The organism is Enterococcus sp. DIV1411a (assembly GCF_050531945.1).
Lineage (GTDB): Bacteria > Bacillota > Bacilli > Lactobacillales > Enterococcaceae > Enterococcus_B > Enterococcus_B faecium.
In genome coordinates this window covers 1,823,015-1,912,500 of sequence record NZ_CP172892.1, presented here as the reverse complement: position 1 = coordinate 1,912,500, position 89,486 = coordinate 1,823,015, and the positions used below count along the sequence as shown (strand labels likewise).

Annotated in this window: 85 protein-coding genes, 3 tRNA genes, 2 pseudogenes and 2 other annotated features; of the genes and pseudogenes, 72 read left to right on the top strand and 18 right to left on the bottom strand. The window is 38.0% G+C overall.

Annotated elements, in window-relative coordinates; translation table 11 throughout:
- The first annotated feature begins 246 nt into the window (after positions 1–246).
- Positions 247–1,419 (top strand): IS256-like element IS1542 family transposase, encoded by a 1,173-nt coding sequence (locus IGJ87_RS09285; protein WP_002323245.1) that lies wholly within the window; start codon positions 247–249, stop codon positions 1,417–1,419.
- A 79-nt stretch (positions 1,420–1,498) separates the two neighbouring features.
- Positions 1,499–1,873 carry an iron-sulfur cluster biosynthesis family protein gene (locus tag IGJ87_RS09280; RefSeq protein WP_002298848.1) on the top strand — a complete coding sequence of 125 codons (375 nt, stop codon included), beginning with the start codon at positions 1,499–1,501 and terminating at the stop codon, positions 1,871–1,873.
- Between the two features lie 122 nt (positions 1,874–1,995).
- Here the strand turns inward: IGJ87_RS09280 and IGJ87_RS09275 are convergent, their stop codons facing one another.
- Both IGJ87_RS09275 and IGJ87_RS09270 read right to left on the bottom strand, forming a co-directional pair.
- Complete coding sequence (locus IGJ87_RS09275) at positions 1,996–2,625, bottom strand: alpha/beta fold hydrolase (protein ID WP_002338712.1); 630 nt, start codon at positions 2,623–2,625, stop codon at positions 1,996–1,998.
- Between the two features lie 133 nt (positions 2,626–2,758).
- Positions 2,759–2,831: transfer RNA gene (locus IGJ87_RS09270), tRNA-Thr, on the bottom strand.
- Between the two features lie 213 nt (positions 2,832–3,044).
- Between IGJ87_RS09270 and IGJ87_RS09265 the strand changes: the two genes are divergently transcribed.
- A tRNA-Asn gene (locus IGJ87_RS09265) sits at positions 3,045–3,118 on the top strand.
- Positions 3,119–3,255: 137 nt separating this feature from the next.
- On the opposite strand, the gene IGJ87_RS09260 is transcribed toward IGJ87_RS09265, so the two are convergent.
- Positions 3,256–3,420 carry a hypothetical protein gene (locus IGJ87_RS09260; RefSeq protein ID WP_002300717.1) on the bottom strand — a complete coding sequence of 55 codons (165 nt, stop codon included), beginning with the start codon at positions 3,418–3,420 and terminating at the stop codon, positions 3,256–3,258.
- A 294-nt stretch (positions 3,421–3,714) separates the two neighbouring features.
- Here IGJ87_RS09260 and IGJ87_RS09255 point away from each other — a divergent pair, with 294 nt between their 5' ends.
- The 3 genes from IGJ87_RS09255 (at position 3,715) to IGJ87_RS09245 (ending at position 6,831) form a co-directional block, all read left to right on the top strand.
- Entirely contained in the window at positions 3,715–5,043 is a 1,329-nt protein-coding gene (locus IGJ87_RS09255; protein WP_002294080.1) for a C1 family peptidase, read from the top strand.
- Between the two features lie 201 nt (positions 5,044–5,244).
- Positions 5,245–6,078: a fructosamine kinase family protein gene (locus tag IGJ87_RS09250; RefSeq protein WP_002287963.1), complete on the top strand. Its 834-nt coding sequence runs from the start codon at positions 5,245–5,247 to the stop codon at positions 6,076–6,078.
- Positions 6,079–6,093: 15 nt separating this feature from the next.
- Entirely contained in the window at positions 6,094–6,831 is a 738-nt protein-coding gene (locus tag IGJ87_RS09245; RefSeq protein WP_002287962.1) for an acyl-ACP thioesterase domain-containing protein, read from the top strand.
- Positions 6,832–6,985: 154 nt separating this feature from the next.
- Here the strand turns inward: IGJ87_RS09245 and IGJ87_RS09240 are convergent, their stop codons facing one another.
- Positions 6,986–7,954: an asparaginase gene (locus tag IGJ87_RS09240; RefSeq protein WP_002287961.1), complete on the bottom strand. Its 969-nt coding sequence runs from the start codon at positions 7,952–7,954 to the stop codon at positions 6,986–6,988.
- A 231-nt stretch (positions 7,955–8,185) separates the two neighbouring features.
- On the opposite strand from IGJ87_RS09240, the gene IGJ87_RS09235 reads away from it, so the two are divergent.
- The 12 genes from IGJ87_RS09235 to IGJ87_RS09180 all read left to right on the top strand — a co-directional run bounded on the left by IGJ87_RS09235 (position 8,186) and on the right by IGJ87_RS09180 (position 22,554).
- The gene (locus tag IGJ87_RS09235; RefSeq protein ID WP_317744731.1) at positions 8,186–9,019 is read left to right on the top strand and encodes a DUF72 domain-containing protein; all 834 of its coding nucleotides are present in this window, start codon (positions 8,186–8,188) and stop codon (positions 9,017–9,019) included.
- 33 nt (positions 9,020–9,052) lie between these two features.
- Positions 9,053–9,892 carry a Cof-type HAD-IIB family hydrolase gene (locus tag IGJ87_RS09230; protein WP_002294078.1) on the top strand — a complete coding sequence of 280 codons (840 nt, stop codon included), beginning with the start codon at positions 9,053–9,055 and terminating at the stop codon, positions 9,890–9,892.
- Positions 9,893–9,917: 25 nt separating this feature from the next.
- Positions 9,918–10,478 (top strand): haloacid dehalogenase, encoded by a 561-nt coding sequence (locus IGJ87_RS09225; protein ID WP_002287958.1) that lies wholly within the window; start codon positions 9,918–9,920, stop codon positions 10,476–10,478.
- Positions 10,479–10,676: 198 nt separating this feature from the next.
- Complete coding sequence (locus IGJ87_RS09220) at positions 10,677–12,398, top strand: septation ring formation regulator EzrA (RefSeq protein ID WP_002287957.1); 1,722 nt, start codon at positions 10,677–10,679, stop codon at positions 12,396–12,398.
- A gap of 165 nt (positions 12,399–12,563) precedes the next feature.
- Positions 12,564–13,706 (top strand): cysteine desulfurase family protein, encoded by a 1,143-nt coding sequence (locus tag IGJ87_RS09215; RefSeq protein WP_002294077.1) that lies wholly within the window; start codon positions 12,564–12,566, stop codon positions 13,704–13,706.
- Between the two features lie 15 nt (positions 13,707–13,721).
- A complete protein-coding gene (gene thiI / locus IGJ87_RS09210) occupies positions 13,722–14,933 on the top strand; it encodes a tRNA uracil 4-sulfurtransferase ThiI (RefSeq protein ID WP_002287955.1) in 1,212 nt (403 codons plus the stop codon).
- A 572-nt stretch (positions 14,934–15,505) separates the two neighbouring features.
- Positions 15,506–16,153 carry a redox-sensing transcriptional repressor Rex gene (locus IGJ87_RS09205; protein WP_002338711.1) on the top strand — a complete coding sequence of 216 codons (648 nt, stop codon included), beginning with the start codon at positions 15,506–15,508 and terminating at the stop codon, positions 16,151–16,153.
- A 128-nt stretch (positions 16,154–16,281) separates the two neighbouring features.
- Positions 16,282–16,498, top strand: a binding site (T-box leader).
- A gap of 47 nt (positions 16,499–16,545) precedes the next feature.
- The gene (locus IGJ87_RS09200; protein ID WP_002298863.1) at positions 16,546–19,191 is read left to right on the top strand and encodes a valine--tRNA ligase; all 2,646 of its coding nucleotides are present in this window, start codon (positions 16,546–16,548) and stop codon (positions 19,189–19,191) included.
- Positions 19,192–19,500: 309 nt separating this feature from the next.
- Positions 19,501–20,814 (top strand): bifunctional folylpolyglutamate synthase/dihydrofolate synthase, encoded by a 1,314-nt coding sequence (locus tag IGJ87_RS09195; protein ID WP_430609232.1) that lies wholly within the window; start codon positions 19,501–19,503, stop codon positions 20,812–20,814.
- The gene (locus tag IGJ87_RS09190; protein WP_002325438.1) at positions 20,804–21,457 is read left to right on the top strand and encodes an HAD family hydrolase; all 654 of its coding nucleotides are present in this window, start codon (positions 20,804–20,806) and stop codon (positions 21,455–21,457) included. Before IGJ87_RS09195 ends, IGJ87_RS09190 begins: the two co-directional genes overlap by 11 nt.
- A 54-nt stretch (positions 21,458–21,511) precedes the next feature.
- The gene (radC, locus tag IGJ87_RS09185) at positions 21,512–22,204 is read left to right on the top strand and encodes a RadC family protein (protein WP_002294069.1); all 693 of its coding nucleotides are present in this window, start codon (positions 21,512–21,514) and stop codon (positions 22,202–22,204) included.
- A 149-nt stretch (positions 22,205–22,353) separates the two neighbouring features.
- The gene (locus IGJ87_RS09180) at positions 22,354–22,554 is read left to right on the top strand and encodes a cold-shock protein (protein ID WP_002294067.1); all 201 of its coding nucleotides are present in this window, start codon (positions 22,354–22,356) and stop codon (positions 22,552–22,554) included.
- 253 nt (positions 22,555–22,807) lie between these two features.
- Here the strand turns inward: IGJ87_RS09180 and rnjA are convergent, their stop codons facing one another.
- Both rnjA and IGJ87_RS09170 read right to left on the bottom strand, forming a co-directional pair.
- On the bottom strand, positions 22,808–24,487 hold the full coding sequence (gene rnjA / locus IGJ87_RS09175; RefSeq protein WP_002327197.1) for a ribonuclease J1: 1,680 nt from the start codon (positions 24,485–24,487) through the stop codon (positions 22,808–22,810).
- Between the two features lies 1 nt (position 24,488).
- Positions 24,489–24,701, bottom strand: a complete 213-nt coding sequence (locus IGJ87_RS09170) for a DNA-directed RNA polymerase subunit epsilon (RefSeq protein ID WP_002287947.1) — start codon at positions 24,699–24,701, stop codon at positions 24,489–24,491.
- Between the two features lie 392 nt (positions 24,702–25,093).
- Between IGJ87_RS09170 and efrA the strand changes: the two genes are divergently transcribed.
- The 3 genes from efrA to IGJ87_RS09155 all read left to right on the top strand — a co-directional run bounded on the left by efrA (position 25,094) and on the right by IGJ87_RS09155 (position 28,873).
- Complete coding sequence (efrA, locus tag IGJ87_RS09165; protein ID WP_002299664.1) at positions 25,094–26,824, top strand: multidrug efflux ABC transporter subunit EfrA; 1,731 nt, start codon at positions 25,094–25,096, stop codon at positions 26,822–26,824.
- On the top strand, positions 26,821–28,581 hold the full coding sequence (gene efrB, locus IGJ87_RS09160; protein ID WP_089030470.1) for a multidrug efflux ABC transporter subunit EfrB: 1,761 nt from the start codon (positions 26,821–26,823) through the stop codon (positions 28,579–28,581). The genes efrA and efrB overlap by 4 nt, the downstream gene beginning before the upstream one ends.
- 94 nt (positions 28,582–28,675) lie before the next feature.
- Positions 28,676–28,873 carry a hypothetical protein gene (locus IGJ87_RS09155; RefSeq protein ID WP_002296291.1) on the top strand — a complete coding sequence of 66 codons (198 nt, stop codon included), beginning with the start codon at positions 28,676–28,678 and terminating at the stop codon, positions 28,871–28,873.
- A gap of 91 nt (positions 28,874–28,964) precedes the next feature.
- On the opposite strand, the gene IGJ87_RS09150 is transcribed toward IGJ87_RS09155, so the two are convergent.
- Positions 28,965–29,918 carry an IS30 family transposase gene (locus IGJ87_RS09150; protein WP_002325884.1) on the bottom strand — a complete coding sequence of 318 codons (954 nt, stop codon included), beginning with the start codon at positions 29,916–29,918 and terminating at the stop codon, positions 28,965–28,967.
- Between the two features lie 173 nt (positions 29,919–30,091).
- Between IGJ87_RS09150 and IGJ87_RS09145 the strand changes: the two genes are divergently transcribed.
- Positions 30,092–30,577, top strand: coding sequence for a gamma carbonic anhydrase family protein (locus IGJ87_RS09145; RefSeq protein WP_002319637.1), 486 nt, complete (start codon positions 30,092–30,094; stop codon positions 30,575–30,577).
- A 103-nt stretch (positions 30,578–30,680) separates the two neighbouring features.
- Here IGJ87_RS09145 and clpP read toward each other — a convergent pair whose 3' ends face one another.
- A complete protein-coding gene (clpP, locus tag IGJ87_RS09140; protein WP_002289402.1) occupies positions 30,681–31,274 on the bottom strand; it encodes an ATP-dependent Clp endopeptidase proteolytic subunit ClpP in 594 nt (197 codons plus the stop codon).
- A 179-nt stretch (positions 31,275–31,453) separates the two neighbouring features.
- On the opposite strand from clpP, the gene IGJ87_RS09135 reads away from it, so the two are divergent.
- The 8 genes from IGJ87_RS09135 to IGJ87_RS09100 all read left to right on the top strand — a co-directional run bounded on the left by IGJ87_RS09135 (position 31,454) and on the right by IGJ87_RS09100 (position 39,388).
- Complete coding sequence (locus tag IGJ87_RS09135) at positions 31,454–31,981, top strand: hypothetical protein (RefSeq protein WP_002289403.1); 528 nt, start codon at positions 31,454–31,456, stop codon at positions 31,979–31,981.
- 90 nt (positions 31,982–32,071) lie between these two features.
- A complete protein-coding gene (locus tag IGJ87_RS09130; RefSeq protein WP_002338709.1) occupies positions 32,072–32,809 on the top strand; it encodes a glycerophosphodiester phosphodiesterase in 738 nt (245 codons plus the stop codon).
- A 3-nt stretch (positions 32,810–32,812) separates the two neighbouring features.
- The gene (miaA, locus tag IGJ87_RS09125; RefSeq protein WP_002324581.1) at positions 32,813–33,730 is read left to right on the top strand and encodes a tRNA (adenosine(37)-N6)-dimethylallyltransferase MiaA; all 918 of its coding nucleotides are present in this window, start codon (positions 32,813–32,815) and stop codon (positions 33,728–33,730) included.
- Position 33,731: 1 nt separating this feature from the next.
- Positions 33,732–34,961, top strand: coding sequence for a GTPase HflX (gene hflX / locus IGJ87_RS09120; protein WP_002338708.1), 1,230 nt, complete (start codon positions 33,732–33,734; stop codon positions 34,959–34,961).
- A 229-nt stretch (positions 34,962–35,190) separates the two neighbouring features.
- Positions 35,191–35,583 (top strand): MerR family transcriptional regulator, encoded by a 393-nt coding sequence (locus tag IGJ87_RS09115; protein WP_002338707.1) that lies wholly within the window; start codon positions 35,191–35,193, stop codon positions 35,581–35,583.
- Between the two features lie 27 nt (positions 35,584–35,610).
- On the top strand, positions 35,611–36,951 hold the full coding sequence (glnA, locus tag IGJ87_RS09110; RefSeq protein WP_002287001.1) for a type I glutamate--ammonia ligase: 1,341 nt from the start codon (positions 35,611–35,613) through the stop codon (positions 36,949–36,951).
- A gap of 359 nt (positions 36,952–37,310) precedes the next feature.
- On the top strand, positions 37,311–37,556 hold the full coding sequence (locus IGJ87_RS09105; RefSeq protein ID WP_002326505.1) for a hypothetical protein: 246 nt from the start codon (positions 37,311–37,313) through the stop codon (positions 37,554–37,556).
- Positions 37,557–37,777: 221 nt separating this feature from the next.
- Complete coding sequence (locus IGJ87_RS09100) at positions 37,778–39,388, top strand: CTP synthase (protein ID WP_002286999.1); 1,611 nt, start codon at positions 37,778–37,780, stop codon at positions 39,386–39,388.
- Here the strand turns inward: IGJ87_RS09100 and IGJ87_RS09095 are convergent.
- Positions 39,365–39,577, bottom strand: a complete 213-nt coding sequence (locus tag IGJ87_RS09095; protein ID WP_002294058.1) for a hypothetical protein — start codon at positions 39,575–39,577, stop codon at positions 39,365–39,367. The genes IGJ87_RS09100 and IGJ87_RS09095 overlap by 24 nt on opposite strands.
- Positions 39,578–39,679: 102 nt before the next feature.
- Between IGJ87_RS09095 and IGJ87_RS09090 the strand changes: the two genes are divergently transcribed.
- The 12 genes and pseudogenes from IGJ87_RS09090 (at position 39,680) to IGJ87_RS09035 (ending at position 51,360) form a co-directional block, all read left to right on the top strand.
- Positions 39,680–40,549 (top strand): class II fructose-bisphosphate aldolase, encoded by an 870-nt coding sequence (locus tag IGJ87_RS09090; RefSeq protein ID WP_002294057.1) that lies wholly within the window; start codon positions 39,680–39,682, stop codon positions 40,547–40,549.
- 468 nt (positions 40,550–41,017) lie between these two features.
- Positions 41,018–41,718, top strand: a pseudogene (vanR, locus tag IGJ87_RS09085) (VanR-ABDEGLN family response regulator transcription factor).
- A complete protein-coding gene (locus IGJ87_RS09080; RefSeq protein WP_089030466.1) occupies positions 41,711–42,826 on the top strand; it encodes a sensor histidine kinase in 1,116 nt (371 codons plus the stop codon). Before vanR ends, IGJ87_RS09080 begins: the two are co-directional and overlap by 8 nt.
- Before the next feature lie 103 nt (positions 42,827–42,929).
- Positions 42,930–43,592, top strand: coding sequence for a D-alanyl-D-alanine carboxypeptidase DdcY (ddcY, locus tag IGJ87_RS09075; RefSeq protein ID WP_317756695.1), 663 nt, complete (start codon positions 42,930–42,932; stop codon positions 43,590–43,592).
- Positions 43,593–43,744: 152 nt separating this feature from the next.
- Positions 43,745–45,016: a UDP-N-acetylglucosamine 1-carboxyvinyltransferase gene (locus IGJ87_RS09070; protein WP_002299679.1), complete on the top strand. Its 1,272-nt coding sequence runs from the start codon at positions 43,745–43,747 to the stop codon at positions 45,014–45,016.
- Positions 45,013–46,308 (top strand): transcription termination factor Rho, encoded by a 1,296-nt coding sequence (gene rho / locus IGJ87_RS09065; protein WP_002290332.1) that lies wholly within the window; start codon positions 45,013–45,015, stop codon positions 46,306–46,308. The genes IGJ87_RS09070 and rho overlap by 4 nt, the downstream gene beginning before the upstream one ends.
- A 98-nt stretch (positions 46,309–46,406) precedes the next feature.
- Positions 46,407–46,670 carry a type B 50S ribosomal protein L31 gene (locus IGJ87_RS09060; RefSeq protein WP_002290330.1) on the top strand — a complete coding sequence of 88 codons (264 nt, stop codon included), beginning with the start codon at positions 46,407–46,409 and terminating at the stop codon, positions 46,668–46,670.
- A gap of 446 nt (positions 46,671–47,116) precedes the next feature.
- A complete protein-coding gene (locus IGJ87_RS09055) occupies positions 47,117–47,566 on the top strand; it encodes a PTS sugar transporter subunit IIA (RefSeq protein WP_430609219.1) in 450 nt (149 codons plus the stop codon).
- 56 nt (positions 47,567–47,622) lie between these two features.
- Complete coding sequence (locus IGJ87_RS09050; RefSeq protein ID WP_002338702.1) at positions 47,623–49,041, top strand: PTS fructose transporter subunit IIC; 1,419 nt, start codon at positions 47,623–47,625, stop codon at positions 49,039–49,041.
- Complete coding sequence (locus IGJ87_RS09045; RefSeq protein ID WP_002299682.1) at positions 49,041–49,901, top strand: ketose-bisphosphate aldolase; 861 nt, start codon at positions 49,041–49,043, stop codon at positions 49,899–49,901. The genes IGJ87_RS09050 and IGJ87_RS09045 overlap by 1 nt, the downstream gene beginning before the upstream one ends.
- A gap of 173 nt (positions 49,902–50,074) precedes the next feature.
- Positions 50,075–50,848 (top strand): DeoR/GlpR family DNA-binding transcription regulator, encoded by a 774-nt coding sequence (locus IGJ87_RS09040; RefSeq protein WP_002299683.1) that lies wholly within the window; start codon positions 50,075–50,077, stop codon positions 50,846–50,848.
- A gap of 146 nt (positions 50,849–50,994) precedes the next feature.
- Positions 50,995–51,360 (top strand): DUF2512 family protein, encoded by a 366-nt coding sequence (locus tag IGJ87_RS09035; RefSeq protein ID WP_002289228.1) that lies wholly within the window; start codon positions 50,995–50,997, stop codon positions 51,358–51,360.
- 147 nt (positions 51,361–51,507) lie between these two features.
- On the opposite strand, the gene IGJ87_RS09030 is transcribed toward IGJ87_RS09035, so the two are convergent.
- On the bottom strand, positions 51,508–52,716 hold the full coding sequence (locus IGJ87_RS09030) for an MFS transporter (RefSeq protein WP_430609215.1): 1,209 nt from the start codon (positions 52,714–52,716) through the stop codon (positions 51,508–51,510).
- A gap of 18 nt (positions 52,717–52,734) precedes the next feature.
- On the bottom strand, positions 52,735–53,013 hold the full coding sequence (locus IGJ87_RS09025; protein WP_002289230.1) for a hypothetical protein: 279 nt from the start codon (positions 53,011–53,013) through the stop codon (positions 52,735–52,737).
- A 192-nt stretch (positions 53,014–53,205) separates the two neighbouring features.
- Here IGJ87_RS09025 and IGJ87_RS09020 point away from each other — a divergent pair, with 192 nt between their 5' ends.
- A complete protein-coding gene (locus tag IGJ87_RS09020) occupies positions 53,206–53,862 on the top strand; it encodes a Crp/Fnr family transcriptional regulator (RefSeq protein ID WP_002289231.1) in 657 nt (218 codons plus the stop codon).
- A gap of 442 nt (positions 53,863–54,304) precedes the next feature.
- On the opposite strand, the gene IGJ87_RS09015 is transcribed toward IGJ87_RS09020, so the two are convergent.
- Genes IGJ87_RS09015 through IGJ87_RS09005 form a run of 3 tightly spaced genes read right to left on the bottom strand, consistent with a single transcriptional unit; the run spans position 54,305 to position 57,555 of the window.
- Entirely contained in the window at positions 54,305–55,102 is a 798-nt protein-coding gene (locus tag IGJ87_RS09015) for a TPM domain-containing protein (protein WP_002289232.1), read from the bottom strand.
- Complete coding sequence (locus IGJ87_RS09010; protein ID WP_002289233.1) at positions 55,099–56,283, bottom strand: hypothetical protein; 1,185 nt, start codon at positions 56,281–56,283, stop codon at positions 55,099–55,101. Before IGJ87_RS09010 ends, IGJ87_RS09015 begins: the two co-directional genes overlap by 4 nt.
- Before the next feature lie 24 nt (positions 56,284–56,307).
- Positions 56,308–57,555, bottom strand: coding sequence for an SPFH domain-containing protein (locus tag IGJ87_RS09005; RefSeq protein WP_002338701.1), 1,248 nt, complete (start codon positions 57,553–57,555; stop codon positions 56,308–56,310).
- A gap of 214 nt (positions 57,556–57,769) precedes the next feature.
- Between IGJ87_RS09005 and dnaX the strand changes: the two genes are divergently transcribed.
- The 10 genes from dnaX to dinB all read left to right on the top strand — a co-directional run bounded on the left by dnaX (position 57,770) and on the right by dinB (position 65,845).
- Entirely contained in the window at positions 57,770–59,515 is a 1,746-nt protein-coding gene (dnaX, locus tag IGJ87_RS09000) for a DNA polymerase III subunit gamma/tau (protein ID WP_002294042.1), read from the top strand.
- Positions 59,516–59,534: 19 nt separating this feature from the next.
- Positions 59,535–59,849, top strand: coding sequence for a YbaB/EbfC family nucleoid-associated protein (locus IGJ87_RS08995; RefSeq protein WP_002292337.1), 315 nt, complete (start codon positions 59,535–59,537; stop codon positions 59,847–59,849).
- A gap of 24 nt (positions 59,850–59,873) precedes the next feature.
- Complete coding sequence (recR, locus tag IGJ87_RS08990; protein WP_002296223.1) at positions 59,874–60,470, top strand: recombination mediator RecR; 597 nt, start codon at positions 59,874–59,876, stop codon at positions 60,468–60,470.
- Between the two features lie 63 nt (positions 60,471–60,533).
- A complete protein-coding gene (gene tmk, locus IGJ87_RS08985; RefSeq protein WP_002294039.1) occupies positions 60,534–61,178 on the top strand; it encodes a dTMP kinase in 645 nt (214 codons plus the stop codon).
- 14 nt (positions 61,179–61,192) lie between these two features.
- On the top strand, positions 61,193–61,522 hold the full coding sequence (locus IGJ87_RS08980) for a cyclic-di-AMP receptor (protein ID WP_002292340.1): 330 nt from the start codon (positions 61,193–61,195) through the stop codon (positions 61,520–61,522).
- Positions 61,523–61,535: 13 nt separating this feature from the next.
- On the top strand, positions 61,536–62,474 hold the full coding sequence (holB, locus tag IGJ87_RS08975; RefSeq protein WP_002300512.1) for a DNA polymerase III subunit delta': 939 nt from the start codon (positions 61,536–61,538) through the stop codon (positions 62,472–62,474).
- A 35-nt stretch (positions 62,475–62,509) separates the two neighbouring features.
- A complete protein-coding gene (locus tag IGJ87_RS08970) occupies positions 62,510–63,334 on the top strand; it encodes a PSP1 domain-containing protein (protein ID WP_430609205.1) in 825 nt (274 codons plus the stop codon).
- Positions 63,327–63,674 carry a DNA replication initiation control protein YabA gene (locus IGJ87_RS08965; protein WP_002288076.1) on the top strand — a complete coding sequence of 116 codons (348 nt, stop codon included), beginning with the start codon at positions 63,327–63,329 and terminating at the stop codon, positions 63,672–63,674. Before IGJ87_RS08970 ends, IGJ87_RS08965 begins: the two co-directional genes overlap by 8 nt.
- Before the next feature lie 68 nt (positions 63,675–63,742).
- Complete coding sequence (gene rsmI, locus IGJ87_RS08960; protein ID WP_002298874.1) at positions 63,743–64,615, top strand: 16S rRNA (cytidine(1402)-2'-O)-methyltransferase; 873 nt, start codon at positions 63,743–63,745, stop codon at positions 64,613–64,615.
- 108 nt (positions 64,616–64,723) lie between these two features.
- Positions 64,724–65,845: a DNA polymerase IV gene (dinB, locus tag IGJ87_RS08955; protein WP_002294035.1), complete on the top strand. Its 1,122-nt coding sequence runs from the start codon at positions 64,724–64,726 to the stop codon at positions 65,843–65,845.
- A 53-nt stretch (positions 65,846–65,898) separates the two neighbouring features.
- Here the strand turns inward: dinB and nrdG are convergent, their stop codons facing one another.
- Positions 65,899–66,501 carry an anaerobic ribonucleoside-triphosphate reductase activating protein gene (gene nrdG, locus IGJ87_RS08950; RefSeq protein WP_002288081.1) on the bottom strand — a complete coding sequence of 201 codons (603 nt, stop codon included), beginning with the start codon at positions 66,499–66,501 and terminating at the stop codon, positions 65,899–65,901.
- A gap of 686 nt (positions 66,502–67,187) precedes the next feature.
- A complete protein-coding gene (gene nrdD / locus IGJ87_RS08945; protein ID WP_002288083.1) occupies positions 67,188–69,377 on the bottom strand; it encodes an anaerobic ribonucleoside-triphosphate reductase in 2,190 nt (729 codons plus the stop codon).
- A 325-nt stretch (positions 69,378–69,702) separates the two neighbouring features.
- Between nrdD and IGJ87_RS08940 the strand changes: the two genes are divergently transcribed.
- From IGJ87_RS08940 to IGJ87_RS08890, 11 genes are all read left to right on the top strand, one after another.
- The gene (locus IGJ87_RS08940) at positions 69,703–70,470 is read left to right on the top strand and encodes an ABC transporter ATP-binding protein (protein WP_002304285.1); all 768 of its coding nucleotides are present in this window, start codon (positions 69,703–69,705) and stop codon (positions 70,468–70,470) included.
- Positions 70,460–72,502, top strand: coding sequence for an ABC transporter permease (locus tag IGJ87_RS08935; RefSeq protein WP_089030462.1), 2,043 nt, complete (start codon positions 70,460–70,462; stop codon positions 72,500–72,502). Before IGJ87_RS08940 ends, IGJ87_RS08935 begins: the two co-directional genes overlap by 11 nt.
- A 280-nt stretch (positions 72,503–72,782) precedes the next feature.
- Positions 72,783–72,932 carry a teichoic acid D-Ala incorporation-associated protein DltX gene (locus tag IGJ87_RS08930; RefSeq protein WP_002338698.1) on the top strand — a complete coding sequence of 50 codons (150 nt, stop codon included), beginning with the start codon at positions 72,783–72,785 and terminating at the stop codon, positions 72,930–72,932.
- Between the two features lie 10 nt (positions 72,933–72,942).
- Complete coding sequence (gene dltA / locus IGJ87_RS08925) at positions 72,943–74,457, top strand: D-alanine--poly(phosphoribitol) ligase subunit DltA (RefSeq protein ID WP_002294033.1); 1,515 nt, start codon at positions 72,943–72,945, stop codon at positions 74,455–74,457.
- Positions 74,454–75,659: a D-alanyl-lipoteichoic acid biosynthesis protein DltB gene (gene dltB, locus IGJ87_RS08920; RefSeq protein WP_002288090.1), complete on the top strand. Its 1,206-nt coding sequence runs from the start codon at positions 74,454–74,456 to the stop codon at positions 75,657–75,659. The genes dltA and dltB overlap by 4 nt, the downstream gene beginning before the upstream one ends.
- A gap of 44 nt (positions 75,660–75,703) precedes the next feature.
- Positions 75,704–75,937 carry a D-alanine--poly(phosphoribitol) ligase subunit DltC gene (gene dltC, locus IGJ87_RS08915; RefSeq protein ID WP_002288092.1) on the top strand — a complete coding sequence of 78 codons (234 nt, stop codon included), beginning with the start codon at positions 75,704–75,706 and terminating at the stop codon, positions 75,935–75,937.
- A 2-nt stretch (positions 75,938–75,939) separates the two neighbouring features.
- Positions 75,940–77,208, top strand: a complete 1,269-nt coding sequence (gene dltD, locus IGJ87_RS08910; RefSeq protein WP_002288094.1) for a D-alanyl-lipoteichoic acid biosynthesis protein DltD — start codon at positions 75,940–75,942, stop codon at positions 77,206–77,208.
- Between the two features lie 140 nt (positions 77,209–77,348).
- Positions 77,349–78,431: a M42 family metallopeptidase gene (locus tag IGJ87_RS08905; RefSeq protein WP_002288096.1), complete on the top strand. Its 1,083-nt coding sequence runs from the start codon at positions 77,349–77,351 to the stop codon at positions 78,429–78,431.
- A complete protein-coding gene (locus tag IGJ87_RS08900) occupies positions 78,431–79,234 on the top strand; it encodes a DUF975 family protein (RefSeq protein ID WP_317744862.1) in 804 nt (267 codons plus the stop codon). The genes IGJ87_RS08905 and IGJ87_RS08900 overlap by 1 nt, the downstream gene beginning before the upstream one ends.
- A gap of 69 nt (positions 79,235–79,303) precedes the next feature.
- The gene (locus IGJ87_RS08895; RefSeq protein WP_002288100.1) at positions 79,304–80,044 is read left to right on the top strand and encodes an MBL fold metallo-hydrolase; all 741 of its coding nucleotides are present in this window, start codon (positions 79,304–79,306) and stop codon (positions 80,042–80,044) included.
- 10 nt (positions 80,045–80,054) lie between these two features.
- Positions 80,055–81,059, top strand: coding sequence for a lipoate--protein ligase (locus IGJ87_RS08890; RefSeq protein WP_002288102.1), 1,005 nt, complete (start codon positions 80,055–80,057; stop codon positions 81,057–81,059).
- Positions 81,060–81,103: 44 nt separating this feature from the next.
- Here the strand turns inward: IGJ87_RS08890 and IGJ87_RS08885 are convergent.
- A pseudogene (locus tag IGJ87_RS08885) lies at positions 81,104–82,949 on the bottom strand (hypothetical protein).
- Between the two features lie 211 nt (positions 82,950–83,160).
- Here IGJ87_RS08885 and IGJ87_RS08880 point away from each other — a divergent pair.
- From IGJ87_RS08880 to IGJ87_RS08860, 5 genes are all read left to right on the top strand, one after another.
- Complete coding sequence (locus tag IGJ87_RS08880) at positions 83,161–83,679, top strand: signal peptidase I (RefSeq protein ID WP_002299609.1); 519 nt, start codon at positions 83,161–83,163, stop codon at positions 83,677–83,679.
- Between the two features lie 127 nt (positions 83,680–83,806).
- Positions 83,807–84,490 (top strand): O-methyltransferase, encoded by a 684-nt coding sequence (locus tag IGJ87_RS08875; RefSeq protein ID WP_002288107.1) that lies wholly within the window; start codon positions 83,807–83,809, stop codon positions 84,488–84,490.
- 308 nt (positions 84,491–84,798) lie between these two features.
- Positions 84,799–84,872: transfer RNA gene (locus tag IGJ87_RS08870), tRNA-Arg, on the top strand.
- A 158-nt stretch (positions 84,873–85,030) separates the two neighbouring features.
- Entirely contained in the window at positions 85,031–85,390 is a 360-nt protein-coding gene (locus tag IGJ87_RS08865; RefSeq protein ID WP_002323271.1) for a DUF1304 domain-containing protein, read from the top strand.
- A gap of 122 nt (positions 85,391–85,512) precedes the next feature.
- Positions 85,513–87,144: a SulP family inorganic anion transporter gene (locus IGJ87_RS08860; protein WP_002294025.1), complete on the top strand. Its 1,632-nt coding sequence runs from the start codon at positions 85,513–85,515 to the stop codon at positions 87,142–87,144.
- A gap of 61 nt (positions 87,145–87,205) precedes the next feature.
- On the opposite strand, the gene IGJ87_RS08855 is transcribed toward IGJ87_RS08860, so the two are convergent.
- Positions 87,206–87,847, bottom strand: coding sequence for a uracil-DNA glycosylase (locus IGJ87_RS08855; RefSeq protein WP_002289449.1), 642 nt, complete (start codon positions 87,845–87,847; stop codon positions 87,206–87,208).
- Between the two features lie 185 nt (positions 87,848–88,032).
- Positions 88,033–88,109: a sequence feature (ribosomal protein L21 leader region), on the top strand.
- A 19-nt stretch (positions 88,110–88,128) separates the two neighbouring features.
- Here IGJ87_RS08855 and rplU point away from each other — a divergent pair.
- Genes rplU through rpmA form a run of 3 tightly spaced genes read left to right on the top strand, consistent with a single transcriptional unit; the run spans position 88,129 to position 89,114 of the window.
- Positions 88,129–88,437, top strand: a complete 309-nt coding sequence (gene rplU / locus IGJ87_RS08850) for a 50S ribosomal protein L21 (protein ID WP_002289450.1) — start codon at positions 88,129–88,131, stop codon at positions 88,435–88,437.
- Positions 88,438–88,463: 26 nt separating this feature from the next.
- Positions 88,464–88,808, top strand: coding sequence for a ribosomal-processing cysteine protease Prp (locus IGJ87_RS08845; RefSeq protein ID WP_002289451.1), 345 nt, complete (start codon positions 88,464–88,466; stop codon positions 88,806–88,808).
- A gap of 12 nt (positions 88,809–88,820) precedes the next feature.
- On the top strand, positions 88,821–89,114 hold the full coding sequence (gene rpmA / locus IGJ87_RS08840; protein ID WP_002289452.1) for a 50S ribosomal protein L27: 294 nt from the start codon (positions 88,821–88,823) through the stop codon (positions 89,112–89,114).
- Positions 89,115–89,486 lie beyond the last annotated feature (372 nt).

Genomic DNA, 89,486 nt, shown 5'->3' with positions numbered 1-89,486 from the left:
TAATATGAACAAATATCAAGACCAATCAGAATTTGGCTTAAGAATTTTTTGCCCTAAATACTGTCAATTAAAAATTTTTACATTTGCCAGTGTGACTTAAATTTATTTTCTACTTGCCAATGCCTCTTATCTAAAAATTAGCAACGGATAAAGTCCATATAATTGTGTAAAAGATAAAAGGCCATGTAACAGCCCTTTTACGGTACAATGTTTTTAACCACAAAAACATACCCAGGAGGACGTTACATGACCCAAGTACATTTTACACTGAACAACGAAGAGGTTCAAAGTATTATTGAACATTCGGTAAAAGATGATGTTTCTAAAAATATTTTAACCACTGTTTTCAACCAATTGATGGAAAATCAACGAACAGAATATATTCAAGCCGATGACTATGAACGTTCAGAAAGTCGTCAGAGTCAAAGAAATGGCTATTATGAGCGAGACTTTACGACTCGTGTGGGTACACTCGAATTAAAAGTGCCTAGAACACGTGATGGTGAATTTTCACCGACGGTGTTTGAGCGTTATCAGCGAAATGAAAAGGCACTGCTCGCTTCAATGCTTGAGATGTATGTTTCGGGCGTTTCGACACGTAAAGTTTCAAAGATTGTTGAAGAGCTATGTGGAAAATCTGTATCGAAATCTTTTGTTTCTAGCCTGACTGAGCAGTTAGACCCGATGGTCAACGAATGGCAGAACCGTTCACTCTCAGGTACGAATTATCCTTATCTGATGACTGATGTTCTCTACATAAAAGTCCGTGAGGACCATCGAGTGCTTTCTAAAAGCTGCCATATTGCGATCGGGATAACAGAAGGTGGCGACCGTGAAATCATTGGCTTCATGATTCAAAATGAAGAAAGTGATGACACATGGTCCATCTTCTTTGAATACTTAAAAGAACGCGGCCTAAAGGGGACAGAACTCATCATTTCTGATGCCCATAAAGGCCTAGTGTCTGCGATTCGTAAGTCATTTACCAACGCAAGTTGGCAGAGATGCCAGGTCCATTTTTTAAGAAACATCTTCAGTTCCATTCCAAAAAAGAATTCAAAACCGTTTAGAGAAGCAGTAAAAGCGATCTTTAAGTTTACGGATATTGAACTCGCTCGAACAGCTAAGAATGCCTTAGTCGGTGAATATATCGACCAGCCTAAATATACAAAAGCCTGCGAAATATTGGATAATGGCTTCGAAGATGCCTTTCAATACACGGTTATCGGAAATAGTCATAATCGGCTAAAAAGCACCAACCTTCTTGAACGACTGAACCAGGAAGTCCGCAGAAGAGAAAAGATTATTCGGATTTTTCCCAACCGAACGTCTGCCAATCGATTAATTGGAGCTGTCCTTATGGACCTTCATGACGAATGGCTCAGTTCTACAAGAAAATATATTAAGTTTGATCAATGAGAGACCGGTAAAACATTGTATAGTATTTTACACAGGATTATGGACTTGACTTAAGAAAAAGAAAGAGGGCGTATTAGTTATGTATCTTAAAATTACGGAACAAGCACAAGAAAGATTACAAAAATATATTGATGAAGGCGCAACAGTTATATTGGATTTAGATGATGGCGTTGGGGAATATTCTAAAATGGGTGTTTGCTCTTTAGATACTAGTTTTCGTTTACTTCTTCTTGATAAAGAACAGAGAAAAAATGATTATAAACTCCAATTAGATAGTGATATTGGGGATGTTTATATAAAAGATTATTCAAAAATGTACATGGATGAACATATGACCCTTTCTTTAGATCCACGTCTAGGTGTATTTACTCTTGAAAGCCCAAGTGGTTCTTTAGACAGTCATGTTCAATTAGTAGATCTACGACCAGAAAAATTCTCTGGCATGAAACAATAATTTTCTCTTCATTGATCCATGATCCATAAAACTAGTCTCAATCAAGCTGTATTGAAAAAACAAGACAACATTCTTACCATGGTAAATAAAAAAGACGACACATTTTGTCGTCTTTTTTTAAATTAACTATTTTCGATAAAAGATCGCATAGCTTGTGCCATTATTTCTGGTTTTTCTCTATTCAATTCATGTTTTCCGTTTTTAATAAAGAGTAGCCGGCCATTCGTTGAAAGTTTATATAAACGTTTTGCTGCTGGTTTATTCGCATGATCTTTGGTACCACATAAAATCAATTTAGGAAGTCGTGATGTACGAAGCTGTTTTTTGCAGTCTAATGTTTCAAGTGAACGAAGTAGGGTAAGGGTTTGTTTTTTAGATAGACCTAATTTTTCAAATATCTTAGAAGGTACGCAGTAAAAATAAATATTCTGGAAAGTAAGCAATAAGCGATTAGGAGACTCAAATTGTGGAGCGACTAAAACAACCTTTTTTAAATATGGAGAAGGAGCTGCAAGATAGTTTAAAGCAATAACAGCGCCTAAAGATAATCCACATAAAATAAAAGGTTCCTTTATCTGATTCAATTGTACTTCGATGTATTTGGTTAAGTCGTCTAAAGTAGCAGTGTCTGTGCTGTTTAAATGATTGAACAATGAAAGACTTTTGCAAGAATAACTATTGGGTAGATAAGAGATTACATCTTTCCATGATTGTTCGTCTTGGCCTAGACCATGCAAAAAAACAATTTTCATATTGCTCTCCTTTTTATAGTTATCATATAGACTTTCTTTGTACTATTAAAATATAAACATTCATTTCTTATGTCATAAAATAAAAAAACAGCGCAGACACATTGATAAACCAATATGTTGCACTGTTTAAGGAAGCCACTTGCCGGGCTTGAACCGGCGACCTCTTCCTTACCATGGAAGCGCTCTACCAGCTGAGCTAAAGCGGCATTATCATTAATACAAATAATAGGATAACGAATATTAATGTATTTGTCAACAGAATTTTTTCGAAAAAATGTGTTTCTCTAATAGGAAAACAGATTTTAGAAAAAATAAAAATAACAAAAAATGCGAACGGTTTCTTTGATAATATAATAAAAAAATTCAAAAAAAGTATTGCGTTATTTAGAAGAAATTGATATTATATTCATGTACTTGATTCCGGCATAGCTCAGTTGGTAGTAGCGCATGACTGTTAATCATGATGTCGTAGGTTCGAGTCCTACTGCCGGAGTAAATAAAGCTTATGCAAAGAAAAAGAAATCCAATCACTTGGGTTTCTTTTTCTTTTATTATTATGATGAATCAAGCTTTCTGTTTTTGTCACGTATGTTGTAATCTTTACGAAAGAGTAGAGTTGGCTACTCATAATCAACCATACTTCCCATCATCGCTAAATACGAAATAAATCAGCATTCCTACACCAATCAAAGCACAAGCTGCACCAAGAAAAGGGATGACATTCCCAAAGTTATCTGTATTCATAAGTATGCTACCACCTACAAACAAAAAGCCGCCAGCAATCAGGTTTTTCATTTTATTCATCTCCTTTCTTACGTTATAGTATTTCCTTCTTTCAATGAGTATTTTGAAAGCTATCTTATTGTATGATGTTCTTCTAGGCCTCTTCTTTATTATACAGGCCATTTTCGTTATCTCATAGAAATATTCCTTTTTATCTGAAAACTATTGTATACCGTATGACATTTTTCTTCATGAAATTGTAAGTATATTCTCATTCAAGTGAAATTTTCATCATAGAAGAGATTGTATTTCTAAATTCTTAAGAGTAAAATACGAAGTATAACTTGGATTTGGAAGGATGATTGGATGAAAGCTATTACGCCTGATATGACAACAAAATTTAACAAACAGTTTCAAGCAAATATCAAACAGCAGGCATTGCAGCGGGCAGTTGTGAAGAACGGAATTACTGCTTCTGCTGAAAATGTTTCAGCACATGTGGAGAATACACCGGTATTTTCTATAGATTTGGCTACGGGGAAAGTGGCTAATCAAATGCAATCGGGGCGTTGCTGGATGTTTGCTGCACTGAACACATTCCGTCATAAGATGCTGAATCAATTCCATTTAAAAGAGTTTGAATTATCACAAAATTACACTTTTTTCTGGGATAAATATGAAAAGGCAAATTATTTCTATGAAAACATCATTGCAACAGGAAAAGAGGCAATCGATAGCCGGAAAGTAGCTTTCTTACTCGCTACTCCTCAACAAGATGGCGGCCAATGGGATATGATCGTTTCATTATTCCAAAAATATGGCGTTGTGCCTAAATCGGTGATGCCGGAAAGTGCGAATAGTTCAAATTCTCGAGATTTGAATAACTACTTGAACAAATTACTGCGTAAAGATGCAGTAGTGTTACGGAAAATGGTTGCTCAAGGAGAAACATTAGACGCTATTGAAGAAAAGAAAGAAGAAATGCTAGAAAGCATTTATAACTTCTTAGCTATCTCATTAGGAACACCTCCAAAAGAATTCGATTTTGAGTACCGCGATGAAGAAAAGAACTATCATCTTGACCGAGGACTGACACCACAAATTTTTTATGATAAATACATCGGTGTAAAATTAGATGATTATGTTAGCGTGATCAATGCACCAACAAAAGACAAACCATTCAATCGTTCTTATACAGTAGAGATGCTAGGAAATGTCGTTGGCGGGAAAGAAGTCAAATATCTGAATGTTGATATGGAAACTTTCAAAAAATTAGCGATTGCTCAGCTTGAAGAAGGAGAATCTGTTTGGTTTGGTTGTGATGTAGGTCAATCTTCTACTAGAACTAGTGGCATCATGGCCTTAGATGCTTATTCAATGGATGATCTATTTGATACGGATTTTACAATGACTAAAGCTGAACGTTTAGATTTTGGAGAAAGTCTGATGACCCATGCGATGGTATTGACCGGTGTTGACTTAGTAGACGGGCAATCAACAAAATGGAAAGTCGAAAATAGCTGGGGCGAAAAAGTTGGAAAGAATGGCTTCTTTGTTATGAGTGATGCCTGGATGGACGAATATACGTACCAAATCGTTGTAAGAAAAGATTTATTGACGAAAGAGCAATTAAATGCGTTCAATGAAGAACCAATTGTTCTATCTCCGTGGGATCCAATGGGTGCTTTAGCATAGACGAGTATTTCAATGAAGAGTATGTAGTAAAGATAAAAAGAGCTGGCTTAAGCCAGCTCTTTTTATCTTTAAAGTCCATTCCCTGTTTTTTATGGTCCCTGTGCTATAATTCTAAATAAAGGATAAGGATTGGAAATAATCCTTTTATCATTAAAAATATGATGACGAAGTAGAATAAAATTGGGAGTAGGGGGGAAAGTCATGGATATCCAAACTGTTTTATCTGATCTGAAATTAAATGGTAAAGTGATTCCAGTTGTTGGTGGCGATGTTAATCAGACCTATCGTATAAAAACCGAACATCGTGCTTATTTTTTAAAAATCCATCCGAATGTAAAAAAAGGATTTTTTGAAGCAGAAGTAGACGGATTAAAAGAACTGTCAGCATTCGTACGTGTACCGGATACGTATATGCTAGGTGAAACAAGTGAAGGCGCTTATTTGTTAATGGAATGGATCGAGCCGGGAAAAGGGGATCAACGAGATCTTGCTGCAGCTTTAGCTAATCTCCATCAGCAAACAGCGCCACAATTTGGTTTTCGTAAAGATAACTATTTGGGTACACTTGTTCAGAAAAATTCTTTTGAAGAAGATTGGTGGACTTTTTTCTTTAAAGATCGGCTTGAATCCCAGATTTCTTTGGCAGAAGAAACGAATCGATGGAATGTACAGCGTCAAGAAAAGTATCTGCGATTTAAAGAACGTGTATTGAAATCGGTTGAACCAAAAAAGATCACTCCACGCCTCTTGCACGGAGACCTGTGGAGTGGTAATGTGTTCTTTGACCAGCAAGGGCATCCAGTTTTTGTCGACCCAGCTGTTTCTTATGGGAATCGGGAACAAGATATTGCAATGAGCCAGTTATTCGGTGGTTTCCGACCGGAATTTTTAGATGCTTATCAAACTATATTTCCATTAGAAAAGGGATGGAAAGACCGACTGCCGATTTACCAGTTATATTATCTTTTGGCACATTTGAATATGTTTGGAGAAAGTTACGGTTCCCAAGTAGATCAATTACTAGAAAATTTTTAAGAGGAGGGCGTGTTTTTGGCAAAAAAATATACCAAAAAGCATGAAGTTTCATATTATGAGTGTGACATCAACCAAACGATGACATTTCCTTCGATGTTAGGAGTAGTTATCAAAACGTCTGAAGATCAAAGCGACCAGTTGGGAAGAGGCAGTGAATTCGTCAATAGCTTTGGACTTACTTGGGTCATCACGAATTATTCCATGGAGATTAATCGTCTCCCTAGAGTCGGTGAAGTAATCTCAGTAACGACTCAAGCCATGGAGTACAATAAGTTTTTCTGTTATCGGAACTTCTGGATCCATGATGAAGATGGGAAAGAATTAGTCAAAATAGAATCTGTTTTCGTATTGATGGATTTTGTGAATCGAAAAATGAGCAGTGTTAATGAAGAGATCATTGCTCCTTTTGAGAGTGAGAAGATCAAGAAAATCAAGCGTCAGGAAAAAATTGAAAAGATTGATTCGGGCTTCATGTTGCCATATCGTGTTCGTTTTTATGATATCGATAGTAATCAGCATGTTAATAATGCGATGTATTTTAATTGGATCATTGACGTATTAGGATATGACTTTTTGACTACGCATGTTCCAGAAAAAGTAATTATTCGATTTGATAAAGAAGTAGAGTACGGGAATGAGATCGAAAGCCATTTTGAACAAATCCCTATCGAAAATGGTGTCAAAACAAAACATGAAATCCGAATGCAAGAACAGCTGTATTGTGAAGCAAATATTATATGGAAAAATAAATAAAAAAGAGGTTGTGACAGAAGGGGGCAACTTCAAGAAATAAGAAGAAATTTACGAAAATTGTTTCTCAAATTTTTGTAAATTTTCGACTTAGTTTTCGAAGAAGCTATTTTTGTCACAGCCTCTCTTTTTAAGTTTAGCTATTAGATAATGATGTTTAGTTTTGGATAAACGAAATCAATTCTTCACCCGACAAACCATAGTTTACAGCAATCAATAGTTTTAAACGTGCTTTTTGACTATTAATACTGTTACAGAAAATAATCCCCATTTTTTCTAGTTCTTTTCCCCCGCCTTCATAATCATAAACAGGCTCTGCGATTCCATTGAAACAACGAGAAACAAGTACTACAGGGATTTTTTGGACAAGAAGCTTTTCCAAAGCAGCTAAGGCTTGTGGAGGGAGATTCCCCGCACCTAAAGCTTCGATTACCAAACCGTCTACTTTCGTATGGGCGATGGCTTCCAATAAGTCCCCTTGCATCCCAGCATATGCTTTAACGATCGGGATAGTCCCATCTACAGCGGAAATGTCCAGTCGCTTTGTTTCTAAAAGTTCCTGCAAGAATAAAATTCGATTCTTAGTTACTAAGCCGATGGGACCCAATGTAGGTGTTCGGAAAGTAGCAACATTTGTGGTATGGGTCTTTGTCACGTAGCGTGCAGAATGGATCTCATCGTTCATGACCACCAAAACCCCCTTATCTAGCGCTTCTTCACAACTTGCGACACGAATCGCACTTTCAAAATTATAAAGGCCGTCACTTCCAAGTTCATTACTTGAACGCATTGCCCCAGTCAAAACAATTGGTAATTTGTTGCCAATCGTTGTATCAAGAAAAAAAGCAGTTTCTTCTAATGTATCTGTACCGTGTGTGATCACCACTCCGGATATACCTGATGCATAAGCGGACAAGATACGTTCTTTTAATACCAACATGTGAGAAGGCATGATGTGTGGTGAGGGAAGATTGAAGATATCTTCAACTAATAATTCTACATGCTTGGGGATTGTGATTTCTGCATCTAATAATGGGTTTGCCACATCAGGACTAACACCGCCCGTGAGCATGTTTTCTTTCATGGCGATCGTTCCGCCGGTGTGTAGTACAAGTATTTTTTTCATTTTACAGACTTCCTTACGAATAATTTTGCATAGCCGTTAAATCTTATTGTATACTATATAAAAGAGTTTTGCTATCAGTGAAGAATAACGAATAGCCTAACTTATCATAAAAAAGCTGACCTTATTAAAATGGAAAAGACTCAACCTTGACCTCCTAATACAATGGAGTATCTGGTTGAGTTTCTTTTACAAGAAAGCAGCCAAGGAAATCAATCACGAAGGTGGCCGGAAATGATCAGAATCGGATTAACATCGTTTAAAGAACATGACAAATTAACTGGTAAAAAGAATAACACTCTTTATGAATATGCAGGGTTTCTACCCTTAGTGGAATTAGATACTGCCTATTATGGAATTCCCCGAAAGTCCTCAGTTGAGAATTGGATAAGTGAAGTACCTGAATCATTTCGCTTTGTAGTCAAAGTCTATCAAGGAATCAGCGGTCAAGGAGACTGGAAGCCTTATTATCAGACCGAAGAAGAGATGATTGCGCATTTTTTAGATGTTATGTCGCTAATGGTAGATGCTGGAAAGATGTTTTGCTTTTTAGTCCAATTCCCCTCATCATTCAAATGTACGAAAGAAAATGTCCAGTACTTGCGCAAACTTAGAAAGTGGTTTGAGGGTTATCCTGTTTCTATAGAATTGCGGGATTATTCTTGGTACAGCGATGAATTTCTTGAACGTACAAGAAACTTTATGTCTAGAGCCGCTTTTTCTTTAGCCATCATCGATGAGCCACAGTTGCTGAATACAACGATTCCTTTTGATCCATTTGTCACCAATCCGAACTTTGCTCTTTTTCGATTCCATGGTAGGAATGCGCAAGGATGGCAAGCAAATGATAAAGAGTGGCGTAAAAAAAGAACGTTATATCGTTATTCAGAAAAAGAACTGCAAGAACTAGCACATGAAGTCAAAGTAGTTGATTCTAAGACAAAAGAGGTAGGTGTGATTTTTAATAATAATTCTGGTGGTGATGCGGCTGAAAATGCATTAGCACTGCAAAAAATATTAAATATCAAGCCAGATGGACTCAATCCAACCCAAATGGATCTGTTTTAAGGGCTTATTTTATTCAAGAAAGGGGCGAAGTCTATGATCAAAGCTATTTTTTTTGATATTGACGGAACATTGGTCACCAATCGTTCAAAAGCGTTGGAATCAACAAAACAAGCAATTGAATATGCTCGGAAAAACGGCATTTTATGCGGTGTAGCAACGGGGCGCAGCCCAGTAAAGATCAAAGAAATCATTGATGAATTGGAATTAGATATGTATGTCGTGTATAATGGTCAACTGGTTTTTACTGCAGATCGCACGATTATCGACCACCCTTTTGAACAAAAAGTATTGGAACATATTGTTGAATTTGCAGATGAGAACCATCGACAAATCGTTTTTGGTGCGAGAAATCGGTTAGATGGATCAACGACGATGCTATTAGGACAATCGATTTTTATCAAGCGACTAGTCAGCTTTTTACCGCGTAAATTCCCGGTACGTCTGATGAAAAAAATCCTCCAGGTTTTTAGCCCTCACCGACAAAAGGATCGTTATGAAACGTTAGAGATATTAAAAGAACCAATTTATCAATGTATATTGCTCAGTCCGGAGTCAGAACAGAAAAAGTTAGAACATCGCTTTCCCGAGTGTACGTTTCAGCGTTCAAATACGTATACTGTAGATATCATCCCAAAAGGTGGTTCAAAATTACTAGGCATCCAAGCTTTCGCAAATGCTGTCGGAATTGAAATGGAAGAAATTATGGCATTTGGCGATCATTACAATGATATCGAGATGCTGAAAGGTGTAGGAATTGGAGTGGCCATGGGGAATGCTCAGATCGAAGTAAAACATGCTGCAGACTTTGTGACTCAATCAAATGAAGAAGATGGGATATACGAAGGACTGAAACACTTCGGTCTGATTTATTAGTCAATGAAAGAAGGAAAAAATCAGTATGGAAGCAGAGACACCTTTTCAAAAAGTAGAAACATTCCACAAAACTTTTGATCCAAGAAGACCAGAGATACCCACGGCTTTTACAGAAAATGAAGCTCATACACGTGCTGCGTTCAAAATAGAAGAACTTGTTGAATTTGTTGCAGCTACTTCACCTAATAAAGAACAACTGCATGAAGCTGTTATGCTGCTGCACGAAGCATTAGATAAAGCAGAAGAAAAAATACTTGGTAAAACACAGTGGGGAAGTGATCCGCTGGTTGAACAAGTAGATGCACTGACAGATATCCTTTACTTTACTTATGGTTCTTTTTCATTACTAGGAATAGTGCCTGATCGAATATTCGAAATCGTCCATCAGGCAAATATGGGGAAATTATTTCCAGATGGAAAACCTCATTATGACCCTGTAACAAATAAAGTGTTGAAACCTGAAAACTGGCAGATGGAATATGCTCCAGAACCTAAAATCGCGGCAGAAATCCAACGTCAGATTCAAGAAGCGATTGCTAAGAAGAAATCCGCTGATATAGGCATGTGCACAAATGAAAAAGAGTGATCAGAGTTTCACTATTTTTGTTATCTTTATACGATGGAAAAACAAAAGATTTTCGTTTAAGTTAGTGAATGCATGAAAATAGTATGCTATAATCTAGAATAGATGTCTTTTGCACGAGAGACGTATTATTTGGATTTATGCCAAGCAGAACGCCATCTGTTGCATAAAAGATGCATACTGAAAACGGAGGAACCATAAATGGGAAATAATGTTATCATCGGAATCGTCATTGCAATCATTATAGTCGCCATTGTCGTCTTTTTGGTTAGTTACTTGATGAAGAAAAAAAACCAAGATCGATTGGATGCCTTAGAAAAACGCAAGGAAGAATTATTTGACTTGCCAGTGATTGAAGAAGTCGATGATGTTAAAAAAATGCATCTGGTTGGGCAAAGCCAAAATACCTTTCGTGAATGGAGTCAAAAATGGAATGACATATCTACTTCCTCGTTCGCTGAACTAGAAAGTCAAATTTTCGAAGTGGAAAACCTCAATGAAAGTTTTCGGTTCTTAAAAGGAAAAAAAGCAGTTGTTGAAGCAGAAGCTACAATGGACCAAATGGAGAAACAAGTGACGGAAATCCGTGAAGGTCTAAAGGAATTGCGGGAAACGGAAGAACGCAACTCACTAGCTGTTCAGCAGGCACTTGACGTCTATGAAGAACTGAAAGAAAAAGTCAGAGAAGACGAGCATGAATACGGACCAGCTCTTTTTGAATTGCAAAAACAGATCAAAGTGATCGAAAAAGAATTTACGCAGTTTGTGACTTTAAACACTTCTGGAGACCCTGTTGAAGCCCGCGAGGTTTTGGATAAAGCAGAAAAACATACGTATGAAGTGGAAGCTCTGATGAAAAAAATTCCACCGCTGTATGAGGAGCTCCATACCACTTTCCCTGAACAACTTGAAGAAATCAGTGATACTTACGAGAAATTGATGGAAGAACAATATGTATTCCCAGAAGAAGATCTTGCTGAAGATATCGCAAAAGTAAGTCGAAGAATTGAAAATTCATTAGCCAATCTTGAAAAAACAGAAGTTGAAACGGTCGAATTTGAAAACCGTGAAACAGCTGATTTGATTGATTCGTTATATGATATCTTAGAACGGGAAATGGAAGCTCAGAGATATGTAAAAACTAACCAATCAACGATTGCAGAGTATATCAAACATACAACAAAGAATAACCGTCAATTATTGATTGAGCTGGATCACACATCTCAAAGCTATACATTGAACCACAATGAAATTGGCCGTGTACGAGGTTTCCAAACCGAAGTGGAAGAAATGGAACGTCAAAATGAACAGATGATTCCACAGATCCGTCAACACGAAATTCCTTATTCAGAAGTGCGCACGTTCTATAAAACAGTCTTCAAAGTCTTAGAAGATATCGAAAAGCAACAAGTAGAGATCGACGACTCATTACATGAATTGAGAAAAGGCGAAAAAGAAGCGCAAGAAAAGATCGATACATTCGAATTCAAATTGCGCAGTTTGAAACGTTTTGTAGAAAAACAACGTTTGCCTGGCTTGCCGAATGATTACCTAGAATTCTTTTTTGTTGCTACTGACCGTATTGAAGAACTAAGTGTTGTCTTGAATAAAATTCGAGTAAACATGGAAGAGGTCAATCGTTTAGTTGCTCTATGTGAAGAAGATCTAGAATTATTAGATAAGAAGACACATGATTTAGTAGATGCAGCAGCATTAACGGAGCAAATGCTCCAATATGCAAATCGTTATCGTCATACACACGAAGAAGTGAGAGAAGCAATTGATAAAAGCTACTATTTATTCAATAAAGAATATCACTATCAAGAAGCATTAGACGAAATCGGTACAGCATTAGAGCGAGTAGAACCAGGTGCTTTCAAACGCATCGAAGATTTTTATTTCAATCATCCAGACTTAGTATAAAGCAAAAAAAGTTAGTAAACCAGCAAGAGCAAGACGGATTATTGTCTTGTTCTTGTCTTTTTTTGTATATTTGAAAATTGAAACAAGTGAAAATTTCACCTGCTCTTGAAAGCACCTTGGACAACCGTTATAATAGAAAAGAATTTCAAAAAAGAGGGGTTTCTTATGATATATTTTGATAACAGTGCAACAACCCCAATCTTTCCGCAAAGCTTAGATGCATATGTAAAAACCAGTCAGCGGATTATTGGGAATCCATCAAGCTTGCATGATTTAGGCAATCAAGCTAACCGGTTGTTGCAGCAAGCAAGAAAGCAGATCGCTGATTTGATCCATGTAGAACCAGAAGAAATCTATTTTACTTCAGGCGGAACAGAAGGAGATAACTGGGTATTAAAAGGAACGATGATCGAAAAAAGAGAGTATGGGAATCATATGATCATTTCAGGAGTCGAACATCCGGCCGTCAGCGAGACAGCAGAACAATTAAAAGAATTAGGAATCGAAGTAAGTATCGCCCCAGTGGATAAACGCGGATTTGTACGTGTCGACGAATTGAAAGAATTAATAAGAAAAGAGACAGTATTAGTCTCTGTTATGGCTGTGAATAATGAAGTAGGATCGATTCAGCCCATCCAGGAAATCAGTGATCTTTTGGATGATTTTCCTAAAATTCATTTCCATGTAGATGCTGTTCAGGCGATTGGAAAAGTACCATTCTCGCAATGGTTGACAGAAAGAGTTGATTTTGCAACATTTTCAGCTCATAAATTCCATGGCCCACGGGGAACTGGTTTCATTTATTGGAAAAAGGGTCGTCGTTTAGCACCATTACTGACAGGTGGAGGGCAAGAAAGAAATCAGCGAAGTGGGACAGAAAATGTTCCAGGTATTGTGGCTATGGCTAAAGCTTTACGTTTATCATTAGAGATAAAGGAACAAAAACCTGAGCAGACACAACGCTTAAAAGTAGCTCTAATCAATGCGTTGAAGACGTATGAGAAAGTGACGATTTTTTCAGAAGGAACTGACTATGCACCGCATATTTTATGTTTTGCTCTAAAAGGAATTCGCGGCGAAGTTCTCGTCCATGCCTTAGAAGAAAAACAAATATTTGTTTCTACTACTAGTGCCTGCTCCTCACGTAAACATATGGCAAGCAGTACATTGCACGCAATGCATGTACCAAATGATCTGGCTACATCTGCTGTTCGAATCAGCTTAGATGAAAACAATTCGCTTGCAGAAGTCGAGCAATTTATGATTATTTTCAAGCAGCTTTATAAGAAATTTTCTGCAATCAATTAAAAGAGGAGTGTTCTTGTGAAATACAGTGAAATTATGGTCCGTTATGGGGAACTTTCGACAAAAGGAAAGAATCGAAAAAGCTTTATCATGCAACTAGCACAAAATGTCAGACAAGCTTTGAAAGACTTTCCAGAAATCAAAATCCATGCTGATCGGGACCGGATGCATCTTTTATTGAATGGCGCAGACGGGCAGCTAGTTATTCCAAAACTAGCAAAAATATTTGGGATCCAAAATTTTTCTCCAAGTATTCGTGTAGAAAAAGATGTCGAAGTTTTAAAACAAGCTGTTCAAGACATCATGAAAGAAATTTATACTGGGAAAGAAACATTTAAAATTATCGCTAAAAGAAGCGATCACCAATTTGAATTGACAAGTAATGAATTGAATCAAACATTAGGTAATGCTGTTTTTGATATTTTCCCGCATATCCAAGTTCAAATGCGTCAACCAGATATTCCATTACGTGTAGAGATTCGGCGTGATGGCGCTTATCTATCGTATGAAACGATCAAGGGAGCTGGAGGATTGCCCGTAGGAACAAGCGGAAAAGGAATGCTTATGCTTTCTGGGGGGATTGATTCTCCTGTAGCAGGGTACTTTGCCATGAAGCGGGGAGTGGAAATTGAAGCTGTTCATTTTGCTAGTCCGCCGTATACAAGTGAACAAGCACTGCAAAAAGCAAAAGATCTAACAGCCAAACTAGCACCTTATGTGGGAACGATCCATTTTATCGAAGTGCCATTTACCGAGATTCAAGAAGAAATCAAAAAGTCAGTGCCACAAGGATATTGGATGACAATTACTCGTCGAATGATGTTGCGTTTGACCGATGAAATTCGCCGTATTCGTCATGGTTTAGTCATTTTGAATGGTGAATCATTAGGTCAAGTGGCTTCACAAACTTTGCAAAGTATGGTGGCTATCAATGAAGTAACGAATACGCCAATCATTCGGCCTGTAGCGACAATGGATAAACTTGAAATCATTGAAGTAGCAGAACAGATCGATACATTTAATCTTTCTATCCAGCCTTTTGAAGATTGCTGTACGATTTTTGCTCCTCCACAGCCAAAAACACGCCCTCAACTGGAAAAGGTCCATCAATATGAAGAGCGTTTAGCAATAGATGAAATGATCCAACGAGCACTAGCTGGCTTGAAGATGGAAGAGATACAAGCAGAATCGTCTAATGAAAAAACTGAAGAATTTTCAGAATTGCTATAAGAGGTTATGAAAATAGTGTTTTGACCAGAGTATTAGAGAAACAAAACGAAAAAATAGCTCCATGTATTTTACCGTTTTTGAACTAATGTCGAAGATTAGCTGATTGAATACCATTTATCAAGAAGTTATGGAAAAGCCGGTTCTTTTTTACTAACTGAAAAATAAAATTTTATTTAGAGATCAAGCTACAGTTGATAAATGATATAAAAAAGAGAATTTCCCATGAAATAGCGAGGTTGTGACAGAAGTGGGCAGCTTCAAGAAATAAGAAGGAATTTACGAAAATTGCTTTTCAAATTTTTGTGAAATTTCGGCTTATTTTTCGAAGAAGTTACTTCTGGAACACCGTGTATCAGAGGTTGTGAAAAAGCTGCCCTGCATCAAGTAATAAGAACAGCCAAACAAAAATAGTTCCTCATATTTTACGTTTGGTTGAGCTTATTACCGCAGATGCAAGCTTTTGAACACCGTTTTATTTGTCTCACACCCTTTTCCTTCCTACTTGTAACCTTGCTCCCGGGTTAGAAACATGTTACACTAAATATGTGAAATTATTAACAAGGAGCGTCGTTATGCGAGAAAAAACAGATACACTGCCAAAAGCAACTGCGAAAAGATTACCTTTATATTTACGCTACTTGAAGATGCTGGATGACTCAGGCATAAGTAGAATCAAATCAAATGAGTTTAGCGAAATCACCCAAATTCCTTCTGCAACGATCCGCAGAGACTTCTCGCAATTAGGCGAGCTAGGCAGAAGCGGATATGGCTATGATGTCCTTTTCCTTATCGATGTATTCAATAATATCCTTAATACTAAAGAAGAAAAACGAATCGCATTAGTAGGATATGGAAATCTTGGCAAAGCATTGAAACACAACAATTTTAGAAGAAATGAAAATCTAAATATCGTGTGCGTCTTTGATAATGATCCAGCACTGATCAATCGAGTAATTGATGGAGAAATGATCTATCCGATTGATCGTTTCGCGGAGATAGCCAAAGCAAAAAATGTGACAGTAGCAATCTCTACGGTACCAAGTAAATATTCACAATCTGCTATTGATGAAATTGTCAAAGGAAATGTAACCGCTATACTTAATTTTGCGCCTGACAGAGTAACTGTCCCAGCTTATGTCAATGTTCAATACATTGATTTGACAACCGAATTGCAGACGCTTATTTACTTTGATGAGAATTACTCAGAAGTTTTTTCTTAGGAAAATTTGAGTAGGCTTATTGATCTTGCGAGAACTCGTCGTAATTCTTTCAAAAATTTTTTAGTACTAAATGAAGTGGTTTTTTCACGACCACTTGTTGACTAAAAAAAAAAACCATTGTAGAATGAAGCATAACGCTGAACAAGAGGAGTAACTGGCACATTCATTCTTAGAGAGAGAACTATCTGCTGAAAGGTTCTCAATGACAACCAGTGAAGGTAGCTTGGGAGTTTCTGTCTTGAATGGAGTAGAGATAGACGAGTCGTGATCGTTAACTCACTTGAGAGGCAATAATGATTGATTATTGCAATTTAGGTGGTACCGCGTAAATCATACGTCCTAGAATACGAAAGTATTTTAGGACGTTTTTTAGTTTAAAGGAGGAAAACAGCATGACGGAAGAAAATAACCTATCAACAAAATATAATCCGCAAGAAGTTGAAGCTGGACGTTATCAGCATTGGTTAGAACAAGATTTGTTTAAACCGAGCGGAGATAAAAAAGCAAAACCTTATTCAATCGTAATCCCGCCCCCAAATGTTACTGGAAAACTTCATTTAGGGCATGCTTGGGATACGACCTTGCAAGATATGCTGATTCGTCAAAAGAGAATGCAAGGATATGATACTTTATGGCTGCCTGGTATGGACCATGCAGGAATCGCGACACAAGCAAAAGTAGAAGCGAAGCTTAGAGAGCAAGGGATTTCTCGTTATGATCTAGGTCGTGAAAAGTTCATCGATCAAGTGTGGGAATGGAAAGAAGAGTATGCGAGCCACATCCGCGAACAGTGGGCTAAAATGGGCTTATCTTTAGATTACAGTAGGGAACGTTTTACATTAGATGATGGATTATCTGAAGCAGTACGTAAAGTTTTTGTTACCTTATACGAAAAAGGTTTGATTTATCGTGGTGAATATATCATCAACTGGGATCCTCAAGCACGAACAGCTCTATCTGATATCGAAGTTATTCATAAAGATATCGAAGGCGCCTTTTATCATATGAGCTATGAACTAGCAGATGGATCAGGCGTAGTAGAAATTGCGACAACCCGTCCAGAAACGATGTTGGGAGATACGGCGATTGCTGTTCATCCAGAAGACGAGCGTTATCAAGCGCTCATCGGCAAAAAAGTGATTCTACCTTTAGTCAATAAAGAAATCCCAATCATTGCAGATGAATATGTAGATATGGAATTCGGGACAGGTGTAGTAAAAATCACTCCAGCACATGATCCAAACGACTTTGAGGTAGGTAATCGTCATGATCTTCCACGCGTAAATGTTATGGATGATGATGGTACGATGAATGAACTAGCAGGAAAATATGCTGGAATGGATCGTTTTGCTGCTCGTAAAGCAATCGTGCAAGATCTGAAAGAAATCGGTCGATTGATTAAAATCGATACGATGATCCACAGTGTGGGTCATTCCGAGCGGACAGGTGTCGTTGTTGAACCTCGGCTGTCTACTCAATGGTTTGTAAAAATGGCGCCGTTAGCGAAAAAAGCCATTGATAACCAAGAAACAGATCAAGCAGTGGAATTCTTCCCTCCAAGATTCAATCAAACGTTTTTACGTTGGATGGAAAATGTCCATGATTGGGTAATCTCACGACAATTATGGTGGGGACATCAAATTCCTGCATGGTATCACAAAGAAACAGGTGAAATGTATGTAGGGATGGAAGCACCAGCGGATAGTGAAAACTGGGTACAAGATCCTGATGTTTTAGACACTTGGTTTAGTTCAGCTTTGTGGCCTTTCTCAACAATGGGCTGGCCAGATACGGAAAGCGAAGATTATAAGCGATACTTCCCTACTAGCACTTTAGTAACCGGTTATGACATCATTTTCTTCTGGGTAAGCAGAATGATTTTCCAAAGCTTGGAATTTACTGGCGAACGTCCATTTGAGAATGTCTTGATTCATGGATTGATCCGTGACGAACAAGGGCGGAAGATGAGTAAATCATTAGGTAATGGAATCGATCCGATGGAAGTAATCGAAAAGTATGGAGCAGATGCTCTCCGCTGGTTCTTATCGAATGGTTCTGCACCAGGACAAGATGTCCGCTTCAGCTATGAAAAAATGGATGCTTCTTGGAACTTTATCAACAAAATCTGGAATGCTTCACGTTTCGTTATCATGAATATCGAAGGAATGACCGTAGAAGAGATCGATTTATCTGGAGAAAAATCAGTGGCTGACCGGTGGATCCTTACTCGTTTGAATGAAACGATCGAACGAGTAACTGAGCTATTTGATCGTTTTGAATTTGGTGAAGCAGGTCGACAACTGTATAACTTTATCTGGGATGATTTTTGTGACTGGTACATCGAAATGAGTAAAGAAGTACTTTATGGAGATGATGCTGTTTCAAAACAAACCACCCGTAGCATCTTAGTTCATACACTTGATCAGATCCTACGTTTATTGCATCCAATCATGCCATTCGTTACAGAAGAAATATGGGAACATATTCCTCATCAGGGAAATTCTCTAGTAGTGGCAGAATATCCTGTTGTACGTCCAGAGTTTGATGATGAAACAGCTTCTAAAGGGATGGAAGTATTGAAAGAATTGATTCGAGCCGTTCGAAATATTCGTTCAGAAGTGAATACACCATTGTCTAAACCAATTACGTTGCTAATTAAAACAAACGATGCTAAAATCGATCAATTTTTAGTTGAAAATACAAGCTATATCGAACGCTTCTGTAATCCCGAAGAGTTGACGATATCAAGTGAGATCACTGCGCCAGATCTAGCGATGTCAGCTGTTCTGACAGGTGCAGAAATCTTCTTGCCGTTAGCAGGATTGATCAATATTGAAGAAGAAATCAAACGATTAGAAAAAGAACTGGAAAAGTGGACAAGCGAAGTAAAACGTGTCCAAGGAAAACTTTCTAATGAACGTTTTGTTTCTAACGCGCCGGAAGAAGTAGTAGAGGCAGAGCGTGCAAAAGAAAAAGATTATTTAGAGAAGCAAACGGCTGTCAAAGAACGAATCGAAAGTTTGCGTACTATTCAATAAGAATAGAAAAAGAGAGTGTTCAATCAGCTAGCTATTACTAAAAGCTAGCTGATTGAACATCGTTACAGGAAAGAGTTTGAGCCTCACTCTTAGCTTCGATTCATAAGGAGATGTGACATAAATTTTGTCACATCTCTTTTTTAGTCTACTCTTATTATGTAGGAGAAGGAGGGAGATGGATCATGTATCAAGAGTCAATAAAGTAGTTGATAAAATCGTTCCTCTCTCTGTTTCTTTTCTCTTTGTCATACTTTTATTTTTCTTATGTGTTCTATTTGTTATAATAAAAGAGAAATGGGGGAATTGTTGATGACGATTGAAGAAGCAATAGAATGGATCCATAGTCGATTACCATTTGGTTCACGTCCTGGCCTTGACCGAGTCGAAGCTTTATTAGAAGTGGTAGGGCATCCAGAGAGAAAAGTAAAAACGATCCATATCGCTGGAACAAACGGAAAAGGTTCTACTGTAGCTTATTTGAGAAGCCTATTAGAAGAGGCTGGGCTGACAGTAGGTACATTTACTTCACCTTATATCGAAACGTTCAATGAACGGATCGCAATCAATGGCAAAAGCATCCCAGACAATGATTTGATCCAGCTTGTAAAAAAATATCAGCCACTGATCAAACAACTTGATCAATTTGAAGCAGTAGCTGGTATTACTGAATTCGAGACATTAACAGCAATGGCATTTGATTATTTTTTGATGAAGAAAGTGGACGTAGCGATTATCGAAGTTGGCTTAGGCGGCTTATTGGATTCTACCAATGTAGCTGTACCAATGCTGACGGGAATAACAACGATTGGACTTGATCATACCGAAATACTTGGAGATACAATTGAAGAAATCGCTGCACAAAAAGCTGGAATCATCAAACAAGGCGTTCCAGTAGTAACAGGAAATATTGCCCCAGAAGCTTTTACTGTCATCCAACAAACAGCTAAAGCAAAAAATGCACCGCTTTATGTATACGGGGAAAATTATAAAATAAACTATCTGCATCCTGATGAGATGTGGGGAGAAGTATTTGAATTTTTTAATGAAATAGGAAAGATCCCTCAATTAACCACTCCGCTTTTAGGGCAACATCAAGCTGAAAATGCAGGAGTAGCCATCGAATTGTATTTTGTTTACTGTCAATTGGAAAAGCTGCCTTTCCGAGAAAAAGATGTTTTGAAGGGATTGAAGAAATCTCGATGGCCAGGAAGAATGGAGCGTTTGAGTAACGAGCCATTAGTTGTTTTAGATGGTGCCCATAATACGCATGCAATGAACCGGCTTGTTGAGAATTTGAAAAAAGAATTCAAAGGATATCAAATCAACATTTTGTTTTCCGCCTTACGAACTAGAAATGTTAGAGAAATGCTAGAACGATTGCAGCAAGTACCAAATGTCCATATTTATTTGACGACCTTTGAACATCCAAAAGCCATCGAATTAAGTGAAGTATCAGATTTAGCAAGTGAGAGAGTATCAATCGTTTCATTGTGGCAATTCGGATTAGCAGATATATTGGAAAAGATGACAAATGAAGACGTATTAGTTGTGACCGGTTCACTTTATTTCATTTCAGAAGTTCGCCATTTATTAATACAATTAGGAGGAGATCATGAAGTATAATGCAGTGATTTTTGACATGGATGGTTTGCTGTTCGACACAGAGTTAGTGTATTACGAAGCCACACAAGTAGTAGCAGACAAGATGGGTTTTCCTTATGATAAAGACCTGTATTTAAAATTCTTAGGTGTTTCAGATGAAGAAGTATGGGCGAATTATCATATGATTTTCTCGGAATTTGGCAAAACAAGTGTACAAAGATTCATAGATAATTCATACCAGGAAACGCTTGAACGTTTTTCGCAAGGAGCGGTACAAATGAAGCCCGGTGTGTTGGAACTCCTCTCTTTTTTAGAAGAACATCAGATTCCCAAAGTTGTCGCTTCCAGTAACCAACGAGCAGTCATTGAACTTTTATTGAAGAAGAACAATCTGTTTGAACGATTTGAGACGATTGTTTCTGCAGAAAATGTTCAACGAGCAAAACCAGACCCAGAAATTTTCTTGTTAGCTAATCAGAAGCTAGGTACAGCGAAGAAAGAAACATTAATTTTAGAAGATTCACAAAATGGTATTTTAGCAGCTTCTGCGGCTGAGATCCCGGTAGTCATGGTACCAGATCTGCTTCCACCATCCCAAGAATTGATCAAAAAAACAGCTGGGGTTGTTTCTTCTTTACATGAAATCCCTGCATTGTTAAAATAAAAATCCATCTCTTTTCGTATCTTATTTTAGATAAGATAGAAAGGAGATGTTTTTTTGGGAAAACGATTGATCAAAGAAGTACCTACTAGCTCTTTACCAAGGGAACGTATGGAAATTTATGGCGCTGAAGCTTTATCGGATCAGGAGCTTTTGGCAATCTTACTGCGTACCGGTCAACACCCTTATAGTGTGATGTCGATTGCTGGAAATCTGTTAAAAACGTTTGGAGGACTGGCCTCTTTACGACAGGCTACTTTGCATGAGTTAGAAGAGATTCGAGGGATAGGACGCGTGAAAGCAATCGAAATCAAAGCCTTGATCGAATTAGGTCGACGAATTCAGACGGATCATGAAAGAGCGGCTCCGCCGGTTCGTACCAGCTACGAATTGGCCCAGCAATTGATTCTGGAAATGAAAGATCACAAACAAGAACATTTGGTTTGTATTTATTTGGACACGAAGAATCAAGTGATCTTAAAAAAAACAGTGTTCATCGGTTCGCTGAATCAGTCAGTCGCTCATCCTAGAGAAATTTTCCATTATGCTGTACGTTATTGTGCAGCAAGGATCGTTTTAGCGCATAATCATCCTTCTGGTAATGTTATTCCATCGCAGCAGGATATGAATTTTACCAAAAGGATACAAAAGTGTGGAGAAATGATGGGGATCACTGTATTGGACCACTTGATCATCGGACGCAAACGATATTTTAGTTTGAGAGAAGAAGGAATGATGGAAGAGAAGTAAGTTGCTTTCTTGCAAAAAAAATGAAGCAAGTGTACAATTATATTGTAATTTTGTTTGGGAATAGAAGTTGAAACATCTGTTGCACCTCTATCGTACACGAGCAATGTTACAATTTAAATTAGTGCTTTTGGCACGAGGAGGATATTATTATGGAAAACGGAACAGTAAAATGGTTCAACGCTGAAAAAGGATTTGGATTTATCTCACGTGAAGATGGAAGCGACGTATTCGTTCACTTCTCAGCTATCCAAGGTGACGGATTCAAAACATTAGAAGAAGGTCAAGCAGTGACTTTCGACGTTGAAGAATCAGACCGCGGCCCACAAGCTGCAAACGTTGTAAAAGCTTAATTTTATCTGTAAATCAAATTGATGGTAGACATCAATTTTTACGAGAGAACAAAGCGAGTAACAAAAATACCTGCCACAAGAGACAATTTCTCTTGTGGCAGGTATTTTTTTGTATGAAAAAGTAAATAAATTTAAGAGGCTATGAAAGAGCCACCTTGTATCAAGGAATAAGAACAAACAAAAATGGCTTCTCATGTTTTTCATTTGTTTTCTCTCATATTCAGGACAAGGTGCTGATTTCATAACCTCTTATTTATTCTTCATCTGGTGTCATTACCATTGGCAAAATCATTGGATGTCTTTCTGTACGTTCGAATAAGAAAGGCTGAAGCGCGCCAGTCATCGCTTCTTTCAATTTATATTCTGAACAGTCAGGTCCATTCAAACATTCTCTTAAAGCGTGGAATAAGATTCGCTGAGCTTCATTGATCATTTCTCCTGATTCTCGCATGTAGACAAATCCACGAGAGAGAATATCTGGACCAGCCAAGATTTCTTTTTTCTTGATATCCACTGTCGCGACAGCTAATACAAGACCTTCTTCTGAAAGCAGGTGACGGTCACGTAAAACGACATTACCAATATCACCGATCCCGCTACCATCGATATACACATCTCCAGCCACAAAATGCCCAGCAGGACGCGCAGAATCGCTAGTTAACGCTAAAACATCGCCATTTTCCATGATGAAGCAGTTTTCTGCAGGAACACCTACATCTTGTGCTAGAGAAGCATGTACTTTCAACATGCGGAATTCTCCGTGGACAGGAATAAAATATTTTGGCTTCATCAAACGAAGCATTAATTTTTGTTCTTCTTGTCCACCGTGACCGGAAGTATGGATGTTATTGATTTTTCCGTGAATCACTTCTGCACCAGCTTCAGACAGCAAATTGATCAAATGATTGACACTTGTTGTATTACCAGGAATAGGTGAACTTGAAAAGATCACTGTATCGTCTGGCTGGATTTGGATTTGACGGTGAGTACCATTCGCGATGCGGCTCAACGCGGCCATCGCTTCTCCTTGAGAACCTGTACATAGGATCATCGTTTCATTGGCAGGCAAGCGATTGATTTCGTGTGCATCTACAAATGTGCCGTCTGGAACTTTGATATATCCTAAACGTTGACCGTTGACGATGGCATTTTCCATGCTTCGTCCGAAAACAGCGATTTTACGACCAGTTGCCACAGCGGCATCTGCTGCTTGCTGCAAACGGAAGATGTTAGAAGCAAAGCTGGCAAAAATGATACGTCCTTCGATTTTTGAAAAGATCTTCAAAATAGAATGCCCAATCGTTTTTTCTGATTTAGTAAATGTTGGAATCTCAGCATTTGTACTATCAGATAAAAGGCACAAGACTCCTTCTTCCCCGATACGAGCCATTTTATGCAAGTTTGCTGGTTCGCCAACAGGAGTGAAATCGAATTTGAAGTCTCCAGTCGCTACGATATTTCCAGAAGGTGTTTTCACCACGATCCCTAATGCATCTGGGATACTATGGGTCGTTCTGAAAAAGCTGACAGAAGTCTTTCTAAAACGGATGATCGTATCTTCATTGATCTCATGGAGCTCTGCATCTCGAAGCAAGCCATGCTCATCTAATTTGTTTGTGATCAATGCTAATGCGAGAGGACCAGCATAGATAGGAATATTTGCTTGTTTCAGCAAGTAGGGTATTCCGCCGATGTGGTCTTCGTGCCCGTGAGTAATCACCAAGGCTTTTATTTTGTGTAAGTTTTGTATGATGTAGCTGTAGTCGGGAATGACATAGTCAATTCCAAGTAAATCGTCTTCCGGGAATTTGATCCCGGCATCAATCAAAATGATTTCATCTTGGAATTGTACCCCATACGTATTTTTCCCGATTTCACCTAATCCACCAATAGCAAAGACGCCTGTCTCGTTATTTTTGATGGAAAGTTTCATATTAAAACTCCACTAATGAAAAATCAGCATTTTCTTTTTCGTACTCTAGATGACTTCCTTCTAGAAGTTGAACGAATTCAATATTGTATGGGGTATTTTCTTCCACACGTTGGCGAGCGTCTACATCGCTTTTTGCCTCAATGTAAAGAGATTTTGTTTCTTCCCGTTTAGGGTTGCGTACTTTTGTTTCTTGATAATAAACTTTATAGATCATTGTTTTGTCTCCTTTATCTGCGTAAAGCAGTGATTTAGCTAGTTGATTTTTTTAGACAACACAAAACGAGGGGACAAGCCACCTGGTTTTTCATATGCTTTGACTAGAATACTGGATTCGAGTCAAAGAGACAAGCCTCGTTTTTGCTTATCTGTTCGGATATTTTTTCAACCGTACCTTCTGTATAAAAAATATACAACAATTAATTGTTATTCTAGCATAAAACAGCAAATAAGTATAGAAATCAACTAGATTGAAAGAAAAAATCAATGTTTATCATCCCGCTATAATCATAATGACTTTTTTATGAGAGAAGTGTTCTATTAATAGGCTCGTTGTGCTATCATTTTTAGTAATGAAAATGTAACAAAAGATTAAAAGGAGATGAGAAAGTGAAACTAATGTGGCATTATACCATGCGTTATAAGAAATTCTTGTTTTTCAATTTCATATGCGTATTTGGTTTTATTTTGATTGAATTAGGACTTCCTACGATTTTAGCACGTATGATCGATGTAGGAATCCGCAATGATGATTTTGATTATGTGAAGCAACAAGGGATATTTATGATCGTTATTACTGTAATCGGTATTATTTTGAATATCTTGTTAGGTTATTTTGGTTCGAGGATTACGACTAATATCGTAGCAGATATTCGAGATGATTTGTTCGAAAAGATCCAAAGTTATTCGCATCAGGAATACGAAAATCTAGGCGTATCTTCATTGATCACTCGTACAACAAACGATGCTTATCAGATCATGTTGTTCCTGCAAAATATTTTACGTATCGGTTTTATGGCACCAATGATGTTCATTGTCAGTTTGTACATGGTCATGCGTACAAGTGTGACACTCAGTTTGTATGTAGTAGGTGCATTACCTTTACTATTATTGGCAGTCGTAGCGATTGCTAAGGTGTCTGAACCGTTATCTAAAAAGCAACAAAAAAACTTAGATAAAATCAACAGTATCTTGCGGGAAAATCTTTCAGGATTGCGTGTGATTCGTGCATTCGTCAATGAAAAGTTTGAAGAAAAACGTTTTGCTGTAGTCAATGAGAATTATGCTTCTAGTTCAAAAAGCTTATTCCGTTTGATGGCTGTTGCACAACCGGGTTTTTATTTCTTATTTAATATCGTAATGGTATTGATCATCTGGAGCGGGGCAGTGCAAATCGATGCAGGCGAGCTTCGTGTAGGAGATTTGATTGCGTTTATCGAGTATATATTCCATGCCTTGTTCTCATTCATGTTATTTGCCAGTGTGTTCATGATGTATCCAAGAGCAGCTGTTTCAGCTGGACGTATCCAAGAAGCCCTAGATGCCAAACCTTCGATTGTAGAAGATCCAAAGGGTATATCTGATACAAAAACTAAAGGGTATATCGAATTTCAAAATGTAACATTTGCTTATCCAGGCCATTCGCAAGAACCAGTGATTCGAAATGTCAGTTTTACAGCCTCTCCAGGAGAAACCGTTGCTTTTATTGGAAGTACCGGTAGCGGAAAATCTACGTTGATCCAATTGATTCCTCGCTTTTATGATGTGAGTGAAGGAAAGATCTTGATCGATGGAGTAGACGTGAGAGATTATCGGCTAAGCAAGTTGCGAGATAAGATTGGGTTTATTCCGCAAAAAGCGTTGCTATTTACTGGAACGATTGCAGATAATTTGCGATACGGGAAAGAAGATGCTACGCAAGAAGAAATGGAACGTGCAGCTGAGATTGCTCAAGCTTCAGAATTCATTTCTCGAAAACCAGATGGATTTAATGAACATTTATCAGAAGGTGGTTCCAATTTTTCAGGTGGACAAAAACAACGATTGGCAATAGCCAGAGCCATCATACGCCGTCCGGAAATCTATATTTTTGATGACAGCTTTTCTGCATTAGATTATCAAACGGATGCGAAGTTACGTGCTCGTCTGAAAAAAGAAACGACAGAATCTACTGTATTGATCGTAGCACAACGTGTGGGAACGATCATGCATGCAGATAAGATCATCGTATTAAATGAAGGAGAAGTCGTCGGTATGGGGACGCATCGGGAGTTGTTGGAAAAATGCCCGATTTATTATGATATTGCCGCTTCTCAATTATCAAAGGAGGAATTAGCATGAAAAAAACCTTTTCTTCCTTAAAACGTTTAGCTCGATATATCAGACCGTATCGTGGGACTTTTCTTTTAGTGATCCTATTTACAGTTCTGACAGTGGCTTTCAACGTGGCTTTGCCATATGTTACAGGACTTCCTACTACAGAAATCAGCCGTAATATTGCCAATGGCGAATCAATCAATTTTTCTTATATATTCAAATGTCTCATTTGGATCACAGTTGTTGGAATAGGGTATTGTATTTCGCAATTACTTTCTGGTGTTTTGATGACAAATGTCGTTCAAAGTGCCATGCATGATTTGAGAAGAGACATAGAAGAAAAAATCAATCGTCTTCCGGTTTCATATTTCGATAAAAACCAGCAAGGAAATATTTTGTCTCGTGTGACGAATGATGTAGATGCAGTCAGCGGTGCTTTACAACAAGCTTTTATTGGTATCGTAAATGCGACATTGGGAATTACGTTGGCTGCAGCAATGATGTTTTATATCCAGCCGATGATGGCGTTGATCTCTATGATCATGATTCCAACATCGATCTGGATCTCAAAACGAGTGATCAATGCTTCGCAGAAATATTTTCAAAGCATGCAGAATTCTCTTGGTGAGCTAAACGGCTACGTCCAAGAAAATATGACAGGTTTTAGTGTATTGAAAGTATATGGACGCGAAAAAGAAACATTGGAAGGATTCAAAAAAGTTAATCACAGCTTGAAATACTTTGGGTTTCGTGCAGCATTCATTTCTGGCTTGATGATGCCTCTAGTTCAATTAACTGCCTATGCTACTTATATTGGTATGGCTGTTCTAGGAAGCTTTTATGTTATTACTGGGGCGATCGTTGTCGGTCAACTACAAGCATTCATCCAATATATTTGGCAAATCAGTCAGCCAATGGGGAACGTGACACAATTGTCTTCAGTTTTGCAAAGTGCATCAGCGGCAACGAAACGTGTATTCGAGATTTTAGATGAGCCAGAAGAAAAAGAAAACAAAGTAGATGCTTCACTGCCAGAAACGATTTTAGGAGATGTGACATTCGATCATGTCGATTTTGCATATGATCCGAAGAAACCATTAATCCAAGATTTGAATTTTGAAGTGAAAGCTGGTCAAACCGTAGCTGTGGTCGGTCCGACCGGTGCCGGCAAGACGACATTGATCAATCTATTGATGCGTTTTTATGACGTAGACAAAGGAGCAATAAGGATTGATGGAATCGACACCAAATCAATGAGTCGCAGTGATGTGCGTTCGCTATTTGGTATGGTCTTGCAAGATGCATGGCTTTATCAAGGAACGATTGCAGATAATATCCGCTTCGGAAAGCTTGATGCGACAGATTATGAAGTAGTTGATGCTGCGAAAACAGCAAACGTAGATCATTTTATCCGAACAATGCCAGATGGATATGATATGGCCATCAATTCTGAGGGAGACAATGTGTCTTTAGGACAAAAACAGTTGCTGACGATTGCCCGAGCAGTGGTCTCCGATCCTAAAATCTTGATTTTAGATGAAGCAACAAGTTCAGTAGACACCCGTTTAGAAGCGTTGATTCAAAAAGCAATGGATCGCGTGATGGAGGGACGGACAAGTTTCGTCATCGCTCACCGTTTATCGACAATCCGTGATGCAGATCTGATTCTAGTGATGGATCAAGGTCAGATCATTGAAAAAGGAACGCATGAGAGTTTATTGGCACAAGGTGGATTTTATGAAAAACTGTATAACAGCCAATTTGCTGAGGAAGCAGAATAAGTCATATAAGAATAAAACAGTTTAAAACTTATTTTTTGTTCTCTATTCTTGATAATGGTAAAGTAAAGTTATCAAGAAAAGTGAGGACACGGAGATGGAACAGTTTTTAAATGAAAAAATTACTGAAGCCAAAAGAGAAGTTGATCGTTTAACGCACGTCTGTCAGACGAAGCCTTTTGATTCAGCTGATTTTTTTGAAAATGAGTTTCAAATCGAACGCTTGGCAGCACAAATAGAAGTGTACGAATTAATTTTAAAAAAAGTAATAGAAGAAAATATAGATGTACAATAAAAACAGGTAAAACGTCAGTTACCAGATACTGTAAATAGACATCTGGCCTGAGCAGGTTTTACCTGTTTTTTTCTTATTATTATTTGTCAAATTAAGCGAGACAAAACTTTCCATTTACGTAACTCAAAAAAACTTCTAATGGTGTTTGGTAATTTAGTGATTTTCTAGGGATATGGTTTCTTTTGGACGCAACGGATGAGATGAATCCTTGATTGACTTGGTTGAAGTCCATTTCTTTTGGTAGTCCATCTTTTCGGAGGAGTCCGTTTGAATGTTCATTTAATCCCCGTTGGGAAGGCGTTCCTGGGTCTGCGAAATAAATATCAATATCATTCGTATTACTAATACTTTTCCAATTAGAGAATTCTTTTCCACAATCAAAGGTAATTGATTTGAAAAGATTTTTGGGTACGGATTGAAGCCATTCATTAATCGAATTTTCAATATCAACTGCCTTACGGCCTTCTGGTTTCAAGGCGATAATGGCTTTTGAAAGTCGCTCAACGAGCGTGATGACGGCACTTTTATGGTGGATGCCGACAATCGTATCACCCTCTAAATGTCCAAATTCTTCTTCGAAAACGACATAATCTTTTTTACGCTCAGAAATATTTCTTTTGAATGCCTGTTTTCCACGTTTTTCCTTATAACCATTTGGTTTTCGTTTTCCTTGCATCGGTAAATGTAAAACATTGAATTCTCCCGTCTTAAACCGGCGATAGAGGGTACTTACTGAACAAGAGAAGGTTCGCTCTGCACGGCCAATAATGACGTCTGGGGTCCAACCTTCAGTTGATCTTTTTGCAATGTATTCTTTTTCCTCAGCAGGAAAAATGATTTCGGTTCTCCCACAACGTCGCTTATTTTCTTTGTATTGTTCAAAGTATTCAAGTGCTGTTCCACCACATTTGAGAAAGTTATAGACATTGTAAATTGTTTGGCGTCCACGTTTAAGCTGTTTCGCAACGATAGCAACCGGAGTTTCTTGATGAAAATATGCTTCTATCATTACAAGCTCGTTTGGTGTAAGATGGGTATAAGTCATTTATGTTCACTCTCCTTGTATGCTTTAGCGGGTATTACAATTGGAGTGTAACATAAATGGCTTTTTTATTTGTCTCGCTTAATTATACAAACGGCGTATGAAATAAATATATGCTATGATACCTTTATTCAATAGGATTAGTTTCTACAAAAAATGAAAGGAGAAAAATAAATATGGAACGGTTTATAGCATCAAATGCCACAGTGATTGGTGACGTGACATTGTCAGAAGATGTGACGATCTGGTATCAAGCTGTTTTACGCGGGGACAGTAATTGGATAAAAGTAGGACAAAGAACGAATATCCAAGATGGTACAATCATCCATGTCGATCATGATGCACCTGTAGATATTGCGGAGAATGTGACGGTAGGACATCAGTGCATGCTACATGGCTGTACAATCGAAAAAGGGGCGCTGATCGGGATGGGGACCACGATATTGAATCATGCGGTTATTGGTGAGAATAGTTTGATTGGTGCTGGATCATTAGTAACAGAAGGAAAAGTTATTCCTCCTAATGTCTTGGCTTTTGGTCGCCCAGCTAAAGTGATCCGTCCTTTGACAAAAGAAGAAATACAAAAAAACAAAGAAAACATCCAGCATTATGTCGAGATAGGTCGGATGCATGCGCAAGGAAAATTCAAGGAGCAAAGATAGGCAGTAGCATCCATAAAATAAAAAAGGATGGTCAGTTTGAGTTGACCATCCTTTTTTATTTGGTTTAGATAAGAGAGCTTAAAAAAGCTTCCTTTGAAACAGATTAATTTAATGAAGAACTGTTTTCCATGACTTCATCGATCAATCCATATGCTTTTGCTTGTTCAGCTGTCATATAGTTGTCACGATCTGTATCTTTTTCAATCACTTCAAGTGGTTGTCCAGTGCGTTCAGCTAAAATTTTGTTTAAGCGTTCGCGTGTTTGCAAAATATGGCGTGCCGCAATTTCGATTTCAGTTGCTTGCCCTTGAGCGCCGCCAAGAGGTTGATGGATCATGATCTCAGCATTTGGTAAAGCAAATCGTTTACCTTTTGTACCAGCTGTCAGCAAGAAGCTTCCCATTGAAGCAGCCATACCCATAACAATTGTTTGGACATCTGCTTTGACAAAGTTCATTGTGTCGTAAATAGCCATACCTGCTGTAACTGAACCACCAGGAGAATTGATATAAAGATAGATATCTTTTTCAGAATCTTGAGCGTCTAAGAAAAGCAATTGGGCGATGATCGAATTAGCAAGATCATCTGTTACTTGGCCGCTTAACATGATGATACGGTCTTTCAATAAACGTGAGTAGATATCGTAAGCTCTTTCACCTCGTGAAGATTGTTCAATGACTGTAGGAATTAAATTCATAATAGAGTTCCTCCTTGATTTCGTTTAGAAATAGTGTACCATAATTTAGTTTCTAATACCTAAAATGTAGTATACATTTTTGGTCAAAAAAGGTCAAATAAAAAACTTAGGCAAATTAGTCGCATAAACCCGCTTTATGGTATGATAAGCAGAGAAACAAAACAAGGAGGAACAACAGATTGATAGTTGGTATTACTGGTCTTATCGGAGTGCTGACAGGTGCTGTAGTTGTCTATATCGGCATGATACTGCAAATGCGTCACTTGGAAAATAAAGAACAGCGTAGACGTGAATTGGAATTGAAAGTCAAAGAAATCGAGACGCTGAATCAATTAAATAAAAAGATCAACGAGATCTTGCAGAAACGGACAACGCTGATGGAAGAATATGTCAGCTTTGATGCATTTGATGATTGTTATATCACGATTGACGATTTTGCGTATCTCCAATCATTTTCAGCGCAAAATAGTTTTTATCTGCCAAATTATATTTTAGACGAGCTATTTAAGAATATCTCCCATCGAAAAGTGATTTTATCTCCAGATGAAACAATGAAGATTGGTGGATATGCTTATAAAGGCGGACGCGTGATTTTAGAGAATTTTACGGATAGTCTGACTGAAATGATCAATGAAAAAAAAGCTCAGTTGAAGACTATGACGCGCCAGCCGATTGGTTTCTTCTCGAAAGATGATGTTTGGAGCTGATATTTTGAAGCATTGCCGTTGCACATGAGAGCGTGGTAATGCTTTCTTTTTTTCTTAATGATACAATAGAACTGAACGGAGTGAAGAAAGATGTTACAAATCTATGCCCATCGCGGAAGCAGCGGCACCCACCCAGAAAATACGCTTCCTGCATTTGCAGAAGCTGTACGAGTAGGTGCAGATGGTATCGAACTAGATGTCCATCTAAGCAAAGATGGTTATTTGATCGTTATGCACGACGAAGAAGTGGACCGGACGACTAACGGTAAAGGGCTGATTCGAGAAAAAACATTGGAAGAACTCAAAAAATTGAATGCAGGGGGCAAATTCAGCAAAGAATTTCCAGCAGCTAAAGTTCCTGAATTGAGAGAAGTGTTAGGACTGCTCCTCCAAAAAAATTACCGAGGGATGCTAATGATTGAAATTAAAACTGATCAGTATGAATATCCCGGTATCGAAGAAAAATTAGCCGAAACATTAAAAAGTAGAGATTGGCCTTTTCAATATGCATATTGCAGCTTTCATTTGGATTCTTTGGAAAAAATCGCGTTACTGGAACCGGAGATACAGCTGGACTTATTGATGAGTACTTCTGATAAAAAGATCCAGCTAGCAGCAGAAACCCCTTATATAGAAGGAGTACATCCAAAAAATACTTGGTTGTTCGAACATCCAGTCCAGGCAGCTGATTTTCCAAAAGCAATTCGTGCATGGACGATTAACGATGAAGAAGAAATGGCCAAATGTCAAGAACTCAAAATAGATGGAATAATAACTGATTTTCCGGAGAAAGCTCTTCGGTGGAAACAATCAACGAAAAGTAGGTAAAATATGGAAAAAGTATTAGTGATCGTCGGTCCGACAGCAGTCGGTAAAACAGCGCTAAGTGTGGAACTCGCACAACTATTTGGAGGAGAGATCATCAGTGGTGATTCACTGCAAATCTATAAAAATCTGGATATCGGTACAGCAAAAATCAAAGAAGAAGAGATGAATGATGTTCCGCATCATTTGATTGATGTGATTGAACCTACTCAACGTTACTCAGCCGCTGATTTTCAGCATTCAGGTCGACAATTGATTACTGAAATTGCGAACCGAGGGCACCTACCTATCATAGCTGGTGGTACGGGTCTGTATATCCAATCCCTTCTATATGATTATCAGTTAGGAGCGACAGAAGAAGCGAATCCTGAGATTAGAAAAAAATACGAAACGTTAGCTGAAACAATTGGTTCCCAAGCATTATGGAATCAGTTGAAAGAAAAAGACCCGGCAGCTGCTGAGAAAATCCACTGGAACAATCAACGAAAGGTGATAAGAGCTCTGGAAGTTTTAGAGACGACAGGACATAGTATCACGGCACCTAAAGAAGAGCCAAAGCAATTGTATGATTACCTCATGATTGGATTAGATACGAAGCGTAGTATTCTTTATGAACGAATCAATCAAAGAGTCGATTTGATGCTAGCAGAAGGTTTAGTAGCAGAAGCGCGTAAGGTGTATGAGCTTGGAGAAGTCCAGGCCAGTCAAGGTATTGGATATAAAGAATTTTTCCCTTATTTTGAAGGGAAAGAAACATTGGAAGAAGCAACAGAACAAGTCAAACTACATTCGAGAAGATACGCGAAACGTCAGTTGACGTGGTTTCGTAACCGTTTGGATGCACAGTGGTTTGATCTTATAAGTGAGCCAAATCAAAAAAGTCAGATTGAGCAAACAATCAAAAAATGGCTGGAGGCGGAATAAAATGGAAGAAAAAGTGATCATCGTAGGGGTAGAAACCGAAGCAAACCAGCGTTACTTTTCAGAGTCAATGGAAGAGCTAGTTCAGCTGACGAATACCGCATCAGGAGAAGTCGTATTCACAATTACACAAAAGAGACCACAAGTGGATCGGCAAACGATTATCGGTAAAGGGAAATTACAAGAATTAGTTCAACAAGCGGATGCGCATGAAGCGGATTTGATCATCTTTAATCATGAGCTAACTCCGAGACAGAGCCAACTGATTACCGATGCTGTTGGTCTTCCGGTGATTGATCGCGTGCAGCTGATCTTAGATATTTTTGCGATGCGTGCTCGTTCGAAAGAAGGGAAGCTGCAGGTTGAACTTGCTCAGTTAGAATACCTGCTGCCTCGTTTAGTAGGGCAAGGGAAAACATTATCTCGTCTTGGCGGTGGGATCGGAACAAGAGGGCCAGGTGAAACAAAGTTAGAAACAGACCGCCGACATATACGGAATAAAATTTTTGCTGTTAAGAAAGAATTGAAAGAAGTAGAAGCTCATCGAGAGCGCAATCGCCAAAAAAGAAAAAATAGCGAGATTTTTCAGATTGGACTTATTGGCTACACGAATGCCGGGAAGTCAACTATCTTGAATCTATTGACACAAGCGGATACTTATTCGAAAGATCAATTGTTTGCAACGTTAGATCCATTGACTAAGAGATGGCGTTTTGCTGAAGGATTTGAGATTACTGTAACGGATACCGTCGGGTTCATCCAAGACCTGCCTACGCAACTGATCGATGCTTTCCATTCTACATTAGAAGAAAGTCAAAATATGGATCTTTTGCTACATGTAGTCGATGCTAGTTCTCCAGATCGTATTTTACAGGAGCAGACTGTCTTAAAATTGATGGATGAACTGAATATGAAAGAAATGCCGATACTGACTGTTTACAATAAGGCAGACCAGATCGACCCAGCGATGTTCACGCCTACGCTATTCCCAAATGTATTGATTTCTACTCAGACGAAAGAAGGTAAGATGGCGTTGATCGAAGCAATCAAACGTCAGCTGATGGAACTAATGACCCCTTATACACTTTCTGTGCCAAGCAACGAAGGACAGAAATTAAGCGAGTTGAGAAGACAAACAATGGTTTTGGACGAATCGTACATGGAAGAAACAAACGAATATGAAGTTAAAGGGTTTGCAAAAACCAATTCAAAATGGTTAAGAAAAAACCAATAAAATTTTGTTTTTTTAACAATAAAAACACTAATAAAGGATAGTACAGTATAATAAAAAATAAAAGGTATCTGGTACGAAAATCAACTAGATACCTTTTTTGTGTTCTTATTTTTTTGTTATTTTATAAAAAAATAGAGATCTCATGTTAGAAAACCTAACATATGCAGTTGACAATATTTTTTTTAATTGGTACACTTTAGCCAACTTATAAAACGAAAGGGGACGTCTGATGGGAGAAAAGGAATTGCGCCGATCTATGTCCGTATTTCCAATTGGTACAGTTATGAAGCTGACTGATTTGTCTGCTCGGCAAATTCGCTATTATGAAGAACAAGATTTAGTTCATCCGAAACGAAGCGAAGGAAACCGACGTATGTATTCGCTGAATGATATTGATATGCTGCTTGAGATTAAAGACTATCTTTCAGATGGATTGAATATGGCTGGGATCAAACGTGTATACGAAATGGCACAGGCTAAAAAACAAGAAGCAAAAAACAAGAAGCCGTTGACAGATCATGACGTTCGACAAATTTTTCGTGATGAGATTTTGGCGCAAGGTGGGTTAAGCAAAACAGGTCATTATCAGTCGCAAGGATTGCAAAGACAATTCTTTGACTGAATAAATTAAAAAAGGAAGAGGGATACCATGGTAAAGAAACAGATAACAGGTGAAGAAATCAAACGAATCATTGAGGAAGAAAACGTACGATTTTTACGATTGATGTTCACAGACATCTTAGGTACGATCAAAAATGTAGAAGTTCCAGTGAGCCAGATCGACAAAGTATTAGAAAATAAAATGATGTTTGACGGTTCTTCGATTGAAGGATTTGTTCGAATTGAAGAAAGCGATATGTATTTGTATCCAGATCTCTCCACTTGGATGATCTTCCCGTGGGAAAGTGCTCATGGAAAAGTTGCTCGTTTAATTTGTGATATCTATAATCCGGATGGGACACCATTTGCCGGCGATCCTCGCGGGAATTTGAAACGAGCATTGAAAGATATGCGCGACCTTGGTTTTACCTCTTTCAATTTAGGACCTGAACCAGAATTCTTCTTATTTAAATTAGACGAAGACGGTGGGATCACAACGACCTTGAATGATAAAGGTGGTTATTTTGATTTTGCACCAACAGATTTAGGTGAAAATTGCCGCCGTGACATCGTGTTGGAATTAGAAAGTCTAGGCTTTGAAGTGGAAGCTTCACATCATGAAGTAGCGCCAGGACAGCATGAAATTGACTTTAAATATGCAGATGTGGTAGATGCTTGTGATAATATCCAAACCTTCAAGCTCGTTGTCAAAACGATTGCACGCAAGCATGGACTTCACGCGACTTTCATGCCGAAACCGTTATTTGGGATCAATGGTTCTGGTATGCATTGCAATATGTCTTTGTTCAATGATGAAGGAAATGTTTTCTATGATAAAGACGGTGAATTGGAACTAAGTGAAACAGCTTATCATTTCTTAGGTGGTTTGTTGAAACACGCTCGTGCCTACACAGCCGTTTGCAATCCAACAGTCAATTCTTATAAACGTCTCGTTCCAGGTTATGAAGCGCCTGTTTATGTCGCATGGAGCGGTCGTAATCGTTCGCCATTAGTACGTGTACCAGAATCTCGCGGTTTATCCACACGTTTGGAATTGCGGTCAGTTGATCCATCTGCAAACCCATACTTGGCAATGGCAGTATTGTTGCAAGCAGGACTAGACGGTATCCGTAATCAGATCACACCGCCAGCAGCTGTTGACCGTAACATTTATGTAATGGATGAGGAAGAAAGAGAAGCTGCACATATCCAGGACTTACCTTCAACTATCCATAATGCTATCAAAGAATTGCGTAAGGATAATGTAATGATTGACGCATTAGGACAACATATCTTCTCAAATTTTGTTGAAGCAAAACGTCTCGAATGGGCGGCATTCAGACAAACTGTTTCCGAGTGGGAAAGAGAACAATATCTAGAACTTTATTAAAACAGGAATAACGTGAATTAGAGGCTGTGAAATCAGCGTTTTGACCCTCGGTATTAGCTCAACAAACGGCAAAATAGTTCCTCATATTTTGCCGTTTGTTGAGCTAATACCGAGGGTCAGCTGATTGAACACCGTTTATTTAGAAATAAGGAGGCACGACTTTTGTCGCATCTCCTTATTTTTTACTTATGTGATTCGTTACCTTCAATGAATCCCTACAAGGCACTTTTGTTGAAAAAAAGGTCATCTTTGAAAAAATTAGTGGAACTGTTTTGTTTTTGATATTATTTAATAGAAAAGATATGCCAAAAATCCGAGAACTGTGGACTACGTTTTTTACGTAAAGGAGGTAAATAAGGGTGAAAGAAAAAGATTGTTTCTACGATAAGCTATATAAACTGTTGCTGCAAGTAGGAAAAAGTAGTTCTTTGTTAGGTGGGATATTATCTATCATAATGTTTGTTTTATTTTTTTATCTATTGTTTCACTTAAAATTTTTCAGTAACGATTTTCTGATTTGCTTAGGTTTAACGTTAGCTATGTTTATATCAAGCTTATTATGTGGGTTGAATTTTTTTTGCACTCATAAAGGACTTAAGAAATAATTTCTCAAAGGATATCGAAAAAGAAAAAATTGTAAGCGGATAGTATTCATTTGAGTACTTGACTTTCCCTTAGTCAGCTTGTATTATACACCTTGGGCACCCTTTTAGAGGGTCAGAAGTTTACAGAAATTTCGGCTCCCTATTCTTATTGAAGAATAGGGAGCTTTGTTTATTTTCTGAGACTTTTCCTGCACATAAATTAAAAAGGAGTTTTTGAACTTATGACAAAATATATTTTTGTGACCGGCGGTGTCGTTTCATCAATCGGAAAAGGGATTGTTGCAGCTTCTTTAGGACGCTTATTGAAAAACCGCGGCTTAAAAGTAACTATCCAAAAATTTGATCCATACATCAACGTGGATCCGGGGACGATGAGCCCATATCAGCACGGAGAAGTATTCGTAACAGATGATGGTGCTGAAACAGATTTGGATCTGGGCCACTACGAACGTTTTATTGACATCAATTTGAACAAATACTCCAACGTGACGACAGGAAAAATCTATTCTGAAGTTTTGCGTAAAGAACGTAAGGGCGAATACTTGGGAGCAACTGTTCAAGTTATTCCTCATATTACAAATGAGATCAAAGAAAAAATCATGCGAGCAGCTAAAATGACTGATTCAGATGTGATCATTACAGAAGTAGGGGGAACAGTAGGGGATATAGAATCTTTGCCATTCCTTGAAGCACTTCGTCAAATGAAAGCAGATGTCGGTACAGATAATGTTATGTATATCCATACAACATTGATTCCTTACTTGAAAGCTGCTGGAGAAATGAAAACTAAACCAACGCAGCACAGTGTAAAAGAGCTACGTGGTTTAGGTATCCAACCGAATATTTTGGTGGTACGTACAGAGCAACCTGTTTCTCAAAGCGTGAAAAATAAATTGGCACAATTTTGTGATGTCGAACCAGAAGCAGTTATCGAGTCGCCAGATGTAGATACACTTTACTCCATCCCATTAGTTTTACAAGCACAAGGAATGGATCAAATTGTTTGCGACCATTTGAAACTAGATACACCAGAAGCAGACATGACAGAATGGAAAGAATTAGAAGAACGTGTCTTGAACTTGAAGAAAAAAGTACGGATTGCGCTTGTCGGTAAATATGTCGAGTTACCAGATGCATATATCTCAGTAGTTGAAGCATTGAAACATTCTGGTTTCGCCTATAATTCAGACATCGAGATCGATTGGATCAAAGCACAAGAATTAACGAGAGAAAATGTAGAAGAACGTTTGAAAGACGCAGATGGAATCTTGGTTCCTGGTGGATTTGGTGATCGCGGAGTAGAAGGGAAAATCGAAGCGATTCGTTATGCTCGCGAAAATGACGTTCCGTTTTTAGGTATTTGTCTTGGTATGCAGATGGCTTGTGTCGAATTTGCACGTAACGTCGTTGGATTAGAAGATGCGTCATCAGCTGAAACAAATCCAGATACAGCAAACAATATTATTGATTTAATGGCTGATCAGGAAAACATCGAGAATTTGGGTGGAACTTTACGCCTTGGATTATACCCATGTAAAATCAAAAAAGGAACGAAGACGGCTGAAGCATATGATGGAGCCGATGTTGTGCAAGAACGTCACCGTCACCGCTATGAGTTCAACAACAAATATCGTCAATTGTTTGAAGAACAAGGGCTAGTCTTTTCAGGTGTCTCACCAGATAACCGTTTAGTAGAAATCGTAGAGCTGCCAGAGAAAAAATTCTTTGTGGGATGCCAATTCCACCCAGAATTGATTTCTCGTCCAAATCGCCCGCAAAAATTAATCAAAGCATTTGTCGGAGCATCATTAGCAGATCACGAAACAAAATAATTTTTGAACTTGATAGAAAGAGAAAAGTAGCAAGAGAAGGGGATAAGCAATTTTCTTGTCACTTTTCTCTTTTTCTGATTTGTTATTATTTGTAGGAAAAAAGATAGAAAGCAAAAGACTTTTTTCGATTAAAGCGCTATTGGATATTTTATTTTTTGCAAAAAACTTCTTGAAAATTTTCATTTTCATTGATTTTAGTAGAAAACTACCGAAATGTTTGGTAAAATAGGGTCGTTGGTTAAGAATTGTCTTAACAAATTTAGTTTTACAAAACTTAGGAGGAATTTTATTATGCCAGTAGTATCAGGAGCTGAATTTTTAAAAGCTGCTCGTAAAGGCGGTTACGCTGTCGGCGGATTCAACACAAACAACTTGGAATGGACTCAAGCAATCCTTGAAGCGGCTGAAGCAAAACAAGCACCAGTACTTATCCAAACATCAATGGGTGCAGCTAAATACATGGGTGGTTACAAAATCTGTAAAGATTTAATCACTGATTTAGTTGAAGCAATGAACATCACTGTTCCAGTTGCTATCCACTTAGACCATGGTGACTACGAAGCTGCTTTGGAATGTATCGAATTAGGCTATACTTCAGTAATGTTCGATGGTTCACATCTACCATTTGAAGAAAACTTGAAATTAGCTAAAGACGTTGTTGAAAAAGCACATGCAAAAGGTATCTCAGTTGAATGTGAAGTTGGTTCAATCGGCGGAGAAGAAGACGGAATCATCGGTAACGGCGAATTAGCTGATATTGAAGAATGCAAACAAATGGTTGCTACAGGTATCGACTACTTAGCTTGCGGTATCGGTAACATCCATGGTCAATATCCAGAAAACTGGAAAGGATTAGCTTTTGACCACTTACAAGCAATTGCTGATGCTGTAGGTCCAGACATGCCTTTAGTATTACATGGCGGATCAGGTATTCCTCAAGATCAAATCGAAAAAGCTATCTCAATGGGTATCTCAAAAGTAAATGTTAACACTGAATTCCAATTATCATTTGCTGCAGCTACTCGTAAATATATCGAAGCTGGTAAAGATAAAGAAGGTAAAGGATTCGACCCTCGTAAATTATTAGCTCCAGGTAAAGCAGCAATCGTTGAAGATGCTAAATCTCATATCGACTGGTTCGGTTCAGCTAACAAAGCGTAATTCGTTTTAGTTGCATCAATAGCCCTCAAATACTGTTTATTCGGTTGTGAGAAAAAGAACGGGACATTTTTGTCCCGTTCTTTTTATGTTTTTAAATAACATATTTATTTGTTTTTTTTTTAGTAGATGGTATTCGCCTTAGAAAGGCAAAGTTATAATTATCAATAAGAGAGTTATTATTCCAAGGTTATAGAAACCTTTTATAAAAGGAATCTTTGTTAAAAAACATCTGTAGGAAAATCATCAGAAAATTTTGAGGGAAAAATGAAGATTACTTATAGTTTATGAGTTAAAATAAATATTGATAACTGAATTCGTATGAGTAGATAGATACATAATGAAAGAATATTGACAATTACATAACGAAAATACGAAGGCAAGTACATTAAATAGCACAATGTTTTTAATAATAGTCGACATGGATATGATATAATTTAGAAAATTTGTTAGTGGTGGTGAAACAATACGATGCCAGATAAAATATTATTGGTAGACGATGAACAGGAAATTGCTGATTTGATCGAAGTCTACCTGAAAAATGACGGATATGAAGTACAGAAATTTTATCTTGGACAAGAAGCGTTGGACTGCATAGAAAGAGAATCATTTGATTTAGCTGTATTAGATGTGATGCTTCCAGACATTGATGGATTTAAAATCGTCCAAAAAATCAGAGAAAATCATTTTTTTCCTGTGATTATGCTGACAGCAAAAATAGAAGACATAGATAAAATAACTGGTCTGACTTTAGGTGCAGATGATTATATCACAAAGCCTTTCAATCCTTTAGAAGTCGTTGCGCGAATCAAAACACAGTTAAGACGTTTTCAGAAATATAACATTCAAGTTGATTATTCGACAGAAGAATCGATAAAAGAAATTGATATACACGGACTAATCATTAACCAAACGCTACATACGTGTACACTTTATGGGGAAACAATCTCTCTAACACCCTTGGAGTTTTCTATCCTATGGTATTTGGCCGAACGAAAGGGCGAGGTCGTTCCAGCAGAACAGCTGTTTGAAGCCGTTTGGGAGAAAAATTTCTCGACAACAATAATACAGTCATGGCACATATCGGACGCTTGCGTGAAAAACTCAAAGAACCAACACGCAAACCAAAATTTATAAAAACTGTTTGGGGAGTGGGCTATAAAGTTGAATAAAACAGGTGATGCCAAAAATTCTTCACGTTTAAAAAAACGCTTGCTGAAACGATTAGCTACACAATTAAGTATTTTTACTGTAGCAACAATCAGTGCTTTTATGATATTTTTTTTTGTTAGTCGCTTTTTATTCGGGCTCTATACGTGGGAATGGTCGGATAGATTCTATCAATTTGCGAAAAACCTAGAAAGAAATTATATTTTTGTCGTTTTGATTGCGTTACTAGCTGGAGGATTGGTTATTTTACTTAGAACATGGTCAAGAAGTATGGCACAGTTGGATGAAGTACTTGAAGCTTCAAGGAAACTTTATCAAAATCAAATAGAACCTCTCAAACTTTCTGAAGATCTACAGGAGTTTGAATGGGAATTGAATCAAATTCGTCAGGAAGTAGTTTTGAGTCAGCATCAAGCCAAAGAAGCGGAGCAACGAAAAAACGACTTAATCGTTTATTTAGCTCATGACTTGAAGACGCCTTTGACTTCAGTGATAGGCTATCTTACACTGTTACGAGATGAACAGGAAATTTCTTCTGAACTAAGAAAACATTATCTATCAATTTCCTTAGATAAGGCAGAAAGACTAGAAGAACTGATCAACGAGTTCTTTGAAATTGCTCGGTTTAATTTATCAAATATCGAATTGATGCCGACAAAAGTCCATCTGAAGATGATGTTAGAACAGCTAAGTTATGAATTTTTGCCTCTTTTGTCTTCCAAGCAGCTGACTCTAGAAAGTGAGTTAGAAGCTGATCTTTCGATTCGTTTTGATGTCGATAAAATGCAGCGCGTTTTTGATAATCTCTTACAAAACGCAATCAACTACAGCTATGAAGGAGCAGTGATCAAACTCTCGGCAAAAACAGATCAAGACAAGAAACGGGTTAAGATTATTTTCTCTAATCAAGGTCCAACTATTCCACCTGAAAAACTATCTAGGATTTTTGAACAATTTTTCCGATTAGACACCGCACGACAAACAAATCGAGGAGGAGCTGGACTGGGATTAGCAATTGCCAAACAAATCATTGAACTTCATGCTGGCCAATTGACTGCACAAAGTAAAGATGAAGAGACAAGCTTCACAATTGATTTGCCGCTTTCGTAGGAAAATCGTAAGAGATTCTTGTTAAATAACAGAAAATTGTCTTTGTTTTACTTGGTAAACTTACTAAGAAAAGCAAAGATTTTTTAGTTGGAGGACAAGAATAATGAAAAGATCGTATAAGACAGTAGCTGTAATCCTATTAATCGTCTTATTAGCAAGTGTAGGTCTATTTTTTAGAAAGATACCACAAAAAATCCAAGTATGTGGAGAAGAACGAGATTCATGGAATCTACTACTAGTCAATGCAAAACATAAAATACCTCAAGGATACACAGTGGAGTTACAAAAGCTATCCAACGATCAAGCAGTAGACAAGCGTATATATCCTGACTTACAGCTGATGCTTGATGCAGCAAGAGCAGAAGGAATCTATCCGAAAATCGTTTCAAGTTTTCGAACGACAGAAGATCAAGAAAAAATCATGGAAGATAAAATTGCCGCCTTTCAAGAAAAAGGCTATTCCAATCAAAAAGCAAAAGAAGAAGCAGCAAAATGGGTAGCTGCACCAGGCACAAGTGAACATGAATTAGGATTAGCAATAGATATCAACGCTGAGTCAAGTATTTCTACAGACAAAGAAGTGTATGAATGGTTAGCAGATAACGCGTATCAATATGGTTTTATCTTACGCTATCCATCAAACAAAGTGCATATTACGGGTGTTGGTTACGAACCATGGCATTATCGATACGTTGGTAAAAAAGCAGCAAAAAAAATAACCGAGGCAGGGATAACATTGGAAGAATATTTAGGGAAAACAGAATAAGTACCTCGCTTTGAAAAGATCTCGGATCCATCTGCTTCAGTCGGGGATCTTTTTTTTTACTTAAACGGCAGACCATGCTCGTTTCTTTTTTTTATCTATGATAAAATACAAGCATATCCATGAAAAAAGATTAATAAACAAGGTGGAAACAGATGAAAAAAATCGTAATCAAAGGAAACCGACCTTTAGCTGGTGAAGTAACGATCAGCGGTGCAAAAAATAGTGCAGTCGCATTGATTCCAGCTGCAATCTTAGCTGATTCCCCAGTGATCTTGGAAGGTGTGCCGGACATACAAGATGTTCATTCATTAATTGAAATTTTAGAGATCATGGGCGCAACTGTCCATTTTTCCAACAACATACTAGAAATCGATCCTCGAGAAATCGTATCGATTCCGATGCCGCACGGAAAAATCAATAGTTTGCGTGCTTCTTATTATTTTATGGGAACACTGCTTGGTAAATTTGGCGAAGCGGTAGTAGGCCTGCCAGGTGGCTGTTATTTAGGCCCTAGACCGATTGATCTACACGTCAAAGGATTTGAAGCTCTAGGTGCTGAAGTGACAAATGAACATGGTGCCATGTATTTACGGACAGAAAATAAAGGATTGCGTGGCAATCGGATTTTCATGGACGTGGTTTCAGTCGGAGCAACGATCAATGTGATGTTAGCTGCTGTAAAAGCAAAAGGACAGACAGTAATTGAAAACGCTGCACGAGAACCGGAAATCATAGATGTGGCAACTTTACTGAATAATATGGGGGCAAAAGTTCGAGGAGCGGGTACAGATGTGATCCGTATCGAAGGAGTCGAAACATTACATGGCTGTCGGCATTTCATGATTCCTGACCGCATCGAAGCAGGAACCTATCTAGCATTAGCAGCTGCAGTAGGAAATGGTATCAAAGTGAAAAATGTGATCTTTGAACATTTGGAAAGCTTTATAGCAAAATTGCAGGAAATTGGTGTCCATATGAAAATCAGCGAAGATGAAATCGAAGTTTACCCCTCGAAAGAATTAAAACCCGCAAACATCATGACCTATCCTTATCCAGGATTTGCCACAGATCTGCAGCAGCCACTTACTGCGTTACTATTGATGACTACAGGCACTTCAGAAATCATCGATACGATCTATGCGAAACGTGTGAATCATGTGCCGGAACTAGCACGAATGGGCGCTGATATTACCGTGGAAGGAAATATGATCATCGTGAATGGTCCAAATAAACTTCACGGCACAGAAGTCGTGGCTTCTGATCTTCGGGCAGGTGCTTGTTTAGTGATTGCTGGACTATTGGCAGAAGGGACAACGACGATTTACAATGTAGATTATATCTTACGCGGTTATGATCATATTATCGAGAAACTAACAGCCTTAGGGGCATCAATTGAAATGATAGAGGAAGTGGGAGCTGAATGAGCGATTATTTGACAATGGCAGAACTAGAGAACAAAACGTTAAAAGAAGTTTATAGTTATGCCAAAGAATTTAAAATTCCTTATTACAGTAAGATGAACAAAAAGGAATTATCTCTAGCTGTGATTCGTGCACAAGCAGAGAAACAAGGATTTTATTATATGGAAGGAATATTGGATATCGTTGGTCAAGATGGTTACGGTTTTTTACGGCCAATCAATTATGGACCAAGTGCAGAAGATATCTATATTTCTGCCTCACAAATCAGACGATTCAGTTTGAGAAATGGGGACAAAGTGGCAGGAAAAGCCCGTCCACCTAAAGAATCGGAACGTTATTATGGTTTGATGCACGTGGAAAGCGTTAATGGAAAAGATCCGGAAGAAGCAAAAGAACGTCCGCATTTTCCAGCCTTAACACCTCTTTATCCGCAAAGACAGCTTCAATTGGAAACAACACCGCAAAGACTATCTACCCGAATGATCGATATCTTTTCTCCAATCGGTTTTGGTCAGCGTGGATTGATCGTCGCACCGCCAAAAGCAGGGAAAACTTCTGTATTAAAAGAAATCGCGAATGGCATCACAGAAAACTATCCGGAAGTAGAATTGATCGTTCTACTGATTGATGAACGACCGGAAGAAGTAACTGACTTAGAACGAAGCGTGAAAGGCGACGTGGTATCTTCAACATTTGATCTGCAGCCGCAAAACCATACTCGAGTTTCTGAATTAGTATTGGAGCGTGCTATGCGTTTAGTCGAAGATAAACGAGATGTCGTTATCTTGATGGATAGCATTACTAGACTTGCTCGAGCTTATAACTTAGTTGTTCCACCAAGCGGACGTACATTGAGTGGCGGGATTGACCCAGCCGCATTGTATAAACCTAAGAAATTTTTCGGGGCAGCAAGAAACATCGAAGAAGGTGGCAGTTTGACGATTTTAGCGACCGCTTTAGTCGATACAGGAAGCCGTATGGATGACGTGATCTATGAAGAATTCAAGGGAACTGGAAATCTAGAATTACAACTTTCACGCGAGTTATCCGAGCGTCGGATCTTCCCAGCCATCGATATCAAAAAATCAGGTACCCGAAAAGAAGAATTATTAATGCCAAGTGAAGAATTAGAAGAAATTTGGAAACTTCGAAAAAATATGACTGGAGATTCATTAGAATATACGGAACAACTGATCCGCTTTTTGCGTAAAACAAAAAACAATCAGCAATTTTTCAAAGAATTTCAAGATGTCTCCTTTGGTAAAAAAAATCCGACTAGAAATCTGAAAAGATAATTGCAACCTTGACTGAAACATGTTAAGATGTTAATGTTGTAAATCGACAAATCAACTCTGGTTCAGCAAATGGAGCAGGGCAAAGGAGCGAAAAAATCATGAAAGAAAACATCCATCCAGATTACCACCCAGTAGTATTCATGGATTCAACAACTGGTTTCAAATTCTTGTCAGGTTCAACAAAAACTTCACAAGAAACAGTTGAATGGGAAGACGGTAATACATACCCAGTCATCCGTGTCGAAGTAACTTCTGACTCACATCCATTCTACACTGGACGTCAAAAATTCACACAAGCAGACGGACGTGTGGACCGTTTCAACAAAAAATACGGTCTCAAAGACGCAAACGCTGCGGAATAATAAAAACGCTGATAACTCAACGTTTAGCAGACTATCTGATAGGGATAGTCTGTTTTTTTATGTTTTTTTGCCAATTTAAAACTTCGTTTGATGCTGAAAAAGTCGTAGGATCATAATGCACAAAACAATGAAAAAAATAGTATATAGCTTTGACTATCAACATGATAAAGACACCTTTTATTAACGAAATGAAAGAAGGTTATTTCGAAGTAAAAAACCATTTACCTAAAATTAGAAGCTAAGCTTTCCTTTCAAGGAAGGCTTTTTGTTTTGTTATAGACTTGCGATTGTTTGTGAGCTAGATCGTTCATTTTAATGACTTATACACGCGGATGATGGGTCTTTTTCCTCTGTTCATTCATAATATTGAACGGTACAGCTAGCGATGCTATACTGACCTCAGTTCCAAGAAAACGTTAACATTTTTTGTGGGGGAGAGGTTTTTTATGAGGTTTGATCAATTGATCGCAAAAGAACTGATTGTTTTCGATCCATCGATAGATTCAAAAGGATCATTATTTGAGCGAATAGGGGATGTGTTGAAAAAAACAAATAAGGTAAGAAATGTTCAAAAAGTCGTTAAGGCACTATTCAAACGAGAGGAGGAGATCTCCACAGGAATAGAAGATGGATTTGGGATTCCCCATGCAAAAAGCAAATATGTGAGAAAACCAGCACTGTGTTTTTTTCATACAGCCAAATTAACGGACTATAGCGGGATAGATGAAATGCCAATTGAATATATTTTTGCCATCGTAGTTCCTGAAAAATCAGCAGATATGCATCTAGAGATTCTCAGCGCACTCTCCAGACGATTGATGAATGCAGATTTTAGAAAGGGAATAAAAGAAGCCACTACGCCAGCAGATATCATCAGACAGATTAGTCAAGAATGAAAATAGTAGAGTCTTTGTCCGAGTATCGATAGTGAAGAAAAAGGAGGAAAATAATCATGAAAATCGTTGGTGTAACTGCTTGCCCGACTGGAATTGCTCATACTTATATGTCGGCAGAAAAATTAGAAGTAACAGCAAGAAATCTAAACCATCAAGCAAAATTCGAAACACAAGGTGTAAAAACAGAAAATCAGTTATCTGAACAAGAAATCAAAGAGGCAGATGCAATCATTCTTGCAGTAGATAAAGAAATCGAATTGGACCGATTTGCCGGGAAAAAAGTAAAGCGTGTCTCTACAAGCCGAGCAATCAAAGAACCGCAAGTAGTAATAGACGAAGCATTGAGAGATATTGGCGTATTCGTTGTGTCTAATGAAAAAGAACCAGCTGCAAATGAGAAAAAGCCGACAATCTATAATCATTTCATGAATGGTGTGAATTACATGCTTCCATTTGTGATCGCAGGCGGAATCATCATCGCACTGAGTTTTGCCTTTGGGATTACAGCGGCTGATCCCAACTCAGCAGACTATAATGTGTTAGCAGCTGCATTTTCAAGGATCGGAGGAGATACAGCGTTTGCCATGATGGTTCCTGCGTTAGGCGCAGGGATTGCTACATCGATTGCTGGAAAAGCAGGTTTTGCCCCAGGAATTGTTGCCGGATTACTGGCCTCTACAGGTGGTTCAGGTTTTCTTGGCGGAATGATTGGTGGCGTGCTAGCAGGGTATATCTGTGATTTTCTGGCAAATAAAATCAGCGTAAAAAAAGAATTTTCTGCTATTTATCAGCTGATTGTCGTCCCCCTTTTATCGATCTTAATTATTGGGCTTTTGATGGTATTTGTGATTGAACAACCGATCACATGGGTGTTGGATGCTTTGACAAATTGGCTGAATAGCTTGGGAAATACATCCGGGCTATTGTTCGGATTACTTATCGGGATCATGATGGCAGCTGATATGGGTGGGCCGATCAATAAATCGATTTCGACTTTCTCGATCGGTTTGATGTCAGCTGGAGTAAATGCACCGATTGCTGCTTGTATGGCTGCAGGAATAACACCTCCCCTAGGTATTGCTTTAGCCACTTTATTATTCAAACATAAATTTACCAAAGAAGAACGGACTTCAGGTCAATCATGCTGGATTTTAGGCGCTTCGTATATTACAGAAGGTGCTATACCGTTTGCGGTATCTGACCCGATCCGCGTGATACCTAGTTTGATGACAGGTTCAGCAGTCGCTGCAGGGATTTCCATGGCAGTAGGAGTTACTTCAATGGCACCTCATGGAGGGATTTGGGTGATGCTAATTCCAAATGTTATGAACAATTTACCTATGTATGTCTTGGCAATTGCATCAGGTACAGTCACTACAGCCTTTATGCTTGGACTATTGAAAAAAACAGTGAAAGAGAAAAAACAAGACAAGTGGACGAAAAATGAAAATCTAACAAATGAGGTGGAAGCGTAATGTTATATACAATGAAAGAGTTATTGAAAGTGGCTAAAGAGAATCAATTTGCAGTACCAGCCTTCAATATTTGCAGCTATGATATGATGAAAGCAATCATCGAAGAAGCAGAGAGATTAGAAGCACCAGTAATCTTAGAAATTCATCCTGATGAAATCGCCTATTTAAGTGTTGAGTTTGTTGCGGCAGTAAGAGCCTATGCTTATACAAGTAAACTGCCGATCGTTATCCACTTGGATCATGGCGGTACGATAGAAGATGTCTTACGGGCGATTCGAAACGGCTATTCTTCCGTGATGATCGATGCGTCTTTGAAATCATTCGACGACAATGTACAGATTACGAAAAAAGTGGTTGCGTTAGCTCATGCGGTAAATGTCTCAGTGGAGGCTGAGCTTGGAACGATTGGGAATAATGGTTCTGCTGAAGGAGGTGCTGAAACAATCATTTATACAGATCCTGATCAAGCGAAGATTTTTGTGAAAGAAACAGGAATCGATACACTTGCTGTAGCAATTGGAACAGCGCATGGCTTGTATCCGAAAAACAGAACTCCAAAATTAAATATCGACTTACTGAAAGAATTGAACCAACAAATCGATCTTCCATTTGTTTTACATGGCGGTTCAGGTAATCCGGACGCAGAAGTCAGCGAAGCTGTAAAATACGGAGTTGCCAAAGTGAATTTGAGCTCAGATCTTAAAAGCGTCTTTTTCAATGCTTTGAGAGAAATATTGAGTGAAAATCCATCGATGTACGAGCCGAATGAAATTTATCCAGCAGCTAATAAAAAGGTACAAGAAGTAGTCAAACATAAAATGGAAATTTTGAACACAGTAGGCAAGGCTAGCTTATACTAAAAATAAAAATGTATGATCAAGAGGGTATGACAATAGTCTTGTCATACCTTCTTAACCACACACGATGTTCAGAAGTAGTTTTTTCGAAAAATTTCTTCTTATTTCTCGAAGCCAATCACTTCTGTCACAACCTCTTTTTTCCTGTTACTATATAAAGTAAATGGGGTGATTTTATGTTGAATGAAGTGGAGAATAGACAGCAGGAGATTGTGAATTATCTAAAAAACAACCAATTTGCAAGAGTCACCGATTTGATCGAGTTAGTAAATTATAGCGAAGCCACGATTAAACGTGACCTTGTTTTTCTGGAAAAAAGTGGATTGATCCGTAGAGTTCGCGGTGGCGCCATGCTTGTTGACAATCGAAAAATTGACGTGCCTTACCTGATGAAGATCACCAAATTAGAAGAAGAAACAGAAAAACGTAAGATTGCAGATACAGCTTCTTCTTTGATTCGAGATGATATGGTCTTATTCTTGGATTCCAGTACAACCTCTTTACATTTAGTCAGAAACCTAGCAAGATTTGATGGTTTGCAGATCATTACGAATGGCATCGTCACAGCTGCTATGTTGAGTGAATACACAACGGCAAAAGTATCTGTATTGGGTGGGGCAATTGTTCCGAAACGAGCAACAATCAACGGTTCAAAAGCCTATAACGATGCATTGTCATATTATGCGGATTTAGCGATAATGAGTTGTCGCGGGCTAGATTTCAGCCAAGGAGTAACAGAAACTCATGAAGGAGAGGCAATGGTCAAAAAAGCTTTTAGAAAACAATCAGACCGGCTTGCCGTTTTAGTTACACAGCAAAAAATTGCACATAAATTCATGCATCAATCCATTGCTTTTCATGAAATCGATTATCTGGTGACAAGTAAAGAACTGACAAAAGAACAGTATGCGAAAGTAAAGGAACACCATATCGAATGTCTGTATGGATAAATTATTACGTGAATGTTCTAAGTGGCTTCCTCATTTTTAGATAGGACCTTATCTTTGCTCGCTTCTCTTAGCCGATGGTATAATAATGAAAAGGTTATCTTGTTAGATAATCTTACTTTTTTATCCAGGAGAAAGGAGTGCAGAAAATGAAACATGTGAAGGCGTTGGTAGTGAAGGCAATCATGATCTGGGCGATTCTGTGGGTCGTGCTGACAGGTTTATACGGTGTTAGCTTTATGGATTCAACAATTGTTGGGGTAATTATTGTAGTCATGATCTATGTGCTAGGGGATCTGTTGATCTTACGTAAAGTAGGGAACATCGCAGCGACGATCGCAGATGCTGGTTCAGCTGCAGTTATCTTGTGGCTCTATCTATATTTTATGAATGATACAGTCGATATTTGGATGAAAGTATTGATTCCTGCTCTATTGATCGGTGTGGCAGAATGGTTCTTCCACAAGTGGTTGCTAAGTCAAGGCATCGTACCAGATGAACGGAAAATGGAATAAATCAACAGTTAAACTATTCTTATCGATAAATGAAAGCTTTAAAAATAAATAGATGTTTAATTAAGAATAATCATAAACTATTTTTACTCAAAAAACCGCTCAGATCATTTTCAGATCTGAACGGTTTTTTTTATCTATTCATCAAGATCAAATTTCATTTTTCAATGATTCAATCAATTCGCCCTCTGCTTCATGACTATGTTTTCGGCCATTAACAAGATAGAGTGCTGTACATATCAATGGAATGACTCCGGCAATCACATACAATTCTCTAAATGAAGTAAGAGATTTTAGCATCCCCATCAAATAAGGACCAACGCCTAAGCCTAGGTCTAAACCAATAAAGTAGGTAGATAAAGCAATACTGATTCGATGTTCGCGGACGATTTTTAAACAAACAGCCTGTCCATTTGACATAAACGTACCATAACCTAGGCCGACTAATGCTCCAGAGATAAGCAATGTCACACTATTCGTCGTTACACTCAGTAAAAATAATCCTGCTGTTAAGAATAAATAGCTAGGATACATCACGTATTGTTCTCCTTTGACATCGAAAATCCTTCCAGTCAATGGACGTGTAAATGTGATGACCAAAGCATATACGACGAAGAAAAATGACCCAGCAGCAACTAAGTGGATTACTTTTGTATAAGAAGATAAAAATGATAAAACACTTGAATAAGAAAGACCCATCAAAAAGGCAATTCCTGTAATGAAAAGTGCTTTCTTTTCAATAAAACTATTGATATTCCATGAGCGAAGAGATATTTTTTGTTCTTCAGATAATGGAATATTTTTTACAGGAAAGACAAGGCAGGCAATCGTAACAAAGAAGACCAGTACAATTGAAAACCAGATAATGAAACGAAAATCAGTCATATTCAGCAAAATCATTCCTAAAAATGGCCCAACAGCGGCAGCTAAACTAGTACTTAATCCATAATAATTGATGCCTTCCCCTTTTTTAGATGCAGGGATATATGCAGTAACGATAGCATTTGTAGCTGTAGAAACTGTACCGTAGCCGAATCCATTCAAGAATCGAACTAAATACAATGCCCCGATAGTTGGCGTATAAAGATATGCTAATGTTGAAAGGAGATAGAAGATCGCGCCGCCTCTTAAGGTAAACTTCCGACCAAATAGTTCTAACTGTTTCCCCATGAATAAGCGTGCCAGCAATGTTCCGATGATATAGATCCCAGAAGCAAAACCTGCTTGGCTCAAGCTGGCGTGTAAGGTGTCTTGCGCAATGACTGCCATGATGACCATCAACAGATAATAAATCAGGTAGACAATAAAATTGATCAATGTGATTCCAATAAAATATTTATTAAATAATTTCTTTTCCATGTATGTTATACATTCCCCTTAAGCTGAATATGCTTTTAATTTTTGTATTTGAACTTCTACATCGTGATAATTGGATGGATAGCGATCAACAAGTTGGCGAATAAATAAATCTCTTGTAGACATAAACAGATTTAAAAATTCTTCGCATTCGTTTGTTGGATTCTCATCCACTGCTTTGATCAATTCGATCGAGTTTTGATACGCATCATTTAAAAAGACTAAAGAAGCTTTCATATCAAATCTTGTTTGATATGCTGTTTCTAATCGATTAATGATTGTGTTCATCCAGTAATTCATGTTTTTTCCCTCTATTCTTAAAAAATTTTACTTCTGCAGTATAACGAATAAAAAAAAGGAAAAAAATCGCATAAGTGATGGAAAAAGGTACTTAACAAATGTTAATATCATTAGTAAAATACCTTTGGACTTTAAAAAGTTTTAAAGTACTGTATGATCTTTTTAGATGAAAGTTTGGATGGGGGAGCATCATTGGATAGTAGAGTCTTAAAGGAATATTTGGATAAAAATGATTTTCCGATTATACGCAAAGGATATCATAAATATTTGACATTCGAAGGGATGGAAGATTCCCATACGTATATCTTGAAAGAGGGAACGGTAAAAGCAAGTGTTATTTCAAATGATGGGAGAGAATTTAACCTTCGCTATATCAAAGATCTTGAAATCGTCTCTCTTTTAAAAGACGAATATTCACAATTCATCGATTCGCCGTATAATATTCGAGTTGAATCAGAATATGCAGAGTTTTATCGAATCAATCGTGTGCGCTTTTGGCAAAATATCAACCAAGACCCAAAGCTACAACACTATGTAAAAGAGTATTACCGCTATCGTCTGCTTTATTCGATGAAAAAAATGCAGCAAATGCTATTAAACGGAAAGCTGGGAGCTGTTTGTACGCAACTTTACGAATTATATGATTTATTCGGTGTGCGGACAGAAGAAGGGATGCTGATCGATTTTTCGATCACGAATGAAGAAATCGCCAAATTTTGTGGCATCTCAACTGCTAGCAGTGTAAACAGAATTTTAAAACAACTGAAAAAAGATGGTATTATCACCGTTAAAGACCATCATATCGTTATTTTGAATATGGACTTGTTAGAAGACAATATTATCTTTTGATGAACAAAGAGGTTGTGAAATCAGCGTTTTGACCTGAGTATTAGAGAAACAAACGGAAAAATAGTTCCTCATATTTTGCCGTTTTTTGAGCTAATACCGAGGGTCAGCTGATTGAACACCGTTTACCAAGAGGTTGTGAGCCTGCCGTTTAACTCTGAGTCACAAGGAACAATTTCAAAAAACAGCTTTTCATGTTTGATGAATATTGTGACTTGTGACCGAGGAGTTGGTAGGAGAACACCGTTTAAGGAAGAGGTTGTGAAAAAGCTGTTCTGCATCAAGTAATAAGAAGAGCCAAGTAAAAACAGTCTCTTATGTTTTTAACTTGGCTGGACTTATCACCGTAGATGTAAGCTTTTGAACGCCGTTTATTTGCAACAAAAGGGGCTGTGACACGATTTTTGTCACAGCCCTTTTTTTGCGAACATTCATTTAGCAATTTTTAGAAACTTCTGCCGCCACCGCCAAAAGTCCCGCCACCGCTAGAATGGGTAGTACTTCCGCCACCGCCGCTTCCAGGAGGTGGGCTTTTGGGGATTCTTCTTGTCGTGACAAAAGAATTTGTCAGACGATCGGTTTTTTCAGTTAATTTGATACTGGATTTTTCTCGGAATGGATATTTGTAGATGCCTGATTTCAATTGATAACGCGAAACAGTCACAAAATAAAAGACAAGACTAAGGATAAGAGCCAAAACAACAGCAATGATGATTTCTACTGTCGTCAAAACCTTATAGCGTGTAATTTTGCCAGTTTCTTCGTCTACACGATAATGTCCTCCTGGAACTCCGTCTTCCACATATGTTGCTGATTTAGACAGGTAAGCTTTTGCAGCATTGTAATAGGCAGCATTTGTCATCTGATCATAAACATCATCTAAGATCGAATCGATTCTGCTGTCAGTCAAATAATCGATCATATTACCAGAAGTCGAAATGTAGATTTCACGCTGTCCCATATCTAATAGCAATACTGAGCCATTTTGATCATTTCCGACTGCGTCTCTTAAGTAATTATCAGCAAAGTCTCTTGGTTCTTCTGAATTAGATGTAGTCGTTACGATCAAGACTCGTCCTTTGATTTTTTCATTCAGCTTTTCTGCCTGTTGTTCCAAAGATTGGATTTGATCTGTTGTGAATAACCCAGCCTCATCATTTACCGTAGCTGTATCTGCATGAGTAGCCACCGGCCAGCCAACACTTACTAGCAAAAGAAAGAATAAAAAAAATTTTTTCATCATATCAAGTAACCTCCGATCAGAAAGAGGATCGCTAGCCCAGCGAAAATCCCAAGAGCGGTCAGTCCCAATTTTTTCTGGCTGATCGGCAGGACACCGCTGACCTTTCCTGTTTGTCCATTCATTGCGTAGTAGTAGACTTTTTTACTTGAGTCATTGCTTCGATAAGTAACAAGCCATACCGGCAGTAATACGTAATTATTTACTTCGTTTGTGATTGAAGCAGAAGTTCGCACACCGGTCAATGTTGTATATCCATTTGCGGTATCTTTTAACAGCTTCTCTGAATAGTCTTTTAATTCAGATTGAATCTGTGATTTGATTGCCTCATATTCGATATCTCTTTTTTCTGCTTGGAACCCGGCTAAATACTGGCTTTTAAAATCAATTGCTTTATCTAACGGGAAAGGTTGCACGCCTTCGACCATCTTTTGTTGCGTATTTTTTGATAAGGCATTTTTTACTAGTTCTTTAAAAGAAAGCTTGCCTGCTCTTGAAACAGCAAATTGCTTCGTTTCTGTGTATTCGATGTCACCTATCCGCCATATGCGGATAACTGTACCATTCGCCTGCATGGCACCATCTACTTCAGCATCTGTAGCCCAATAAGGGAAATACACACCTGTCAACTTATCGATTTGATCCTTATTGAAAAAAGCTTTGGGAACAAACCATTTTTTCTTGGTCCAAGCGAGAAATCTGTTGATTGCTTCTTCTTTCTCGACAGCAAAAGGAAGTACTTTATTTGGCAAGAATTCTCCGCTTAAACGTCCCGATAGTACGACGGGATTATGGCAGTAGTAACAATAAGTCGCAGCAGTTGTCGCATCAGTCACGATCTCTGCACCACAGTTGGGACAAAGAAAAAGATCTATCGCTGCGGTATTATCTGCAGATTCGTCCGCTGTATCTGAAAAACCGCCTGCCTCGTCAACCGCTTTGCGCTCGGCTTCATTCATATCGGCAAGCTGTTCTTGGGCTGTAAAAGTAAAATCTTCGGTAGGTGAAGGTTCTTCTTTGCTTTCTTCGCCAGCCATACGCGCTTCTTTTTGCTTTTGCTCATATTGGCTGACTTCTTCTTCTGTATAGATATTCAGGCAGTATTCGCAATGAAATTTTTGGTCTTTGGGATCAAAAGTCAACGGACCGCCGCAATTAGGACATTTATGTGTAAGAACATCCATCAGCTGCACACCTTTCTAAATAAATTAATCAACGGGGATTCCTTTAAACGGTTTACCACAGTTTGGACAGAATTTAGGGATGCCGTTGGAAAGATCCACGATCTCATTGCATTCACTGCATCGCATTTGTAGCTTAGGCTGAACGTTTTCTACAGGTTTGGCAGCTCCGCAGTTGGAACAGAATTTTCCGGAATTTTCTGTCCCGCAAACTGGACATGTCCAAGTATCCGCATTTCCTTGTGCAGTTTGTTGATTTTGTTTTTCTGCTTGTTGTTTGATTTGTTCTTGGTTATTTTGAGCTGCTTGAGAAAGATAAGAACCATTTGCATTCATTCCCATACCTACACCCATAAAGCCGGTCATTGCTCCTGCTTCATTTTTTCCGGCTGCTTCCATACCACGTGCAATGGAACCTTGCACGTATCCTTCACGTACGCTAGGATCACCTAGCATCGCCCCTTCGTTACGCATATTGATCAGTTTCACAGAATCATCGGTGTAAGAAATGCTGGCTACAGCCACAGAAACAATCTCCATCCCACGTAATTCACGCCAAGAATCATCCAATGCAGTATCCATGTATTTGCTTAATTCCAAACTCTTAGATGGTACATAAGAAATCCGTTGACCATCTGCAGACATCTGATTGATTGCTGATTGCAGCGCTGTTAGGAATTCAGCTAAATACTGCTCATTGATATCATTGATTTCCACTTGTGTTTTGTTTTTAGGGATTGCGTTTGTATAAAATAAAATCGGGTCAACGACATGAATAGAATAAGTGCCATGTGCCCGTAAGAATAATTCTGCGTTATAGAAATTGTCAAAGTAGTTCAACGGCGCGCTTGTACCGAATTTGATTCCCTTTATTTCTTGGAGATTGATATAAAAAACTTGTTGTTTCTGCGGTGTGACGCCGCCAAATTTAAATCGGTCAAAAGTTTCAGCAATTGCTTCTTTCAGTGTTCCGTTGAACATGGAAGGAGCTGCGTCATTTTTAATGGTGTAATAACCTTCCTCAGCGGTATAATCGATGATTTTTCCACCATCGACCAAAAGCATCATCATGTTTGGATAGACATGGACGACTGTTCCGTCTGTTAAAACATCTTCTGTTCCTTTACGATTGGAGCCACGTTTGTCATCTTTGCGGACTTTGACACCTTTTGTCATGACCGTTGTATCACTCATATTGTCTGGTTCGATGACTTCTAGCCATTGATCTGCCAGACCGCCGCCAACCATACTTGTTGCTGTTTTGATAAGACCCATAAAAAATTCCTCCTCTGATTCAGCTAATGCCAAACAATTATTGTTTATTTATTATACCATAGGAAGATGTGAAACTTCTCGGACTAGAGACGGAATTGAAATGGAAAATTGCGTATTGTTTAAATACCTGAAAAAGCCGAGAAGGATAGTAGTTTTTTTACCTAATATCACGTATAATAAGAGATAGTGAATTTTTTAAAAAAGGGGGATCCTTATGGCATATCAAGCACTTTATCGAGTCTGGCGTTCGCAGCGTTTCGAAGACATCGTTGGACAAAAAGCTGTGACACAGACACTAAAAAATGCTATTGTTTCCCACAAAACCTCACATGCCTACTTGTTTACAGGACCCAGAGGAACCGGAAAGACGAGTGCAGCAAAGATTTTCGCAAAAGCAATCAACTGTCCGAACAGTAAAGACGGTGAGCCATGCAACGAATGCGAAATGTGTCGATCAATTACTGCTGGTACGCAAGAAGATGTGATCGAAATCGATGCTGCCAGCAATAACGGAGTCGAAGAAATCCGATTTATCCGTGATCGGGCAAATTATGCGCCTACAAAGGCAGCGTACAAAGTGTACATTATTGATGAGGTACATATGCTTTCAACAGGAGCTTTCAATGCCTTGTTGAAAACATTGGAAGAGCCAAAAGAAAGTGTCATATTCATCTTAGCAACGACCGAACCTCACAAAATACCAGCTACGATCATTTCACGGACTCAGCGATTTGATTTTAAACGGATCAATACGGCAGATATTGTCGAACATCTTGAATTTATCTTGAAAGAATCGACTATCAGCTATGAACCAGCTGCATTGAATGTGATTGCCCGTTCTGCAGAAGGCGGGATGCGGGATGCATTGAGTATTCTTGATCAGGCAATCTCGTTTAGTGAAGGAACAATTACTTTAGATGATGCCATGCAAGTGACAGGTAGCTTAACTGACGAAATGATGGACAGTTACTTGAGTGCTTGCGTGAAAAAAGAAGTACCAGAAGCATTGGAAACATTGAACCAAATTCTCGCAGCCGGCAAAGAATCACGTCGCTTTCTAGAGGATATGTTACAATACTGCCGTGACTTGCTGATGTATCAGCAAGCACCTAACCTAGTTGAGGAACAATCGAGTACGATCAGAAGTACATTTACAGAATTGGCACAAACTGTTTCAGCGGATCAGCTGTTTTCAATGATAAAGATTTTGAGCGATACTCAAAATGAAATTCGTTTTACCAATAGTGCCGCTATTTATTTGGAAGTCGCTACAGTCAAACTTGCACAGCTACCGTCTGCTTCTGTTCCTTCAGCAGATGTAGCATTTGCAGATGATCAGATAGTAAAACAGCTACAACAAGAGATTAAGGAACTAAGAAACGAAATCAAGGAACTACGCAGTAATACAGGAATTGAGAATACAAAAGTACAGCCGGTACAGCAAACAAATCATAAAAAACAGACAAGTACCTATCGTGTACCGACGGAACGAGTATATAAAGTTCTGCGGGAAGCGACAAGACAGCATCTGAACCAAGTAAAAGAAGTATGGGAAGACTTGCTGATGAGTCTATCTGTCACTCAGCGAGCAATGCTTAAAGCAAGCGAACCAGTTGCAGCTGGACCTACAGGACTAGTGATTGCGTTTGATTATGAGATTGTTTGTCAAAGAGCAGCAAATGACGAAGAATTGCAGCTTTCGGTACACAACAACTTAAGCCGAATGATCAAAGATTATGCGCCTGATCCTGTTTATATTACAAGAGAAAGCTGGCCAGAACTTCGAAGAAATTATTTGACGCAGGCACAAGAAGAGGGAACAGAAAACTCTTTTGCTTCTGAAGACTCAGAAGGAGAAATCGAGTTGCTTCCTCAAGAACAAGAAGTACCAGAAGAAACACTTGTAGTAAAAGCAGAGGAACTGTTTGGCTCCGAAGCTGTTACAGTGGTAGATGATTAATAAAAAGGAGTAGATAATTATGATGCGTGGAATGGGCAATATGCAAGGCATGATGAAACAAGTACAAAAAATGCAAAAAGAAATGGCAGAAGCACAAGAGCTGCTAAATAAAACAGAGTTTACAGGTAAAGCCACCAATGAATTGGTCAAAGCGGTTTTTACAGGCGATCGTCGCATGAAAGATATCCAAATCAATGAAGAAGTCGTTGATCCTGATGATATCGAGATGCTTCAGGATCTTGTCGTAATGGCAGTCAATGATGCGATCGCACAAATTGATGTGGAAACTGAGAAAAAATTAGGGAAATACGCAAAAGGTTTGCCAGGATTTTAGTTTTAAACTGAAGGAGTAATGAATATGCAATATCCAGAACCAATTGCGAAACTGATCGACAGCTACATGAAACTTCCAGGAATCGGTCAGAAAACAGCGACAAGACTCGCCTTTTATACGATCGATATGAAAGATGAAGTAGTAAATGAATTTGCTAAATCTTTGTTAAGTGTAAAACGCGATTTGCATTTTTGTAGTATCTGCGGAAACATCACAGAAGAAGATCCCTGCGAAATATGTAGAAATCCTTCACGTGATCGAAGCGTTATCCTAGTGGTCGAAGAGCCGAAAGATGTAATGGCAATGGAAAAAATGCGAGAATATCACGGACTTTATCATGTTCTCCATGGTGTGTTATCACCGATGGAAGGGACAGGTCCAGAAGACATCAATATTTCTTCTCTGTTGCAGCGGCTGCATGATGCAGATGTAAAAGAAGTGATTATCGCAACAAATGCAACAACAGAGGGAGAAGCAACAGCTATGTATCTCTCACGTCTGATCAAACCCGCAGGTATCAAAGTGACTCGTCTAGCACATGGTCTGTCTGTAGGCTCTGATATCGAGTATGCAGATGAAGTTACTTTATTGAAAGCTGTCGAAGGAAGACGTGAGTTATAAATTTCTAATTAAGTGTTTTTTCAGATACAATATAAAAGCAGCACAAGAGATGGGGGCAACAATGTGAACGGACTATTTATTACAATCGAGGGGCCTGATGGTGCAGGAAAAACCAGCATCTTGAATGAACTTTACCCTCTTTTGAAAGAAGTAGCAAAAACAGAAATCATTCAAACAAGAGAACCAGGAGGCATTCCGATTGCTGAAGAGATCCGAGCAGTGATCCTTGATCCAAAAAATGATCGGATGGATGAACGTACGGAAGCACTGCTTTATGCAGCAGCAAGAAGACAACATCTAGTCGAAAAGGTTCTGCCTGCTCTGGCAAAAGGGAAAATCGTTTTATGCGATAGATTTGTCGACAGTTCTCTTGCTTATCAAGGTGCAGGCCGACGCATCGGCGTTACCGAGATTGCTCGGTTGAATGAGTTTGCTACAGAAGGTACTACGCCGGATTTTACCCTTTATCTTGACGTAGATTCAGACACCGGATTAAGAAGAATCAAGAAAAACAGACAAAATCAAATCGACCGTTTAGATTCGGAAGGTTTGGAATTCCACCAGCGTGTACGTCATGCTTACTTAAAGCTGGCAGAAGAGAATCCGGAAAGAATCCACAAAGTTGATGCAAGAAAAAGCTTTGAAGAAGTGCTGCAAACAAGTTATCATACAATTATTGAACAGTATCCGCAATTTTTTGAAAACTAGGAAGGTGAACGTTTATGAAAATTATTTTAGCGATTATCCAAGACAAAGACAGCAACCGTTTATCAAATGAATTGATTGATGCAAATATCCGTGCCACAAAACTATCATCGACAGGCGGCTTCCTTAAGGCTGGAAACAGTACGTTTATCGTGGGTATTGAAGATGACCGTGTAGAAGAAGCATTGGAAATCATCAAAAAAACGTGTGAATCAAGAAAGCAATTTGTATCTACACCTGTTACACTGGATATTTCGATGGATGGGGGCGTCCCTTATCCAGTAGAAGTAGAAGTAGGCGGTGCCACAGTCTTCGTCTTACCTGTTGAAGGATTCCATCAATTTTAGGAGGAGCTGAGCTATGAATCAAGAAATAAACTTGGCTCAAATGCAACCGATCGTGTATCAGCAGCTTCAACGGAGTTTTGAGCATGGGCGTATCGCTCATGCTTATCTTTTTGAAGGGGAGAAAGGAACAGGAAAACATGAAGTAGGTATATGGCTTGCACAGCACCTGTTCTGTACCCAAATGAAAGACAATCTGCCTTGTGGAAAATGCAACAATTGTCAGCGGATCGAAAAGAAAGAACATCCAGATGTTTTGGTTATTGAACCGGAAGGACAAACCATCAAAGTCGATCAGATCAGACGTTTGCAGACGGAATTCAGTCGCAGCGGTTACGAATCAAGAAAAAAAGTTTTTTTGATCAAAGAAGCTGAAAAAATGAATAGCAGTGCGGCAAACAGTTTGTTGAAATTCTTGGAAGAGCCCCCTGGAGATTTTTTAGCGGTGTTAGAAACAGATGCAGTAGGAAGAATTCTCCCTACTATTCAATCTCGTTGTCAAGTTCTGCATTTTCAAGAACTTTCGAAAGAAGCACTGATCCATCGATTGCAAGAAGAGCAGATTCCATTGGAAAAAGCAAAACTTTTGGCTTTCTTAACAAACAGTTTAGGAAAAGCAGTTGAAATCTCTCAAGATGAATGGTTTAATGATGCTAAGGACTTGATTTATCAATGGTTCGTTTACTTGCAAAAGCAAGATACTCAAGCCTTTATCTATGTCCAAAAAAAATTGATAAAATCATTTAAAGAAAAAACACAACAGTTTACAGGATTATCTGTCTTGATGTTTTATTATCAGGAAGCACAGCGTCAAGCAGTAGCAAACGGCGAATATGGCAAAGTGAAACAGATAAACCAGATAATTGAACGGATATTGATCGCAGAGCAGAAACTACGCAGCAATGTCAGTTTTCAGGCTGTTGCGGAACAGTTCGTTTTGCATACGATTTTTTAGCTTGCCGCAAAGGATGATGATCAAGGAGGATGGAAATGGTAGAAGTAGTAGGTGTCCGATATAGAGATGCAGGTCATATCTATTATTTTGCACCAGGAGACTCTGAATATGTTTATAATGACAAGGTATTAGTCGAATCTCAGCAATCCTTACATATTGCTACTGTTGTCCTTCCTAAAAAAGAGATTGATCCCAATGACCTTCCTGAAGCTATCCGTCCGATCTTGCATAAAGCGTCACAAGCTGAATTAGAAAAAGACAAAAAAAACAAAAAAGATGCTCATGATGCATTGAAAATCGCAAAAGAAAAAGTGCAGTTGCGTGAGTTGGAAATGAAAATGGTCAAAGCTGAATACACATTTGATCGAAATAAATTGATTTTTTCTTTCACGGCGGACGGGCGAATTGACTTTAGAGAATTGGTAAAAGATCTGGCCGCTGTATTTCGTACTCGTATTGAGCTTCGACAAATTGGTGTCCGCGATGAAGCAAAGATAATAGGCGGAATTGGTCCATGTGGGCGTCCATTATGCTGTTCTTCTTTTTTAGGCAATTTCGTGCCTGTATCAATCAAAATGGCAAAAGATCAAAGTTTATCTTTGAATCCAACAAAAATTTCCGGTTTATGCGGACGCTTGATGTGCTGTCTGCAATATGAGAGCGAAGAATACGAGACAGCGAAAAAAGAACTCCCTGACTTTGGAAAAGTAATTGCTACACCTGATGGTAAAGGGAAAGTCGTAGGGTTGAATCTGCTTAGCCGTATCGTTAGTATTCGGCTGACTGGACGGGAAAATCCTGTCGAATATGAATGGGATGAATTGAAAGAATTTATCCAAGTAGGTGAGATGAATGGATAAGAGATCATTATACGACGGATTGAATCAATTAGAATCAGAGTTGAGAAATACATTAACAGAACTTGTTGAAATGAAGCATGCTTTGCATGAGATCGTAGAAAAAAATACAACTTTGGAGATGGAAAATCAACGTCTGCGGGAACACCTGCGGGAATTGAACCAAGTTGCACAAGCTCCAGCTGAAAATGTGAAGCAGGAACTTTCTAAGTCTCGTATGAATCTTGAAAAAATTTATGAAGAAGGATTCCATGTCTGCTACGATTTATATGGATCAAGAAGGGACAATGACGAGCCTTGTGCGTTTTGTCTAGAAGTGATCTATCGCGAAAGCGGTCGATGACCAATAACAAGAGGAGACTGGAGCGGAGAAATACTGCTCCAGTCTTTTTATTAAGGAGATTGTGACAGATGTATAATCAAAAAAGTTTCAAGGGAAATCCGGTATATGGGGATTTATATCTTGTACCGACGCCAATTGGAAATTTAGAAGATATGAGCTACAGAAGTGTTCGTATGCTGCAAGAATCCGATCTTATCGCAAGTGAGGATACGCGTAATACACAAAAGTTATTGAATCATTTTGAAATCCATACACCCCAAAAAAGTTTACATGAACATAATTATAAAGAACGTGTCCCTCAATTGATTGCTTTGTTAAAAGAAGGAAAAACGATTGCTCAAGTCAGTGACGCAGGAATGCCTTCCATCAGCGATCCTGGACATGAGCTAGTTTTAGCCTGCATAAAAGAAGGGATTTCTGTGATCTCTATCCCAGGACCTACAGCTGGGATGACGGCTTTGATTGCTTCAGGGCTAATGCCTCAACCATTTTTATTTTATGGCTTCCTTCCACGTAAGAAAAAAGAACAGAAAGAAACATTGAAAAAGCTAAAAGAACAGACAGCTACGCTGATTTTTTATGAGTCACCTTATCGGATCACTGCTACATTGACGAATTTCTTAGAAATTTTTGGAAATCGCCAAGTCGTTTTGTGTCGGGAATTGACAAAGGTCCATGAAGAATACCTTAGAGGAAGTACGGAAGAGCTACTCGCTTATATCGAAGAACATCCAGTAAAGGGTGAATGTTGTCTGCTTGTAGAAGGGAATTTGTTCGAAACGCCAGTGACGGAAGTTGATGAAGAGTTGGGAACGTTAAAGGAACAAGTAGAAGCAAAGATCGCTTCAGGCGAAAAACCAAATGCTGCTATCAAAGCAGTAGCGCTGAAAAATGGGCTGAAAAAACAAGAAGTCTACCGTCAGTACCATGAATTAGACTGAGATAGTATAAGTTGTCTATAATGAAAGACTAATGAGGAAATCAGCTACTAACTTTTCAAATCTCTTGAACGCGAACGAATGTTCCTGTATAATGAATAAGAGGTGAGGATGATGGAGCTGCAATTTCCTTTACATAATGATACATCAAGAAAAATCATTCATATTGATATGGATGCTTTTTTCGCTTCGGTTGAAGAACGAGATCATCCTGAGTTTCGCGGACATCCATTAGTAATTGCCAGACACCCCAGTGACACTGGTGGGCGTGGAGTAGTGACTACAGCAAATTATGAAGCAAGAAAATTCGGAATTCATTCAGCAATGAGTGCACAAAAAGCGTATGAGCTTTGTCCGCAAGCCATCTTTAAGCCTGGCGACCATCATAAATACAGCGATATTTCCAAACAAGTACGGGAAGTATTCTATCGTTATACAGATATTGTGGAACCAGTTAGTATCGATGAAGCGTATCTTGATGTGACCGAAAATAAAATCAATTGCAAGTCAGCCATCAAAATCGCCCGAATGATCCAAGCAGATATTTGGGAGAGTGTCCAGCTAACATGTTCTGCGGGAGTAAGTTACAATAAGTTTTTGGCCAAATTAGCATCAGACTATCAAAAACCTAGAGGAATCACGGTAGTTGCCCCTCAAGACGCTGTGCCATTTTTAAAAGCTTTGCCAATTGAAAAATTTCATGGGGTAGGGAAGAAAACTGTACCTAGAATGCATGAGCTAGGGATTTATACAGGAAAAGACCTATATGAATGCACAGAAATGATGTTGATTCGAAATTTTGGAAAAATGGGCTATTCTCTTTATCGTAAAGTCAGAGGAATCCATGATTCTCCAGTAAACGTTACAAGAGAGCGAAAATCTGTGGGAAAAGAGCATACTTATGGGCAGCCGTTGCAAACGGAAGAAGCAGTGCTGACTCAGTTGCGCCAACTAGCTGAAAAAGTAGAAGAAGCACTGAGAAGAGTCCAAAAACATGGGAAAACAGTAGTTTTGAAGGTCAGGTACACGGACTATTCTACTGTGACCAAAAGAGTGACATTGCCAGAATATATCTATAAAAAAGAAGCACTCTTTTATCAAGCAAGCCTTATATGGGAGGAAATCTTGGGAGTAGAAAAAGGGATCCGATTGTTAGGGATTACTTTGACGAATCTGGACCCGATGACTTATGAAAACATCGTCCTTCCATTATGGGAAAATCAAGAAATATAAAAACAGCTTTGAGAGTTGAAACCGGAAATCCGTTTTCTCTCCCAAAGCTGTTTTTATATTAAGTCTTGCTTTTTGATTTGTTCATAGGTTTCTGTTGCATCCGTACATTTTTCCCAAATCACAACTTGATTGGATTCTAAAGATTTTTGGACGTCAATGATCCGCTGGTTGCTACTTCCGCGAAATTGTAGTTTTAGGTCACGTTTGCTTAATTCAAAGCGTCCGTCAACAAGGATATCGATTTGCGAAAGGAGTTCTAATTTATCTTCTGAATCTTGTAGCAATTCATCAAAGGTATAGCCTGTCCATGACCAGATATCTTTTGTCGTACCGAACTCTTTTCGGATACGTCGTACGACTTGCAGACAAACATCTGTATTCAAAAAAGGTTCGCCACCAAGTAAAGTTAATCCTTGCACGTAATCGTTGCGCAAGTCAGCGATGATTTGTTCTTCTAATTCAGGTGTGAATGGTTTGCCATATCGGAAATTTTGTGCAGCTTTGTTGAAGCAGCCTTCGCAGGCAAATAAGCAGCCACTAACGTAAAGACTGTTGCGGACACCTTCACCATCGACAAAATTAAACGGTTTGTAGTCAGCAATATAGTTTTGGCTGTAGTCTTTTGCTAACCATTCTTTTGGTTTTGGATTTCTCATAAAAAAACTTCTTTCATTTAAGGTTCAAAGATATAGCTATTGAAGATAAAATCTACTCGACCACATAAATAAGAACAAACTGACCTAAATCCATTGTTCAAGAAAGCTTGTTCTTATCTTGATAGAGGGCGTTCAAAGATACAAAGCCATCGAAAGAGGGTGGTGAAAAAAGACTTGTCATAGCCTCTTATTCTGAATAAACGGTGTTCAAAAGCTTGCATCTGCAGTAATAAGCCCAACTAAACGAAAAATATGAGGAGCTATTTTTGTTTAGCTGTTCTTATTACTTGATGCAGGACAGCTTTTTCACAACCTCTCCACTAAACGGTGTTCAAAAGCTTGCATCTGCAGTAATAAGCCCAACTAAACGAAAAATATGAGGAGCTATTTTTGTTTAGCTGTTCTTATTACTTGATGCAGGACAGCTTTTTCACAACCTCTCCACTAAACGGTGTTCAAAAGCTTGCATCTGCAGTAATAAGCCCAACTAAACGAAAAATATGAGGAGCTATTTTTGTTTAGCTGTTCTTATTACTTGATGCAGGACAGCTTTTTCACAACCTCTCCACTAAACGGTGTTCAAAAGCTTGCATCTGCGGTAATAAGCCCAACTAAACGAAAAATATGAGGAGCTATTTTTGTTTAGCTATTCTTATTACTTGATGCAGGACAGCTTTTTCACAACCTCATTTCATGTGTTTCACACGTGAGGAAATTTCTTTATGGCGGCCATGTACCATCGGACGAGCTTGCGGATTTCCTAAATAGCCACAAGTACGTTTGACTACATCACATGTTTTTGGATCATGATTTCCACATTCTGGACATTCGAATCCTCGTTCTGTCGGTTTGAAATCACCTTCGAAACCACATTGATAGCAATGATCGATTGGCGTATTCGTACCAAGATACCCGATTTTGTCATATGCAAAATCCCATACAGCTTCTAAAGCTTTCGGATTTTGTTGGAGCATAGGGTATTCACAGTAGTGGATGAATCCACCTGAACAATATTTTGGATAATCCTTCTCAAATTCCAATTTTTCAAATGGCGTTGGGTTTTTACGCACATCATAGTGGAAACTGTTTGTATAATATTCTTTATCTGTGATATTTTCGATGATGCCGAATTTTTCTGTATCCAAACGGCAGAAACGGTCAGTTAGACTTTCACTTGGAGTTGAATAGACACTGAAATGATAACCATATTCATCCCCCCATGCATCTGCATTAGCTTTTAATTCTTTGACGATATCAAGTGTGAAAGCTTTTGCTTCTGGGTTTGTTTCCCATTCGCCACCGAAGAAAGCTGAAGCAACTTCATATAATCCAATGTAGCCTAACGATACAGTAGCTCGACGGTTTTTGAATAATTCATTGACAGAATCGGTACGTGAAAGACGTTTCCCGAAAGCACCATACATATATAAAATTGGTGCATTTGCAGGAATGGCTTCTTTACAACGTTCTACACGATAGAGAAGAGCATCTTTCATGATTTCTAAGCGGTCAGACAGTAACTGCCAGAATTTATTCTGATCTCCTTTTGATTCGATCGCGATTCTTGGCAAATTCAATGTAACAACACCTAAATTCATTCGTCCGACATTTACTTCTTGACCATTTTCGTCTTTCCACCCTTGCAAGAATGAACGACAGCCCATAGGTACTTTGAAACTTCCAGTTAATTCAACGATTTTATCGTAATTCAGAATATCAGGATACATTCTTTTCGTTGCACATTCCAATGCTAGTTGTTTGATGTCGTAATTAGGATCTTCAGGGTTTAAGTTCACACCTTTTTTCAAAGTGAAGATCAGTTTAGGGAAGATAGCTGTCCGCTTTTCACTCCCTAATCCATTGATTCGAATCTGTAAAATTGCTTTTTGAATTTCTCTTTCAAACCAGTTTTCTCCTAGTCCAAATCCTAATGAAGTGAAAGGAGTTTGTCCATTTGAAGTAAATAAGGTATTGATTTCATATTCCAAACTTTGCATAGCATCGAAGATATCTTTTTTGGTTTTTGCTTTTGCATATTCTTTTTGGCGTTCTGGCGAATCGATCCATTCTTCCGCGTCTTTTAGATGTTTTTTATAGTTCAATTCTGCAAAAGGAGCAAGCAATTCATCTGTTCGGTCGGCAGAACAGCCACCATATTGACTTGACGCTACATTGGCAATAATCTGTGAGATTTGTGCTGTGGCGGTCTGGATAGATTTTGGCGATTCGACTTCGGCATTGCCGATTTTGAAACCATTGTTCAGCATGCCTTTGAAATCAATCAAGCAGCAATTCGTCATCGGTGTATAAGGATGATAATCCAAATCATGGTAATGGATATCGCCTTTTTGATGCGCATTTGCTATATGTGGTGGCAACATTTTCAGTCCGATTGATTTTCCAACGATCCCGGCTGTCAGATCTCGCTGTGTATTGAAAACATTACTGTCTTTATTTGCGTTTTCGTTCACGACAGTTTGGTCCTTGTTGATTAGCTTTTCAATCGAAAAGTTGATATCTGTTGCTTTACTGCGAGCAAAATCTCGTTTGGTACGATAATTGATGTACTCTTCTGCTAATTCATATTCGTTTTTTTCTAGTAATATATGTTCCACGATGTTTTGAATCTCATAAATTTTGACATTTTCAGCAAACCGGCTTTTGATTTCTTGGACAACCAAGTCTGCAATCATTTGAATTTTTTCATAAGTAAGTGGTGATAATGAGCCGTGAATTTTCTTTTCTGCTTTGATCAGTGCTTCATTGATCTTTTGTTCATCGAAATCAACATGGCGGCCATCGCGTTTGATGACTTTCATCTGGGATGTCTCTGGCTGCTGAGTAACGACAGTTTTTTCTTCATAATTTACTTTCATTATCTTCAACTCCTGCTAAATTGTTCTTGTCTATCATAAAACAAAATCTGGGAAGGAGCAACTAAATATCGGCTATATATAGTATTCAATGTGCTGTATAATTGGATTTCTATACTATATGTAGTGTATATTTTATTGTGAAAAAAGGTGAAAACTTGTAGCTGGTGGATTTGTTTTTTGCATATTTAATTTTGCTGAATAAAATAATTGAATAAAATTTTTTATTCAGTCCAAGTAAAAGTGACAAAAACATAAGAGCAAATTATTCGTAGATATGCTACTATGCAAATAAATAGAAATGAAAAATGAAAGAGGAGGAGAAGAATTGGAAAAGATGATCGAAGTGAAACATCTAAGTAAAAGCTACGGCAGCAAACTTTCTCCCGTCAAAGCCTTAGATAATATCTCATTCACAGTAGAAGAAGGCGAGTTTGTTGGGATTATGGGCCCAAGTGGTGCAGGAAAGACAACGCTGATGAATATCTTGTCCACGATCAATTTGCCTACGATGGGCAGTGTCTCGATCCAAGGAAAAGAAATCACAAAAATGAAAAATAGTGAGCTCAGTGACTTTCGTCGAAAAAAACTAGGATTCATTTTTCAAGAGTTCAATTTGATCGATACCCTAAATGCAAAAGACAATATCCTATTGCCCCTAGCAGTTGAACGGATGACTAAAGAGGAAATGGAAAAGAGAGTAAGACATGTAGCTCAATTGTTGAATATAGAAGAACTGCTCAAACGGTATCCCGATGAACTTTCTGTCGGACAGAGACAACGAATTGCAGCTGCTAGAGCACTTGTTGTTCAGCCACAAGTGATTTTTGCAGATGAACCAACTGGCTCTTTGGACTCGAAGTCGGCTACAGAATTGTTGAACTACTTGAAGACCATGAATCAAAAAGAAAAAGCAACGATACTGTTAGTCACCCATGATCCATATACAGCAAGCTACTGCGATAGAATTTTATTTATTAAAGATGGTGTGATTTTTTCTGAAGTTGTCAGAAGAGGGACAAGAAGAGAGTTCTTTGAGAAAGTAATAGACATGCAGGCGACGATTGGCGGAGGAGGAAAAATGAATGCTGTATAAACTAGCCGTTAAAAGTTTTTTTCGGCAGTCACGAGGCTATCTTGTTTATTTTTTCAGTTTGACTTTATCCGTAATGATCTATTATTCCTTCAGCGCAATGACCTACGATCAATCTTTAGTCAGAAGAGCAAGTCAAGATACTTCGATAGATGGTGGATTGAGTTTTGGCGGATTTATCATTACTGTTGTTTTGCTTTTTTTCGTATTCAGTGCCAACCGATTTTTCTTGAATAGAAGGCAAAAGGAAATAGGCATCTATCAGCTTTTTGGTATGAATAAACTGCAGATATCAGGTATATATGTGTTAGAAATCATGATAATTGGATTGTTCGCCTGCATTTCTGGGATATTACTCGGTATTATTTTTTCCAAACTCTTTTCAATGATTTTGGTTCGAATGATGGATATGGATCTTACTAGTCCATTTTTTATCTCCATTCCATCAGTAGTAGATACTTTATTTGCTTTTTTCATCATCCTTTTAGCAGTATCTGTATATTCAATATGGAAAATATGGCGCTATCCAATGATTCGAAGTTTTGGAGAAAAAGAACAAGCAGATAGTTCAACAATGCGCTTCAGGACAAGGCACCGATTACTCGCAGTCATCGGGTTACTGCTTTTAACGAGCGGATATTTTGGAGCTAGTCATTTTAGGGAAATCACTTCATGGATGATCAGTTATCATTATCTTGATACATTAGTTTTCTTTTTTCCTTTTTTAATTTTTTTCGTTTGTGTGGTCGGTACTTATTTGTTTTTCTGTTATACATTTCGGTTATTTTTGATCATATTGAGTAAATGGAAGATTTATTACTATGGTATCAATTTTTTGATAATGGGTAACACGCAAGTTCATTTGCTCAAAAGTTGGCGTACAAATTCTCTGATTACAGTCATTCTCGGAATTTCTTTAATGACAATTGGCGGCACGGCTAGTATCTCTACTATTTTATCCTACCAGGAGAAAGTTTCCTCCCCGATGGACTATCAGTTTGATGTTGAGACAGAGAAAAAAATCAAGCCGATTCTAGCAGAGGAAGGGCAGAAGATAACTAAAGAAATCACCTTGCATTATAAAGTCATTGGGAGTATCTATAGTCAAAATCTCGAAGAACCTATGTTTCAAACTGCTAATCTGATCACGGAAACACAATATCAAGCCTTCAGAAAAGTTAATCCAGATTTGCCGAACATTTCTTTGAAATCACCTGGTCATACTGTTTTGCTTGATCAAATGCAAACTCTTTTTCGGAATATTTCATTATATGGATCTAGTATTGGACTGCCAGATAATCAAGAATTGAAGATTCAACAAATGCTTCCAAGTGTATTAGGTGACGAAACAATGGTATATCTAAGTCCTGTACTGATTGTAGATGATACCGTTTTTGAAAAAGCAAAAGGTGTGGATTATCAAGTAGTCAATGTAGATGTATCAGGTGGAAATAATGAAAAAATAGATGAACGACTGAGCAATGACCTGTCGATAAAGTGGCTCAATGCTGTTTATTATTCTTATGATATCGTAAATGGAAGTCTACAAGGAGAAATTAGCACAAAGAAACTTCCGGATGACCAAATGAAGGAAGCACAATTTAGCCAAGAAAGCTCTCGTTTGAATTTCTCTTCTAGCTATTCGAAATTGCGTGCAGTCAATCGGCGAATCGGTATCAATATTTTTGTCACACTATTTGTCGGGATGATCGTGATTATTGCTACTGGTAGTATTTTGACAGTCCGGCAATTAGCAGAAGCAGAGGAAGAAAAAGAAAATTATCACCTATTGACTAAGCTGGGGATTCCACAAAGAAGGATCAGACGGATGATCTTCGAGCAAAACGCACTTACCTTCTTTCCACCCATGATATTAGGGATCACTCACGCAGTATTTGCAATCAATGTCTTCATTCAGTATATAAAAACTGCCGATTACTGGTTGGCTTATCTTGTGAGTGGCTTATTGATCCTTATCTATCTTTTGCTTTATGTCATTACGAGTCAGTTATATTGTCGGATTATCGAGGAATGATATACGGAATAAGACAAGATAATAAATAGAACTAAATTTTGAATACCATTTATTTGGAATAAGAGGTTGTGACACGATTTTTGTCACAACCTCTTTATTTTTTATATTTTTTAAAAGTACGAGAAATTATAAAGAAAAAAGCAGTGATTTGATGTGCTATTTTTATAAAAGCTATGTGACAAAACTGTTAGTAAAAAAACGGTTTCTGTAAGCTAGACACATGTTTCTTTTTGTCAAAATTAGTTACACTTTGTGTGAGGTTATATGAGGAGGGAATCCAATGAACAAATGGCGTTCTAATCAAAAATTGAATTATTGGGGAAAATTCATCATTCGAACAATTTTTTATAGTGCAGTACTGCTGTTCCTGATTTATCTGTATCACTATAAAAATATTCAAGGAGGAACTTTTATCTATAACGAATTTTAGGAGGAAGAGTATGGAAATCAAAACGATTATTGAAGCAATCGATGATTGGGGAATAAATGAACCTGATCGAGTTGCTTATCAGGCGGATGAGACGCATACTTTTGGTGAATTGAAACAAGCATCAGACGCACTTGCTTATTATTTAGAAAAAAAGGTAGAAGGCGATGGACCAATTGTCGTTTTTGGCAATTTGGAGTTTGAAATGATTGTCTCATTTCTAGGGGTTGTCAAATCTGGCCATGCCTATTTGCCGATTGAAGAGCATACACCCAAGGAGCGTATCCTATCGATCTTTCGGGTGGCTAAACCATCTATGGTCATCAGTATCGGGGACTGGATAGAAGATATTCCTTCGGTTCCTGTCATAACAAAAAAAGAATTTCAAGAAATCAAGAAGATACCAGTAGGATTTTATCCCAGAAATAGCGTAAAAGGTACAGAAAATTTTTATATTATTTTTACTTCTGGTACTACTGGAGAACCAAAAGGCGTACAAATCAGTCATGATAATCTAGTCAGCTTTGTTCAATGGACGATGGAAGACTTTGGGATCAAGCCTGGTATGCATTTCTTAGCCCAAGCGCCATTTTCTTTTGATTTATCGGTATTTTCTATTTACCCTGCATTAGTTTCTGGCGGAATGCTGAAGCCGTTAAATAAAGCAGTTGTTCAAGACTTTCGTCAATTATTCGCGACATTGCCAGCCTTGAAGTTGAATGTGTGGGTTTCTACTCCATCATTTATGGATATTTGCTTGATGGAACCTACATTCAATGGAGAAAATGTGCCGGAATTGGACATGTTTTTATTTTGCGGAGAAGAATTGACGAAAAAAACTGCAGAAAGTCTACTTGATCGATTCCCAAATGCACGGATATATAATACTTACGGTCCAACAGAAGCAACTGTAGCTATTTCAAGTATTCAGATTGACCAGCATGTACTAGATAGTTATGACCGACTACCGATTGGCTACGTAAAAAAAGACACGAAAGTTTCTATTGTCCAAGAAGGTAAACCTGTTTCAAAAGGAGAAACGGGTGAAATCATTATTGCAGGACCAAGCGTATCAAAAGGTTACCTGAACAATCCCGAAAAGACAGCTGCTGCGTTCTTTTGTCAAAATGACTTAGCAAGTTACCATACAGGGGATGCAGGTAGACTAGATGAAGATGGGCTTTTATTTTATGAAGGACGTATGGATCAGCAGGTCAAATTACATGGATACCGGATTGAACTCGGGGATATCGAACATTATCTGCTCCAAGACAACCGAATCAAACAAGCTGTCGTCGTACCAAAATACCAAGGAACAAAAGTACAGCAGCTGGTTGCTTTTGTCGTATTAGAAAACAAAACGAAACAGCCGGATTTTCAGTTGACTAAATCTATCAAAGAACAATTACTAGAAGTTGTGATGGATTATATGATTCCTCAGAAGTTCCATTATGTCGATCTGCTGCCTCAGACAGTTAATGGAAAAATCGATCGAAAAAAATTAACAGCTGAGGTGAATCCTGAATGATGTTACCTCATATGATCCCTTATGCAGAGCCGTTTTATTTTTTTCTTTTAGCCATTGCGCTTGTACCGATCGTTCTATCTTTATTGATATGGGAAAAAAGATTACCAGTTTATCAATCAGCAGTGACACTTTTCTTTTTATTTGTCAGCTTTGGAGGTAATTATTGGCAACAGGGAGCGGCGCTGATTGGGTATGTTTTGTGGCAGACGATACTTGTATGGGGCTATTTTGTTTATCGGCAAAGGAAAAATCAGACAGGATGGTTTTTTGCCGCCGTTATTTTAGCGATAATTCCACTGTTTTTAACGAAAGTGACTCCTTTTTTTGAACATGGAAAAGCATCGTTACTTGGTTTTTTAGGAATCTCTTATTTAACCTTTAAATCTGTACAAATGATCATGGAAATAAGAGATGGCATGATCAAAACATATAAGCCATTTCGTTATATCCAGTTTCTGCTGTTCTTTCCAACAATCTCTTCTGGACCAATCGATCGCTATAGGAGATTTGAAAAAGATCAGCTCCATCCGCCTGTTCGTGATAAATATGTTGATCTTTTGGGAAAAGGCGTCCAAAATATTTTTGTCGGTTTTTTATATAAATTCATTATCGGTTATTATTTTGGTCAAGTACTGCTTCCTGTAGTGGGACGCATTGCCTTACAGCATGGTGGTATTTCATGGGCATTAGTAGGTTATATGTACGTGTACAGTATGTATTTGTTTTTTGATTTTGCTGGCTATAGCTTATTTGCAGTCGGTACAAGCTACATGATGGGATATCAGACACCAATCAATTTCAATAAACCTTTTTTATCATGGAATATCAAAGAATTCTGGAATCGTTGGCATATGACGCTGTCCTTTTGGTTCCGTGATTATGTATATATGCGATTGATGTTCTTCATGATGAAGAAAAAATTTTTTAAAAGCAAGATCGTAATGTCAAATATCGGTTATTTTGCTTTGTTTCTTCTAATGGGTATATGGCATGGATTGACGTGGTACTACATCGTATATGGACTGTATCATGCTTGTCTGATCTGTCTGACAGATGCATGGATCCGATTTAAGAAGAAGCATAAAGAGCAGTTGCCTTCTAACAAATTTACGCATGGCTTAGCCGTATTTTTGACATTTCAAGCAGTATGTTTTAGCTTCCTGATTTTTTCAGGATTTTTAGATAAACTTTTTTTTAGCTAACGAATAGTGACATATTAATTTATATAACAAAGGAGAAAAGGAAAATGGAAGAACAAATTTTATCAATCTTAGAAGAAATAACAGGAACAGATGAAGTAAGAAAAAATCGTGATATTGATCTATTTGATGAAGGGTTGCTTGATTCTTTAGCATCTGTTCAATTATTAGTCGAGCTAGACGGAGAGCTGGATATCCAAGTCCCTGTATCTGAATTCGAGCGAGAGGATTGGAGCACACCGAATAAAATCATTCAACAAGCAACTGCATTGAAGGGTTGAGTATGAAAAAGAAACTTTTTGCTATTTTCGGCCCGGTTGTTTTAGCTGTTGGCTTACTGTTTGTGTTTTTTACCTCCTCCTATCAAGTAGATATCTCTAATCCAGAAACGATTAGACGTGCCTCTTCTTCCATGTCAGTGAACGTGTTGAAAGGAGATGCGATAAAAAATTATGCATTATCTGAAAAACAATATATTCCTTTTTTTGGCTCAAGTGAATTAAGCAGAATCAGTCCATTTCATCCGTCTGTTCTGGCAGAAAAATACCAGCGAAACTATCGTCCATTTTTGCTGGGAGCACCCGGGACACAATCGTTAAGCCAATATATGATGATGCGTTCTGCAGGAGATGCTATGAAAAACAAGAAAGTCGTCTTTATTATTTCTCCTCAGTGGTTCGTTAAAAATGGTGTAAAAACTGATTACTTTAATACGTATTATTCTGAACTTCAAACATACGACTGGTTGTTTTCAATGAAGAAAGTAACGCCTGCTGATCGCTATTTAGCTAGAAGATTATTAACTTTCTCAAAAGTAAAAGAGAATGATACGTTGACGGCGATTCTGCAAACGATCAAAAAAGGGAAGCTACCTTTACCTGAATCTTTGAATCAGCTGCGCAGCCAATGGAACATGCTGAAGAGAGAGGATGAAGTATTCAGCAATATTGGGTTGAAAGATCGACAGCAAAAAATCGATCATGAGTCAAAACGATTACCAAAACAATACCAAGAAACAGAATTATCCATTTTAGCAAATCAAATTGGAGAACGAGAAACGACGAATAATCCATTCGGGTTGAAAAACGATTTTTATACGCATCGTATCCGAGCCCACGAGCCAGAGCTCAAACAGTCACAAAAAAATTGGGATTATCGTTTTTCGCCAGAATTTTCTGATTTTCAGCTGGTCTTGGATCAATTAGCAAAAAACCATAACGAAGTATTGTTCATCATCCCACCGGTTAACGAGAAATGGAGCGATTATACCGGACTATCTCAAGAAATGTTACAAGGATTTGCCAAAAAGATCAAATTTCAATTAAATAGCCAAGGATTCAATCGAATAGCTGATTTTGTCAATCAAGCGGGTACCAACTATTTTATGGAAGACACGATCCATCTAGGCTGGAAAGGCTGGTTGGCTGCAGATCAACAGATCAGACCGTTTTTAGAAGAAAATCATATTACTGCTAGTAAGTATCATCTTGACGATGCTTTTTTTAGCAAATCTTGGCAACATCAAATACCAGATAAACTACAATTAAAATAAAGAAAACAGGCGAGTGTTGCTCGCTTGTTTTCTTTATTTTTGAATATTCTGAATAAAAGATAAAAATACCAAGTTTGCCTGAACAAAAATCATAAGCAATGGTATAATCACAATATGAATATAGAAATGGGGGAAAACATTTGGATACAAAAGAAGAACAGCTACTTATTGATTTAACTTCTGCAAAAGGAGTACCTGGAAATGAAGAAGAGGTAAGAGAAGTATTCAGAGAATATGCCAAACCATTCGCTGATGATATTTTTTATGACGGTTTAGGCAGTGTGATTGCCAAACATGGTGCTGGCGGAGGCCCCAAGGTCTTTATTTCTGGACATATGGACGAAGTTGGTTTTATGGTAACAAAAATAACCGAAAAAGGATTCTTGGAATTCCAAACTCTTGGAGGTTGGTGGGGGCAAGTCATGCTTGCTCAGCAAGTTGAAATCAAAACACGTGAAGGGAAAATCGTCCACGGTGTGATTGGATCCAAACCACCACATGTTTTAACACCTCAAGTAAGAAATAAACCTTATGAAATAAAGGATATGTTCATTGATATTGGCGCATCAAGCCAAGAAGAAGCCAAAGAGTGGGGCATACGTCCTGGAGATATGGTCACTCCATATATTGAATACAAACGAATGAATGGCAGTAAATATTTACTGGCAAAAGCATGGGATAATCGTATCGGGACAGCTGTTTCTCTGCGAGTATTAGAGAATCTATCTAAAGAAGCACACCCAAATGTTTTATTCGCAGGAAGCGATGTGCAAGAAGAAGTAGGCTTGCGAGGTGCTCGAACAAGTACACACCTTGTAAATCCCGATATTGCTTTTGCTTTAGATACTGGTACAGCAGGAGACACTCCAGGAATGACACCAAAAGAAGCAGATTCGATTTTAGGAAAAGGCCCACAGATTTTGATTTTTGATGCATCTATGATCCCGCATAAAAAATTATTGAATTTTGTTATTGATGTAGCAGAGGAAATGGATATTCCATTCCAATATACAGTGATTTCTGGCGGAGGAACTGATGCAGGACAAATGCATTTGACAAGAGATGGTGTTCCGTCTGTAGCCATTACCGTTCCTGTTCGTTATCTGCATTCCCATACATCAGTGATTCATGAAGATGATTATTTGAATACAGTGAAACTAGTCACAGAATTAGTGAAACGGCTTGATAGTGAAACAGTTGAAAAAATTCGGAGTTATGAATAATGAATAATAGAATACCTATTTCTGAATATCGGAAAAAAGCACGAGTTTCTTTGGAAAATCAATGGGGAATCAATACTTGGCTTGTTTTCTTATCTATAATATTTACGAGCGTCATCCAGAACTTTTTTGACGGTTTCAGTCCTTTTCCGGAAGAAAGCATGCAGCAGCACTTATTGAGTTTTCTAGTCGATAATTTACTTTTATTCGCATTCAACTATGCATTGTTTTACATTGCGCTAGTAGTTGTACGGGGTGGCAGACCAAAAAGTAACCTTTTATTTTCAGTTTTCCAAAGAAAGTATTTTGGTTCGATACTTGGCATCAATTTGATCAATTCAGTCATCAACTGGCTACTCAACAGTTTAATCTTTCTGCCCATGTTTTTAATCAGCGGAGTGAGTACTTATATGCAGCTGCTTTTCAGTTCAAATGCGGTACCTACGGGTGTCATGCCAGAAGATTTTCTTGATATCAGCTTTGTTTTATCGATGATAGGGATGATTTTTGTTTCAGCACTCATCATGAGTATTGTTGGCGGTTTATTCCAACTTGCTGCATGGACAAAGTTCGACTATCCTGATTTGTCGGTTATTCAATGTTTGAAATATGGCTGGTTTTTATTGAAAGATAGAATTGGTACGTATATTTTGTTGCAGCTGTCTTTTATCGGCTGGTATTTGCTAGGAGCAATCGCTTTGTTCATCGGTCTTTTGTGGGTCATTGTTTATGTGAATGTGTCAGTTGCAGAATTTTATGAACAAGCACGGATTGAAAAAGGAGGTCCAGACGCCTATTTTACTTAGCATGTAAGCAGTTTATTCATCAAAAAAATAACTTTTGTGGTAGGATAAATCTTTGAGGGGGAATGTACGATGAAATTAACTGTTTTAGGATGCTTAGGAGCGTATCCTTATAAAAATCAAGGGACAACAGGTTATTTGCTTCAATCTGACGGGTTCAATTTGTTGATCGATGCAGGTAGTGCTACGCTGATCAAATTACAAGAACACCTTGATCCACTTGATCTAGATGCTGTGATCCTTAGCCATTATCATCATGATCATATTGCTGACCTTGGTGTATTACAGTATTACTGGCAACTTCATCCTAAGAGAAATCCGGAGACATTGCTTTCAATTTATGGACACACAAAAGATTCCATTCACTTTGAAGAATTGACGTTGGAAAATGTCTCAAAAGGACATCCTTATTTTGAAGCTGAAGAATTAAAAATTGGTCCTTTTCTGATTACTTTTATGGAAACAATCCATCCAGTAGTATGTTACGCCATGCGTATCGTAGAAGAAACAACGGGGAAAGTATTCGTATTTACAGGTGATTCAGGTTATTTGGAAAGTTTCGCTGATTTTGCGAAAGATGCTGATTTGTTTCTAGCAGATACCTATCTTTTTGAAGGAAATGAACATCATCATGCCCATTTCACTTCAAAAGAAGCTGGAGAACTTGCGAAATCAGCTAACGTAAAGAAACTTGTACTTACACACCTACCTCAGTTTGGTGATTTAGAACAATTGAAAAATGAAGCGCAAAAGGCAGCAGGCAAAGGGATTGATATAGAACTTGCTGCAGTTGACAAAGTGTTTAACATTTAGGAGGAAGAACATGATTTTTGTACCAAATGAAAACCACGACCCAAGAATCAATTTAGCAATTGAACAATATTTGCTGCAAGAAATGCCTTTAGATGAACCTATTTTGCTCTTTTATATCAATGAACCTTCAATCATCATCGGCAGAAACCAAAATACGCTTGAAGAAATCAATCGAGATTATGTGGAAGAAAATGGCATTCATGTTGTCCGTCGCTTAAGTGGAGGCGGAGCTGTCTACCATGATTTTGGAAACCTGAACTTTAGTTTTATCATGCCTGATGATGGGGATTCATTCCGTGACTTTGCGAAAGTAACACAGCCAATCATCCAAGCACTTCATGAATTGGGTGTTGCTGGGGCGGAATTGAAAGGCCGAAATGATCTAGTCATTGATGGCATGAAATTTTCTGGCAACGCGATGTATGCTACCAACGGTCGGATGTTTGCTCATGGAACAATTATGTTCGACTCTGATATCAATGAAGTAGTCAATGCATTAAAAGTAAAAAAAGACAAAATCGAATCAAAAGGAATCAAATCGATCCGTTCTCGTGTAACGAATATCAAACCATTTCTTCCAGAAGAAAAGCAAAAAATGACAACAGAAGAATTTCGTCAAGAAATCTTGTTGAAAATTTTCGGCGTAGAGTCAGTAGAAGAAGTAAAAACGTACGAATTGACTGATGAAGATTGGAAAAAAATCAATCGAATCTCTGAGGAATATTATCGAAATTGGGATTGGAATTACGGGAAGTCTCCAGATTTCAATTTCTCTCGCCAAAAACGTTTTTCTATCGGTTCGATTGAAGTCCATTTGAATGTCTCAGAAGGAATGATCAAAGAAGCAAAAATCTTTGGCGATTTCTTCGGACTAGGAGATATCTCTGACGTGGAAAAAAAATTGGTTGGACAGAAATATGATAAAGCATCTCTATCAAAAATAGTCAGCCAAATTGATGTGAAGAAATATTTTGGTGCGATAGAACCAGAAGAATTGCTTACCTTACTTTATTGAAAATAAAAAATAGCGGAATCCACATATATGGATTCCGCTATTTTTTATACAGGATTCGGGTAATTTCGAGAGAGTTGAACAGTGATCCGATCAATGAAAGTATCTTTTTCCTGCGTTAGTGTTCCTGTGTAACGATCCGCTACGTCTTTCATCATCATTAAGTCAAAACGTTCCTGATCATCTAATTCTTCTGTGATGCCTCGACTAAATAGGTTTGTATCGTAATGTGCACTATGTTCGCAACAAATGACGAAATGTTCCTCTTATTCGTGTATCGACAAATAAATTTTTCGATACAGTGGATTTTCGATGGCATGAGTTTCTCTAAAGGAATGCTCTAAAGCGTGGATCAAAAGTTGAGCCAGATCGTCATCGTTGATAGGAAGTTCTTCGGGAAGATCTGCTTGGAAGGTTATCTGAATATTCCGTTTGGCAGCTAACTTCTGGTAACGCGCTAAGATAAGATTTGTCACCTGGTGGTTGCAAAAAGAACACAGCATTTCGAAATTTTTTGCTTCTTCTAATATCTTTTCCACATAGTTTTTAGCTTTTGTTTGGTCCGTATGCATTAAATCTTGCAGATTCTCCATCTCTTGGACAAATTCCAGGCGAAGTGTATTTACTTCTTGGATATGCTGTCGAAGCTGCTCATAATGTTGCTCCAACAAATCATTTTTGATTTTTAAGAAATCTACTTGTCTCCGATCTTTGTCGGTATTTAAGATGTGATCGATTAGATTGTAGCTGATAATAACGATTAGAATGATAATATATAAAATCGTAGACCAATTGATCGTTGTTTGATAGATACCTAATGCCGTTTGGATGTAAATCAAGCAATGGATAATGGCTACCAAGACGATCCAAGGTGTACAAGCTACATAAAAACGGTTATTCTTATATGCTTCGCCAATGCATGCAAGTGAAGTGACTAAAGTGCTTATAACACTAGCAATATTAGCAATCGGCATTAATTCAGGAAGTTCTGCAGGAGTAAAAGTTGCATAAAGCAGAACGCCGATAAAAATCAAAAGTTGGAACGTACAAAAAATTCCGTACCATTTTTTATAGTAAAACATTCGGCTCCAATAGTAGCAGATGATGAAAGCTGACGTTAAGATAATAAATAAATGAGATAAAAAAGAATGAACGAATGGTTCAAAAAGAATACCACTTAAAATATCTTCTGATACAGCTTCAAATCCTAATGCCAAAGCAAAGCAACTTAAGAGAATAAGTGAGTATTCAAGACGTTTTTGTTTATACATCAAGTAGATCGTATATAAAAAGGTCCCTATAGCGATAAAAACAGCGATTATCATCGTCAATACTTGCGGCACTGATTGTGAATAAATAAAACTAATCAATGGTCCAGTTGTTCCTAGATAAACTTTCGGTGGCAGTCCAGCATAGTTCTGATAAGGAGATGAGACTGTAAGGGTCAATTTTTTTCCGATATAATTTGCTGGTAAATCTATCACAGCCAATGAGAGTCCGGGGATTGCTTTCTTCCTGATAATCTTTCCGTTGGTATAAAATCTTTTCGCCTAGATATACAGTAATCCAATGATGGTTTCCTTTGATTAGTAAATTTGCTTCGTCCAACGGTTTTTCAAGTGTCGTTTCCATAATGAATGTTTCGTCTTTATCCACGGTAGGAATCGTACGAGTGTACTTGCTGTCAAACTTAAAATCAGGATCATCTTTTGTATAGAAAACCCACGAATCTTTTATTTCTTTCATTTGATTGCTGTCCGCAGGAGAAAAAATAAAATAAAAGAAATAAGCAATTCCTGTTAAAAATAACAATGATAATATAATGATTATGCTCCACTTTATACGTAAATAAAAAGATTCTTTTTTATTATATATGTTATTAAAAAAAGACATAAAGGTATTCCTTTCTAAAACTTGTAATGTTAGGGTAAACGTTTTTTAAACTAACGTCAATTATTTATAATAAAAAATGAGATAAAGATGAGGAAATAGAATTAGAAACATATAATTATTAAAGGGAAACATTTTTACAGCTATAATTTGAAAAAAATTTATCGTTATTATATGATTAAGAAGGATTGAATAAAGAAAGAAGTTGAAAACGATGCCTGATTACAAAAAAATAACTTTTATAAGTTCTATAACGTTGATTATATTTTTAATTCTTATTCTTCTCGTCGTCTTGGTTCCCCGAATTTTTGGTTTGACTCCTTATATTATTGAGGACAAAGAAATGAGTCCATATTATGCACAAGGAAATCTGATATATGTACGACCGAAAAATACAAATGAGATTTTAGTCGGAGATATTATTACATATTATGAAAATTCAGGAAAAAAAATCTCGACGCGTCGCGTAATAGCCGTTGAAAACAACCACGAAGATTTTTATACAAAAGCTGATACAAAGACTTATATTGAGCCTGGAGTAGTAAAAAAGAGAAATATTATCGGTAGTCCCATCTTTCAGATTCCATATATTGGACTAGTCCTTTCAAAAACGGCATTTGCATGGATTCAGGGGTTATTCTTTACGATTGCTTTTTGCCTAACAGGAATCACAGCATGGAATACCTTTGTAGAGTTGAAAAAGAAGCGGAGACGAACACAGAAATTTTTGTAAGAATGTTAAAAACATAAATGTATTCCAGAGATCCAACGACTCTTCTGAACATGAAACACGAGAAAACACTCATGCAGCTTGTAGATTTAGTCAGTTGTTCGTATAATGTGTGAAGAGGAGGAGTAGTATGCGCAATGAAATGATGCATCGTCCTGTAGTCAAAGAAGAACTATTGGATTTTATGCGTACCCAGCAAAAAAAATTACCGGGTGAGCTAGGCAAACTGGAAGAAGAAGCTCATGTAGCAGAAGTACCAGTTATTCCCCATGAAACAGTTGTATTTTTGAAATTTTTACTTGGACAGCTTCAGCCTGAACGAATCTTGGAGATCGGAGCAGCTATCGGTTTTTCATCAAGTGTCATGGCCACGACAATCGGAGAAAACGCTCATGTTACGACAATTGATCGTTTCGATGTCATGATCGAGAAAGCTAAAAAAAACTATGAACGTCTAGGACTGACAGATAAAGTGACTTTGCTTGAAGGTCAAGCAGCAGATATCTTGCCGGAGTTGTCTGGTCCGTATGACTTTATTTTTATGGATAGTGCAAAATCAAAATATATTGAATTTTTACCTGAATGCTTACGTTTGTTAAGAAAAGGTGGCGTTTTGATGGTAGATGACATCTTCCAAGGAGGAACGATCTTGCTCCCAGATGAAGAGATTCCCCGTGGCAAACGAGCTATCCATCGTAAATTAAATGAATTTCTTCGTGTTGTGATGGATCATCCCGATTTGACATCGACAATCTTGCCATTAGGTGATGGTGTGATCTTAATGACAAAGGAATCAGAAACAATCGAGTTGTGATACATGATTATGGCAGCCTGTAGATAATCGATTGAATCGAGGGCTCAATTCGAACTTGATGTAAAAGTTTCTATATTTGTAAGTCAATTAAAGGATACAGGAAATCTAAATAAACAGGAGTAGCATGAAGTCAATGTAGCTCCTGTTTTCAATTGATAACCTTAGAACAGCTGAAGGAGAATGTCTCGTTTTAAAAGATTGATTTAGTAGTTGGGCCAAAATAATTCATTATTTGCTAATTAAATAACTATTTCGTATTGACAGAAGCAATTTAATTATCTATAATTATTGATGTTCCGCTGATTCTTGTCATAGTAGCTCAGCTGGATAGAGCATCCGCCTTCTAAGCGGACGGTCGGGGGTTCGAATCCCTCCTGTGACGCTAAAAAACCGTTAGAAACTGAGGTTTCTAACGGTTTTTCTTTGTTTTTTGTGCCAATATTGTTTGTTTTCAAAGGCAAATAAAATAAAAAAACATCCTTATCGAGTACAATTATAAGGAGCAAAAAAATAAAACTCATCAGAAAAGAGGAAGAAGATATGACGATACTATCTAAAATTTTAGTGACTCTAGTTGCAATTGAATTTTTTTATATCATGTATATCGAAACGGTGAGAACTGATTCTGACACGACAAGTAGGGTTTTTAAAATGAGTAAAGAAGAGTTAAGCAGAAAATCTGTTCAAACATTGTTTAAGAACCAAGGAGTGTACAATGGACTATTAGGAGTGGGACTACTTTATGGAGCTTATCTTTCTTCCGCATCTAAAGAAATCACAAGTATGCTATTAATATCTATTTTTTTTGTTGCATTATATGGCAGTTTGACTAGCGATCGTTGGATTTTACTCAAACAAGGTGGGCTAGCTCTGTTGGCATTGCTTTCTATTTTCTTATAAATATAGAAAAAATAAGAATTTATCTAACAGGAAACTTTGTGAAAAATATTACTTTATCTCATGAAATATGATATTCTAATGAATGGTATTTTAGAAAATTTCATGAAAAAGGAGTTAGATAGGTGTTCAAAAATTATGTTTCCTCACTAAAAAAAGAATTTTCAGGTTATGATCTTTCAAGATTTCAGAAAGATCTTTTGGCTGGGATCACAGTAGCTGCTGTAGCATTGCCTTTAGCCTTGGCTTTTGGGGTATCAAGCGGAGCTGATGCGGCCGCAGGTTTGATTACGGCTATCATTGCCGGTATCGTTATTGGCGGTTTATCAGGCGGTTTTTATCAAATATCAGGTCCGACAGGTGCGATGGCAGCTATCTTGATGTCTATTGCGGCAACAAAGGGAATGCAAGGTGTATTGCTTGCTACTTTTTTAGCGGGTCTATTTTTACTTGCAGCAGGACTTTTCCGATTAGGAACACTGACTTCTTTTATCCCAGCACCCGTAATTACGGGGTTTACTTCAGGTATTGCTATCATTATTGCATTAGGTCAGATCGATAATTTATTTGGTGTTCACTCGGAAGGTACAAACGTTATTGAAAAACTAAGTAGTTATCAAACGATAGGATTTCCGATAAACACAGCCTCTTTGATCATGGGAGGGCTAGTCATTTTAGGGATGTTTATCTATCCAAAAAAATGGGCGAAACGAATGCCTAGTTCGCTGCTGGCTATCATTTTGGCAACAGCAGTTATGCTATTGTTCCATTTACCAGTAGCAACTGTGGGTAAGATTCCACAAACATTGATCAGTAGTAATCGTTTGAATATGGGAGATTTTAGCTTTTCTGCCTTGCAACAAGTGGCAGTTCCAGCTATTAGCATTGCTTTATTAGGAATGATTGAAAGCTTGCTATGTGGTGCTTCGGCTGGCCGAATGGCAAATAAGCCCTTAGATAGCAATCAAGAATTAATGGCGCAAGGAATTGGAAATCTGTTGCTTCCTTTCTTTGGCGGGATTCCTGCTACTGCGGCCATCGCCCGTACAAGCGTGGCCATCAAATCTGGTGCACAAACTAGATTAGCTGGTATGATACATGCAGTTGTCTTACTGCTCTCCATGCTTGTTTTTGCGCCAGTGATGTCACAGATTCCAATGCCAGCACTTGCAGGTGTTTTGATTGTGACGGCTTGGCGTATGAATGAATGGGAAACGATCAAGGAGCTATTTACTAATAAATATTGGTCAGCAGTTCTATTGTTTATCCTTACGATGATTTGTACAGTTATCTTTGATTTAAGTATTGCTATCGTGATCGGGGTGATCGGCGGCTGTGTATTTTTTGTTGTCAAAAGCGCTGCTATCACGATTTCATTAGAAACGATCGATTGGCAAAGAATGGGGCTGCCAGAAACGGAAAAGCTGAATAACTGGACAGTAGTGTATATTAGTGGTCCACTGTTTTTTATGTCTTCAGAAAAACTCAAAAATAAATTGGAAGAACTAAATCATCACGATGGTGTCATTTTCTCCATGCGAGGCGTACCAAGTATTGATTTGACGGCACGTGCAGTTTTTGATGAATTTCAAGAAAAAGCAGAGCAAAGAGGACAAACGATTATCTATACTTCCTTGCAGCCAGAAGTAGAAAAACAACTTTCTCACTTGTGGGAACATACATTCACGCATCAACATCAAACAGTTGCTCATGCGTTGACAGCTTTACATGCGAAATATACTGCAATTAGCCATTAAAACAATGAAAAAGAACAGACAAGACTGTAAACTGAAGATTTTATGGTCTTGTCTGTTCTTTTTAATATTGCTGTAAAAGTGAAGCTAGTACTTGCCAGTCTTGATGGATAACAGGTACAAGGGAGCGATTGTAGAAAATAGCTGCTGGATGAAAAAGTGGAAGAATTCGATAGTTTTTTTCTGACCATTCGTAGGCATCCTTTTGTTCTGTTAATTGTAAGACAGGCCCTGTATAGAGTTGACCATGATTTTTGGTAACCGTATATTCTTTGCCAAGTAAACGTTGAAGACCAATGTTTCCAAGTGTCGCAATTAATTTTGGCTGGACCTTCATCAGTTCGTAATCCAATATTGGTGCATGCGCAAATACTTCGGAACGAGTAGGTGTCCGATTTGGATAAACAGTTTCTGACTGTTGTGTCCGTTTATTGATCCGATGAGTCACGCGATACGGGCGGCTCCTTACAGCACTGGTGATATACACCTCTTCTCGTGTTAAGCCAGTTGAAGAAAGTGCCTGCATCAATTCTTTTCCAGCTTGACCGCTAAAAGGAACATGCGTATCAATCTCTGTTTTCCCTGGGGCTTCTCCCACGAGCATCAGTTTAGGATGAAGAGGTCCTTGCCCAGCGATAAATCCTTCTACAGGACGGCCGTTCATTCTTAAAGAAGCTTCTTGTATCAGTTCTTTTGGGTATTCCATTTATGCTCCTCCTTTTTCTTTTATTATAAGAATAAAAGAAACACAATGCGACTATTTTATTTGGTAGAACTGTGAGGATAGAAAAGCAGAAGTATTGCTTGAATTTTTGTTTTACTTTTTGATTTTAAATTTAGTTGACTAACGGTTGCTGTTCTGGTAAGCTAGTACTGTTGTAATTGTGGACTCCACAGCTACAACCGCTCAGAACAAGTAATAAGCACAGCATATGCTGTCACTTCGGATGGCGAGTCTAAGTATATCAGAAGGAGGTGCTTTATAGCATGTACGCAATTATTAAAACTGGTGGTAAACAAGTAAAAGTTGAAGTGGGACAAGCAATCTATGTTGAAAAACTTGACGTTGAAGCAGGAGAAAAAGTTGTTTTTGACGAAGTTATCTTAGTAGGCGGCGAATCTACAAAAGTAGGCGCTCCAACTGTTGCAGGTGCAACTGTTGAAGGTACTGTTGAAAAACACGGCAAACAAAAGAAAGTCGTTACTTTCAAATACAAACCTAAAAAACATTCACACCGTAAACAAGGTCATCGTCAACCATATACAAAAGTGGTTATCGACGCGATCAACGCTTAATAGCGTTTGAGAAAGAAGGCCTATATATGATCAAAGGAACATTTAAGCGAAATGACGCAGGTCAGATCGTTTCATTCACTTTGACCGGGCATGCTGATGCTGGTCCTTATGGAAGTGATATCGTTTGTGCGGGTGTTTCTGCGTTAGCGATCAGCACTGTCAACGGGATTGCCTCATTAGCCGGTTTTGAGCCGATTGTTGAAATGAATGAAGAAGAAGGCGGTTATCTTTATACCGAAGTCACTTCAGGAATGACACAAGAACAAAACAATATTGCTGAGATTCTATTAGAAAATCTTTTATTAGGATTACAATCGATAGAAGCTGAAAACTCAGAATATATCCAAATTAAAACAATTAATGATAAATAGGAGGTGCAGACCATGTTGTTATCTATGAATCTACAATTATTTGCCCACAAAAAAGGTGGCGGTTCTACATCTAACGGCCGTGACTCAGAATCAAAACGTCTAGGTGCTAAACGTGCTGATGGACAAACAGTTACAGGTGGATCAATTCTTTACCGTCAACGCGGTACAAAAATCTATCCAGGTGTAAACGTGGGTATCGGTGGAGACGACACTTTATTTGCAAAAGTTGATGGCGTAGTACGTTTCGAACGTAAAGGCCGTAACAAAAAACAAGTGTCTGTTTATCCAGTAGCTCAAGAAGCTTAATTGAATCTTATGATTAAAGAGGTTGTGACAAGACTTTTGTCACAGCCTTTTTTGTTTATAAAAATAAAAGTTGTAGTGGAGGCTACGAAGTTTACTTTGTCTTTTTACACTTAATATTTTTTTGCCAATTTGGAATCAGGATGTTTTGATAACTATCGTTTTCAATTGATGGAAGCTATATTGTTTGCTATCAGTGAAATAATTATATGGTAAACAGTGTTCTTTTTCTTGTTTCCATTATAAAAATCGTATCGGGATTTTTCGTTCTTTTAAATTGAACATTTCTATCTATCCGCGTGTTATCAACAAAACAAAATCAGGTAAATAGTTGACGAAACAGAAATAAATACATAGTATTATGTTTTGAAGCCT

Excerpts from the sequence above, each read along its gene's own strand:
- IGJ87_RS08895 (WP_002288100.1), top strand. The coding sequence starts at position 79,304 with ATGAAATTAACTGTTTTAGGATGCTTAGGAGCGTATCCTTATAAAAAT.
- IGJ87_RS09280 (WP_002298848.1), top strand. The coding sequence starts at position 1,499 with ATGTATCTTAAAATTACGGAACAAGCACAAGAAAGATTACAAAAATAT.
- IGJ87_RS09215 (WP_002294077.1), top strand. The coding sequence starts at position 12,564 with ATGATATATTTTGATAACAGTGCAACAACCCCAATCTTTCCGCAAAGC.
- efrB (WP_089030470.1), top strand. The coding sequence starts at position 26,821 with ATGAAAAAAACCTTTTCTTCCTTAAAACGTTTAGCTCGATATATCAGA.
- IGJ87_RS09285 (WP_002323245.1), top strand. The coding sequence starts at position 247 with ATGACCCAAGTACATTTTACACTGAACAACGAAGAGGTTCAAAGTATT.
- IGJ87_RS09180 (WP_002294067.1), top strand. The coding sequence starts at position 22,354 with ATGGAAAACGGAACAGTAAAATGGTTCAACGCTGAAAAAGGATTTGGA.
- miaA (WP_002324581.1), top strand. The coding sequence starts at position 32,813 with ATGGAAAAAGTATTAGTGATCGTCGGTCCGACAGCAGTCGGTAAAACA.
- IGJ87_RS08995 (WP_002292337.1), top strand. The coding sequence starts at position 59,535 with ATGATGCGTGGAATGGGCAATATGCAAGGCATGATGAAACAAGTACAA.
- IGJ87_RS08875 (WP_002288107.1), top strand. The coding sequence starts at position 83,807 with ATGCGCAATGAAATGATGCATCGTCCTGTAGTCAAAGAAGAACTATTG.
- IGJ87_RS09055 (WP_430609219.1), top strand. The coding sequence starts at position 47,117 with ATGAGGTTTGATCAATTGATCGCAAAAGAACTGATTGTTTTCGATCCA.
- IGJ87_RS09195 (WP_430609232.1), top strand. The coding sequence starts at position 19,501 with ATGACGATTGAAGAAGCAATAGAATGGATCCATAGTCGATTACCATTT.
- rnjA (WP_002327197.1), bottom strand. The coding sequence starts at position 24,487 with ATGAAACTTTCCATCAAAAATAACGAGACAGGCGTCTTTGCTATTGGT.
- rho (WP_002290332.1), top strand. The coding sequence starts at position 45,013 with ATGAGCGATTATTTGACAATGGCAGAACTAGAGAACAAAACGTTAAAA.
- IGJ87_RS09230 (WP_002294078.1), top strand. The coding sequence starts at position 9,053 with ATGATCAAAGCTATTTTTTTTGATATTGACGGAACATTGGTCACCAAT.
- IGJ87_RS09275 (WP_002338712.1), bottom strand. The coding sequence starts at position 2,625 with ATGAAAATTGTTTTTTTGCATGGTCTAGGCCAAGACGAACAATCATGG.
- dltB (WP_002288090.1), top strand. The coding sequence starts at position 74,454 with ATGATGTTACCTCATATGATCCCTTATGCAGAGCCGTTTTATTTTTTT.
- IGJ87_RS09240 (WP_002287961.1), bottom strand. The coding sequence starts at position 7,954 with ATGAAAAAAATACTTGTACTACACACCGGCGGAACGATCGCCATGAAA.
- rplU (WP_002289450.1), top strand. The coding sequence starts at position 88,129 with ATGTACGCAATTATTAAAACTGGTGGTAAACAAGTAAAAGTTGAAGTG.
- recR (WP_002296223.1), top strand. The coding sequence starts at position 59,874 with ATGCAATATCCAGAACCAATTGCGAAACTGATCGACAGCTACATGAAA.
- IGJ87_RS08880 (WP_002299609.1), top strand. The coding sequence starts at position 83,161 with ATGCCTGATTACAAAAAAATAACTTTTATAAGTTCTATAACGTTGATT.
- IGJ87_RS09150 (WP_002325884.1), bottom strand. The coding sequence starts at position 29,918 with ATGACTTATACCCATCTTACACCAAACGAGCTTGTAATGATAGAAGCA.
- IGJ87_RS09035 (WP_002289228.1), top strand. The coding sequence starts at position 50,995 with ATGAAACATGTGAAGGCGTTGGTAGTGAAGGCAATCATGATCTGGGCG.
- IGJ87_RS09050 (WP_002338702.1), top strand. The coding sequence starts at position 47,623 with ATGAAAATCGTTGGTGTAACTGCTTGCCCGACTGGAATTGCTCATACT.
- IGJ87_RS08980 (WP_002292340.1), top strand. The coding sequence starts at position 61,193 with ATGAAAATTATTTTAGCGATTATCCAAGACAAAGACAGCAACCGTTTA.
- rpmA (WP_002289452.1), top strand. The coding sequence starts at position 88,821 with ATGTTGTTATCTATGAATCTACAATTATTTGCCCACAAAAAAGGTGGC.
- IGJ87_RS09200 (WP_002298863.1), top strand. The coding sequence starts at position 16,546 with ATGACGGAAGAAAATAACCTATCAACAAAATATAATCCGCAAGAAGTT.
- IGJ87_RS09225 (WP_002287958.1), top strand. The coding sequence starts at position 9,918 with ATGGAAGCAGAGACACCTTTTCAAAAAGTAGAAACATTCCACAAAACT.
- IGJ87_RS09205 (WP_002338711.1), top strand. The coding sequence starts at position 15,506 with ATGCGAGAAAAAACAGATACACTGCCAAAAGCAACTGCGAAAAGATTA.
- IGJ87_RS09090 (WP_002294057.1), top strand. The coding sequence starts at position 39,680 with ATGCCAGTAGTATCAGGAGCTGAATTTTTAAAAGCTGCTCGTAAAGGC.
- IGJ87_RS09005 (WP_002338701.1), bottom strand. The coding sequence starts at position 57,555 with ATGGGTCTTATCAAAACAGCAACAAGTATGGTTGGCGGCGGTCTGGCA.
- IGJ87_RS09220 (WP_002287957.1), top strand. The coding sequence starts at position 10,677 with ATGGGAAATAATGTTATCATCGGAATCGTCATTGCAATCATTATAGTC.
- IGJ87_RS09155 (WP_002296291.1), top strand. The coding sequence starts at position 28,676 with ATGGAACAGTTTTTAAATGAAAAAATTACTGAAGCCAAAAGAGAAGTT.
- IGJ87_RS09235 (WP_317744731.1), top strand. The coding sequence starts at position 8,186 with ATGATCAGAATCGGATTAACATCGTTTAAAGAACATGACAAATTAACT.
- IGJ87_RS09095 (WP_002294058.1), bottom strand. The coding sequence starts at position 39,577 with ATGAAAATGAAAATTTTCAAGAAGTTTTTTGCAAAAAATAAAATATCC.
- IGJ87_RS09260 (WP_002300717.1), bottom strand. The coding sequence starts at position 3,420 with ATGAAAAACCTGATTGCTGGCGGCTTTTTGTTTGTAGGTGGTAGCATA.
- dnaX (WP_002294042.1), top strand. The coding sequence starts at position 57,770 with ATGGCATATCAAGCACTTTATCGAGTCTGGCGTTCGCAGCGTTTCGAA.
- dltC (WP_002288092.1), top strand. The coding sequence starts at position 75,704 with ATGGAAGAACAAATTTTATCAATCTTAGAAGAAATAACAGGAACAGAT.
- IGJ87_RS09130 (WP_002338709.1), top strand. The coding sequence starts at position 32,072 with ATGTTACAAATCTATGCCCATCGCGGAAGCAGCGGCACCCACCCAGAA.
- clpP (WP_002289402.1), bottom strand. The coding sequence starts at position 31,274 with ATGAATTTAATTCCTACAGTCATTGAACAATCTTCACGAGGTGAAAGA.
- glnA (WP_002287001.1), top strand. The coding sequence starts at position 35,611 with ATGGTAAAGAAACAGATAACAGGTGAAGAAATCAAACGAATCATTGAG.
- IGJ87_RS08930 (WP_002338698.1), top strand. The coding sequence starts at position 72,783 with ATGAACAAATGGCGTTCTAATCAAAAATTGAATTATTGGGGAAAATTC.
- IGJ87_RS09145 (WP_002319637.1), top strand. The coding sequence starts at position 30,092 with ATGGAACGGTTTATAGCATCAAATGCCACAGTGATTGGTGACGTGACA.
- IGJ87_RS08900 (WP_317744862.1), top strand. The coding sequence starts at position 78,431 with ATGAATAATAGAATACCTATTTCTGAATATCGGAAAAAAGCACGAGTT.
- IGJ87_RS08865 (WP_002323271.1), top strand. The coding sequence starts at position 85,031 with ATGACGATACTATCTAAAATTTTAGTGACTCTAGTTGCAATTGAATTT.
- dltD (WP_002288094.1), top strand. The coding sequence starts at position 75,940 with ATGAAAAAGAAACTTTTTGCTATTTTCGGCCCGGTTGTTTTAGCTGTT.
- dltA (WP_002294033.1), top strand. The coding sequence starts at position 72,943 with ATGGAAATCAAAACGATTATTGAAGCAATCGATGATTGGGGAATAAAT.
- IGJ87_RS09115 (WP_002338707.1), top strand. The coding sequence starts at position 35,191 with ATGGGAGAAAAGGAATTGCGCCGATCTATGTCCGTATTTCCAATTGGT.
- IGJ87_RS09015 (WP_002289232.1), bottom strand. The coding sequence starts at position 55,102 with ATGATGAAAAAATTTTTTTTATTCTTTCTTTTGCTAGTAAGTGTTGGC.
- IGJ87_RS09100 (WP_002286999.1), top strand. The coding sequence starts at position 37,778 with ATGACAAAATATATTTTTGTGACCGGCGGTGTCGTTTCATCAATCGGA.
- IGJ87_RS09190 (WP_002325438.1), top strand. The coding sequence starts at position 20,804 with ATGAAGTATAATGCAGTGATTTTTGACATGGATGGTTTGCTGTTCGAC.
- nrdD (WP_002288083.1), bottom strand. The coding sequence starts at position 69,377 with ATGAAAGTAAATTATGAAGAAAAAACTGTCGTTACTCAGCAGCCAGAG.
- IGJ87_RS09030 (WP_430609215.1), bottom strand. The coding sequence starts at position 52,716 with ATGGAAAAGAAATTATTTAATAAATATTTTATTGGAATCACATTGATC.
- nrdG (WP_002288081.1), bottom strand. The coding sequence starts at position 66,501 with ATGAGAAATCCAAAACCAAAAGAATGGTTAGCAAAAGACTACAGCCAA.
- IGJ87_RS09045 (WP_002299682.1), top strand. The coding sequence starts at position 49,041 with ATGTTATATACAATGAAAGAGTTATTGAAAGTGGCTAAAGAGAATCAA.
- hflX (WP_002338708.1), top strand. The coding sequence starts at position 33,732 with ATGGAAGAAAAAGTGATCATCGTAGGGGTAGAAACCGAAGCAAACCAG.
- IGJ87_RS08855 (WP_002289449.1), bottom strand. The coding sequence starts at position 87,847 with ATGGAATACCCAAAAGAACTGATACAAGAAGCTTCTTTAAGAATGAAC.
- dinB (WP_002294035.1), top strand. The coding sequence starts at position 64,724 with ATGATGGAGCTGCAATTTCCTTTACATAATGATACATCAAGAAAAATC.
- holB (WP_002300512.1), top strand. The coding sequence starts at position 61,536 with ATGAATCAAGAAATAAACTTGGCTCAAATGCAACCGATCGTGTATCAG.
- ddcY (WP_317756695.1), top strand. The coding sequence starts at position 42,930 with ATGAAAAGATCGTATAAGACAGTAGCTGTAATCCTATTAATCGTCTTA.
- IGJ87_RS09170 (WP_002287947.1), bottom strand. The coding sequence starts at position 24,701 with ATGATCTATAAAGTTTATTATCAAGAAACAAAAGTACGCAACCCTAAA.
- IGJ87_RS08965 (WP_002288076.1), top strand. The coding sequence starts at position 63,327 with ATGGATAAGAGATCATTATACGACGGATTGAATCAATTAGAATCAGAG.
- IGJ87_RS08935 (WP_089030462.1), top strand. The coding sequence starts at position 70,460 with ATGCTGTATAAACTAGCCGTTAAAAGTTTTTTTCGGCAGTCACGAGGC.
- IGJ87_RS09250 (WP_002287963.1), top strand. The coding sequence starts at position 5,245 with ATGGATATCCAAACTGTTTTATCTGATCTGAAATTAAATGGTAAAGTG.
- IGJ87_RS08890 (WP_002288102.1), top strand. The coding sequence starts at position 80,055 with ATGATTTTTGTACCAAATGAAAACCACGACCCAAGAATCAATTTAGCA.
- IGJ87_RS09060 (WP_002290330.1), top strand. The coding sequence starts at position 46,407 with ATGAAAGAAAACATCCATCCAGATTACCACCCAGTAGTATTCATGGAT.
- IGJ87_RS09040 (WP_002299683.1), top strand. The coding sequence starts at position 50,075 with ATGTTGAATGAAGTGGAGAATAGACAGCAGGAGATTGTGAATTATCTA.
- IGJ87_RS09255 (WP_002294080.1), top strand. The coding sequence starts at position 3,715 with ATGAAAGCTATTACGCCTGATATGACAACAAAATTTAACAAACAGTTT.
- IGJ87_RS09010 (WP_002289233.1), bottom strand. The coding sequence starts at position 56,283 with ATGGATGTTCTTACACATAAATGTCCTAATTGCGGCGGTCCGTTGACT.
- IGJ87_RS09025 (WP_002289230.1), bottom strand. The coding sequence starts at position 53,013 with ATGAATTACTGGATGAACACAATCATTAATCGATTAGAAACAGCATAT.
- IGJ87_RS08970 (WP_430609205.1), top strand. The coding sequence starts at position 62,510 with ATGGTAGAAGTAGTAGGTGTCCGATATAGAGATGCAGGTCATATCTAT.
- IGJ87_RS08845 (WP_002289451.1), top strand. The coding sequence starts at position 88,464 with ATGATCAAAGGAACATTTAAGCGAAATGACGCAGGTCAGATCGTTTCA.
- rsmI (WP_002298874.1), top strand. The coding sequence starts at position 63,743 with ATGTATAATCAAAAAAGTTTCAAGGGAAATCCGGTATATGGGGATTTA.
- IGJ87_RS09070 (WP_002299679.1), top strand. The coding sequence starts at position 43,745 with ATGAAAAAAATCGTAATCAAAGGAAACCGACCTTTAGCTGGTGAAGTA.